Origin of the sequence: Acinetobacter guerrae (genome assembly GCF_009372255.1) — a bacterium.
Taxonomy (GTDB): domain Bacteria; phylum Pseudomonadota; class Gammaproteobacteria; order Pseudomonadales; family Moraxellaceae; genus Acinetobacter; species Acinetobacter guerrae.
On sequence record NZ_LXGN01000034.1, the window covers coordinates 57672 to 171657 of the forward strand.

Annotated in this window: 137 protein-coding genes, 4 tRNA genes, 3 pseudogenes and 1 riboswitch (2 of these 145 only partly in view); of the genes and pseudogenes, 42 read left to right on the forward strand and 102 right to left on the reverse strand. The window is 38.6% G+C overall.

Features of this window, described 5'->3' with window-relative positions; genetic code table 11:
• From A7A69_RS09815 to alr, 11 genes are all read left to right on the forward strand, one after another.
• A protein-coding gene (locus tag A7A69_RS09815) for an RDD family protein (RefSeq protein WP_152877271.1) crosses the window boundary here: on the forward strand, positions 1-588 show its 3' portion. 180 nt of this gene lie to the left of the window's left edge; only the last 588 of its 768 coding nucleotides appear in the window; the start codon falls outside the window, past its left edge; its stop codon occupies positions 586-588.
• Between the two features lie 294 nt (positions 589-882).
• A complete protein-coding gene (cyoA, locus tag A7A69_RS09820) occupies positions 883-1938 on the forward strand; it encodes a ubiquinol oxidase subunit II (protein ID WP_152877273.1) in 1056 nt (351 codons plus the stop codon).
• Between the two features lie 3 nt (positions 1939-1941).
• Positions 1942-3930 carry a cytochrome o ubiquinol oxidase subunit I gene (cyoB, locus tag A7A69_RS09825; protein ID WP_120369034.1) on the forward strand — a complete coding sequence of 663 codons (1989 nt, stop codon included), beginning with the start codon at positions 1942-1944 and terminating at the stop codon, positions 3928-3930.
• A gap of 4 nt (positions 3931-3934) precedes the next feature.
• Positions 3935-4555, forward strand: a complete 621-nt coding sequence (cyoC, locus tag A7A69_RS09830; RefSeq protein ID WP_120369033.1) for a cytochrome o ubiquinol oxidase subunit III — start codon at positions 3935-3937, stop codon at positions 4553-4555.
• Positions 4555-4884, forward strand: coding sequence for a cytochrome o ubiquinol oxidase subunit IV (gene cyoD, locus A7A69_RS09835; RefSeq protein WP_120369032.1), 330 nt, complete (start codon positions 4555-4557; stop codon positions 4882-4884). The genes cyoC and cyoD overlap by 1 nt, the downstream gene beginning before the upstream one ends.
• A gap of 10 nt (positions 4885-4894) precedes the next feature.
• The gene (gene cyoE / locus A7A69_RS09840; RefSeq protein ID WP_151980311.1) at positions 4895-5773 is read left to right on the forward strand and encodes a heme o synthase; all 879 of its coding nucleotides are present in this window, start codon (positions 4895-4897) and stop codon (positions 5771-5773) included.
• A 180-nt stretch (positions 5774-5953) separates the two neighbouring features.
• Positions 5954-6343 (forward strand): 30S ribosomal protein S6, encoded by a 390-nt coding sequence (rpsF, locus tag A7A69_RS09845; RefSeq protein ID WP_004988194.1) that lies wholly within the window; start codon positions 5954-5956, stop codon positions 6341-6343.
• A gap of 11 nt (positions 6344-6354) precedes the next feature.
• Positions 6355-6582: a 30S ribosomal protein S18 gene (rpsR, locus tag A7A69_RS09850; RefSeq protein ID WP_120369030.1), complete on the forward strand. Its 228-nt coding sequence runs from the start codon at positions 6355-6357 to the stop codon at positions 6580-6582.
• An 8-nt stretch (positions 6583-6590) separates the two neighbouring features.
• Entirely contained in the window at positions 6591-7037 is a 447-nt protein-coding gene (rplI, locus tag A7A69_RS09855; protein ID WP_004988199.1) for a 50S ribosomal protein L9, read from the forward strand.
• Between the two features lie 208 nt (positions 7038-7245).
• Complete coding sequence (gene dnaB, locus A7A69_RS09860; protein ID WP_120369029.1) at positions 7246-8691, forward strand: replicative DNA helicase; 1446 nt, start codon at positions 7246-7248, stop codon at positions 8689-8691.
• 59 nt (positions 8692-8750) lie between these two features.
• Positions 8751-9830, forward strand: coding sequence for an alanine racemase (gene alr, locus A7A69_RS09865; RefSeq protein ID WP_187349215.1), 1080 nt, complete (start codon positions 8751-8753; stop codon positions 9828-9830).
• A 17-nt stretch (positions 9831-9847) separates the two neighbouring features.
• Here alr and A7A69_RS09870 read toward each other — a convergent pair whose 3' ends face one another.
• From A7A69_RS09870 to A7A69_RS09890, 5 genes are read right to left on the reverse strand one after another with little or no spacing between them, the layout of a single operon-like run.
• Complete coding sequence (locus A7A69_RS09870; protein ID WP_120369027.1) at positions 9848-10273, reverse strand: BLUF domain-containing protein; 426 nt, start codon at positions 10271-10273, stop codon at positions 9848-9850.
• 53 nt (positions 10274-10326) lie between these two features.
• Positions 10327-11061 (reverse strand): proteasome-type protease, encoded by a 735-nt coding sequence (locus tag A7A69_RS09875; protein ID WP_120369026.1) that lies wholly within the window; start codon positions 11059-11061, stop codon positions 10327-10329.
• 14 nt (positions 11062-11075) lie between these two features.
• Positions 11076-11855: a transglutaminase family protein gene (locus A7A69_RS09880; protein ID WP_152877275.1), complete on the reverse strand. Its 780-nt coding sequence runs from the start codon at positions 11853-11855 to the stop codon at positions 11076-11078.
• On the reverse strand, positions 11852-12457 hold the full coding sequence (locus A7A69_RS09885; protein WP_152877277.1) for an alpha-E domain-containing protein: 606 nt from the start codon (positions 12455-12457) through the stop codon (positions 11852-11854). The genes A7A69_RS09880 and A7A69_RS09885 overlap by 4 nt, the downstream gene beginning before the upstream one ends.
• Before the next feature lie 29 nt (positions 12458-12486).
• A complete protein-coding gene (locus tag A7A69_RS09890) occupies positions 12487-13992 on the reverse strand; it encodes a circularly permuted type 2 ATP-grasp protein (RefSeq protein WP_421721590.1) in 1506 nt (501 codons plus the stop codon).
• A 276-nt stretch (positions 13993-14268) separates the two neighbouring features.
• Between A7A69_RS09890 and A7A69_RS16715 the strand changes: the two genes are divergently transcribed.
• On the forward strand, positions 14269-15270 hold the full coding sequence (locus tag A7A69_RS16715) for a helix-turn-helix transcriptional regulator (protein ID WP_120369022.1): 1002 nt from the start codon (positions 14269-14271) through the stop codon (positions 15268-15270).
• A 390-nt stretch (positions 15271-15660) separates the two neighbouring features.
• On the opposite strand, the gene mnmG is transcribed toward A7A69_RS16715, so the two are convergent.
• Complete coding sequence (mnmG, locus tag A7A69_RS09900; RefSeq protein ID WP_152877281.1) at positions 15661-17541, reverse strand: tRNA uridine-5-carboxymethylaminomethyl(34) synthesis enzyme MnmG; 1881 nt, start codon at positions 17539-17541, stop codon at positions 15661-15663.
• A 234-nt stretch (positions 17542-17775) separates the two neighbouring features.
• Here mnmG and A7A69_RS09905 point away from each other — a divergent pair, with 234 nt between their 5' ends.
• The 12 genes from A7A69_RS09905 to A7A69_RS09960 all read left to right on the forward strand — a co-directional run bounded on the left by A7A69_RS09905 (position 17776) and on the right by A7A69_RS09960 (position 29229).
• The gene (locus A7A69_RS09905; protein ID WP_004997431.1) at positions 17776-18012 is read left to right on the forward strand and encodes a hypothetical protein; all 237 of its coding nucleotides are present in this window, start codon (positions 17776-17778) and stop codon (positions 18010-18012) included.
• 170 nt (positions 18013-18182) lie between these two features.
• Positions 18183-19055, forward strand: coding sequence for a bile acid:sodium symporter family protein (locus A7A69_RS09910; RefSeq protein ID WP_152877284.1), 873 nt, complete (start codon positions 18183-18185; stop codon positions 19053-19055).
• Between the two features lie 120 nt (positions 19056-19175).
• Positions 19176-20072: a 50S ribosomal protein L11 methyltransferase gene (prmA, locus tag A7A69_RS09915; RefSeq protein ID WP_187349216.1), complete on the forward strand. Its 897-nt coding sequence runs from the start codon at positions 19176-19178 to the stop codon at positions 20070-20072.
• A 24-nt stretch (positions 20073-20096) separates the two neighbouring features.
• Complete coding sequence (locus A7A69_RS09920) at positions 20097-20960, forward strand: DUF3426 domain-containing protein (protein ID WP_120369018.1); 864 nt, start codon at positions 20097-20099, stop codon at positions 20958-20960.
• A gap of 373 nt (positions 20961-21333) precedes the next feature.
• Positions 21334-21603 (forward strand): DNA-binding transcriptional regulator Fis, encoded by a 270-nt coding sequence (gene fis, locus A7A69_RS09925; RefSeq protein ID WP_001086304.1) that lies wholly within the window; start codon positions 21334-21336, stop codon positions 21601-21603.
• 79 nt (positions 21604-21682) lie between these two features.
• Positions 21683-23257 (forward strand): bifunctional phosphoribosylaminoimidazolecarboxamide formyltransferase/IMP cyclohydrolase, encoded by a 1575-nt coding sequence (purH, locus tag A7A69_RS09930; protein WP_152877286.1) that lies wholly within the window; start codon positions 21683-21685, stop codon positions 23255-23257.
• Between the two features lie 132 nt (positions 23258-23389).
• Positions 23390-24679, forward strand: a complete 1290-nt coding sequence (gene purD / locus A7A69_RS09935; protein WP_152877692.1) for a phosphoribosylamine--glycine ligase — start codon at positions 23390-23392, stop codon at positions 24677-24679.
• 351 nt (positions 24680-25030) lie between these two features.
• Positions 25031-25900, forward strand: coding sequence for a MetQ/NlpA family ABC transporter substrate-binding protein (locus A7A69_RS09940; RefSeq protein WP_120369015.1), 870 nt, complete (start codon positions 25031-25033; stop codon positions 25898-25900).
• A 68-nt stretch (positions 25901-25968) separates the two neighbouring features.
• Entirely contained in the window at positions 25969-26994 is a 1026-nt protein-coding gene (locus A7A69_RS09945) for a methionine ABC transporter ATP-binding protein (protein WP_152877288.1), read from the forward strand.
• The gene (locus A7A69_RS09950) at positions 26991-27686 is read left to right on the forward strand and encodes a methionine ABC transporter permease (RefSeq protein WP_152877290.1); all 696 of its coding nucleotides are present in this window, start codon (positions 26991-26993) and stop codon (positions 27684-27686) included. The genes A7A69_RS09945 and A7A69_RS09950 overlap by 4 nt, the downstream gene beginning before the upstream one ends.
• 223 nt (positions 27687-27909) lie before the next feature.
• Entirely contained in the window at positions 27910-28641 is a 732-nt protein-coding gene (gloB, locus tag A7A69_RS09955; protein WP_120369012.1) for a hydroxyacylglutathione hydrolase, read from the forward strand.
• Between the two features lie 384 nt (positions 28642-29025).
• Positions 29026-29229 (forward strand): hypothetical protein, encoded by a 204-nt coding sequence (locus A7A69_RS09960; RefSeq protein ID WP_120369011.1) that lies wholly within the window; start codon positions 29026-29028, stop codon positions 29227-29229.
• Between the two features lie 558 nt (positions 29230-29787).
• Here the strand turns inward: A7A69_RS09960 and A7A69_RS09965 are convergent.
• The 35 genes and pseudogenes from A7A69_RS09965 to A7A69_RS10130 all read right to left on the reverse strand — a co-directional run bounded on the left by A7A69_RS09965 (position 29788) and on the right by A7A69_RS10130 (position 53451).
• Positions 29788-29872: transfer RNA gene (locus tag A7A69_RS09965), tRNA-Leu, on the reverse strand.
• Between the two features lie 227 nt (positions 29873-30099).
• The gene (locus A7A69_RS09970; RefSeq protein ID WP_171500805.1) at positions 30100-31005 is read right to left on the reverse strand and encodes a DUF4882 family protein; all 906 of its coding nucleotides are present in this window, start codon (positions 31003-31005) and stop codon (positions 30100-30102) included.
• 72 nt (positions 31006-31077) lie between these two features.
• Positions 31078-31284, reverse strand: a complete 207-nt coding sequence (locus A7A69_RS09975) for a hypothetical protein (RefSeq protein ID WP_152877294.1) — start codon at positions 31282-31284, stop codon at positions 31078-31080.
• A 443-nt stretch (positions 31285-31727) separates the two neighbouring features.
• Positions 31728-31856 (reverse strand): annotated as a pseudogene (locus A7A69_RS16825) (BLUF domain-containing protein); the annotation flags it as partial.
• Between the two features lie 142 nt (positions 31857-31998).
• The gene (locus A7A69_RS09985; RefSeq protein WP_152877296.1) at positions 31999-32481 is read right to left on the reverse strand and encodes a hypothetical protein; all 483 of its coding nucleotides are present in this window, start codon (positions 32479-32481) and stop codon (positions 31999-32001) included.
• On the reverse strand, positions 32478-32987 hold the full coding sequence (locus A7A69_RS09990) for a lysozyme (protein WP_152877298.1): 510 nt from the start codon (positions 32985-32987) through the stop codon (positions 32478-32480). The genes A7A69_RS09985 and A7A69_RS09990 overlap by 4 nt, the downstream gene beginning before the upstream one ends.
• Positions 32971-33243 carry a holin gene (locus A7A69_RS09995; protein WP_152877300.1) on the reverse strand — a complete coding sequence of 91 codons (273 nt, stop codon included), beginning with the start codon at positions 33241-33243 and terminating at the stop codon, positions 32971-32973. The genes A7A69_RS09990 and A7A69_RS09995 overlap by 17 nt, the downstream gene beginning before the upstream one ends.
• Positions 33244-33323: 80 nt before the next feature.
• Positions 33324-34640, reverse strand: coding sequence for a hypothetical protein (locus tag A7A69_RS10000; RefSeq protein ID WP_152877302.1), 1317 nt, complete (start codon positions 34638-34640; stop codon positions 33324-33326).
• Complete coding sequence (locus A7A69_RS10005; RefSeq protein ID WP_152877304.1) at positions 34637-34996, reverse strand: hypothetical protein; 360 nt, start codon at positions 34994-34996, stop codon at positions 34637-34639. The genes A7A69_RS10000 and A7A69_RS10005 overlap by 4 nt, the downstream gene beginning before the upstream one ends.
• Before the next feature lie 67 nt (positions 34997-35063).
• A complete protein-coding gene (locus A7A69_RS10010) occupies positions 35064-35948 on the reverse strand; it encodes a hypothetical protein (protein ID WP_152877306.1) in 885 nt (294 codons plus the stop codon).
• Entirely contained in the window at positions 35945-36439 is a 495-nt protein-coding gene (locus tag A7A69_RS10015) for a hypothetical protein (RefSeq protein WP_152877308.1), read from the reverse strand. The genes A7A69_RS10010 and A7A69_RS10015 overlap by 4 nt, the downstream gene beginning before the upstream one ends.
• 12 nt (positions 36440-36451) lie before the next feature.
• Positions 36452-37468, reverse strand: a complete 1017-nt coding sequence (locus A7A69_RS10020) for a gp53-like domain-containing protein (RefSeq protein ID WP_152877310.1) — start codon at positions 37466-37468, stop codon at positions 36452-36454.
• Between the two features lie 14 nt (positions 37469-37482).
• Complete coding sequence (locus tag A7A69_RS10025; protein ID WP_152877312.1) at positions 37483-38166, reverse strand: YmfQ family protein; 684 nt, start codon at positions 38164-38166, stop codon at positions 37483-37485.
• A 1-nt stretch (position 38167) separates the two neighbouring features.
• A complete protein-coding gene (locus tag A7A69_RS10030) occupies positions 38168-39274 on the reverse strand; it encodes a baseplate J/gp47 family protein (protein ID WP_152877314.1) in 1107 nt (368 codons plus the stop codon).
• Positions 39275-39721 carry a phage GP46 family protein gene (locus tag A7A69_RS10035; protein WP_152877316.1) on the reverse strand — a complete coding sequence of 149 codons (447 nt, stop codon included), beginning with the start codon at positions 39719-39721 and terminating at the stop codon, positions 39275-39277.
• Positions 39722-39776: 55 nt separating this feature from the next.
• Positions 39777-40310 carry a phage baseplate assembly protein V gene (locus A7A69_RS10040; protein WP_152877318.1) on the reverse strand — a complete coding sequence of 178 codons (534 nt, stop codon included), beginning with the start codon at positions 40308-40310 and terminating at the stop codon, positions 39777-39779.
• Positions 40307-41404, reverse strand: coding sequence for a phage baseplate assembly protein (locus A7A69_RS10045; protein ID WP_152877320.1), 1098 nt, complete (start codon positions 41402-41404; stop codon positions 40307-40309). Before A7A69_RS10045 ends, A7A69_RS10040 begins: the two co-directional genes overlap by 4 nt.
• The gene (locus tag A7A69_RS10050) at positions 41401-42699 is read right to left on the reverse strand and encodes a DNA circularization N-terminal domain-containing protein (protein WP_171500806.1); all 1299 of its coding nucleotides are present in this window, start codon (positions 42697-42699) and stop codon (positions 41401-41403) included. Before A7A69_RS10050 ends, A7A69_RS10045 begins: the two co-directional genes overlap by 4 nt.
• Positions 42700-43388: 689 nt before the next feature.
• The gene (locus tag A7A69_RS10055) at positions 43389-45362 is read right to left on the reverse strand and encodes a transglycosylase SLT domain-containing protein (protein ID WP_152877324.1); all 1974 of its coding nucleotides are present in this window, start codon (positions 45360-45362) and stop codon (positions 43389-43391) included.
• 139 nt (positions 45363-45501) lie between these two features.
• A complete protein-coding gene (locus A7A69_RS16830; RefSeq protein ID WP_152877326.1) occupies positions 45502-45798 on the reverse strand; it encodes a phage tail assembly protein in 297 nt (98 codons plus the stop codon).
• 1 nt (position 45799) lies between these two features.
• Positions 45800-46174, reverse strand: coding sequence for a phage tail tube protein (locus tag A7A69_RS10065; RefSeq protein ID WP_152877328.1), 375 nt, complete (start codon positions 46172-46174; stop codon positions 45800-45802).
• A 9-nt stretch (positions 46175-46183) separates the two neighbouring features.
• Positions 46184-47689, reverse strand: a complete 1506-nt coding sequence (locus tag A7A69_RS10070; RefSeq protein ID WP_152877330.1) for a phage tail sheath subtilisin-like domain-containing protein — start codon at positions 47687-47689, stop codon at positions 46184-46186.
• On the reverse strand, positions 47686-47868 hold the full coding sequence (locus A7A69_RS10075; protein WP_152877332.1) for a DUF2635 domain-containing protein: 183 nt from the start codon (positions 47866-47868) through the stop codon (positions 47686-47688). Before A7A69_RS10075 ends, A7A69_RS10070 begins: the two co-directional genes overlap by 4 nt.
• A gap of 2 nt (positions 47869-47870) precedes the next feature.
• Complete coding sequence (locus tag A7A69_RS10080; RefSeq protein WP_152877334.1) at positions 47871-48482, reverse strand: hypothetical protein; 612 nt, start codon at positions 48480-48482, stop codon at positions 47871-47873.
• A gap of 32 nt (positions 48483-48514) precedes the next feature.
• Positions 48515-48904, reverse strand: a complete 390-nt coding sequence (locus A7A69_RS10085) for a head-tail joining protein (RefSeq protein ID WP_152877336.1) — start codon at positions 48902-48904, stop codon at positions 48515-48517.
• Positions 48904-49083 carry a hypothetical protein gene (locus tag A7A69_RS10090; RefSeq protein ID WP_152877338.1) on the reverse strand — a complete coding sequence of 60 codons (180 nt, stop codon included), beginning with the start codon at positions 49081-49083 and terminating at the stop codon, positions 48904-48906. The genes A7A69_RS10085 and A7A69_RS10090 overlap by 1 nt, the downstream gene beginning before the upstream one ends.
• 53 nt (positions 49084-49136) lie before the next feature.
• Entirely contained in the window at positions 49137-50078 is a 942-nt protein-coding gene (locus tag A7A69_RS10095; RefSeq protein WP_152877340.1) for a major capsid protein, read from the reverse strand.
• Between the two features lie 199 nt (positions 50079-50277).
• Positions 50278-50661 carry a type II toxin-antitoxin system HicB family antitoxin gene (locus A7A69_RS10100; RefSeq protein ID WP_187349217.1) on the reverse strand — a complete coding sequence of 128 codons (384 nt, stop codon included), beginning with the start codon at positions 50659-50661 and terminating at the stop codon, positions 50278-50280.
• Positions 50662-50663: 2 nt separating this feature from the next.
• Positions 50664-50852 carry a type II toxin-antitoxin system HicA family toxin gene (locus A7A69_RS10105; RefSeq protein WP_152877344.1) on the reverse strand — a complete coding sequence of 63 codons (189 nt, stop codon included), beginning with the start codon at positions 50850-50852 and terminating at the stop codon, positions 50664-50666.
• A gap of 69 nt (positions 50853-50921) precedes the next feature.
• Complete coding sequence (locus A7A69_RS10110; protein ID WP_152877346.1) at positions 50922-51227, reverse strand: hypothetical protein; 306 nt, start codon at positions 51225-51227, stop codon at positions 50922-50924.
• Positions 51228-51358: 131 nt separating this feature from the next.
• A complete protein-coding gene (locus A7A69_RS16610; RefSeq protein ID WP_171500807.1) occupies positions 51359-51529 on the reverse strand; it encodes a hypothetical protein in 171 nt (56 codons plus the stop codon).
• A 296-nt stretch (positions 51530-51825) separates the two neighbouring features.
• Positions 51826-52065, reverse strand: a complete 240-nt coding sequence (locus A7A69_RS10115) for a hypothetical protein (protein ID WP_152877348.1) — start codon at positions 52063-52065, stop codon at positions 51826-51828.
• A gap of 294 nt (positions 52066-52359) precedes the next feature.
• Complete coding sequence (locus A7A69_RS10120; RefSeq protein WP_152877350.1) at positions 52360-52761, reverse strand: hypothetical protein; 402 nt, start codon at positions 52759-52761, stop codon at positions 52360-52362.
• 40 nt (positions 52762-52801) lie between these two features.
• Entirely contained in the window at positions 52802-53065 is a 264-nt protein-coding gene (locus A7A69_RS17045; protein ID WP_421721587.1) for a Com family DNA-binding transcriptional regulator, read from the reverse strand.
• 134 nt (positions 53066-53199) lie between these two features.
• On the reverse strand, positions 53200-53451 hold the full coding sequence (locus A7A69_RS10130) for a hypothetical protein (RefSeq protein WP_241675244.1): 252 nt from the start codon (positions 53449-53451) through the stop codon (positions 53200-53202).
• Positions 53452-53806: 355 nt separating this feature from the next.
• Here A7A69_RS10130 and A7A69_RS10135 point away from each other — a divergent pair, with 355 nt between their 5' ends.
• From A7A69_RS10135 to A7A69_RS10145, 3 genes are read left to right on the forward strand one after another with little or no spacing between them, the layout of a single operon-like run.
• Positions 53807-54208 carry a (deoxy)nucleoside triphosphate pyrophosphohydrolase gene (locus A7A69_RS10135; protein ID WP_152877356.1) on the forward strand — a complete coding sequence of 134 codons (402 nt, stop codon included), beginning with the start codon at positions 53807-53809 and terminating at the stop codon, positions 54206-54208.
• A gap of 1 nt (position 54209) precedes the next feature.
• Positions 54210-55052, forward strand: coding sequence for an HNH endonuclease (locus A7A69_RS10140; protein WP_152877358.1), 843 nt, complete (start codon positions 54210-54212; stop codon positions 55050-55052).
• 21 nt (positions 55053-55073) lie between these two features.
• On the forward strand, positions 55074-55967 hold the full coding sequence (locus A7A69_RS10145) for a hypothetical protein (protein WP_152877360.1): 894 nt from the start codon (positions 55074-55076) through the stop codon (positions 55965-55967).
• A gap of 143 nt (positions 55968-56110) precedes the next feature.
• Here the strand turns inward: A7A69_RS10145 and A7A69_RS10150 are convergent, their stop codons facing one another.
• The 6 genes from A7A69_RS10150 to A7A69_RS10175 form a co-directional block, all read right to left on the reverse strand.
• On the reverse strand, positions 56111-56677 hold the full coding sequence (locus A7A69_RS10150; protein WP_152877362.1) for a hypothetical protein: 567 nt from the start codon (positions 56675-56677) through the stop codon (positions 56111-56113).
• 7 nt (positions 56678-56684) lie between these two features.
• Positions 56685-58100 carry an AAA family ATPase gene (locus tag A7A69_RS10155; RefSeq protein WP_152877364.1) on the reverse strand — a complete coding sequence of 472 codons (1416 nt, stop codon included), beginning with the start codon at positions 58098-58100 and terminating at the stop codon, positions 56685-56687.
• Between the two features lie 130 nt (positions 58101-58230).
• Positions 58231-58740, reverse strand: coding sequence for a hypothetical protein (locus tag A7A69_RS10160; RefSeq protein WP_152877366.1), 510 nt, complete (start codon positions 58738-58740; stop codon positions 58231-58233).
• A 10-nt stretch (positions 58741-58750) separates the two neighbouring features.
• Entirely contained in the window at positions 58751-59182 is a 432-nt protein-coding gene (locus A7A69_RS10165) for a hypothetical protein (RefSeq protein ID WP_152877368.1), read from the reverse strand.
• Positions 59183-59184: 2 nt separating this feature from the next.
• On the reverse strand, positions 59185-59364 hold the full coding sequence (locus A7A69_RS10170) for a hypothetical protein (RefSeq protein ID WP_152877370.1): 180 nt from the start codon (positions 59362-59364) through the stop codon (positions 59185-59187).
• Complete coding sequence (locus A7A69_RS10175) at positions 59361-60755, reverse strand: replicative DNA helicase (protein WP_152877372.1); 1395 nt, start codon at positions 60753-60755, stop codon at positions 59361-59363. Before A7A69_RS10175 ends, A7A69_RS10170 begins: the two co-directional genes overlap by 4 nt.
• On the opposite strand from A7A69_RS10175, the pseudogene A7A69_RS10180 reads away from it, so the two are divergent.
• Positions 60751-61332: pseudogene (locus tag A7A69_RS10180) on the forward strand (site-specific integrase); the annotation flags it as partial. The gene A7A69_RS10175 and the pseudogene A7A69_RS10180 overlap by 5 nt on opposite strands.
• A 70-nt stretch (positions 61333-61402) precedes the next feature.
• On the opposite strand, the gene A7A69_RS10185 reads toward A7A69_RS10180, so the two are convergent.
• From A7A69_RS10185 to A7A69_RS10200, 4 genes are all read right to left on the reverse strand, one after another.
• Positions 61403-61476 (reverse strand) — tRNA-Trp (locus A7A69_RS10185).
• Positions 61477-61541: 65 nt separating this feature from the next.
• Positions 61542-61626: transfer RNA gene (locus A7A69_RS10190), tRNA-Leu, on the reverse strand.
• A 103-nt stretch (positions 61627-61729) separates the two neighbouring features.
• Positions 61730-62521, reverse strand: coding sequence for a protein kinase domain-containing protein (locus A7A69_RS10195; protein ID WP_152877374.1), 792 nt, complete (start codon positions 62519-62521; stop codon positions 61730-61732).
• A gap of 6 nt (positions 62522-62527) precedes the next feature.
• On the reverse strand, positions 62528-64027 hold the full coding sequence (locus tag A7A69_RS10200; RefSeq protein ID WP_152877376.1) for a DUF3336 domain-containing protein: 1500 nt from the start codon (positions 64025-64027) through the stop codon (positions 62528-62530).
• A gap of 160 nt (positions 64028-64187) precedes the next feature.
• On the opposite strand from A7A69_RS10200, the gene A7A69_RS10205 reads away from it, so the two are divergent.
• Together A7A69_RS10205 and A7A69_RS10210 are read left to right on the forward strand one after the other, a co-directional pair.
• Positions 64188-65075, forward strand: a complete 888-nt coding sequence (locus A7A69_RS10205; RefSeq protein ID WP_152877378.1) for an ATP-binding protein — start codon at positions 64188-64190, stop codon at positions 65073-65075.
• Between the two features lie 108 nt (positions 65076-65183).
• Complete coding sequence (locus A7A69_RS10210; protein ID WP_152877380.1) at positions 65184-66338, forward strand: DUF6670 family protein; 1155 nt, start codon at positions 65184-65186, stop codon at positions 66336-66338.
• A gap of 47 nt (positions 66339-66385) precedes the next feature.
• On the opposite strand, the gene A7A69_RS10215 is transcribed toward A7A69_RS10210, so the two are convergent.
• Positions 66386-67030 (reverse strand): YidB family protein, encoded by a 645-nt coding sequence (locus A7A69_RS10215; RefSeq protein ID WP_120369006.1) that lies wholly within the window; start codon positions 67028-67030, stop codon positions 66386-66388.
• A gap of 108 nt (positions 67031-67138) precedes the next feature.
• Positions 67139-67600: a DUF6231 family protein gene (locus A7A69_RS10220; protein WP_120369073.1), complete on the reverse strand. Its 462-nt coding sequence runs from the start codon at positions 67598-67600 to the stop codon at positions 67139-67141.
• A gap of 34 nt (positions 67601-67634) precedes the next feature.
• Here A7A69_RS10220 and A7A69_RS10225 point away from each other — a divergent pair, with 34 nt between their 5' ends.
• Positions 67635-68504, forward strand: coding sequence for a DUF2797 domain-containing protein (locus A7A69_RS10225; protein WP_152877382.1), 870 nt, complete (start codon positions 67635-67637; stop codon positions 68502-68504).
• 48 nt (positions 68505-68552) lie between these two features.
• On the opposite strand, the gene lpxB is transcribed toward A7A69_RS10225, so the two are convergent.
• Positions 68553-69734 carry a lipid-A-disaccharide synthase gene (gene lpxB / locus A7A69_RS10230; protein WP_152877384.1) on the reverse strand — a complete coding sequence of 394 codons (1182 nt, stop codon included), beginning with the start codon at positions 69732-69734 and terminating at the stop codon, positions 68553-68555.
• A 217-nt stretch (positions 69735-69951) separates the two neighbouring features.
• Between lpxB and A7A69_RS10235 the strand changes: the two genes are divergently transcribed.
• From A7A69_RS10235 to A7A69_RS10265, 7 genes are all read left to right on the forward strand, one after another.
• Positions 69952-72117 carry a TonB-dependent siderophore receptor gene (locus tag A7A69_RS10235; protein WP_152877385.1) on the forward strand — a complete coding sequence of 722 codons (2166 nt, stop codon included), beginning with the start codon at positions 69952-69954 and terminating at the stop codon, positions 72115-72117.
• A 61-nt stretch (positions 72118-72178) separates the two neighbouring features.
• Positions 72179-72472: a hypothetical protein gene (locus A7A69_RS10240; protein WP_120369003.1), complete on the forward strand. Its 294-nt coding sequence runs from the start codon at positions 72179-72181 to the stop codon at positions 72470-72472.
• Positions 72473-72475: 3 nt separating this feature from the next.
• Positions 72476-74035, forward strand: a complete 1560-nt coding sequence (locus A7A69_RS10245) for a PepSY-associated TM helix domain-containing protein (protein WP_152877387.1) — start codon at positions 72476-72478, stop codon at positions 74033-74035.
• Positions 74032-74349 (forward strand): DUF1634 domain-containing protein, encoded by a 318-nt coding sequence (locus tag A7A69_RS10250; protein WP_152877389.1) that lies wholly within the window; start codon positions 74032-74034, stop codon positions 74347-74349. The genes A7A69_RS10245 and A7A69_RS10250 overlap by 4 nt, the downstream gene beginning before the upstream one ends.
• 142 nt (positions 74350-74491) lie before the next feature.
• Entirely contained in the window at positions 74492-75373 is an 882-nt protein-coding gene (locus tag A7A69_RS10255) for a sulfite exporter TauE/SafE family protein (RefSeq protein WP_152877391.1), read from the forward strand.
• A gap of 126 nt (positions 75374-75499) precedes the next feature.
• Positions 75500-76591 (forward strand): 3-deoxy-7-phosphoheptulonate synthase, encoded by a 1092-nt coding sequence (locus tag A7A69_RS10260; protein WP_152877393.1) that lies wholly within the window; start codon positions 75500-75502, stop codon positions 76589-76591.
• A gap of 218 nt (positions 76592-76809) precedes the next feature.
• Entirely contained in the window at positions 76810-77334 is a 525-nt protein-coding gene (locus tag A7A69_RS10265) for a protein tyrosine phosphatase family protein (RefSeq protein ID WP_152877395.1), read from the forward strand.
• Here the strand turns inward: A7A69_RS10265 and ispF are convergent.
• Complete coding sequence (ispF, locus tag A7A69_RS10270) at positions 77322-77813, reverse strand: 2-C-methyl-D-erythritol 2,4-cyclodiphosphate synthase (RefSeq protein WP_152877397.1); 492 nt, start codon at positions 77811-77813, stop codon at positions 77322-77324. The genes A7A69_RS10265 and ispF overlap by 13 nt on opposite strands.
• Before the next feature lie 95 nt (positions 77814-77908).
• On the opposite strand from ispF, the gene A7A69_RS10275 reads away from it, so the two are divergent.
• A complete protein-coding gene (locus A7A69_RS10275) occupies positions 77909-78562 on the forward strand; it encodes an A1S_1983 family putative colistin resistance protein (protein ID WP_152877399.1) in 654 nt (217 codons plus the stop codon).
• Between the two features lie 53 nt (positions 78563-78615).
• Here A7A69_RS10275 and A7A69_RS10280 read toward each other — a convergent pair whose 3' ends face one another.
• Together A7A69_RS10280 and A7A69_RS10285 are read right to left on the reverse strand one after the other, a co-directional pair.
• Positions 78616-79860, reverse strand: a complete 1245-nt coding sequence (locus A7A69_RS10280; protein WP_120368987.1) for a D-amino acid dehydrogenase — start codon at positions 79858-79860, stop codon at positions 78616-78618.
• A 145-nt stretch (positions 79861-80005) separates the two neighbouring features.
• A riboswitch (glycine riboswitch) is annotated at positions 80006-80093 on the reverse strand.
• A 126-nt stretch (positions 80094-80219) separates the two neighbouring features.
• Positions 80220-81752, reverse strand: coding sequence for a TerC family protein (locus tag A7A69_RS10285; RefSeq protein ID WP_152877401.1), 1533 nt, complete (start codon positions 81750-81752; stop codon positions 80220-80222).
• A 498-nt stretch (positions 81753-82250) separates the two neighbouring features.
• Between A7A69_RS10285 and A7A69_RS10290 the strand changes: the two genes are divergently transcribed.
• Positions 82251-82715 (forward strand): MarR family winged helix-turn-helix transcriptional regulator, encoded by a 465-nt coding sequence (locus tag A7A69_RS10290; protein ID WP_120368985.1) that lies wholly within the window; start codon positions 82251-82253, stop codon positions 82713-82715.
• Here A7A69_RS10290 and A7A69_RS10295 read toward each other — a convergent pair.
• A pseudogene (locus A7A69_RS10295) lies at positions 82712-82948 on the reverse strand (DUF159 family protein); the annotation flags it as partial. The gene A7A69_RS10290 and the pseudogene A7A69_RS10295 overlap by 4 nt on opposite strands.
• Positions 82949-83109: 161 nt before the next feature.
• Here A7A69_RS10295 and A7A69_RS10300 point away from each other — a divergent pair.
• A complete protein-coding gene (locus A7A69_RS10300; protein ID WP_151788858.1) occupies positions 83110-84327 on the forward strand; it encodes a tyrosine-type recombinase/integrase in 1218 nt (405 codons plus the stop codon).
• Between the two features lie 82 nt (positions 84328-84409).
• Here the strand turns inward: A7A69_RS10300 and A7A69_RS10305 are convergent, their stop codons facing one another.
• The 14 genes from A7A69_RS10305 to A7A69_RS10370 form a co-directional block, all read right to left on the reverse strand.
• Complete coding sequence (locus tag A7A69_RS10305) at positions 84410-84892, reverse strand: hypothetical protein (RefSeq protein ID WP_152877403.1); 483 nt, start codon at positions 84890-84892, stop codon at positions 84410-84412.
• Positions 84889-85329 carry a lysozyme gene (locus tag A7A69_RS10310; RefSeq protein ID WP_125269716.1) on the reverse strand — a complete coding sequence of 147 codons (441 nt, stop codon included), beginning with the start codon at positions 85327-85329 and terminating at the stop codon, positions 84889-84891. The genes A7A69_RS10305 and A7A69_RS10310 overlap by 4 nt, the downstream gene beginning before the upstream one ends.
• Positions 85316-85609, reverse strand: coding sequence for a phage holin family protein (locus A7A69_RS10315; RefSeq protein WP_151788893.1), 294 nt, complete (start codon positions 85607-85609; stop codon positions 85316-85318). Before A7A69_RS10315 ends, A7A69_RS10310 begins: the two co-directional genes overlap by 14 nt.
• A 61-nt stretch (positions 85610-85670) precedes the next feature.
• Positions 85671-89210 carry a phage tail protein gene (locus tag A7A69_RS10320; RefSeq protein ID WP_152877405.1) on the reverse strand — a complete coding sequence of 1180 codons (3540 nt, stop codon included), beginning with the start codon at positions 89208-89210 and terminating at the stop codon, positions 85671-85673.
• A complete protein-coding gene (locus tag A7A69_RS10325; protein ID WP_241675245.1) occupies positions 89176-89373 on the reverse strand; it encodes a hypothetical protein in 198 nt (65 codons plus the stop codon). Before A7A69_RS10325 ends, A7A69_RS10320 begins: the two co-directional genes overlap by 35 nt.
• Before the next feature lie 11 nt (positions 89374-89384).
• Entirely contained in the window at positions 89385-89633 is a 249-nt protein-coding gene (locus A7A69_RS10330) for a hypothetical protein (protein WP_152877409.1), read from the reverse strand.
• Between the two features lie 7 nt (positions 89634-89640).
• On the reverse strand, positions 89641-90630 hold the full coding sequence (locus A7A69_RS10335) for a phage BR0599 family protein (RefSeq protein WP_152877411.1): 990 nt from the start codon (positions 90628-90630) through the stop codon (positions 89641-89643).
• A complete protein-coding gene (locus A7A69_RS10340; RefSeq protein WP_152877413.1) occupies positions 90627-91793 on the reverse strand; it encodes a hypothetical protein in 1167 nt (388 codons plus the stop codon). Before A7A69_RS10340 ends, A7A69_RS10335 begins: the two co-directional genes overlap by 4 nt.
• A gap of 57 nt (positions 91794-91850) precedes the next feature.
• Positions 91851-92243, reverse strand: a complete 393-nt coding sequence (locus A7A69_RS10345; protein WP_152877415.1) for a hypothetical protein — start codon at positions 92241-92243, stop codon at positions 91851-91853.
• Positions 92244-92277: 34 nt separating this feature from the next.
• The gene (locus tag A7A69_RS10350; protein ID WP_152877416.1) at positions 92278-95934 is read right to left on the reverse strand and encodes a transglycosylase SLT domain-containing protein; all 3657 of its coding nucleotides are present in this window, start codon (positions 95932-95934) and stop codon (positions 92278-92280) included.
• Positions 95935-95992: 58 nt separating this feature from the next.
• Positions 95993-96403, reverse strand: a complete 411-nt coding sequence (locus A7A69_RS10355) for a YceB family lipoprotein (RefSeq protein ID WP_152877418.1) — start codon at positions 96401-96403, stop codon at positions 95993-95995.
• A gap of 77 nt (positions 96404-96480) precedes the next feature.
• Positions 96481-97182: a Rha family transcriptional regulator gene (locus A7A69_RS10360; protein WP_152877420.1), complete on the reverse strand. Its 702-nt coding sequence runs from the start codon at positions 97180-97182 to the stop codon at positions 96481-96483.
• Positions 97179-97562 (reverse strand): hypothetical protein, encoded by a 384-nt coding sequence (locus A7A69_RS10365; RefSeq protein WP_152877423.1) that lies wholly within the window; start codon positions 97560-97562, stop codon positions 97179-97181. The genes A7A69_RS10360 and A7A69_RS10365 overlap by 4 nt, the downstream gene beginning before the upstream one ends.
• Before the next feature lie 78 nt (positions 97563-97640).
• Positions 97641-97802 carry a ribbon-helix-helix protein, CopG family gene (locus A7A69_RS10370; RefSeq protein WP_004997316.1) on the reverse strand — a complete coding sequence of 54 codons (162 nt, stop codon included), beginning with the start codon at positions 97800-97802 and terminating at the stop codon, positions 97641-97643.
• Between the two features lie 112 nt (positions 97803-97914).
• Here A7A69_RS10370 and A7A69_RS10375 point away from each other — a divergent pair, with 112 nt between their 5' ends.
• A complete protein-coding gene (locus A7A69_RS10375) occupies positions 97915-98178 on the forward strand; it encodes an Arc family DNA-binding protein (RefSeq protein WP_152877425.1) in 264 nt (87 codons plus the stop codon).
• Between the two features lie 43 nt (positions 98179-98221).
• Here A7A69_RS10375 and A7A69_RS10380 read toward each other — a convergent pair whose 3' ends face one another.
• The 30 genes from A7A69_RS10380 to A7A69_RS10520 all read right to left on the reverse strand — a co-directional run.
• A complete protein-coding gene (locus tag A7A69_RS10380; RefSeq protein WP_228128173.1) occupies positions 98222-99013 on the reverse strand; it encodes a hypothetical protein in 792 nt (263 codons plus the stop codon).
• 112 nt (positions 99014-99125) lie between these two features.
• On the reverse strand, positions 99126-99344 hold the full coding sequence (locus A7A69_RS10385; RefSeq protein WP_152877426.1) for a hypothetical protein: 219 nt from the start codon (positions 99342-99344) through the stop codon (positions 99126-99128).
• Between the two features lie 11 nt (positions 99345-99355).
• A complete protein-coding gene (locus tag A7A69_RS10390) occupies positions 99356-99889 on the reverse strand; it encodes a phage tail assembly chaperone family protein, TAC (protein ID WP_125624999.1) in 534 nt (177 codons plus the stop codon).
• 39 nt (positions 99890-99928) lie between these two features.
• Positions 99929-100393: a phage tail tube protein gene (locus A7A69_RS10395; protein WP_152877427.1), complete on the reverse strand. Its 465-nt coding sequence runs from the start codon at positions 100391-100393 to the stop codon at positions 99929-99931.
• A gap of 319 nt (positions 100394-100712) precedes the next feature.
• Positions 100713-101075, reverse strand: a complete 363-nt coding sequence (locus A7A69_RS10400; RefSeq protein ID WP_152877428.1) for a DUF3168 domain-containing protein — start codon at positions 101073-101075, stop codon at positions 100713-100715.
• On the reverse strand, positions 101072-101593 hold the full coding sequence (locus A7A69_RS10405; RefSeq protein WP_125624993.1) for an HK97-gp10 family putative phage morphogenesis protein: 522 nt from the start codon (positions 101591-101593) through the stop codon (positions 101072-101074). Before A7A69_RS10405 ends, A7A69_RS10400 begins: the two co-directional genes overlap by 4 nt.
• 7 nt (positions 101594-101600) lie before the next feature.
• Positions 101601-101948, reverse strand: coding sequence for a phage head closure protein (locus A7A69_RS10410; RefSeq protein ID WP_152877429.1), 348 nt, complete (start codon positions 101946-101948; stop codon positions 101601-101603).
• Positions 101949-101957: 9 nt separating this feature from the next.
• Positions 101958-102248, reverse strand: a complete 291-nt coding sequence (locus A7A69_RS10415; protein WP_004997295.1) for a head-tail connector protein — start codon at positions 102246-102248, stop codon at positions 101958-101960.
• Positions 102245-103675, reverse strand: a complete 1431-nt coding sequence (locus tag A7A69_RS10420) for a phage portal protein (RefSeq protein ID WP_096911008.1) — start codon at positions 103673-103675, stop codon at positions 102245-102247. The genes A7A69_RS10415 and A7A69_RS10420 overlap by 4 nt, the downstream gene beginning before the upstream one ends.
• A gap of 10 nt (positions 103676-103685) precedes the next feature.
• Positions 103686-103853, reverse strand: coding sequence for a hypothetical protein (locus tag A7A69_RS16615; RefSeq protein WP_004997290.1), 168 nt, complete (start codon positions 103851-103853; stop codon positions 103686-103688).
• Between the two features lie 44 nt (positions 103854-103897).
• Positions 103898-104683 (reverse strand): GIY-YIG nuclease family protein, encoded by a 786-nt coding sequence (locus A7A69_RS10425; RefSeq protein WP_152877431.1) that lies wholly within the window; start codon positions 104681-104683, stop codon positions 103898-103900.
• A gap of 164 nt (positions 104684-104847) precedes the next feature.
• Entirely contained in the window at positions 104848-106182 is a 1335-nt protein-coding gene (locus A7A69_RS10430) for a phage major capsid protein (RefSeq protein WP_152877433.1), read from the reverse strand.
• Complete coding sequence (locus A7A69_RS10435) at positions 106179-106769, reverse strand: HK97 family phage prohead protease (protein ID WP_152877435.1); 591 nt, start codon at positions 106767-106769, stop codon at positions 106179-106181. The genes A7A69_RS10430 and A7A69_RS10435 overlap by 4 nt, the downstream gene beginning before the upstream one ends.
• Positions 106770-106824: 55 nt before the next feature.
• A complete protein-coding gene (locus tag A7A69_RS10440) occupies positions 106825-108501 on the reverse strand; it encodes a terminase large subunit (RefSeq protein WP_152877437.1) in 1677 nt (558 codons plus the stop codon).
• A gap of 3 nt (positions 108502-108504) precedes the next feature.
• Entirely contained in the window at positions 108505-108954 is a 450-nt protein-coding gene (locus tag A7A69_RS10445) for a terminase small subunit (protein WP_152877439.1), read from the reverse strand.
• Positions 108955-109265: 311 nt separating this feature from the next.
• Entirely contained in the window at positions 109266-109559 is a 294-nt protein-coding gene (locus A7A69_RS10450) for an HNH endonuclease (protein WP_005145884.1), read from the reverse strand.
• On the reverse strand, positions 109510-109746 hold the full coding sequence (locus tag A7A69_RS10455; RefSeq protein WP_005145882.1) for a hypothetical protein: 237 nt from the start codon (positions 109744-109746) through the stop codon (positions 109510-109512). Before A7A69_RS10455 ends, A7A69_RS10450 begins: the two co-directional genes overlap by 50 nt.
• An 11-nt stretch (positions 109747-109757) precedes the next feature.
• Positions 109758-110009: a hypothetical protein gene (locus tag A7A69_RS10460; protein ID WP_005003583.1), complete on the reverse strand. Its 252-nt coding sequence runs from the start codon at positions 110007-110009 to the stop codon at positions 109758-109760.
• The gene (locus tag A7A69_RS10465) at positions 110006-110500 is read right to left on the reverse strand and encodes a hypothetical protein (protein WP_152877440.1); all 495 of its coding nucleotides are present in this window, start codon (positions 110498-110500) and stop codon (positions 110006-110008) included. The genes A7A69_RS10460 and A7A69_RS10465 overlap by 4 nt, the downstream gene beginning before the upstream one ends.
• Positions 110500-110778, reverse strand: coding sequence for a hypothetical protein (locus A7A69_RS16835; RefSeq protein ID WP_035254295.1), 279 nt, complete (start codon positions 110776-110778; stop codon positions 110500-110502). The genes A7A69_RS10465 and A7A69_RS16835 overlap by 1 nt, the downstream gene beginning before the upstream one ends.
• A gap of 259 nt (positions 110779-111037) precedes the next feature.
• A tRNA-Arg gene (locus A7A69_RS10475) sits at positions 111038-111114 on the reverse strand.
• Positions 111115-111269: 155 nt separating this feature from the next.
• Positions 111270-111716, reverse strand: coding sequence for a hypothetical protein (locus A7A69_RS10480; protein ID WP_004997270.1), 447 nt, complete (start codon positions 111714-111716; stop codon positions 111270-111272).
• Between the two features lie 10 nt (positions 111717-111726).
• The gene (locus A7A69_RS10485; RefSeq protein ID WP_152877442.1) at positions 111727-112164 is read right to left on the reverse strand and encodes a VRR-NUC domain-containing protein; all 438 of its coding nucleotides are present in this window, start codon (positions 112162-112164) and stop codon (positions 111727-111729) included.
• Positions 112161-112373: a hypothetical protein gene (locus tag A7A69_RS10490; RefSeq protein ID WP_338325130.1), complete on the reverse strand. Its 213-nt coding sequence runs from the start codon at positions 112371-112373 to the stop codon at positions 112161-112163. The genes A7A69_RS10485 and A7A69_RS10490 overlap by 4 nt, the downstream gene beginning before the upstream one ends.
• 8 nt (positions 112374-112381) lie before the next feature.
• A complete protein-coding gene (locus A7A69_RS17015; RefSeq protein ID WP_151788599.1) occupies positions 112382-112576 on the reverse strand; it encodes a hypothetical protein in 195 nt (64 codons plus the stop codon).
• Positions 112577-112849: 273 nt separating this feature from the next.
• The gene (locus tag A7A69_RS10500; protein WP_151817378.1) at positions 112850-113050 is read right to left on the reverse strand and encodes a hypothetical protein; all 201 of its coding nucleotides are present in this window, start codon (positions 113048-113050) and stop codon (positions 112850-112852) included.
• Entirely contained in the window at positions 113043-113366 is a 324-nt protein-coding gene (locus tag A7A69_RS10505) for a hypothetical protein (protein ID WP_152877444.1), read from the reverse strand. Before A7A69_RS10505 ends, A7A69_RS10500 begins: the two co-directional genes overlap by 8 nt.
• Entirely contained in the window at positions 113353-113703 is a 351-nt protein-coding gene (locus A7A69_RS10510; RefSeq protein WP_151833605.1) for a hypothetical protein, read from the reverse strand. The genes A7A69_RS10505 and A7A69_RS10510 overlap by 14 nt, the downstream gene beginning before the upstream one ends.
• Positions 113700-113939 carry a helix-turn-helix domain-containing protein gene (locus tag A7A69_RS10515; RefSeq protein WP_005003568.1) on the reverse strand — a complete coding sequence of 80 codons (240 nt, stop codon included), beginning with the start codon at positions 113937-113939 and terminating at the stop codon, positions 113700-113702. Before A7A69_RS10515 ends, A7A69_RS10510 begins: the two co-directional genes overlap by 4 nt.
• On the reverse strand, positions 113936-113986 hold the 3' portion of the coding sequence (locus A7A69_RS10520) for a replicative DNA helicase (RefSeq protein WP_152877446.1). It continues 1323 nt past the right edge of the window; the window shows 51 of its 1374 coding nt (coding positions 1324-1374); its start codon lies off the right edge, out of view; it ends in the stop codon at positions 113936-113938. The genes A7A69_RS10515 and A7A69_RS10520 overlap by 4 nt, the downstream gene beginning before the upstream one ends.

A 113986-nucleotide genomic window follows, 5' to 3' on the forward strand; every position in this document is an offset into this window, starting at 1 on the left:
CTTTCAACAACTGGTTCAATTTTTGACACGCCAAATAATAGCCACAATGATGTCATTCGCGACATTAAAGTCAATCAGACAGCCAAAGCAACTGCTGCTCCTGTTAGCAAGCGTATTTCAGCTAAACTTGTAGATTTAGCTTTGCTCACTTTGCCACAAATTATTGTGACAATGCTTTTTTTACCACATGACCTTTTACAACAGACCACGAGTTTTGATGTAGAGCAGCAAATTAAAATTGCCGAAGCCATGCGTGATAACATGCCAACATGGATTCCTGTTGCTTTATTAGTCTATACACTTGGATTGTTATTTTTACAAAACTTTTTTATTGCCCGTTCAGGTCAATCTATAGGGAAAAAAATATTTCATTTACAAATTGTTGATGCAACTACGTATAAATTACCAGGCCAGTTCCGCGGTTTTTTTATACGTTCATTTTTGTTCGTGATCCTTTCTCAATTAATTAGTTTATTACCACTCTTAGTTATTATTTTCATTGCAGATATTGTTCTATTTTTCTCCAAAGGAAACAATAGCTTGCATGATAGACTTGCAAAAACCAAAGTTATAAGCTTAAAAAAATAAAATAAGGAGTGAATTATCACTCCTTATTTTCTTATAAACATATGAAATTTTTAGTTTTTAACAAGCAATCTAAAATATAAAACCAACCAAATAAATCGGGTTTCATAACAAATATTTAACGTCACTTTCAAGTAGCTTAGTTTCACGATATCAGGCATAATGCCCTACAACATAGCTGTGTCACATGATAGAGAAATATGTACTTTAAAAGTATTCATTCTTCTCCATCATGCGACACTTTTATCGCTATCCCCAATTTACTTAGGGAATGGGACTCTTCACCGAGGTTGTAAAATGAGACAAACGATTTTAGCTGTATTGTCTTTATCCGCGATTTCCGCACTTTTAACAGGGTGTGGTGGTGATTTAGTACTTCTAAACTCTAAAGGTCCAGTTGCTGAAGGTCAAAGTAACCTGATGATGACTGCGATCTACTTAATGCTATTGGTTGTAATTCCTTCAATCATTATGGCGTTATGGTTTGGTTGGAAATATCGCGCGTCAAATAAAGATGCAGACTATAAACCTACATGGGCGCACTCAACTGCAATTGAAATTGTAGTCTGGGGTGTTCCTGTCATTATTATTGGTATTTTAGCTTGGTTAACTTGGTGGGGTTCCCACAAGTACGACCCTTACCGTCCTCTAGATTCAGATAAAGCGCCTTTAACGATTCAGGTTATTGCTGAACAGTTTAAATGGATTTTTATTTATCCTGAACAAAATATTGCGACAGTAAATGAAGTACGTTTCCCAGAGAAAACACCATTAAGCTTTAAAATTACATCTAACTTTACAATGAACTCTTTCTTCATTCCAGCGTTAGGTGGCCAAATTTATGCAATGGCGGGTATGCAAACCCATCTCCATTTATTAGCGAATGAAACTGGCGAATATCGTGGTTTCTCGTCTAACTACTCAGGCTATGGTTTCTCGCAAATGCGCTTTAAAGCACATAGTGTGACTGAAACTGATTTTGCTCAATGGGTAGAAGCTGTTAAAGCGGGTAAAGGCACTAGCATTAATGCACAGGCCATTCAAAAAGGTACGCTTGATCAAGCTGAGCTTGCAACTCTGAAAGATGGGGATCGTTCTAAACATCAGATCGAAGCATTGGTACATCGTGCTGAAGCTGCTGGTGATACAGATGCCTTAGCAAAAGCTGAAGCAATGAAGCCATTCCCGACTAAGCCACATCCTGTGACTTACTATTCTTCAGTTGAACCAAACTTGTTTGAAACTGTCATTAACAGATATATGAGCAACTACCACGGTACAGACCATAAAGCAAATGCTGAACATGGTTCTGAAGCTCATAATGCTAATGCAACTGCTTCTGTAGAGGAATAAGCCATGTTGTTATTAGGTAAACTCGGATGGGACTCTATCCCTAAAGAGCCAATTGTACTAGTGACAATGGTCTTGATGGCTGTTGGTGCAATTGCAGTTTTAGGCGGTATCACCTATTTCAAAAAATGGGGATATCTCTGGAAAGAGTGGTTTACATCGGTAGACCATAAAAAAATTGGTATCATGTATATCCTTATCTCTGTGGTCATGCTGTTGCGTGGTTTCGCAGATGCGATCATGATGCGTCTTCAACTGTTCCTTGCTAAAGGTGGCGGTGAAGGTTATCTACATCCCGATCACTACGACCAGATCTTTACTGCCCATGGCGTAATCATGATCTTCTTCGTAGCGATGGGTCTTGTTGTAGGTATGATGAACATTTCTGTACCTCTACAAATTGGTGCACGTGACGTAGCCTTTCCATTACTTAACTCATTAAGTTTTTGGTTATTTGCTGGTGCAGCTGGCCTGATGATGGCTTCGCTTGTATTGGGTGAATTTGCTGCGACTGGTTGGATGGCATACCCTCCACTTTCAGGTATCCAGTATTCTCCAGGTGTGGGTGTTGACTACTATATCTGGGCACTTCAGGTTTCTGGTCTTGGTACGCTTTTGTCTGGTGTTAACTTCTTTGTTACCATCATCAAAATGCGCGCACCTGGCATGAAACTTATGGACATGCCTATTTTTACGTGGACTTCACTGTGTACAGCCGTTTTGATTATTGCATCATTCCCTGTACTTACAGCTACACTTGCAATGCTAACCCTTGACCGTTATTTCGGTTTCCATTTCTTCACGAACGAGCTTGGCGGTAGCCCAATGCTGTATGTGAACTTGATTTGGACTTGGGGTCACCCAGAAGTATATATCTTGGTATTACCAGCATTTGGTTTGTATTCAGAGATTGTTGCAACATTCTCACGCAAAGCATTGTTTGGTTACAAATCAATGGTATATGCAACAATTGCAATTACTGTATTAGCATTTGTTGTATGGCTTCACCACTTCTTTACTATGGGTGCTGGTGCAAACGTCAATGCATTCTTCGGTATTATGACCATGATTATTGCAATCCCGACAGGGGTTAAAATCTTCTCTTGGTTATTTACCATGTACAAAGGCCGCATTTCATTCACAACACCTATGTTGTGGACGCTTGGCTTCCTTGTCACTTTCGGTATCGGTGGTTTGACTGGTGTATTAATGGCGGTTCCACCTGCGGATTTCCTTGTACACAACTCATTGTTCCTTATCGCTCACTTCCATAACGTAATTATTGGTGGTGTAGTGTTTGGTATGTTCGCTGGTATCATTTTCTACTGGCCAAAAATGTTTGGCTGGAAGTTAAATGAGGCTTGGGGTAAAGCGGCGTTCTGGTTCTGGTTCTTTGGTTTCTATTTTGCATTCATGCCACTTTATATCCTTGGTTTCATGGGTATGACTCGTCGTTTGAATACATATGACAACCCAGAGTGGGATCCGTACTTGGCGATTGCATTATTTGGTGCTGTGTTAGTTGCTATTGGTATTGCATGTTTCTTGATGCAAATCATTGTAGGTTTCTTACAACGTCATCAAAACATGGATCATACAGGTGACCCGTGGGACAGTCGTACTATCGAATGGTCGACTTCATCTCCAGCTCCATTTTATAACTTTGCGCAAGTTCCTGAAGCAAACGGTGTCGATCGTTTCTGGACAGACAAAGAAAATGGTGTTGCGTATGCACGTCCTGCCAAATACGAAGACATTCATATGCCAACCGACCGTGCAGCAGGTTTCGTCATTGCAATGTTTATTACATTGATGGGCTTTGCATTGATCTGGCATATCTGGTGGCTAGTTGCAGTATCTTTCATTGCCGCTATTATCAGCTTTATTCGTAGTTCATTCACTAAAGAAGTGGATTACTATGTACCAGCTGCTGAAGTTGAGCGCATTGAAAATGAGCGCTATGCGTTACTTGAAAAACACTTGAAGAAGGACTAAGGATATGGCTGAAGTACTTCATCACGACAACCATGACCATGACGGTCATCATGAACATGATGATACCGATTTAACGGTCTTTGGTTTCTGGACATACTTGATGAGTGACTTGATTTTATTCGGTACACTCTTCATCGCGTTCGCTGTTTTGAGCAGCCATGTTCCACCAGGTACGCCAAGTGCACATGAGCTTTTTGGTGAGTCTTTAGGTTTCGTTTTAACTGAAACCTTTGCTCTCTTAATCTCATCTGTAACATTTGGTTTTGCAGTTTTGGCTTCATACAAAAAGAATGTCAATCAAGTGATTATGTGGTTATTTATCACATTTATCTTTGGTGCATCTTTCATTGGTATGGAACTTTATGAATTTCATCATTTAGTTCATGAAGGATATGGCCCAAGCACAAGCGCGTTTTTATCTTCGTTCTTTACTTTAGTTGGAACACACGGTATTCACGTAACTTCTGGTTTGGTGTGGATGATTGTATTAATGTATCAGATCAAAACCAAAGGTCTGACACTTCCAAATACTCGTCGTCTAGCTTGCCTAAGCTTGTTCTGGCACTTCCTTGACATCGTATGGATCTGTGTATTCAGCGTCGTTTACTTAATGGGAGTTCTCTAATGAGTAGTCACGATCATAATGCTGCTGGTGCATCTCACGGTAACTTCAAACAATATACAATCGGGTTTATTTTATCTGTTCTTCTCACCATCATCCCTTTCGGGATGGTGATGGCAGGTGGTTTTTCCCGTGGTCTTTTAATGACAGTTATCGGTATTACAGCAGTTGCTCAGGTATTGGTACAGCTTGTGTTTTTCTTGCACATGAATACCTCTTCTGAACAGCGTTGGAATCTGATCGCATTCGTTTATACCATTCTATGTATTGCCGTTCTTTTGATCGGTTCTGTATGGATCATGAACTATCTACACTTCAATATGATGATCTAAACTGTTTGTCATGTTGAAAAAATATTTATTCCTGACCAAACCAGGAATTCTCTTTGGTAATTTCATTACCACCTTGGGCGGCTTTTTCTTAGCCGCCCAAGGACATGTAGATTTCCTCTTACTCATCCTCACCCTCTTAGGTACAACGCTCGTTGTGGCCTCAGGTTGTGTCGTCAATAATATTATTGACCAAGACATTGACCAAAAAATGCAGCGAACTCAGAATCGTGCTTTAGTTACAAAAACGATTTCACCATCCGTTGCACTTGTATATGCCAGTGTACTTGGAGTGATTGGTTTTAGCATTTTATGGTTTGGGGTGAATGCTTATTCATTCTTATTTGCTGTTATTGGTTTTGTTGTCTATGTTGGCTTTTATAGCCTTTGGTCTAAACGTACCACAATTCATCAAACCGTGATTGGTAGTATATCTGGAGCAAGCCCACCTGTTATTGGTTATGTTGCTGTATCCAATGAATTTGATATTGCTGCATTACTGATTTTCTTAGCCTATGGTCTTTGGCAAATGCCCCACTCTTGGGCAATTGCAATTTACCGCTTTGATGATTATAAAAATGCAGGTATCCCAATTTTGCCAGTAGCACGCTCTATTTTTAGAACCAAAGTTGAATGTGTCATTTACATTATACTTTTTGCGGCAGTTCTAAATGGGCTTTACTGTTTTGGTTATACCAATGTCTTTTTTCTAATCACTTTCAATGCGTTAACAGCATATTGGCTATATTTATCCATTATTGGTTTTAAAGCTGAAAATGACCAGATTTGGGCAAAGCGCTTTTTCCTGTATTCAGTAATTTTAATTACGCTACTGAGTTTAAGTTTTAGCTTTACTTACCAATCACCTGCTCCCCATCTTCCTCTCTTCTAGTAGAGAGGAATATTTTCGTTTTAGCTTTATTTGCACTGAAAACTATTTGTTTTTGTTTGCACTTTTCACTATAATTCAGCCTTCGCAATTTATGCGGCATAACTTGAATGATTCATTCTTGTTATGACTCCTTGCTTCTAATTTTATATTAGGGGCTGTCTAAACCGTAAGGAGCTGACAATGCGTCATTACGAAATCGTACTTTTGGTACATCCAGACCAAAGCGATCAAGTAGTAGGTATGGTTGAACGCTATATCTCTCAGATCAAAGAAGCTGATGGTCAAATTCACCGTTTAGAAGATTGGGGCCGTCGTCAATTGGCTTACCCAATTAACAAAATTCACAAAGCACACTACATTCTTATGAATGTTGAATGTGGTCAAACGACTCTTGATGAATTAGAAGAATTATTCCGTTATAACGACGCGATCATTCGTAACATCATCATCCGTCGTGAACATGCAATTACTGAAGAATCGTTACTTGCTAAAAGTGCTGAAGAAAAACGTGCGCGTAAAGCTCAACGTGAAGAAGCACAGCAATCACACGAATCTGCTGAAGAAGCTTAAGGAGAACATCAATGGCACGTTTTTACCGTCGTCGCAAGTTCTGCCGCTTTACAGCTGAGAAAGTTGTGTACATCGACTACAAAGATATCGACACTTTAAAACAGTACATCACTGAAAACGGCAAGATTGTTCCTAGCCGTATCACTGGTACTAAAGCTCGTTATCAACGTCAATTAGCGCTTGCGATTAAACAAGCTCGTTACTTGGCTTTGATTCCGTACACTGACAACCATAAGTGAGGTGAGCTGTGGACGTTATCTTATTACAACGCATTAAGAACCTAGGTAAACTTGGTGATAAAGTATCAGTTAAAGCTGGTTTTGGTCGTAACTACTTGATCCCTCAGGGTAAAGCTGTTGCCGCTACTGAAGCTAACACTGCTGCTTTTGAAGCTCGTCGCGCTGAACTTGAGAAACAAGAAGCTGAAGTATTAGCTGCTGCTCAATCACGTGCTGACCAATTGAACGAAGTTAATATCGTGATCACTGCAAAAGCTGGTGATGAAGGTAAACTTTTCGGTTCTATCGGTACTCGTGACATCGCTGACGCATTAACGAATGCTGGTCTTACTGTAGACCGTGCAGAAGTTCGTTTACCAAATGGTGCGCTTCGTCACACTGGTGAATTCAACATCGCAATCCAATTGCATCATGATGTTGTTGCAGAAGTTCTCGTTACTATCGTATCTGAGTAATTTTTGTAAAGAAAAAGAGCATGCCTTTGCATGCTCTTTTTTTTGCTAAAAATTTTACTTTTACTTCTCTATAATTCTTTACGACTTATCTGCGAAATCTGTTAGATACTTATCGACATTTGGACTAAGATAGTTGCTTAGCAAAGTAAGTAAGTACGCACTCAATTTGTGATTTTTATCCATTATTTATTTAAAATCAAGGTTATCTATGTCTCAGGCTAATGCCACAATTCCTGCAAACACGTTTAATGCTGATAAAAAAACCAATGAAAGCAATCAACTGAAGGAATTTCGCACGCCCCCTCACAACTTGGCAATTGAACAAGCTGTACTTGCAGCTTTAATGACAGTTGCAGAATCTTTCGAACAAGTTGGCGATTTGCTTAAAGAAAGTGATTTTTACGCAACACGCCATAAATATATTTTTCGAGCGATTGAAAAACTAGCTCAGGAAAACTCACCTTACGATGCCGTTTTGGTCAATGACTGGCTGGTTAAACAAAACTTGCTCGATGCAATTGGTGGCGAAGAATACTTAATGCAGCTTATGGCAGATTCTCCATCAAGTTTTTATAATCTGGAAACTTATGCAGGTAAAATTAAAGAATTTGCCACGCTGCGTAGCATGATCAAAGTCAGCACTGATATTTTACAAAATGCTTATGACACTAAAGGTCGTCCAGTCAGCGAAATTTTAGATCTTGCTGAAACTAATATTTTCTCACTCGCAGAACAGCACAATAACAATAAAAAAGATGCAGGCCCAAAATCAATTAATTCGGTAACCGCCGATGTGATTAGCAAACTCGATGAGCTGTCCAAACTTGATGGTAATATCACAGGTTTAACCACTGGGTTTTTGGAACTAGATAATAAAACCTATGGTTTACAGAATGGTGATTTAATTATTGTTGCAGCGCGCCCTTCTATGGGAAAAACCACATTTGCAATGAATTTGGTTCAAAGCGTTTTACAATACAATCGTCTGCCTGCTTTGGTTTTTTCGATGGAAATGCCCGCAGATTCGATTGCTATGCGTTTGATTTCAGCGATGGGTAAAATTCATCAAGGACATTTACGTTCTGGTAAACTCGATGGCGATGAATGGTCAATGGTGACCAGTACCATACTTCAGCTTCAAGAAATGCATCTGTATATTGATGACTCCTCAGCATTACCCCCTACAGAACTACGTTCCCGCGCACGTCGTATTGCCAAAATGCATGATGGCAAAATTGGCTGCATCATGGTCGATTATTTACAGTTAATGAAAGTCCCAGGCATGGGAGATAACCGTGTAGGTGAGATTTCAGAAATTTCACGAAGCTTAAAAGCACTGGCGAAAGAGATGAACTGCCCTGTTATAGCACTGTCTCAGTTAAACCGTAGTCTGGAAAATCGTCCTAACAAGCGCCCTGTAATGTCTGACTTACGTGAGTCTGGTGCAATCGAACAAGATGCCGACTTAATCATGTTCATTTATCGTGATGAAGTCTATAACAAAGAATCTAAAGAAGCAGGTACTGCTGAAATTATTATTGGTAAACAGCGTAACGGCCCAATTGGTACAGTGCGTTTGGCATTTGAAGGTCAATACACCCGCTTTAGCAACCTCTCACCTGAATATTATAGTCAATATGATGATGAGGAATAATTTCTTAATTATTTATCTATTTTAAAATTTTTCCATGCCGTCCCAAAGGAGAAATCAGGGTGCGCCAAGCAACAGTTTATATTGATAGCACTGCGCTTCAATATAATTTAAACCGTGTCAAACAACTTGCACCAAACTCAAAGATTGTGAGTATGGTCAAAGCCAATGCCTATGGACATGGAGTCAAAGACTGTTTAGCAGCCTTAAATAACACCGATGCTTTTGGAGTTGCGACTCTAGAAGAAGCACTTGAGCTTCGCGCTCAAGGTTCAAAGCATCCGATTACCCTCATTGAAGGTATTTTTAATGCCAATGAAATGCTTGCTGTTTTAGAGCATCAACTTGAATGCGTAGTACACCATCAGCAACAAATCGACTGGTTATTAAAATATAAAGATCAATATATTCAACACGGTTTAAAAGTCTGGATAAAACTTAACAGTGGAATGAACCGTTTAGGTTTTAAAATTGATGAAATTATTGATGTCATTATGCATTTAAAAAATGAAGGATTTCATTGTGTATTGGCAATGCACTTTGCAAATGCAGATGTGCCAGATCATCCGATGAACCAACAACAAATCCAACAATTTTTGCACATTAAACAAGTTTGCGCCCCCATTGAAGCCTCATGTTGTAATTCAGCAGCAATATTTAACTGGCCAGAACTACATTTTGATTATGTACGCCCAGGTATTATGCTTTATGGTGCAACTCCATTTGCAAACAAAAGCGTTGCTGATTTAAATTTAAAGCCAGTCATGACTTTTACTGCCCGTATTATTGCGCTTAACCATATTCAAGCGGGTGATTCTGTTGGTTATGGGTCATTATTTACTGCCGAAGAAGCGATGGATATTGCGATTGTTTCGATTGGCTACGGCGACGGCTATCCGCGTGCGTACATCAAACAAAATTATGTTGCATTTAATGGTGAACTTAGGCGTGTAATTGGGCGTGTCAGTATGGACATGATTGCCATTGATGTGACAGGTTTAAATGCAGCGTTAGATAGTGAAATAGAGCTTTGGGGACAATACCGTTTGGTAGATGATGTCGCTGAAGCCAATGGTACAATTGGATATGAGTTGCTTTGTCGTTTAAGTAATCGACCGATTCGACGAAAAATTGAAGTATAAGTCAGATCAACCCATGCTTATGCATGGGTTTCTGCTTCTGCATCTTTTAAAATATCGAGAAGTTTTTCCAATAAATCGGCTTTAAGCAAAAAAGGATTAAAAGTTTCACTGCCAATTTCAGCAAAAAAACTTTTAATTTCACTACGCTTACTCACATATTTCATTGACCAGTTTTGAAAATTTACCTGCTCGGAAAATTTCTCATCCAAAATATGAAAGTGCGAATGACGTGGATCACTCTTAATCGAATCTAAAAGTTTTAGAACTTGCTCCTTTTCACCTTCTAAACACTGAAAAAAATAATTATCGGCAAAATACAAGACTCCTTGAATTTTGTGAACATAATTAAAATGCATCGCTGTCGTCAAAATTTCTCTCAAATCAACCATCAACTGTTCTGGTGTCGAAGTAGTTTGGCTTGCATAACAAATCTGGTAGCTCATAGTAATTATTTTTCTTCAGGGGATAGAATGTTCATTATGCCTGCCCTATTCTATTATTCCAAATAATCATCTGAAGGTTTTGGAATTTCGTGCAAGCCTGCGCGTAGAATTTCTGACCATTGTTTACTAATTTTCTGAAAATACTCATCATCCTGCGTAACACGCTTTCCTTTCGGCATTTCAAGACTATCGATATGATAAACCAACACATCTAAGGGTAAACCGACCGAAACATTCGAACGTAAAGTGGAGTCAAATGAAAGTAAACTACAGCGTAATGCTTCATCTAGAGGCATGTCATAGGTCAAAGCACGATCCAGAATTGGTTTGCCATACTTACTTTCTCCAATCTGGAAAAATGGCGTATCTTTGGTCGCGCAAATAAAATTACCTTGCGGATAAATATTATAAAGTTGGTGCTCGCTTTCTCCAATTTGCCCGCCTACAGTCAAGCTACAGTAGTAATTACTTTGCTCAAGCGTATCTTCTGTAACATCTTCGATCACTTTGCGTAGCGTACGCCCGACTAATTGAGCAACTTCAAACATCGTATTTACGGTATATAAATTAGGTTGCTCTTGTAGCTCAAGCTGATTTCTCAAATGACCAATCACAGCCTGTGTCGTCGCCAGATTTCCAGCAGTCTGAATCGCAATAAACCGATCCTTTAACTTGCCAAAAGTATAAAGCTTCCGAAATACCGAAATCTGATCTACACCTGCATTGGTACGCGTATCGCTAATAAAGACCAAACCATCTTTTAACCGTAAGGCACAACAATAAGTCATCGTTTTCATTCCATTCAACAAGCTAGCACCTGCACTGTTGATCGCATTTTTTCTACACCACCTTTTTCACGAATCCCACGCACTGGAGCGACATCAAAATAATCACGACCAATTGCAACGTAAATATGTGAAGAAGGCTCAAACAATTGATTACTCACATCGAAACAATACCATTGTTTATCCAGAAATACTTCAGCCCAAGCATGACTTGCCAGATGAGGTGCGTTTTTATCGTACAAATAACCAGAAACATATCGTGCAGGCAAGTTTAAAGCCCTACACATGGCAATCATCAAATGTGCATGATCCTGACAAACGCCTAGACCTGCATAAAATGCTTCTTTTGCTGTCGACTGGACAGTCGTTGCATCTGGACAATATGCAACCCTTAATAAAATCTGTTCAGCTAAAACAATCAATTCCTTCAAGGAACGCCTCTTTACAAACTGGTTTGCAAATTCGAGCATATGAGCATCCCATAAAGTCGCATAGGTCGGCTGCAAAAAAAGCGATAAGGGTAGATTTGCTTGATAGCTATCATTTCCACCATGATGTAATTCAACGATTCCTTGTGCCATGATTGTTAAGTGCTGATAATCAAAACGCTGTGAAGAAGTAATCCATAAATTGTTAAAAGCATCCTTTTTAAGCACTCGCTCACCTGGGACACTAATGTCCCAGTAATGAACATATTGGTGGTGCGAACTTTGAGGAATCATCTTAATATATTGAATACTGTTACAGGCATTTTCACTATAGCTATAATGCGTTTGATGATTCACCATGAGTTTCATACAGGGGCCTCAAACATGAGCTGAAGTTGGTCATGGAAATGGTAAAAAGACATCAAATCAGGTTGATGCTTTAAATCAAGCCATGCTGTTTCAAGCGCTAACCACCCATAATTTTTCAAAGCTAAAACTGTTTTATCAAGTTCATCAAGCAAACTTTCAGGATTTTGTTTAAAACGTAAAGTAGCGTCTAACTGCTCGATCTTTTGACCTAAACCAAAAAACAGTAAAATATCTGTATCGGTTTCGGCTTCCAAAATCTCATTGCATTCTTGTACTACATTACAAATATAACCTGATTGCTCACCCGCATTGCGAATAAGTGCATTAAGTTCAGCATAAGCTTTTGCAGGCAAAACCGCGCGTAGCTCATGAATATTGTCACTTGCATGGCTAAATTGTTTCATTAATGAATAAGGCTGTTCAGTGTCTAACGCTAATTCATTGAGCGATGCTGCATCATAGGCAGGCAAGCAAAAAGCATGACAAAATTCAATTGCAGCCTGATCCTGTGTAAAAGGGATTCGGCTGCAAAAAAAGTTAATGCGCATTAGATAGCGGCCTAACCAATAAATATGTTGTGCATTTGAACTCAGTAAAATCATAGTTTCTTCCTTGTTTAAATGAACATTGATCAAGAATGTAGTGCTTCAACAACCCAAGTGTCTTTAATTCCTCCACCTTGTGATGAATTCACAACAAGCGAACCTGCTTTCATAGCGACACGAGTCAAACCGCCTGGCACAATTTCAGTCCGATACGGCGATGACAACACAAAAGGACGTAAATCAATATGACGCTCTGCGATGCCATCCTGTGTCAGGGTTGGAGCAACAGAGAGTTCAAGTGTAGGCTGTGCAATATACAGATGTGGATGTTCCAGAACTTTTTTTCTGAATTCCGCAATTTCGCTTGTAGTTGCTTGCGGCCCAATCAACATTCCATACCCACCAGAGCCTTGAGCCTCTTTGACCACAAGTTGTTCCAGATTTTGAACGACATAATCCAGTTCATCATCACGACGACATTGATAAGTCGGTACATTTTTAAGAATGGGTGTTTCATTCAGATAAAAATTAATCATATCATCGACATAAGGATAAACTGATTTATCATCAGCAACACCTGTACCAGGTGCATTTGCAATCACAACATTGTGCTGCAAATAAGCAGACATTAGACCTGCTACACCCAACGTACTATCGGGTCGAAAAGTAAGTGGATCGAGAAATGCATCATCAACGCGACGATAAATAACATCGACTCGTTGGCGACCTCGAATGGTTTTAACATAAACACGATCATTTTCTACAAAAAGATCACGACTACTAACCAGTGGCACACCCATTTCACGTGCTAAGAAAGCATGTTCATAATAGGCACTGTTGAAGCGTCCAGGGGTTAACACCACAATAAAAGGCTGATCAACATATGCATTTTCCTCCAAAATCGCACGGAGTAATGTTGGATATTGTTCGATTTCTTGTAACGGGTTCGCCGCGCATAACTCAGGCATCAGTTTTTTACTAATTTTTCGGCTTTCGATCATATAAGAAACCCCAGAAGGTGTTCTTAAATTATCTTCCAGAACAAAAAAAACACCTTTTCCATCACGAATAATATCGATTCCACTAATTTGCGAATAAATTTTTCCTTTTAAGTCGTGATTCAACATGTGTGGCTGAAAAGCTTCATGAGTCATAATCTGCATTTGAGGCACAATTTGCTCTTTCAAAATGTGTTGATCATGGTAAATATCATCAAGAAATAAATTGAGTGCCTTAACACGCTGTTCACAGCCTTTGGATATTTTCTCCCATTGCTTTTTCTCAATCACTCGTGGAATGAGATCGTAAGGAATTGTTCTTTGCGTACCTTCTTCTTCGCCGTAAACCGTAAAAGTAATTCCTTCATATAAAAAATGTTGTTTTGCTTCGATATTCAGTTGTTTCAATTGATCCAGACTATGAACCGACAGCCATTGCTCTATCTTTTTAGAAACTTCACCACTGGATGTCACATCGTCCAGCATTTCATTAAAAAATTTTGATTTTAGCTGTTCAAATAAATTGGTATTTACACTTAACTGGTCAATGAATAAAGACTGGCTACTTAATACTCCGCTCACTTTATCTTTCATATATTGCTCACCTACGGCATGCATCTCTTTATCTTCTTCTAACATATTGACCCGCCTTTTTTCTTGTTGACTCATTATCCTAACAAGCAAATACAGTGCCACTTATGGCAAATACTTACTTTACTTATCGGAAAATCGGCTATTCTATTCAACAGTGTTCTTGTAGAAAGTTGTATCGGGATATATGCAATATTTCTGTTACATTCTTGCTAAAACAGCCAAGTTTTTTTATTGTGTTGCTATTCAAAACATTATTGACTAATTCAACGATCGACTATGTCCTTACAAGAAAAAGAAACCTCCAATAGCCTGCATCGACAATGGCAAATTTTATCGCGCTTATCGACAGGTAAATGGATGGGTACACGTGAATTACAGGAAATGCTGGAACGTGAAGGTGTAGATATTAGCCTGCGGACTATTCAACGAGACTTAAACCAGATCGCACAACGCTTCCCGATCGAGAGTAATAAAACCGTGCCACAAGGCTGGCGCTGGCGCTCCGATGCTCCCATTCAAAGTCTGCCACATATGACTAGCTCTCAAGCAGTGACCTTTATGATGGTAGAAGAACACTTAAAGCATTTATTGCCGAATAGTCTGATCGAAGAAATGAATCCGTGGTTCGATCTGGCACGACGTAGTCTCTCGACTCAAAACAATGTGCGTCAATGGATCAATCGCGTGCGTATTGTGCCCGCCAGTCAACCATTAATTCCTCCTTTAGTCGATAAACATGCACAGCAAGCCATTTATGAAGGATTACTACAAGACAAACAAATTGAATGTATTTATCGACCAAGAAGTATCAATGCAGAAGAAAAAAGCTATATTTTAAATCCGCTTGCACTGGTACAAAAAGGTGCGATTATTTATCTGATTTGTACTCGACATGATAAATCTGATGTACAAACATTTGCTCTGCACCGTTTTAAATCAGCAAATGTACTAAATTCACGCGCTTTACACCCTGTAAACTTCGACATTGATCAATATATAGACTCTGGTGCTTTAGGTTTTCGTGTTGACTATAACAAACCGACTGAAATCGTCGAATTAAAACTCACCATGACTGAAAATACTGCGCAAAGTTTTTATGAAAGTCAGCTCAGTAAAGACCAAACTATTACGTCTATTGATGAAAATATTGTAGAAATAAAAGCAACTATTCCCTTTACATCTCAGCTGGTGTGGTGGCTACGTAGTTTTGGTAAAAAAATTCTACATATCGAACCAATTGAAGTTCATCACGCAGTTAAGGAAATTGAGACTCAATAAAAAAGAGAGCATATAGCTCTCTAAGATTGTTATTTATTTATCGTTAAACAAAACGTTATTATGTTTATTGTTGATAAAATACTGGCATCCATTATCCCAAGCCCCGACACCAAAGAAAATGGATACCAATCCTTTTGGGAACAATGACTCAACATAAGCATGCTAAATCATAACCATTATAACGAATCGATTTCATGGTCATGGTGATCACCTCTATAGTTTTAAATGTAAAATCACTATAAAAAAATTCTTCGATCTTGAGAAATAATAAAATAAGCACGTCAAATGTATTTAAATTCTTAAGAGTATTTTATATATCATTTTAATTTAAATAAAAAAGCCCAGTTGAGACTGGGCTTTTTTATATTCTGATTGCGTTTACATCATCTATTATGCAATTTTCTTGCTTTGATTATTTTTACGAATCGTAATCATCACTAATTGTACCGCCGCAGGAGTCACGCCTGGGATACGATTGGCTTGTGCTAATGTTTCAGGGCGTACCGTTTTTAACTTTTGCGTAATTTCACGAGATAGACCAGAAACCACATCATAATCAAAATCTGCTGGAATTTTGGTTTCTTCCAAGCGCTTCATTTGAGCGACATCTTCATGTTGACGATTAATATATCCTTGATACTTAACCGCTATCTCAATCTGCTCACCGACTTGCACTGAAACCTGAGAATCAGTCAATTCAGCAATTTGAGTGAAATTAACATTTGGACGTTTAAGTAAATCTATTGCACTGGATTCCTTACTTAAATCAGCACCCGTCATTTCCACAAACTTTTTGCCCATTGGATTGTTTGGTGCAGCCCAAAGATGCGCCAAACGAGCCGTTTCAGTTTCTACAGCTTCCATTTTTTCACAGTAAGCAGCCCAACGGATATCATCAACCAAGCCCAACTCACGACCCGCAGGGGTTAAACGCTGATCTGCATTATCTTCACGCAACATCAAACGATATTCTGCACGAGAAGTAAACATTCGGTACGGTTCTTTGGTTCCCAAGGTAATTAAATCGTCAACCAATACGCCCAGATAGGCTTGGTCACGTTTTGGTGTCCACTGCTCTTGATCCCATGCACGACGCGCAGCGTTCAGACCTGCAAGCAAGCCTTGTGCGCCCGCTTCTTCGTATCCTGTTGTTCCATTGATCTGACCAGCAAAATACAAATTATTGATGGCTTTCGTTTCAAGGGTAAATTTTAAAGCCTGCGGGTTGAAATAATCGTATTCAATCGCATAACCCGGACGCAAAATATGCGCATTTTCCATACCACGAATCGAACGCACCAATTCAAACTGCACATCGAACGGTAAAGATGTTGAAATGCCGTTTGGATAAAGTTCATGCGTATCCAAACCTTCTGGCTCTAAAAACACCTGATGAGATTCTTTATCAGCAAAACGGTGAATTTTATCTTCGATGGATGGACAATAGCGCGGCCCTACACCCTCAATCACACCTGTATACATTGGAGAACGATCAAGACCTCCACGAATAATCTCGTGAGTTTTTTCATTGGTGTGTGTGATGTAGCAATTCACTTGCTCTGGATGCATCGAAACATCCCCCATAAAGGACATCACTGGTGATGGAAAATCACCCGGTTGCGGAGTCATTACAGAAAAATCAACTGAACGCGCATCGATACGTGGTGGAGTACCTGTTTTTAAACGACCAACAGGTAAATTTAATTCGCGTAAACGATGTGCCAATGCAATTGATGGAGGATCACCTGCGCGACCACCACTCGATTTTTCCAATCCAATATGAATGACACCACCTAAAAAAGTACCCGTGGTCAATACAACTGTTTTGGTTTCAAAGTGTACGCCCATTTGGGTAATCACACCTTTAACAGTATCACCCTCAACCACTAAATCGTCAGCGGCTTGCTGAAAAATATCCAAATTTGGCTGATTTTCAAGCGTATATCGAATTGCAGCCTTATAGCGTACACGGTCAGCTTGCGCACGCGTCGCACGAACAGCTGCACCTTTACGAGAATTTAGTATACGGAACTGGATACCACCTTTATCGGCAGCTAAAGCCATTGCACCGCCTAAAGCATCAATTTCACGAACCAGATGCGATTTACCAATTCCGCCAATGGCTGGATTACAGCTCATTTGCCCTAGCGTTTCAATGTTATGCGTCAAAAGCAATGTCTGTCGCCCCATACGTGCAGCAGCAAGCGCCGCTTCCGTACCTGCGTGACCACCACCAATAACAATAACATCATAAATTTTAGGGTAATGCATGGCTGAAAAACACCAAGAAAAAAGGACGAAAGATTATATCAAAAAACCCTCTAGCAATATGGTTTTTTTACAAAAATAAAGACACAAAATTTACACCAATATACAAGATGTGACATTTTATATAACTATTTCAGCATAAAACGAATTAACTTTTTAAAAACCGACTCTTAGAATAAGACTGTGTCAGTGCTTTATAGTTAAAAACCTAAAATCAACTTTAAAAAAGGTATTGAAATGAAAAACATCATGTTAAAAACAATCGCTGTATCTGCTTTACTTCTTGGTGGTATGACGCTAGCGAATGCTGAAGAAGCGACTGTGAGCAAGGCTGAAACCAATGCACAGATCAAAGCATGTGCTAAGAAAAAGCAAGGTGACTGGGCAACTTATGGCTATAAAGGCGTTACTTTCAATGGTGTTTGCCAGCCAAATGAAAATGGTAAATTGCAATTTAAAGCGCCTGCTCCATAATTGTAAAACTGTTTTAATTTAATCTGTAAAAACACAGGCTTATAAGCCTGTGTTTTTTTATGGAAAAAATAATACTTCTGCTTATAAATATAATTTATCCGATTGAAATATATTCAATTATAGTTAAATTCTATGACATCTGGATATAAAACAACAAAAGGAAATAAGATATGGATTCTGGAATAATTACGATTTTTTTACCCATAGCACTTGCCATCATTATGGCAGGTCTGGGGCTAGAGTTACGCCCGCAGGACTTTAGTCGTGTGGCGAAACATCCTAAAGCCGTTTTTCTGGCTTTATTTTGTCAACTTGTAATTTTGGTCGGTATTGCATTTGCAATTTGTAAATTATTTTCACTTCCCCCTCTTTTGGCTGTTGGCGTGATGCTACTGGCAGCGTCACCGGGCGGGCCTACAGCAAACTTATTTAGCTATCTTTATAAGGGCGATATTGCACTCAATATTACGTTAACAGCGATTAATTCTGTGATTGCAGCATTTACCTTACCCTTTATTGTCAATTTGGCGATTCAACATTTCATCAAAGATGGTCAAGAACTTGGACTTCAATTTTCAAAAGTAATTCAAGTTTTTATTATTATCATTGTGCCTGTCTGTTTAGGCATGCTTATTCGTTATTTTTCACCGAATATTGCAGATAAGTTGCATAAACCAGTGCGAACTTTTGCTGTCATTTTTCTTATTCTGATTATTATCGGTGCTGTAGCAAAAGAGCGAAATAATATTTTGCAATATATTACGCAGGTGGGACTAGCAACTTCTTTATTTTGTATCGTCAGTTTACTTATTGGTTATTTTGTTCCGCGTTTATTTGGAATTAATCGCCCTCAGGCTCGCGCATGTGCTTTTGAAATTGGTATACACAATAGTACACTGGCAATGACCATTGCTCTCACCATACTTGCAAGCACCACTATTGCAATGCCTGCGGCAGTTTATTCAATATTTATGTACGTATTTGCTGCTATTTTTGGAACCTTGTTAAATCATTATGATTCCCGAAGTACAGATCAATCATGATCAACATCAAATAATTAATTTTTTTGTCAATTGAATCGATCACTTGCTGAAATTATTACTCGAGTGATCCATTTATCCGCTACAATAGTTTTTTTCAAATAAAATTTAGGTCTTATTCCCGTGAAGTGGTTACAAATACACATTACTGTTGATCAAGCGCAAGTGGATTTTACAGAAACATTACTTATGTCCTTAGGTGCAGTAAGTGTAACTCTGGATGATGCCGAAGATCAGGCACTGCTTGAACCACTTCCAGGAGAAACTCCACTGTGGAATAAAGTCATTGTGACGGGTATTTATCAGGAAGATGAACAAGATCCTATCGATGTTGAAATACTTCAGGCATTCTTAAAAGAACAACTTCCCGATGTGCCTATGCGTCATGAACAGCTTGAAGATCAAGTCTGGGAACGTGCGTGGATGGATTATTATGAACCAATTCAAATCGCAGAAAAGTTCTGGATCGTACCTGAATGGTTAGAAGCTCCAGACAGCAATGCGGTTAACATTAAACTTGATCCAGGTCTGGCGTTTGGTACAGGCAATCATGCCAGTACTTTTCTATGTCTACAATGGTTAGGTCAAACCGATCTTAAAGATAAAATTGTAATCGATTATGGCTGTGGTTCGGGTATCTTAGGTGTTGCGGCATTATTACTTGGTGCAAAAAAAGTCTATGCGACTGACATTGACCCACAAGCAGTTTTAGCAACCAAACAAAATGCCGAACTCAATCATGTACTTGATCGTTTATTTGTCGGTTTGCCTGAAGAGTTCAATAGTGAATTTAAATCACAAAAAGCAGATGTTTTAGTGGCTAATATTTTAGCCGCCCCGCTTATGGCACTTGCGCCAGAGTTTGCAACTTTACTCAAATCTGAGGGAGAGTTTGCACTCGCAGGTGTAATCGAAGAGCAAGTTGCTGATGTTACTGGTGTTTATTCTGAATTTTTTGATATAGTACACATCGAGAAGCGCGAAGAAAACTGGTGTCGTATATCAGGGAAACGCCAATAACAAATAATAGTAGATGAAAGCTCCATGAGTGAAAAACAAACCCGCTGCCCTAAATGTCTGACAATATATAAAGTCTCACTGACACAATTGACAGTTGCGCGGGGTATGGTTTGTTGCCCTAAATGTAATTTGAATTTTAATGCGCTTACTAATCTTGTAGCGACTGAAGACAATTCTGTCAGCCCGCTTCAATACTCCCCTTTACAGCAAAGTTCTGTTTCAGCCTCTTCTTTTCAATATAGCAGTTATAATGTATTGGATATTTTTAATCGTAGAATTGAAAATTCAAACATAGACTTACTCACTTATCTCAATAATCTAAATTATTTCCAAAATGATGAAATCAGTAGCTTTCCTCAACTTAATCTTGCAGAAAGCGATAGTCTTGGATTAGATGCCAATCCAAAGCATCGTAAAAAACATAGTCTGCAATATTACGTTATCTGGAGCTTTATTAATTTCACTTTGTTTAGTATTTTGGTTTTTCAAATTTTATGGTTTAACCCAAGGATTATGCATAACAGCCCTGTTTTAGGCGCTATGTTTAACCACTTATGTAGTGTATTTAGTTGTAAGAAACTTGAAGAAAAATATACGCTATTGACCATTAATAAAGTTAAAGTCGTTGCAGTTGAACGCCATAAGACCCGTTTTTCAGGGGTTTTGGTCAATTATCATGATAAAAGTCTTCAACTTCCTTTGCTCAAGCTTACTTTAAAAGACAAACATGAAAGTAACAGCATTATTTTGAAGCCACAGGACTATTTACCCGAGAATTTAAAAAGTATTCAGCGTATCCCAAAAAATCTGCCTTATAAGTTCGAGTTTACGATTAATCAGTCCAGAAAAAGCTTCAATGATTATACTTTGGAAATAGTCCACCCCTAATCACTAAAAAAAACATAAAAAAAAGTAAAAAAAATGCAGTTAATTTGCTCACTTTTTCCTAGACAATGGTATTATACGCGCCACGAAAGCTTGACCCTACAACATCTTCGGATTTATCCACAACAATTACTGTCGTCATGTGTGCTTTATTGAGTAATAGCGCATTGCGTGGCTTTTTTGTTTTTGAATCTGGGCTGTAACAAATATTAAACTATTGTTACGCTTATTTTTCGCACAATATACAGAGTTGTGGCAAGCTGTTGTTTCCATGTTTTAGAACCTCTGTTTTAGGATCTAAAACGGGGTTCATTATTTTAGACCACATTTAAATACTGCTTTACCCAAGCGGTATATGATTTTCGGATTAACTCGCATGAATAGCAAATCTCCTATTTTTACTGCACAATCTGATGTTGCTCTTCGCATCCACGTGGATCGCGCAGTTCGCCATTATTTTGCACAACTGCAAGGTGAGCAACCATCACAAGTTTATGACATGGTGCTAGCAGAAATGGAGAAACCTCTTTTATCTGTCGTTTTAGAATACACCCGTGGCAATCAAACACGTGCTGCGGAGATTCTAGGACTTAACCGTGGAACTTTACGCAAAAAGTTAAAAGCTCACGGCTTAATGAGTGAATAAATGATAAAATGCTCACGTCCTGTGGGCATTTTTTATGCCTATTTGTTTTAATCTGTAAACTTAAACCGTTGACTTAATCATGACTATTAAACGTGCTTTAATTTCTGTTTCTGATAAAACAGGAATTGTTGAATTTGCTCAAAATCTTGCAGCTTTAGGGGTAGAAATTTTATCTACTGGCGGTACATACAAGTTGCTTAAAGACAATAATGTTGCTGTCGTAGAAGTTTCTGAACACACAGGCTTCCCAGAAATGATGGATGGTCGCGTAAAGACCTTACATCCTAAAATTCACGGTGGAATTTTGGCTCGTCGTGGTCTGGATGAAGCCGTTATGCAGGAACACAATATCGATCCGATTGATCTGGTCATTGTCAATCTTTATCCATTTGCTGCAACTGTTGCTAAACAAGATTGCTCTTTGGAAGATGCCATTGAAAATATTGATATTGGCGGTCCAACCATGGTTCGCGCAGCAGCAAAAAACCATGCATCAGTCGGTATTGTGGTGAATGCAAGTGACTATGCTACTGTGATTGCAGAGCTTAAAGATTCTGGCGCGCTATCTTATAACACCCGTTTTGATCTTGCGGTAAAAGCCTTTGAACATACTGCACAATACGACGGCATGATTGCTTCTTATTTAGGTGCACGTGTAGGTAAGGCTGAAGGCGAAGCAGATTTATTCCCGCGCACTTTTAATACTCAATTGGTTAAAGCTCAAGACTTACGTTATGGCGAAAACCCACATCAGTCTGCGGCGTTTTATGTTGATCCTGCTGCTAAAGAAGCCTCCGTTTCAACTGCAAAACAGCTACAAGGCAAAGAGTTGTCTTATAACAACATTGCCGATACCGATGCAGCACTTGAATGTGTGAAATCTTTTGCAAAACCTGCCTGTGTCATTGTTAAACATGCTAACCCTTGTGGTGTTGCAGTGTCATTAGATGGTATTAAAGCGGCGTATGATCTTGCATATGCGACAGATACCGAATCTGCTTTTGGTGGCATTATTGCATTTAACCGTGAGCTAGATGTTGAAACTGCACAAGCGATTGTTGATCGTCAGTTTGTTGAAGTGATCATTGCACCGAGCATTGCAAATGGTGTACTTGATGTTACTGGTGCAAAAAAGAATGTTCGCGTCATGGTGTGTGGTGAGCTTCCTGCAATTGATGAACGTACTCCACAACTAGACTATAAACGTGTCAATGGTGGTTTATTGGTTCAGGATCAAGATTTGGGTATGATCAAAGCATCTGACCTTAAAGTAGTCACTGAACGTGCTCCAACTGAACAAGAAATTGATGATCTGATATTTGCATGGAAAGTTGCGAAATATGTGAAATCAAATGCAATTGTTTACGCTAAAAATCGTCAAACTATTGGCGTTGGTGCAGGGCAAATGAGTCGTGTAAATTCTGCTCGTATTGCAGCAATCAAAGCAGAACATGCTGGACTTGTAGTTGAAGGCGCAGTTATGGCCTCTGATGCATTTTTTCCATTCCGTGATGGTATTGATAATGCAGCTAAAGCTGGCATTAAATGTATCATTCAACCGGGTGGTTCAATGCGTGATGAAGAAGTGATTGCAGCAGCCAATGAACATGGCATTGCGATGGTATTTACAGGTATGCGTCATTTCCGTCATTAATTTGACTGATTTTTAAAGTATAAGAAATTTTTGACTTTAAGCTGATCGCCCTCTTCTTTTGAAGAGGGTCTTCTACATCAAGAATCGTGTAAAAGTCTGGATCAGTTTATGGATTCATGGAGTATGAACCCAATGAATATTCTTGTTTTAGGTAGTGGTGGTCGTGAACATGCACTTGCTTGGAAAATCGCGCAAGATGCTAAAGTCACTAAAGTTTTTGTTGCGCCAGGTAATGCAGGTACAGCAACCGAAAATAAATGTGAAAATGTTCAAATCGACATTTTAAACAATCCAGAAATTATCAACTTTGCTAAAAACAACCATGTTGACCTGATTATTGTTGGACCAGAAGCGCCTTTGGTCAACGGTATTGTCGATGCAGCACGTTTGGCAGACTTAAAAGTTTGGGGACCCACTCAGTACGCAGCACAACTTGAAGGTTCAAAAGCCTTTGCCAAAGATTTTCTTAAAAAGCACAATATTCCAACTGCCTTTTATGAAGTCTTTACAGAAGTAGAACCTGCCAAAGACTATATCAAAAAACATGGTGCGCCAATCGTCATCAAAGCAGATGGTCTCGCTGCGGGTAAAGGTGTCATTGTCGCAATGACTGAAGACGAAGCATTTGCTGCGATTGATGATATGCTAGCTGGCAATAAATTTGGCGATGCTGGTTCACGTGTAGTAATTGAGCAATTCCTTGCAGGCGAAGAAGCTTCTTTTATTTGCATGATTGATGGTCAAAACATTTTACCAATGGCCACCTCTCAAGATCATAAGCGTATTTTTGAAGGTGATCAGGGACCTAATACAGGTGGTATGGGAGCATATTCCCCTGCCCCAGTCGTCACTTCAGATGTATTTGATCGTGTGATGACTGAAATTATGCGCCCAACCGTTGAAGGTATGGCACGTGATGGTCACATCTACACAGGTTTTCTTTACGCGGGTTTAATGATTGATGATCAGGGACAACCTCGTGTCATCGAATTTAACTGCCGTTTTGGCGATCCAGAAACACAACCTATTATGATGCGTTTAAAATCATCTTTGGTTGATCTGGTTGAAGCTGGTATCGCAGGTAAACTCCCTGCTCAAGCCGAATGGGATGAACGTAAATCGATAGGTGTGGTACTTGCTGCTGAAGGTTATCCTGAAACTGTACGTAAAGGCGATGTTATTTCTGGTTTAGGTCAATCTCCTGAAGGTACTAAAATTTTCCATGCAGGGACTAGCATGAAAGATGATGGTCATGTCGTTACCGCAGGTGGTCGTGTACTTTGCGTAACAGCCTTAGGCGACAGTGTCCTTGAAGCTCAAGTGAATGCTTTAGAAGTGTGTGGTCAAGTGACTTTTGCAGGTATGCAATATCGTAGTGATATTGGTTATCGCGCTATCGCACGTGAAAAAGCAGATAACTAAATAATTCAAACCTCTATTTATTCTTTTTTAGAATAAATAGAGGTTTTTTATTTTTCAAAAATTGATCAAATTGCTAAAAAATCTGAAGTGATAAAGTTACTTTATACTGTAACTTAATAACCATAGCAGAAATTATTAATGATTTACCCTTTTTCTTTTTGACATATAACAAGATATCTTTATACTCACTTTTTTTGATTTAAAAGCAATTTTTGTGCTTAAATTTCAAGCATAGTAGGGTCTGTTGACAATTTACAGATGGTTGCATAGCTAAAATCAACAGCTCCTTATTTTCTACTTAGCTTTCACTCTTACATTGATTTAGCCTGACTAAATCCAGGAACTCAAGCAATGAAAAAACTGTTTAGTGTTTTTTTAAGTATTGCAGTCATTGTTCTCGCAGCTTGTTCAAAACAACCTGAAGACAATAAAGCTTCTGCACCTGCAAATGCTTTGCATAAAATTACGCTTGCCTCTAGTGGTTCAGATACAGATATCTGGCGTTTTATCGCACAACTTCCAGAAACCAAACAAGCAGGTATCGAACTTGATGTAAAAAACTTTACTGACTATGTTTCGATGAATACTGCTGTTGCAAATAAAGAAATTGATGTCAATGCCTTCCAGTCTTATGCTTATCTGGTTGCATTTAATGCGGGAAACAAATCTAAAATTGCTCCATTGGCAACAACTTATTTAGAACCAATGGGAATTTATTCAGATAAAATCAAGAAGATTGAAGACTTCACAAATGGCGAAACTATTGCCGTTCCAAACGATCCTGCCAATGAAGCTCGTGCCTTATTATTGCTTCAAACTGCGGGCTTGATTAAGTTAAAACCTGAGTTTGATGTCGCTAAAGGCTCTCCTGCTGACATTATTGAAAATCCGAAGAAACTCGTGATTAAAGAAATTCCAATGGCAACTTCTGTTCGCGTAAAAAGCGAAGTGGATGCAATTGTATTAGGTAATGTATTGGCAATGGAAGGTGGTTTAAATGTGCTGAAAGATTCAATTTTTCATGAGCCTGTAGACCAGTCAACCAAAATGAATGTGAATGTTCTTGCTGTAGCAGAAGATCGTCAAAATGACCCTGAACTGTTAAAATTAAAAGACCTCTATCACTCTGAACCTGTGAAACAATTCATTCAGGAAAAATTTCAGGGCACAAAAGTTGATGTAAATGAACCAATCAGCTACCTGACTGGCGAAAAACAGTAATATAATACCCTCTTCACAAACAGGCACACTGTGTTGCCTGTTTTTCTTTTTTTAGCACTCTAGATCATATGATTGAATTTAAGAATATCTCCAAGTTCTACACTCAAAATGGGCAAACCATTCCAGCACTGGATCAAATTAACCTGACCATTCCCGCTGGTAGTATTTTTGGCATCATTGGCTATAGTGGTGCAGGTAAAAGTACCCTCGTAAGATTGATCAATTTACTTGAACGCCCAAGCGAAGGTCAGGTCATCGTCAATCAAAAAGATATGACCGCTTTGAGTGCTAAAGATTTGCGTACAGAACGCACCCATATTGGTATGATTTTTCAGCATTTCAATTTATTACAAACCAAAACCGTAGCAGAAAATATTGAAATGCCGCTGCTGCTTTTAGGTGTAGATAAAACCAAACGTCAAACGCGTCTTGAAGAGCTATTGGATTTTATTGACTTAAAACATAAACGAAATGCATTTCCTGATGAACTTTCAGGTGGTCAGAAACAACGTGTTGGTATTGCACGGGCATTAGCTAATCATCCACAAATCTTATTATGCGATGAAGCAACTTCTGCACTCGATCCTCAAACGACTAAATCGGTGCTAGATTTACTTAAAAAAATTAATGAAGAACAAGGAATTACTATCGTAGTTGTCACCCATGAAATGGATGTGATTGAACGAATCTGTGATCAAGTTGCAGTAATGGAAGCAGGAAAAGTCATTGAGCATGGCCCAACTGTTCAAATTTTTAGCCATCCGCAGCACCCAACCACAAAAACCTTTATTCAAACTGTTTTCCAGCAACAATTACCACGTAAAATTTTGGATAACTTGCAAAATAAAGGTATAGATACGATTTATCGTTTACAGTTTTTGGGTAAATCTGCGCATCAGCCAGTCATTCAAACGGTCATCCGTGAATTTGATATCGATTTTAATATTTTATTTTCTAATATGACCGAAATTAACGGCACCGTTATTGGGCAAATGTTTGTACAGATATTAGGAAATGTAGAAACTGTTGCCAAAGCTGTCGACTATATGAAAAAGCATGATGTGCTGATCAACCAAGCGGAGAATGAACAATGAAAGATCTAATTGCTCATTGGCTGACCATTCTGACAGAACCATTCTGGACAAGCCCACTTGGTATGGATCAATTTGTCGATGCCATGCAAGAAACTATACAAATGGTGCTGTTGTCATTTTTATTTGGCGGAATTTGGGGATTGATTCAAGGTGTAACTCTAGTTGTAACCCGTGACAAAGGAATTTTACCAAATAAAGCGATTTATCATGGCTTAAATCCAATCATTAACGCACTACGCTCTTTGCCATTTTTCATCTTAGCAATTGCTGTGATTCCATTGACCAAATGGATTGTCGGATCATCAATTGGCACATGGGCAGCAATTGTCCCGCTTACAATTTTTATCGGTCCTTATATGGGGCGCTTAATTGAAACTTCACTTCTTGAAGTAAACGATGGCATTATCGAATCTGCACAAGCGATGGGCGCAACACCTTGGCAAATTGTATTTAAGTTTATTTTACCTGAAGCTCGTAGTTCACTTATTCTAAACATGACCACAGCAACAATCAGTCTGATTGGGGCAACAGCAATGGCAGGTGCAGTCGGTGCAGGCGGGATTGGTGATCTAGCATATTCCTATGGTTATCAGCGTTTTGATAGTAGTGTCATGCTACTCACGGTCATTGTATTATTGATATTAGTCCAAATTGTACAGTCATTGGGTAATTGGCTTTCAAAACTGCGTTGATCAATTCATAATTTATCATCTAGGAGCGAATATACGCTCCTATTTTTTTATTAAAACAGAATTCATCTTATATTTGCAGATCAGAATGATAAAACGATTAAGACATACAACTTAGACATTGATTTTAAACAAAGTTGGCTAAAAATATCTGATATGATAAATACCAACAGCTACATCTCAATTTATGCGATTTAAACGGTTTTATTAATTTTAGGATAAGAAAATGCGTTATCAAGTTCACTTTATTGATGTCCAGAATGATTTAAAAAATTATATATGGATGCTTGAAGATACAGAAACGCAAGAAGTTGTGGCAATTGATCCAACCGAATCGAAACTGGTACAGGACTTTTGTGAACAGCATCAACTGAAGTTAGCTCAAATTTGGCTTACGCACTGGCACAAAGATCACATTGGTGGTGTCCCTTCATTAGTTGCTAAACATCAAATTCCTGTTTATGGGCCTCGTGAGGAGTTGAGCAAAATTCCATTCATTACTCATGCCTTACAACATGAAGATCAATTTAAATTTAATCAGCTCAAAATCGAAATTATTGCAACTGCTGGTCATACACTAGGTCATATTGTGTATTTTATAGATCAAATTGAATGTCTATTTTGTGGAGACACATTATTTTCGCTAGGTTGTGGTCGAGTTTTTGAAGGTACATTTGAACAAATGTATCATTCCCTAAATCGTTTAGCGGCATTACCGCCTCGCACCAAAGTATATTGCACTCACGAATATACACTGGCTAATGCTAAATTTGCATTGACGATTGAACCGCACAATCTTGCTTTACAAGAACGTGCTGAACAAGTTCAACAACTTAGAGATCGCGGGGAAATTACATTACCAAGTAGTATTCAGTTAGAGCTGGAAACCAATCCTTTTTTACGTACTGATAGCGTAGAAGAATTTGCAAGAATCCGCACGCTAAAAGATCAGTTCTAATTTGTCCTTAAATATAGATATTTCAATTTGATATTTGCATCGCTCATTCAAACTCATCTTGTGAATCGTGATGCTTTATAAAATTGAAATACTTTTTTACATTTATTTTTAAGACATGTTTAGATACATTTAAAACACTATTCATTTGATTTTTTTATTCTGTAAATATAGCTTTAATAATCAATCAATTAAATTTAAGAAAAATATTTATCATTTTTATTAAATTTACCAAACCCACACAATGATTAAAAAATACTCATTTATTTAAACAATTTCCTGACAATTTAATGAATTGAAAAAATATTAAACAGTTTCCCCCTTTAAAAATTTTGAACTTACCCTTATTAATAATCTAAAGGTAAAGATGATATGGAGAACATCCAAATGAAAAAAGTGGTCAAAGCTAAAAATTTAATTGCATTTCGTATATGGTTGGAAAAGCTTGGTTATTCCGTCAAAAATTTAGCAGACGGTAAAGGTTTTACGTTTAGTTTTAAAAAAGAGTACGGTCTTGTCACCTGTGATCTTGCAGGGAATAATCTAGCAATACAGCTTGGTGAAGAATTTGAAGACCATTTAAAAGCTTAACTTTGCTCCAGTTTTTTCATTCAAATTAAAGAAAATTAATAATAAATGAAGTGAAAAATTTCTGAATCTTATGACATTAATTCATCCCAAATAGCATCATAACTGGTGCTATTTTTTATTATTATCGAAATTTTTTTAGCTTAAAGCTTAAATTTTGCTATACATATATTATATTGAGAATAATTCTCATTGCATTCGATGTTTTTTTACTGTATAACAAAAACTCAACAATTATAAAAAGGTGGGGTTATGAAGACTGTAGAAGTTATACTAGTTTCCTCGACCATTTTCACACTCATGATCATGGTCTACCTATTTGGACAACTAGCGTATCGATAGTATAAACAACAGATAATTTAATAATGACAAATAAGGCTTAAACAAAATGTTTAAGCCTTTTAATTTGTTTAGAGAATTTCTTTAGACCAGATTTTACAACTCAAATTAGCCAGTCAATCTCTCTATCTTCCAAGTTTTAAGTATTTATTGCAAATAAAAAGAGCTTAATATTCATGAATATTAAGCTCTTAATCAAGAGTAAAACGACTCTCTAAAATATGGTGGGGGCGAAGAGACTCGAACTCTTACACCTTGCGGCGCTGGAACCTAAATCCAGTGCGTCTACCAATTTCGCCACGCCCCCAAAACTTGGGATTTTTTTAACTAAATTCTGGCAGAGGATCAAGGACTCGAACCTGTTTACCAGTAATGCTGTATCATCCTACGAAACGAATTCTAGTCGTAATCAAATAGTTATGCAATCCCAATTTTATTGGATTTGACTGTATTTTAGACTAATGTGGCAAAAAATGTGGCGAATGTTTAAAAAATTATCATCCCTCAAAATTAGAGGGATGATATTGAATAAAATTACAAAGCATTACCACAAATGTCTTTTGTTCCTGATGGATAAGTAAATTGAAGCTTGGAATGATCTGTCACCAACTCAACTGAAATCTCCTTTCCTAGATTAGCAGAGTTATTAGCTATATTTGCGTACCCTCCTGCAAATAAAAAAGAATAATTATTTAGTTTGGGAAAAGGATATGGGAAATATCCCTGATCAGAGCCGTTAAAGATATAGCCTATTTTTCCTTGATCTTGATTTATATAAACTCCGACTCTTTGAAATCCATCTGGTGTTGATTGAACATCAAATGGATAATCAGCCGTATTGACACTTCCGTTTGTCATGTAAGCTACATGGATACCAATATAATTTTGCTTATTAAAACTATTATCCAAATTATTGGCGTATGTAAACCAGACCCCTGCCCCGCTTTGATCATCAATTCTTCCCATCGTTTGAATCGGGAAAAAGCCAGCTCGTTCATTTCCATTTAAAGTATTTGTAGGAACTTTAAATTTAAGTTCAAAAGCAACAACCCCAGTCGTAGCTAGAATTACATCTCCTTGTGGGCTTACGATTTCTGGACTATGTTGTGCAGCTTGAATTTTGGTATTAGCGAAAGTAGAACTTAATGCCATTCTCGCTACGAAATCCTGTGTTGACTGAAGTATAAAGCCAATTTTTTGACCTGAATTAATAGGAAATAATTTAATATCTTTATCTATTTGAGTTACTTGGTTTTGGGAAGCATTTAAACTATACGTGCACTCAGCAAACCCACTTCCTGCCAAAGTGCATGCAACTAAACTCATTACTATTCTTTTCATGTGATTTTCCTTTATTATTTGAATTTTTAATATATTTAAATTATTGTAAATATTCAGATAAAACTGATGAATGGTAATAAAAAAAGTTAAATTGATCACTTAAATTACATTTTTATGTTTAAGCAAATGTATTCAATCACTAAATAAATAAACCTTAAAGCTTTGTTTTAATTAAGACAGACCAAGTTGAACTGACCACAGCAACCGATCTACAGCTATTGAAAGTGCTATTCCTGCTGCTCCACCACGTAATACCTTGGCAACTTCTGCTTCATCCGCTGTAATCAATGCTGATGAAGTAAGTAAACCCTTTGCACCATCATAAAGAGCTGATCGGATTAGATAAACTCCATCCGCTAAAAGGCACTGACACAGCATATGCTGACAAAGATCACGCCGTCGTCACTTGGCTTTGACTGCTCGGGCTTATAGCATTGCTTTGTGTATTTTGAGGTGAAATATCAGAAGAATCGTTTTCCCCACATCCTGACAACCCCAACATCAATCCAAAAAAAAGTATCTTTTTCATATAATATCCATTTATTTTTGAATGAAAAATATAATTAATTATTTGTATTTATTCAATAAAATTATATATTACGAAAAAGTTAATTTTCAAATTACAATATTTCACAATGTTTGTTTTGTTTTAATCTACATTAATTAAATCAAACCAGTGATTTCAAGTTCTTACTCATTTGGTTTGATCAAGTGTGACCACACCATTGTAATTTCATGGTGTGGTTTTTTATTTTCTAACTATTAATACGATAGCAGTGTGCATAAAAAAAGCGGAAAACTAATTTTCCACTTTTAATTAAATAAAGGGCACCACAAATAGAATTTGGGGTGTTAAAGTTTAATGCTTCAGTTAAAATATTGAATAATTCGTTCATCGGATTATCACACTCTTTTAACTTACTGACATACAGCATTCTTGCATCGCTCATATTTGCCTCGACATATATTAATTAAATAAAATTAAAATAGTACAAATACTTGCTGAAGGGATTTGCGATTTCAATCACATCAAGGATAGTCTAAATAAGCCATGCAAGTAAGAATTAATTGAAAAATCAAAAAATTAGAATTTTATGGCCAAGCATTACTCAATCGTTCTGCATCAGCTGCGTGTTCATCAGCTTTTTGTGCCACTTTTCTATATTCAGAGATGCAACTTTCGAGTATGTCACCGCTGGTATTGGTGTATTCAATGACGGTTTCTTTGGTAGCTGCGGACAAACGCTGCTTTGCATCGGCAAGTTGCTTTGACATGCTGTTAGCACTTGACTGAGCAGCAATAGCATCAGACTGAATTTGCTTAATTTTGACATTGTAATTTTGCTCTACTTTTGTAGTTTGCTCTGCCCAAACTTTTTCTTGAATTGTTGCATCAGCTTTGGCTTTAGCAATTGAGAGTTGTTGTGCTGCAACGTAGTCAGTGTGTAGTTTCTTCTGATCTTTGATTTCAGCAGCTTGATGATTTTGAATAAACAAACAGATGAGCAATAAAAAAGCGAGAACCACAATGATGCATTCTCGCCAGAATTTTAAGAGAACGTATAATTGCATCATTGATTGACCCCCATGCATTTCTGATAACGATCAACTTGTCTGGTCCAGACGCCATAACAATCGTTAGACCGTATTGAACAATCACGCTTTGCAACGTACTTCCATTTCAACAAAGACTTGCATGCAGCGACGTACTGACCAGATTCTAAGTTTGAAAGCATTGAAGATGAACGCCAGTTGCTTTGCCCAAAGTTGTACATGAAATCTAAATACAGATCATATTCAGCCTGTGATAACTTCACGCCCTGCAATGACTTTCTAAACGTAATTTCATCTTTAGAGATATGTGCTTTACTAATTTCGATGGCACGTTTCTGATCAATTGGCTTATCCGTCATTTTGACTTTTGTGCCGTTCTCATATTGAGTTGAACCAATACCAATCGTCGCAACACCTCCCGTATCTTTATACGGCGTTGGAGAATAGCCCTCGTAATGAATTAGAGACACAAAAAAAACAGCCGAAGCTGCTAGTGATGTTACTATTAGTTTAGTCTTGCTCGACATCATTACCTCCTTTTAATCGCTCAACACGAATCTGATGCTCAGTGATTTTCATTTGATGCTCTATCTTCTCGCGTCGATTACGACCAATCGCAAAGTAGAGTTGAATTAACAAACCACACGCCGCTATGAATAAGCCTCCCCATGCAATAACATCAACTTGAGCCATAAAAGCAAAAAATGAAGTCATGCTACTGGCCATAGTTACTTTTTGACTTATTGCTACAGCACTTGCTTCAACTGTAGAAGTGTCCTGCATTTACTTTTCTCCAGATATAAAAAAACCGCCAGAATGACGGTGATATTTGATTAGATGTTCGAGTGAAAAGCTTTTTTATTTTATACAAGCTTACCTAAACACATAGGCAGAATTAAACCAGTCATATTACTATTTTGCGAATATGATTTAAAGTCGACTCGTTGATAATCAGATACACTTGCTACTTGTTGCAATACATAAACGCTGACTGCATTAATAGACGTACTACCGCTAGGAACTAGGATATTAAATGAATTGCGTGTGGTAGAAAGACCATAAGGAACTATTTGGATTTTCCAGTCAGAATTGTTTAGTGTAAAAAACAAACCGTTAGAGCTAATTTGACCAACAATGCTAACTTTTCCTCTCAGCCACAAATTTCCGTTAATCTTAGCAACTTCAATTAACGTACCTGTGTTATCTATTTGTGTAGCTAAAACCGTGCCAGTAATAGATTTTATATCAACCCACACTGGCTCAGTCGCTTTCGCATTAATTTGTGCTTGCAGCTTACCCAACATCTGCCCCAACGTATCAGTAGCAGCTAAAGCCGTATTCGTACCAATAGCATAAGCACTGAATACGACATCAAATATCTTTGACTGCCCGCTAAGACTTGAAAATAGTCCTGATAAAGCCACTGGCGCAACATCAGCAGACTGTAATGCTGTATCAGCTTTTGCACCTTGCGCTGCTGTAGCAGCACCTAAACTTTGTGCTGTAATTTGGCTCACAAGCTGCTGTGCTGTACCAAGCTTTTCAGCAGCAATATTCGTTCGAGCATTCTCTTTCTGAATCTCTGTTAAAGCTTGCGTTGCAACATCAAAACGCACTCGATTTGCAACAGACTGATTCAATGTTTCAATGATGCTTTGTTCATTCAGAATCGCATCAGCCAGCTCATAAATGGTGTTGAGAGCTTCAGGAGCAGAACCGACTAGATTCGCAATCTGCTGATTCACATAAGCTTGATCTGCTTTTGTATCCACTAATTGAGATAAAAGTGCCAGAGCTTGAATATCAGCTTTAGTCAGTAGCGCTAAACGATTCTGTTCAATCTGCTGCTGTGCTTGTTCAAAGTCAGCTTGATCAGTCTTTGTCGATATTTTTAACTCATTTGTCTGAGCCAAAGTACGCACTGACTCGATTTCACTTTCCAGTGCTATTTTAGCTGAAGCGACAGAACCAGAAGGCTCGGCATTAACGTCAGAAGCATTTAAAACTACAGTTCCAGTTTTACCATTAACAGAATTAACGGCGCCAGTACCACCAATATTTACGGGATCAGTGATCAACACACCTAATGGCAATCTTGCAGAAACTTCAGAGGGTGAAACATCCGAATCAAGTGGAATCGGACTATTTTCCCAAAAAACACGTATGCCCAAATTAGTCATGAAATAGCCTCATCAACTTCAAATTTGTACTTACTCGAATGCTTTATTTGCTCATTAATCATTACTTTAATATCAAATAGTGCAAACCCACTTTTCCATGTTGCAGAAACATTTGGGGCGACCGATAGAAGAACAAACCCTTTGTCTGTTTGTTGGTTTGGATATATGGTAACCTCTGGTTCTGCAATCAACCGCCCTTGAATATCGACAATCTTTACTGCAATTTCCATTTCTTGGGTTATTTCAAATCCTTCACCAGTCTTAATATCGTAAAGTTGAAAAGGAACTTTAAAAGTGTCACCGGCGATAAAATACGGAATTACTTTCTGAGCACTGTTAATGCAATGTGGATTCATAATTCCCCTCTCAATTTGGGTAATAAAAAACCACCCGAAGGTGGTTAGAAAATGATGTTTTAATCCATTAGATTCCAGGGAAGTATTGTGCGCCACATGACTGCACTGCGATTATATCTTCAAAGGTTTCTCCGTCCGTAGTTACTAGGAATCTAAACAAATCAGCATTAGCGCCCATTAGATTTTCGGATGGGTAAATATTCAAAGTTACAGGGTACACTGACGAAGATGAACCACCTGCAATGTGGCCTCCAAAGGACTGAAAATATGCTCCTTCTGGATTTTGAGTTCCACTACTTGAAACAATTAAAAAGACTCCATTGTTGACTTGCTTATTCCAAAGGATTTGATATAAGGCGTAAGATAAATCTCTTGATGCATCGCCCGTATTACCCTCAACAACTGATGTTGTTTTTGGGTAAATCACCACGCCATTTGGGCCAACAAATTCCAGAGTTAAAGCGTATGTTTTACTAGAATCTATCCCCGTTTCTATTGAGTCAAAGGCAATATAGTCGGGTGTACACGAAATATTAGCTGCTGGCGCTAAACAAAAGGTTAGTACTCCAGAATCCCAGTCCACATCTAGCGTTGGGTTTGTATTCATAGCCCAGCCTTGATCATTCTCATGGACTGATCCAGATATCTTAACTCTTAAAAATTCATCAGAAATGTTTTTAAAAGTCCAATGTGTTTCTATCCCGTGGTCATTAAAATCTAGAATACTCTCAATCGAGTCGATGTAATCATAAAAGATTCCATTAACTTCCATTGTCGGATTTACCCAGATACCACCTGTTTCTACGGTATCTGTTGCCCCAGCGCAACTAATCAGAGGTGGTTGAGGCTCACCGCCAGATGACCCATTAAAGTTCAAAGAATTACCATTCACTGTAATTTCGGAAAAAAATAAAGGGGTGTTTAGCCCCTTTGGAATGTGATCAAAAATCATAAATTCATAGCCTCCACCCACAAAATATCAACTTGATCATCCGTCAAATTAAGAAGTTGAGAGATCTGAGCAACGGAATCGCTTGTACGTTCAAACTGAGTGCTTTCACGATATTCAATACTGATCAACTTTTTCTGTTTTACATCTTCGATATTTGAAATTGCAGTTTCGACTTGTTCATCAAGATTATGTAATGCAAGAACTAGCATGAACTGACGTCGTGTGAGTGGCATAACAGTTTTAAGTAAATCTGCTCGTTTTTCTTCTGCGGTGCGTGGATCAACCCACTTCTTACCACTCCAAACATGAAATGATGTCGGTTTAGGGGATGTTGTGATTAAATCAGATTTAATGTAACAACCAGTATTTAACTTAGTCAGTAGCTCAATGTGTTGCTCCTGATTTATTTCAATCAGATCATTAGGTAGATCAGAATAGTTTAGTTCAGATGCAAAAAAGGCTTGGCGTGAAACGCTAAATAAAATAGTCATTTAAAACTTTCCTCAGTTACCAATAGCAATCCAGCCAAAATTTAATGTACCAGCCGTGGTTCTTACATTAAAACCAGAAGTCGAATAGTCATCATATCCGTGTGATTCACGTCCATCTCTATCAGACACTTGAACACTAAACAGCTTATTAGGGAAAGTAATGGGAAAATTAACATGGGTATAATCCCCACCCGCTGAAATACCCCATTGAATAATCATGCCATTTGGTAGAGAAGAATACCCATTATCTCCAGAGAAGAACTGGCCAAGTCCTAGATGTTCTTGAAAATTTCCATTTTTACCTGTAACTAAGCCTGCATTTGTTATACTGGCTACTAAAATATTTGAGCTATTTAAAACGGCTATTTGACCATTTCGGATATCTAAATCGGAAGCACTGACTTTCTTATCGAAAATATAGTTGCCGCCAGTTGGGCCTGAACTTTGGAACAAAACATTATAATTGGTTGAATCAAGCGAAATGCAAACATTCGCTGCATTATTTGATGACTGTACCCACAGAGGGTGAACATAGGTTTGACCAGTAATTACTACATCACCACTAATCTGCCCACCAGACTTATCATACTTATTGTTAAGTAAGGACTGGATTTGAGTCGCTAGATATTCAACATCATCATAGGTTGAAAGATACTTCCAACCTGTTAAGTTCACATTAGGATTGTTGCCATTATTGCTTACAGTGGAAAAATAAACTTCATTTTCATTGTCTGATAAGACCAAAGCTCCCTTGGCATATCCACCAATAGCATTAGCTAACTCACCGTTAAATTTATACATCCCGCCTGCATTCAGCCAGATCTGATGTTCAGATAGTAGTGCTAAAATGCCATTCATATCCTTACCACTAGGAGCTATTCCTCCAGAAAGTTTGTCCACCATTGTTTCAGGCGGAAAGCCTTGATCCAAAGAGGCTTTACCTTTGGTCGAAGTGGTCTTGGGAATAGTATTTTTTTGGCCATTTTTAGCAAATGGTGTGTCGTTAAGTGCTGGTTGAATTAATGACATTGAAAGCTCCATCATTATTTGCGGAAGCGGCCTTGATCGAATGGCTCAAAGTCCACTGCCTCAGAGAATCCGAATATTGGATCACCATTGATTTCATTAAAATCGAATAAACTGATATAAAACTGGGTGTGTGCTGGCTTGTAACGTCCAAGCAAACATGACAATGCTTTAAAAGAATTTGATGCCTTTATTGCAGACTCATTACCAGTAAATTGAAGTAAAGAAGGTGAATTAATATCTAAAACTACTTTCCACGAGTGACACCAATCTTCTGGCTTTGTGATAAATCCTATCGATTCATCATTGTCATAACGATTTTGATTAAATTCGCGGATCAGGATATTAAGGCCAAGTGATGCAGCAATTGATTTATAGTAATTAACAGTTTGCCCACCATCAGCGATCAGCTTTGCAACTACATATTGACGGTTTTGCTCAATATTGGCTGGCGCTCCAAAACATTGATCTGGAATTCCAACCGTCATATTCCATTCATCAAGCAATGCAGTGCTAGTTGCAGGGAATGCATCTATAAGTAATTGAGCCGCATCCTCATCAATTTGCTGAAATGATTTTGCAAATCCTTCCATTAATTCATGCTGCGTTGTATCGAGCCCACGTGGCCATACTCGCCCACGCGGTAAAAGTGACTTTAATGATGCTGTATATTGTGCAAGTGAAAATCGTGATTTCGTCATGTCAGCTCCATGTGATATTCCCAAGCACTGCTATAGAGCTATTAGCCACAGAAATATCGGCAACGGGTGATAAGATTGTAAAATCATTAACACTTTCCACTTTGCTCACAGCAGCCCACAAAGAAGAAATTAAAACTTTTTTACCTGGTGACGAGTTATTTAAAAGAGCGGACTTTAGTGAATCGTTGACTGCTGCTCGATCAGAAATAGCCACTCCTTGAATGGTTATGTTGATTTGCTCGATCGTAGGTGCAAGCGCATAAACCAGTGCTGTCACTGGGCGCAAAGGATAAATATAATTTGCTACGGTTAATTGGTCACCTGAAGCGGTTGTATCACGATTTTCCTCAGCGGCAACCCCATTAGAGCCTTGTGGTAAACCATAAGGATTGCCAGCACTTGATTCAATTAAAAAATACACTCCTACCGTACCAGGACCATAGATGAGTGGCACACACCAAGCACGACTCACAATTGAAACTTCAGCTGCCCATTCTTCGTAATCATTTTTTGCACCACCCTGCGGGGTAGATTGATAAGCAGCAATGACGCGCGTTTTAAAACTATCCTGACTCTCCAAATCTGAGCCACCCGATATAATTTCAGAAATACCTGATGAATTAACCCCTGCGATGGACTGACCTAATGCAAATTGGGTTCCCGCTTCACAGTTCCCAGCCACCCCACTAATACCATCAATATCTGCTACAGCTTTGATGGTGACAGTCATGACACCATTGCTATAACTTGAATCAATTACAGTGTATTGCTTACTGTCGCTGCGAATGACTTTTGTGCCAATGGGAATGCTCGCTCCTGCAATAGCACTAAACTTTACCTTGCCAGATGCTTGTGTGGCTGCCTTTTGATATACGCCTCGTAATGCTCCCCATGCTGCGAGATATTCGTCTGTGGCGGTATAAGGCGTTGCTTGCAATGCAATATAATCCAGATAACCATATTGTTGATGAATCATGCCTGCAAGGGTGGTACCTAAAATATTGAGGTTTGAAAATCGTAGCAAGGCATCTGATTTTTTTAAGCTTGAAGTGATGTTTTGTAGTGAACGTTGGATAAGTGCTGTTAAAGTGGGTCGATTAAATGCCATTTACCATAGCTCCTCTGAAATTTTGCTTACCACACTTCCATCTTGCCGATATGCAATAACCGTCATTCTGATTTGATTCGGTTTTACAAATTTGGCTTGTACATCGAATCGAGCAACTATTTGGTCATCAAGCATCCATTGCAAAGCTTCATTTGCATAGTTTATTGCGTCTCGTTCGACGGATAGAGGCGCTTTACGGCGATCGAGTAGATAAAGTCGTGAGCCTATTGGATAGAGCTGTCCTGTATCAGCCCACCACCCTCGACGATCAAGCCGTGTTGTATTGGTTGCATCTGGCAAATCGTCATTAATATCGGCAACTCGATCGGTAAATAAACTTATAAAGACGGCGGTCTGCACATCGGATCCTGAAAGCAATGATCCATCTAATACAGCATAGTCACCTACTGCCGCTTGGGTATCCCATATTGTCTGAATGTCAGCCATTGTTGTTCCCAAAATAAAACCCCAACAAAGTGGGGTTTTTGAAATACATATCTGCTTATGATGGTGAGGAAGTAGCACCACCGCGAGAATCTATATGTGTATGGTCTTTCAGAGACTTACCACCACCCATGAAGTCGTTACCTGTGGCGACCCCATCTTTAAATACAACACCATTAATCGTAAATGTACCTGAACTATTAATAGAGCCAGTACCGTCACCATTTAATTGAATGATTGATCCAGACTTGTCTTTGAGGGTAATACCTGCGCGCGTGATATAAACTTCCTGTCCCTGATCATCTGAAATACAAACTTCGCCTTTGGTTAAGTTGCGTTTACGGCTTTTGGCGTGATGGGTAGCCACTACAATGCCAGTGCTTTTGTTACCACCAAAATACAAGACCAATGCGTTATGGCCATCTGGGGGGGATGATTGAAAGCCATATTCTGCATATCTCGGAATATTGTCCTTAGTTTCAATTGGATTAAGCTTTACTTGTACTGTCTGAACATCGGAATCATCAGATGATACAAATCCCCATCCAAGTCCTATCAGATTTCTTAAACCATGCAACATTTTGTCTATCATGTTGTGATTCCTTGATTTGCATTAAGAACATCGGTAGGAAGTCCTTTAACTGGTACAACTGGTTCTGGTGTAAATGAGCCTAATGGCATAATAAGCATATCGCAATGTGTACCCATTTCATCAAGCCGATAAGTCACCTCACCAATGAGCCAGTTTTTAGCAAAAAGTCCCAGTTTTAAAATATTGACTTGAATTTGCGTATTAGGCTTATATAGAACATCATTATAATCTCGCCAAGATGATACCGTTGCCCGCAACATATTACTGCGCCCATAACGGCGGTTCATTTCCCATTGCGCTCGTTTTTGAGCCACTTCGAAACCCGCGTCGCCATCTTCTGGAATAATGTAAAGAGGCCTATATCTCGGTACAGTTGGATCTGGAACAGTGTAGTACCCAATACCGCTATCAGACGGGATATCCATTGCTGCGGCCGCAGCTTGATTGACAACAATATAATGTGAATAACGCTGATCCATGCCACTGACAAAACTGGCGCTTTCCACGTTGCTGCCCTGAGTTAAAGAACCCGATGCGGTTTCACTATTCTCACGATTCAGTACCAGATTCCCATATTCATTCTCATAATAAAGCACTTGAGCCACACGACAAACGCGGTCAATTACCGCAGCAGGCGTTTCACCCAAGTTAATGTTTTGGACTGATACCACATCGTTTGCATCGATATTGGAAGTCACGGTAATTCCGAAATCTTCACACAATGACTCCGCAATACTTTGTACGGTGCAATTTTGGAATTGCATTCCCTTGTAAACTGCCGAGCAATCAACTAGATCGCTGCATATTCCACGACCCACGACTTGGATAACATGTTGATTATCTGAAATGTTATTAATAACTCGGTCTACATAACCAGTGATAACCAAATCATCACCAATATAAACACGGCATTTGCTACCCTCATTTATCACCACGCTTGGAGCAGATGAGTTAGGGGATTTATCCGTCATCTGCAAATCAAAATTATTGGGTATTCGCTCAATGCCCCGTGTGATCGAGAGTCGATTCCAACCTGTGACAATCAGCTCATCACTACCACTTGCAACCTTAAGACTAACAATATTGCTTTTCATGAAGATAAGGCCTTAAAGTTGATGGGCATAAATGCTGGGTGGATCGGGTTAGCTGATTTCACTAATTCTTTTTCACGTCCACTATCTTGATAAAGTTTTTGTGACCAAACCAATGACGGCAAACTTGTTGCAGCAACAATAGTTTCCACGGTTGCTAAGTCAGCACCACGCATTGTTAAATCTTTAGATACACATGTCCGCAAATTCATTAAGGCGTTAAAGGTATCATCAAGCCCCTGATCACCCGCAATCTTTAGTTCATTATCCAATAAGCCACAGACTAATGTACGTGTATCAAGTGCATCATCGTAAGAGATATACTCCCTGTTTGCTGTAGACTCAGCAATACAGATTACGGCTGAACGGCGAATTAAATCTGTTAGTAAATTAAACCCCTTACCATCTTCCGTATCAGCTTGCATTGAAGTGGCGTTGGCGAATGGGAGCATGGCATTTAATGCTTGTACTGGATCAGGGTTAGCCTCATAGACCGCTGTTATTGTGCCACTTATACCTTTGGTAATTTCCTCAACATTCATGTCATATAGTGCTTTTTCGAGTGTATCTAGATGATTGATTACATTGACTCGACTGGCCGATCCCAGACCAATAAGCTGATCGACGTTTTTATTTAACTTTTTAATATCCTGAACAGAAGAACCGATGTAACGCCCGATCTCACCTGGCAAACTTGTAATCATCGAAAATAAACTCGTGGCAGTAAAAACAACTTGTCGGACCTGAGTTGAAAAGCGATTAACTACGGTTAAAATCCCATTTCGATAGCTTCGTACTGCACCTTTAATTGAAGTCAAAACCCCAACGATCGACATATCTCTTGCAATACCAGCGTAAGCAATCGTTTTAGCCTTGGTATCCTCATTGCTCATGCTGGATGGCGATACAATGTTTTCAATAAGTGAAAATCGAATAGTTGCTACTCGCCCTTGTAAATCTTGCTCAATTTCCATGCCTTGCAGACACATTTTAGGTCGCATACCCAAGGTCGGATGAACGAATACTCCATCACCCCATTGACTCGCAGCTTGTTCAAATGCCTCCATCTGTTCTCTAAGAGTGCCAGCCCTGCCATAAGCTCCACCGCCTTCAACAATGAAACCCTGAATGTGAAATATTTTGCCGCGCATACCCAAGTCTTCAGCATAGACTCCATCGACATACGGATAATCATGGACAGCAATTTTACGACCAAGAGACAACGCAATCGAAGAGACACCGAAAGGAATATTGCGCCATGATGCTGTTTGTAGATTTTGGAAAAAAACTGCGGACATTTTGATCTCCCTTGGCATCAAGATAAGCATTTTGAAATTTCATGATTTCAACGCGGATATAATTACGTCCAATTTCCAAAATAATATCGGCACAGAAAACAATACGATGAATGCCAATATAGTTTGCCAAAGCCCATATTTTTCAATACTCACTTTTATTAACTCCCATAATGGTTTAATATGTTCCATACAAGTTATATTTCCTCTTTACTATCCAGTTGAGTGGAATTTCAGAAACCCTAGTGCTCCAACACTGGGGTTTTATTTTTCTTTTTTATCTGTACGTAGCTTATTCATGCAAGACCTACAGGGGTAAAAGAAAATCTAAAAGTTGCTCTTCGACTTTAAAAATCTTAATAGCAACTCAAACAAAAAATCAGACGGAAACATTTCCGTTTATTTTATAAATTCATATTTGCAAGATATCCCACTGAGTTAATGTAAATCTTTTAAACTGGTTTAAAAGTCGGTTGATCTCTTCAATCTAAGCCAATCCTTGATAAAAGTTAGACGGAACGCCTTCCTATATTTTTAAATATCTAGGCGGAAACATTTCCATTTAATTTAGATATCAAAAAACCACCCGAAGGTGGTTGTTTGCTTTACGCTGATTGATTACTTATCTAAGAGTTTTTTGCACTTTTTACTAAAAAAGTTAAGCAAAGTGCCAATCAGAATGTCTTTATTTATTAGCTTATACTCCCATACCCCTCACCAGGTTGATTATGACTAATCTTAATTCCTTGAGGAGTTTCAACTTTAGTCATGGTCTTTCCATTCGGATGAACAGTTGTATTAACTGAAACATTAATAGGATTTTGCTGGCCTGATACACCAATATTATTTGCACCACCAGTTACCTTCTCGATGTATCCCTTGGTTTCTTGAGGAACTACGCCTGTAGGGTTTCTTTTGGTTTTAATACCATGGCCATATTTTAAAAAGGAATCAACATTGCCTTCACCCCAGTTGTATGCCATTGCTGCAAGGCGCTCATTTCCCTTGTAACGTTTTTTAAGCCATGACATATATTTTGCAGCAGCGACCGCAGACTTATTAAGATCATAAGTATCAGATCTAGACAATCCAAAGCGACTGGCCGTACCTGGCATAAACTGAAAATGACCTGATGCCCCAACCGGCGACAGCATGTTTTTACCACGGCGTGATTCGGCAAACCATTGTCGATCCAATAACCCTTTCGATAAACCAAACTTGCCTTCAAGTGATTCAAATAAAAGTTTGGATTGGATCAACTCTTTGCCCGATGGCGCAACAAATTTACTCGAATTGGTTGTCATTCTGTCATTGATAGCAACCGCATCTCTTGCAGTCTTTCCTCCTGCCCAATCTGGTAGGTACTGCATACCACGTGCAATTTTGTCGCCTAACCAATTATCAAATTGTTGCCCTTTTTCTGTACCCATATAGGCATTACGGATACCTGTACCTATTACCCATCCACCAAGCCCAGCCAACCCAACACCTGTTAGGCCTAACCCAGCCAGTCTTAGGGCTGTCATAGCGCCTGTTGCTAAGGTTAATTGAGAAACCAACCCAATTAAACTGGCCACACCCAATCCAATATTGGTTACAAAGCTTACGCCAATTAAAACACCCACACCTTTAATAACATTTTCCCACCCACCAAATTTATCAACTACTTTGTCGATCCATTTAGCAATATTGACAGATCCCTCTAAGAATTTATTGATCCCGTTTAGAGTTGCATCAAAATCGATCTTGTCGAGCCACTTTGCTATGCGTTCTGCGAGTTGAGCAATTTTATCGCTAATATCTTCTCGATTAAGAGAAAGCCATTTACTAAATTTATCAATTAGCGGCTGAAATACAGGAATAAGCTTGTCAGCGATTGTACCTTTTGTCCCATCAGCAGCAACTTTCATTTTGTTGAGTGATAATGCAAAACCTTTGGCTCGATCTGTCATTTCTGGGGTAATATTGCCCTGTAATCGTTTGACCTCAGCTTGGTAAGCCTTAATGGACTTACTGCCGTTCATCAAAACTGGCATTAATTCAGACACACCCATCATATCAGCAAGTTTTTGCGCAGCAGCAGGGTCTTTTTTCTGGATCTTTTGAATACGATCAGCCAGTTGCATCATGACTGCTTCAGTATCAACAACTCCGTTTTTAGTGGTTTTTAGCTTAATGCCAAGCATTTGAAGCATACCAAAAACAGGTTGATTACGACCAAATTTGGCATCTTGTAAAGTCTGCTGAAAACCTTGCAAACCACGTGTCATATTTTCAGCAGAGATACCAACTAAATCCCCCACACCGCGCCAATTCATCAACTTTTGAGTAGATACCCCCATAATTTGGGAAGTGTTTGAAACCGTAGAACCAAGTCGAGCCCAGTTCTCGGTCATGTTATAAATACCAGCAATTGAACCGCCGCCAAAAATTGCCAGCAATGGCGTACCAATTTTTAAGACAATGCCAAGTAACGATGTCATTTTTGAGGTTAAATCAACAACACCTTTGCTTAAACGATTAACACCAGAAACATCACCAAAACGCTTAACAGAACGCTCTAAACGAGAAAAAGGCTGAGTCAGCCTTTCCATTCGATTACTAATCTTATCAACGACAGCAGTCGCACGATCAACTGCGGTAATCGTATATTGAATAGGCTTCATTCCAGACCCGCCTCTTTTAACTTTTCAGCTCTGCCACACCAAATCAGTAGCTTGGTAAGTGTTAAATTTTCAGCATCAGCAGGACCCCACTTGAAAAACCAAGTCACATAAGCGACTCGTTCATCAACATCGTGCTGATCTATTCTCCCAAAAAATAGTCATAGTATTTTTGAATACCATTTAAATCGCGCGCACCCATCTTGTTAATCGTGCCTACATCAAGTTTGGTGTGATTGGCCAACATGGTTTTAAATGCCTTCATGGAATTAAACTTTCGCGTGTTTTCACTCATAGCTTCAATTTCTGCAATGGTTGGCTCTTGCAGGTTGATAGAGGTAACAGTTACCCCATTGATATCCAGTACAGGTGCTACTAACACATAATCGAATGGCGTTGGATATTCAGTTGTGCCATTTTCATTTTCAATTTTTTCCACATTAATTCTCCGTTACTGAACCATTCATTCCCTCAAAACGCACTTCAAAAGTGCCTTCTGTAGTCTTAACTTCCTGGGCATCAACTGTCCACATATTACGACCTGTGATCGTCTTGCCATTAGCCAATTCTGCGTGAATGGTCACGTCAGACATGGCATTAAAATCTTTAACAGTGAGCGTCCCCGCATCACGTAAAGTACCAGAGATAAAGGGTGCACGCGGCATTTCAGAATAGCCATGCACCTGATCTTGGCCTGTTAAGGTCTTACGCTCAACATCAGCTGGTGAATAGGTAAATTCACCACTCAACAGGTAAGTGACTCCATCTACCGAAATGTTCGCAATACCTGCAATACGATTGGTATTATTCGCCATATTTCCCCCTTACAACTTGAATTGAGCAAGCAATGCAAATACATTGAGCTGATTGATTAGAGTTCCTGGCCAAAGTACATCGACCCGGTTACGGTTTTGTGCGTTTTGCTCAACAATGACACTTTTGGCGAATACATCGGCATTCTGAACATAGCCGTTAAATTCAAGTTCTTGATATGCTGCAATCACATCCGCGCGAATAATATTCGGTGTGACAATTGCCGAACCCTGAGCAAAGCGAGTACCGTTTGCAGCCAATTTCATGCGAGCAAATTTTGAAGTGACACGGGTTTTCATATAGCGCAAGATATAGGCCAGCAGATACATAGTTTCTATTTTTAGAAATGAATTATCAGGCGACCCAAACGCATTTTTCTGATAAGTCGTAATAATCGCCTCGACCCGACAAGTGCCATCATCGCCCACATTGAAAGTTGAAATGCCGGTATATAAAAGCGAGTTACGCTCAGTCAACTCAAAACGACTAGCTGCAGGTGGCGCAAACATCCCTGCAATAGGTAATGTCTGCAATGGGCGACCCGGATCACTCTTAATAGACTGGACAATCGATCCAACCAATTGAGCCGCTATAATCCATGATGGCGTTGGAGAATCATAAACACCCAAAATACTACCGAATGGACTGTTTCGTGATGCGCCTAATGTCGTGAGCTCACCAAAAGTATCATTATGTACAGCAAAGTAACCGCCATAGAGTTGTTTGCTCCACGACCAGCGGCCAGTCTGCATATTCAAAAAGTCATCTAAAGCATCAAGTGATGCAGTATCAGAATATGGGCATACGATAAAATCAAAGGTAGTATCACCCAAATTAGCCAAAGCTGTTGACAATCCAGGTGTGACTACACCACCTGTTAAGGTTGGAGTATCAATTTCAATAGTCAGACCTGCAGGAGTAGATTGTGCTCCGAGTGTGTCTAAATAATTTAAACGCACATCGATTGCATTACCTGTCGTACCTGCATGAACAGCCGTGAGGCTAATTACACCACCTGTGACATCCGCAACTACAGGAGCTTTTAAATCAGATGAAATTAGGTTTGCTAATGCGCTTGCGATTGTTGCAGGAGTTGAAAGTGTGGTTACGGGTACTTGATAGAGCCCTGTACCATCTCCCCAACTTCCGCCGCCGCCGATATATAAACTGACAACACCATTTTTTACTGGCGTTCCAGTTATAGTGATGGTATTTGTTGCTGATGGTGCATCACCTGGATCAGCAAGCGGCAAGCACCATACTTCACCAAAATCATCATTTTTGCGGTACGCGGCAAACATAGCGGCAAGTTGCGAGTTAATCCCATACTTAGCTTGAGCATCCCCCACACCACCGCAGATTTGTGGATTTTCTGGAACAGCCATACCTAATTCAGTCATTTGCCCAATGATCAAAGTGCGCTGAATTGCTGTTGCGGTGTTGGCTTGTGAATTATCAACTTCGGCGTAGAAAAGAGGTACACGAACTTCATTCGGTAGATTAGAAAAAGGAATCATTTTTCGCCCTCAGTTTTGGTTTTTGCTTGAGGTTTAGGTAATTGAAACTTCACCACATCTTTATCGCGTAAACGCCGAAGCCAGTAAGAATTTTCTTCAACTTCTCGCCCAGCCTCTGGCAAAAAATCAAGCAAAGCGGGATCTGGGATTTTGAGTCCCTGTTTGGGTTTGATATACATTTTTATTCTCTCAGTTGAATGTCAATGACTGCTTCATCACGACCATCTGGACCATGTGCTCTGGGTGCATCTGAAACGGATTGAGGAAATTGGGCGTCTGGATAAGTACCAGTAGGGTCATAAACATTGGTTAAATCAATATGAATCCCGACATTATCAAGATTTACTACATCTTTAATGCCGTCATAAACCTCAAAGCCTTCATAAACAAATGCTGCTGACATCGCGGCGATATGATCGTTACCTGAAGAATCTATTTCCAGCTTGCTATCAACAGAATTCACATTTTGAACTCGGTTAATGATTGATGAATCAGAGAGCAAAATGTTTTCAATTTGAAACCAAACCTGCTCAATATCATCCTGAGCGTTTTCAGCCGTGGTAGATGACACAACACACATCACATCTATGCTGACTGAAGTATTAAACTGTGGCTGACCAGCTCGAATGCTTGAGGCCTTATTTTCATTAGATGTTCGAATCAAAATGCACGGTAAGGCACCTTCATTCTGTAAATGTTGCAACGACCAGTTGCCAGGTGAATCAATAGTTACTGGCATCTCATCAACCCACAATTGTGCTTTTTGCAATGCGGTAATTACTGCTATTCGCATCTCTCTTCGAAATAGCATGGGTACTGTTGATTTCATTGATCCTGAGTTCCTTTCTCACTGGTCATATCACTATTTTTTGGCGCAATATTTAAAAGCAAACGACACCCACCATGACCATCAAGCATGACTTTTTTGACGATATACAAGGTATCAACGAGAGGTGCACCAAATGAGGCTTGAACCAGTATTTTGTCTTTTTGGCGCGGCTCGACTGGCAAATCAACAAGATTAATACCCACACATGGACTCACTGATGTCACTGTTAAACCATCTACAATGTTGATATCGGTATATGCTTCATCAAAAATGCCAGACAGTAGGTATTCGACCTTGTATTTGTCTTTGACTGAAAAATAAGTGATGGGTTGCCCGAAGACACCCACCAATGGAGAAAGGACTTTGTTTTGCCAGTCCACGGCCATTAGTCTTCCCCTTTATCGCCCACTTCAGTTGTGACAACCTCAGCAGAGTCCTGTAGGGTTCGAATAACACCCGCCTCGACAAGACGAGCAGCTTCTTTAGGGTCTTTGATTGTAATCAGATCGCCAGCGCTAAAGTTTTGGTTATCAATAATGGTGTCCTTACCCACTGTTTTAGCCACACCATAAATCAAGGAGTTTCCAGAGCAGATTACATATTTCATTTGCTTTCTCCTTAGGTCAATACAGGATCGCAAACATTCGCAGAGAAGCTTGCATTGACACGAGATGGAATGGTTAATGGTGCGGACTGCATCATCAGATAGGCTTGTGCGGGATCGGGATTGAGCCACATTTTAGGTGCGTATGCTAACGGCCCATAGGCAAATGCAGGGTCAAGAATCAAACCAAAAGCACGGGTTCCCATGAGATCTGGACCAGACATCAGTACAGTTCCATCCGTCAACATCGGTTTTTCTTTTTCATCAAGCGGGTCGACAAACCAGTCGTTATACAACCAAAGATCATATTGACCCCATTTGCCTTTATAGACCGCACCACGTTGAATTTGAGTGCCAATATTCACTGTATTACCTTGACCACCACCTGGATACCAAATTGCCTGCTTAACCACTGGATCATTCATAAAATGACGCCATGAGGTTGTGGTAAATACAATTTCAGTCGCCACACCACCAGATTGCTTCAAAATTTCATGTGACCAATTTTCAATGTCTTGAGAAGGTGATACACCAGCTTGGCCCCACTTTGCTGCACCTGCTAAAGTGACTGTAAGTGACGGCGCACGCCCGAAGTCGATCACCTGTGTGGGAAACCCTTCACCCGTTACCGTCAATGTTCCAGTTTTAAGTGTCTGCGCTGCCATCCACTCAAGGCGGCGATCAATCATATCCACCTGATCTTCCATCTCAAATGCAAGATTGGCTTCATAACGCTGCTGTGGTGTCAGGTTATTTCCACCAATTTGCTCACCGATCATACGGCGAACTGGCTTTTGTAAGTCGGGAGCCCGCTTATCTTTGATATAAGCAGGCTTAAAGCGATCAGTTTGGTAGCGACGTTGCTCCACCAATTTTCCTTCTACCAATGGTGAAACAAAAGGGGCTAAACGGCGCTTACCCACGTCTACATCAATATCAACTTCTGCGGTTGCCAAGCATTAGCTGGAATACCCACAACATTTAGACGTTACTCAAGGCATGTTCTGCAAGCTGGCACACTAACAGGAATTGTCCTTTATTTAGACAATAAAAAAAGCCTACATTTCAAATGCAGGCTTAAATTCTTGGTCATTTACTTAAACTTCGACCACTATAACGCAAAAATAGCACTTGCATTGATCAAGGCCAAGACCTTCAGTGTAAAGCCATCTCTGCACTTTTCGCCAAGAAAGCTGAACGACTTAAATGTTGTTTTTTTGCCATTGCATCAATACGCTTAACCAGTGACTCAGGCATACTGATATTGATCCGCACGGACTTACTACTGACTTTAGATAAATCAATATCGACCAATAACCAATAACCTCCTTCAAAGCGATCATCACCAATCCATTGTTCAGGGCTAGATGGCTCTGGTAAGGGTAAATCCTCACCATCAAAATGCACTTCTACTGCCTCTTGTGCCATATGCTGAATATCTTGCATGTCATCAGCAGCACTAAAGCAACCTTCAAAATCAGGAAAAGTTAGGCCATAAGCAGAGTCTTGGTCTTTATGGACATATACGGGATACAACACACTTACCTCCATTCCCAACCAGCTTGTTTATATATGTTGCGCAAAGTTCCGATCGGCATGTCTTTACGTGGGTGTGGTACGACAACATGACCTGATTTTTCAGGATGTTTAAATTTTTCATGGTCGCCTTTACCACCCACTTTGATCCAGCCTTCCTGTTCTAAGCGTTTGATAATTTCTTCGCTGTTCATTGTGTAATTATACACAACTTTTATAAATATTTACGTATAAAATTAAAAACTACCCGAAGGTAGCGGGATTCATCTTCCGTATACTCGTTTCAGCTTCTTTTTATATGCTTCCCGTGCCTGATAAATGCCCCAGATAATTATGAGTAATGGCACAACATAAACACCATGTCTAAGAAACTCAAAGTTTAAAGCTATCAAATCATAAAAGGGCTTTGATTCAATAAACTGTATATTTGCAATATAAATTAAGACTGGAAACCATAGTAGTAGGACTGCGAAAGCAACAATGAAAATTAGCAATAAAAACCACTTCAAATTTGGAAGCACTTTGAATACATCGCTCACATCTTCTAATTTACCCATTAACCAGTTCATATTCTTCTCATGTTATTGTTAATAACATGATATTAAGATATTTTTAAATTTAAGAAAATATTCAATTGATATAATCCCAGTATCATTTCAGTCTTTCTTGACCAGTGAGCAAACATGAATTCTTATGTTTACTAATCACACAAAGAAATTGATAGGAATTTAATACGTTCTTTCAAGTGAATTATTTTTTGATCAATCATGATCATCTCATCACGAGACAATAAACTGCGGTTCAGGTTTTGATACTTAGATAGCTCAGTCTTATATATTGCAATATTTTTATCCGCTTCAACTTTATCCATGTCGCCACCACATTTTAACAATAAGGATTAAAAGGGATACTACGAATACAAACCACATAATGCACTTAGTCATCATCACAAAATGTTTACTTTGCTTGTCGACTTCAAATAGTTCAGTATCCCAATCTGGGATTTTAATTTCTGTTTTGTGCGGGATAGTTACGCATGCTTGATGCTTAGTATGAAATGTTGCTCTTAATCGTTTTTCTTTCTTTTGCTTCCTATTCATAAGCACCTCAAATGGTTAAAAAAAGCCATTACTGAATGTTCAATAATGGCTATTCACTTAAATTGCTTTAACTTAGTCGATGTATCAAAATTTCAAACCGATCGGAATCTCTACCGACACCAGCCCTTATTTCCACAACTCTAAACAAAATTTCCTCATGGGATATGTTTGAATATATTGTTAGCTCTTGATTTAACTTAGGAATGTATGCACAAGCAAGATTTTCATATTCCTTTTCAAGGATTTCAGGCGTAGCAAGATTGTTTTCAACTTCTGTAGTGTCGATGTATGAAACTGTAACGCTCATAGTATTTACTCATTAAATGGAAATACCATTTTAAAAGTATTGAAAAACGGCGTTTCTAAGAAATTCCACCCATCAAAAACAACCATGAACTTATCAATCTATGGTGTAATATTTAAAATATTTTCAAAATCAGGTGATCAGCTTGAGCTTGACTCTTATTCTTTTAGTAATAGTTGCGCTTGTCATTTATCATTACTTACCCAACAACCCCTCTAGTGGAGTTGTTGAGTACGTCTTTTATTTAATAATCACTGTATTGTTTATTGCAGCGATTCGTTCATTCCGATATACGAGTTAGATTCCCATCAACTCAATCGTAATTGCTGAACGCCAATTGGCACGTGCTTGATATAAGCAGCCAACAAACTGATTATTACCAGTTAAAGCGGTTACCCAGTCACTTAAAATACCTGATAGTTGGTTATTCACCAATTCAGCACCCACTTCAGCAGCCAAGTCATCACGCAATTTAGTAATAACATAACCTACAGCAGCGCCTACTGTGGCATCGTAGATCAAACCAAAGCTGAACTGCGTAATAGATTGAGAGCAACTGGAAATTTCTTTCATCATCGTATCAACATATTCAACGACGGTTTGAGTAACGTCTCCTGGATTTGCTTGAACTACACCACCAAACAAAACTTGAATAGCGTTTGCATAAGCTTGTTGTAACTCAGTAGTTAATACTGGCATTTTAATCACCTCTTAAAGTTTAAATACTCCTAACTGAATGTCAGGGCTTTGATTTAAGTTGCTCGAGGCAATCTGGTTTGGCATTCACGATGCTCATGGAATTGAGTGTTTTACAGCGTGGGCATTTAATCTCCAAAGAAATAAACTTCCCTTTGGCTAACAAACGGCCACATGATCGACACTTAATCGTTTCCATTTTAAATTTCCTGTGCAAAAGCATTGATTTTTGGTAGCCTCTGCTGATCGTGTGCACGATAGCTGGGCTTGCTTTTGACAGGTATGGTCTGTCAGGAGAACGGCGCATTGTTAGCGCAATGTGTCGTTCCCGGTCTAAAATGAGAAAACTCGGCTCCAAACGGATACCGAGTTTTTTTTAGAGCAATAAAAAACCCACCGAAGTGAGTTAAATATCAGTTAGTTTTTATTGGCTTGAATGACTCATATCAACCCATCGAAAATTTCGCCACTTAAACATTTATAAAAAATTCTTTGCCTAAAACCGCTGATCATCATTTCTTTGGCGAAATCATTGTCTTTGATATTTTCGCGATAAGCCTCAATTAAAATAATATTCATAAATTTTTCAAATTCTGATTTGGAATTTTTAGAATTAAACTCGTGAAAATCCAAGAAATTTCTAATTGACTCTTTTTCATCATTCAGCGTTACACCCGCCTGTCTACGCTCCATAATTTTCTCTGCTTGAACGCTCAGACGTTCACAAGATGATTGAAGGCCGGGAGTATTCGAATCCGCAAAACAGCAATTTGAAACAATTAAACAAATTAAAAGTAAATATCTCTTCATGTTTTATCTAATGGTTTTAGTTAAAACATATTACCAAAACTAATCAAGTATTTAAAACAAAAAAGGCCCACAAATGCGGACCTTAATTTATGATCTTTATCTATAATTCGACCACTATAACCTAAAAATAGCATTTGCTTTGCGCAGGGTCAATATTTAAAAATTAATCTGTTAATTATGTTGTTCTGATAGATATTTAAAGTTGTAATAATACAAAATTTTATATTCTTCTTATTACATGAAAAATCTAAACGTCGTTGCAGCAGTTATCTACTATCAAGATAAAATTTTATGTGCTCAAAAATCTGCACACAAGTATCCCTACTTATCGAATAAATATGAATTTCCAGGTGGTAAAGTTGAGTCTGAAGAGTCATATGAAGAAGCACTCATTCGAGAAATTAGAGAAGAGCTTAACTTGAATATCGAAGTAAAAGAGTATCTATTGACCATAAAACATTCCTATCCGGACTTTAACATTCAACTTGTGACATTTTCTTGTATGGTAAATTCAATTGAAGAGTTGGCTTTAAATGAGCACCAGGATGTACAATGGTACACTATCGATGATTTAGAACAACTCGATTGGGCTTCTGCTGATATCCCCATTGTGAATTACTTACTTAACAATAAGATTTAACATGTTGAAAAATTTTAACGATCTAATTCCCGGCACTGTTTTAGATAACGGTCAGCTCTGTGAATACTTCGGGTGCTCTCCACAAGGTGGAATGCGCCGGTCTCTCAAAACCAATACTTTAGTGATCATCTCAAATCATGTTGAATCAATTTATGAAGATAAATGGATTGGCGATGAACTTCATTACACAGGTATGGGACAAGTTGGGGACCAAGAGCTTAAAAGCCAGAATAAAACGCTTGCAGAGAGTCACATTAACGGCGTTTCAGTCCACCTATTCGAAGTATTCGTAGACAAACAGTACATTTACCAGGGACCAGTGAATCTGATCAACGCACCTTATCGAAAGGTGCAACCGGATGCGAATAAACAAAACCGGATGGTCTGGATATTCCCTGTCAAGTTATTAGATTCTCGTACTTCACTAAATATTGAAACAGTTAATATTGCCAGCCAAAAAAAGCAGCGCAAGTATAAAAAGAAATCCACTGAGCAACTTTTACTCGAAGCTCAAGCGACAGCTCAAATCGATGTGGGTTATCGCCATACTCAGACTAAGTATTACATTCGTTCTGATGCTATTGCACAACTTGCTAAACGTATGGCTAATGGTGTTTGTCAGCTATGTGAGCAACCGGCTCCTTTTAAGGATCAAAATGGTGAGCCATACCTTGAGACACATCATATTGAATGGTTAGCACATGGCGGATCAGATACTATTGAAAATACTGTAGCGCTTTGCCCTAACTGCCATAAGAAGATGCATATTATTGATACTGAGGATGACAAACTAAAGTTAAGAGAGAAAATGGGCATTTTGTCAGCCACTTTAATTAACAATTAAATTTCCTGAAAATATTAATTTATGAAAAACATTGACCTGAATACAATTTTAACCCTTAGTGTAACATATTTTGTTTCTGCTTTTTTAGGTTACCATTATATAGCTGGTAGAGCTTACATTGAAGGTATTACACTTAATACAGGTATTACTTATTCTTTTTTAAATTTTGATTTTAGTGATTACTTTTTTTACGGATTTTTGCATAGTTTTCACCTCATGTTATTTGTTCCAATCATAATAGGCTTGATATGGTTCATTATAGTTTTCACAAGACAGATAAAAAATAGTAAAAGAGATGATGATGTAACTAAAGCAAATAAATTATGGAAATTAGAAACACACTTAATTCTAATTTTTACACTAGTGGGAAGTTTCATTATCTTATTATTTATACCTTTAAAGCACTGGATAAGTCTTCAGGAAGATGGATATAAAATAAAGGTTAGAAGTATTTCAAATAGCATCGACTATGTTCTTAAAGACAAAGAAAAATACTTTACTTTGATATGTGGCAAAGATCGTTGTCTATATGCCAAAAAGGATCTAAGTGGTTATTACAATACAAAAAAAGATGAATATGAGACTCTCCTATTAAAGTCTTATACAATTATAAATTATAGTAATAATTCAAAAAAACACTATGCTTACTTATTATCAAAAACAAAATATAATAAAAACAATGAATATATATTTCAAATAGATAAAAAAACCTTAAATAACTTAAAAGATATTTCTATTCTGCTAAAAGCCAAAACAGATACCAGTAAAAACTATGCTACAACTTTAAGTAAAGACTCAATATTACTAAATACTTTATATCAAGAAAACTCTAGTGTTCTTTTTGTTAGTTTTTCAATCCCTATAACAGATGAAATCGAGTATCTATATATAAATTATGACAACACAACTGATTAATTAATAAATATTTCAAGCACTTAAAAAATGAGAAAAATACTCTATTCTAAAAGATGAAATTTTAAGGGATTAAAAAAAGCACCGTTGATGAACTGCACCCCGAAAGTTGGACACATTCAGTCTAACTTGGAGGGTGCTTTTTTTTATGCTGCAAGAAATTGATCCAACGTAATAATACTTACACTATCATACATATCTTTGGGCATACTAGTTCGAATTGCATCACGCCATCTGTCTATACACCTAGCGACATCAGCTCTTTTTGACTCTTCTATTGGAGCAATCACAATAACATAATGGCCTATTGTTTCAAATATTTTAGGAATATTTACTATATGCTTTGGCATAATCATTGAGTTCAAGTAAACGGAATCTTTAAGTTTTTGAACTAATTCCTGATGAATCTTTTTATTATAGAATTGTTTTCTAATCTCTCTATCAATTTCTTTAGGTAATTGAATTTCATCCAACTGCTTTAGTTTTTCTTTTATTTGCTCATCTTGCGCTATTAAATCGCTAAATTCTAAATATAAAAAACCTTTACTTGGATGTAAGTCAAAATAATCTACAGACTTTAGTTCTCTCTCACTACAATAAACCTTTATTCCACTATTCCCATCAACTTTGTAAGATTCCCTATTAATTACAATATGAGTATAGTTTGGCATTTCATGGTCAATAGCTTCTAAAAATGTACTAATACAACGCATGTAATTATTACCACCCTTGACTTAAAACTAAATCATAGAATGGCTTCCCTAAATCATCTTTAATCTTTAAAAGTGATTGTCTAGGATCAAGATTATCTTCAATTGAAATACCATTATTAGAAAGTCTATTAATAGCAAAATGATCAATTATTTCATTATAGCTTAATTGATCCATGATATTTTCAATATATTTGATCATATCAATACTGTGTGTTGCTACTACAACACTGATACCATTCTTACTAAGTTCATACAATGCTTCAATCATTACTTGTTGCCAAGCAGGATGTAAATTAACTTCTGGCTCATCGATAAAAACATAACTTCCTTTAGAGATTACATTCTTTTTGACAAGCAAACCTATAACACCTAAATTAGTAATTCCTGTGGCAGTCAAATTTAGATTAATATTTTTTGAACAACCATTGTCTTTAAAATAAATTTCACCACTGTCTGATAAATCAAGCTCGCCAGAAAGAGTACTATTAATCTTACCTAGAATAGAATTGACAAAATCATCATTATTAGCATCAGACTTTATATCTAAGCTTAACAACTCCATTAAATCATAAAAATATTTAGGAACACCAAGTAATTCTGAATTTTGTTTATTGAATGCAAAAAGAGGGGTACTTCTTGAACGTCTTTGTATTTCCATTAAAGGCTTTCTTAATTTCCAATAAATTGGTGATTCTACAAAAACAACATTTCGTAAGGATTGAAACTCAGAAATTGCATCTGTATTTAGGTTAAAATCGATCATTTCTTTTTCAATTTTAATTTCACCTAGCTTTTCAATATTGAAAGCAGCATTTTCAGAGCTTGAACCATTAGTCTTTAAATCACTTAACGACATAACTTGAAAATTTTCTTTTAAATTATTTTTAAACTCATCACCAAGCTTCCTAGATAATACTTTAATAGGATTTTTCACAATATCTTTTAAGCTCTTAATTTGCCTTAAAGATAATTGAACTCGTTCAGAAAAATCAGTATATTTCTTTTTATTCTCTAATTCTAAATTAAGACCCTGAACAAAATCTTCAATTAAATCAATTTTATCAGCAATAATTAAATTATTAGTATGTTGTTCAATAAAAGTACAGCCAGCAAAAATTGAGTTTATTGTTTCATCTAACTCAACTAGCAACGAATCTAAATCATAAAAAAGCTCTTCAATTTTTGAACTAGGCTCTTTAGTTAAAATGTATCCTGAACGTAAAAGACTATCAATTGAGGAAAATAAGCGCCTAGCCTCACCAGTTACATGATCCTTATTAATTGTACTGAAAAAAGTGTAGAGAGCCCTTGATAAAAAACTCTTACCAGATGAATTTGTACCTGAAATAACTGTAAATGGTGCCAAATTAACCTTAGCATCCCTAATCTTTCCAAAGTTTCTTACTTCAACACTAAATTTCATATTTTTTTTAAGTACCTCAATTGACTCAAAATACTAACACAGCAAAATCTTTCTAACATTAACTTTAAGTTACTTAGATAATTTTTATCACTAAATTATTGGGCTTTCTACGATTAAATAGCTAAAAATCTTACTTTAGTTCAATAAACCCATACTTACAATGCAAAACAGCCAAGCCACATTTCACATCCTGTCTAGCATCGTTCTGGGTACGCTCATCATTTGCCATCTCTGACCAAGATTGCCCACGGAAGTAACGATCAACTAGCGCATCCATCCAGTCATCCATAATTTCACTCTGGCCAGTCAAGTCGAGGATCAGTCGCTGTACAGCACGAGCTTCGTTGTCATCAATCATGCATTTGGTTTTAGACTTATGCTTCCGGTATGGTTCGTTCTCACTCACGAAATAACTGGCGATGATTTCACGTTGTTTTTTCTTACTTAGGCGCTTTAAACGCCGTTGTTTCTCTGCCTGAATCATGGCCGATGCAAGTGGATTACTGTATGCACCATTTGGTACCCCAGTAAAGCTTTTCTGATCCAGCCATGCTCCAAACTGGTAGAGCCAACTTTCCAAATCAAATCGGGTCCAATCTACGCTTTGCAAAATATGTTGATTTACTACCGCTGTATTCATTTTATATTCCTTAAAACTTTGCAAATCTTTTAAAAACCAACATCGCTGCATCACGTGCATGTTCATTGGTACGCCCCACCCAGCCTGTTACTTTTTGGAAAGCATCTGCCTTGTACTTGGTACAGTTATCCTTCGGATGGATCATTTTGTAATTGATCTTGTTTTCTTTGCACCAATCCTCCCAAATTTGCGCATCTCGTTTGACTGAACCCACGCCCTGAGCTTTTTCACGTCCACCTGTAAACCATGTACGCTTGCGCGCATCTTCAATATATAAACATACCTCTGCTTGTCCGTATAATTCGCACAGCTCTTTCACTCTTGCCATTGCCTGAGTAATAGTTAAAGAAATGACTTGAATCAGGTCACCACCCTTACCCTCATCTACTGCAACGGCGAAACCCGTATTCACACCAGTATCGATGCCAACTAATATTTTCATATCTATCTATCTCGCTCCTTAGCCCAACTATGCCAAACCCGTTTCCCATCAACCTCACCAAAACCACATAACAAACACGCAATGTCATAACCATGTGGACAATGACTATTCTTGATAATTGATTGAATATTTCTTTGCTGACGAAGGCGCTGATTTACCCGTTGTTTCATTTTCCACTTCACGCTGCCTCACTCCTTTCCAAGCTTTCCAACTGGTGACTGGCAACATTGGAGAATCGGCTATATTCGAGTTCAGAACATAGGAATGTCCTACCAATTGCGCCGTCGCGACATTTCGCTGCATTAACTTCAAGCAGGCCCAAAAATTTCGATTTATCTTGGTTGTAATATTCATCTCGGTATAAAAACAAAATTACATCTGCATCCTGCTCCAATGCACCTGAACCGCGAAGATCGGACATTACTGGACGTTTGTTTGGGCGCTTCTCTACATCTCGGCTTAACTGGGATAAAGCAAAGACTGGACAATCAAATTCCATGGCTATCGCTTTAAGTCCGTTGGATACATGAGTTAATCGCTCATTCTCAGATGTGCTAATTGGCAAATAAGGTGTTTTGATTAATTGCAGGTAATCTACAAAGATTGCACCAATGCTGCCGTGTACCTTGATTGTCTGGCGAGCATGTCGGCGTATATCATGTAAAGTCACATCGCCGTCGTGTAGCTCAATAGGTGATTTTTCTAATATCTGGGTTGCTTGGGTAATGCCAGTCCAGTCCTCACCTTCAAGTTCAGCCGATTGCAATTTACTTAATTTCACATCACCAATTGCTGAGATAAAACGGCGGGCTATTTTGGCTTTCTTCATCTCACAAGATTCAAATAGCACTGGTTTGGTCAAATTGGTTGAGATATGCGCTGCTATATTTTGGGCAAATGCTGTTTTCCCCATCGATGGGCGCGCAGCAATTAAAACCAGATCACCTGGCATTACCTCATTAAGTTTTGAGTCCAGACCAATAAAGCCCGTATTGACTCCACGGACGCGGTATGTACCCTTTAATTTTTCATCCTGAACACGTGCCACTTCCTCAAATACGCTCAAAGCAGCATATGCGATATGCTCAACGCTATCTGATTCATGACCAGTTCCAATATCGTTTAGCAAACCCGTTGCCTTCGCAATAGCATCGTCCGCAGATCCATTGCTTAAATCATTGGCAAGAGCTTTTGTTTTGTCTGCTGCATCACGTAAATCACGGCGGGCTTTTAAATCTTGCAGATGCTTTAAGTAATCAGGAAAATGGCTTAATTTTGAAACGGGTGAATTTGCCAAAAAGTCCATGAGGTATTTTTCATTCACACCACGCGCTGACTCACCTAGTGATTGAATACCACCCAACAGCGTAACGCCGTCAACCGCAATGCCCTCATCATGAAGTTTACGCATCCCGTTATAAATAACTTGGTGGGTGTGGATCGTGAATAAGTCTGGTGTAATTTGTCCGATGTACTCGTTACATGCATTGGTGTAAGTCATCAGTGTTGCAAGAACAGCAATTTCGTACTGGTGATTCTTCAGGCGATCGTCCAATAATTTTTCAACTGACATGACTAGCCGCGTTGAGATGAATGCCCTACTCGATTGGCTAAATAAAAACTTAGAAGGAAAAGATCAATTCTACCATTGGTATTTTGAACTGGCATTTTGGTGTGGCTGTCGTCCTTCAGAAATGATTGCATTACGTTGGTCAGATATAGACTGGTTTAACGGGACCATGCGAATAAGCAAAAGCCGTGTCCGTGGTGTAGAGAAAGGCGTGACTAAAACACATACGGTACGCGAAGTATATTTGAATGACCGCTCAACCCGTGCCTTAAAAGAAATTCAGAAACTAAAAATGAGCAATGATTATGTGATGATTTGCCCTGAGACCAATAAGCCATTCTATGGCGAGGAAACTGCACGTAATCGCTTGGTTGATGCAATGCAAGCCTGTGGTATTCGTCATCGTCCCGCTTACAATGCCAGACATACCTATGCCACGATGCTCTTGATGGATGGCGTCAATCCTGTCTTTGTTGCGGACCAACTTGGTCATAGTTTACAAATGCTGATGAAACGCTATGCCAAATGGATGCACGGCGATAAGAACAAAATTGAGATGGCGAAACTAAATACCAATTAGCCGAAATGTGGCAAAAATGTGGCAATAAAAAAGGCGCTTTCAATAAGCGCCTAATTTTACAACTAAATTCTGGCAGAGGATCAAGGACTCGAACCTTGACGAACGGTTTTGGAGACCGTCATGCTACCATTACACCAATCCTCTACATCGTATAACAAGAAGAATGCTACTTCTTGTTATACTTAAGCAAGAAAATTTCATGCTTAATATGGTGGGGGCGAAGAGACTCGAACTCTTACACCTTGCGGCGCTGGAACCTAAATCCAGTGCGTCTACCAATTTCGCCACGCCCCCGATGGCTGTGTATATTATAGAGAAGGCTTCATTGTGACAAGTATTTTTTATAAAAAAACCAATTGGTTGATTAAATAAAAAACAAATCAAAAGCTTATGTTTATTATATCGGCGGTTTTGTTAAATTAAGTATCGTTAAAGCCTGATTTACATCATTAAAACGGTTATTTTGCTGCTTGCTTAATAAGCCATTCAACAAAGATTCAAAACATTCCAAGTCGGTAGGAAGCTTTATTTTTAATTGCCGACAATGCAGAACCGCCCACTGCATATAACTATTTGCACTTAGGCGCGTTTGTGTCAGCCATTCATAAAAGATAATTCCTAAGGCATATAAATCACTTTGAATCGTTTTTTGGCTGCCATGAAATAGCTCTGGCGCCATATAATGGGGGGTTGCTGTCATCGTGATTGAATCGTTGATATGGCTTTGCCGACTCTGCTCAAAATCGATGAGACAAACGCGCTGTTGATACTGAACAAAATGTTCTGCTTTTAAATCGCCATGTATCCAGCCTGATCTATGCAGTTTGCCAAGTCCGACTAATGCCCTGTGCAGATGATGCTTAATTTCAAGTAAGCTCAGAGAAGACACCTGTTCTTTAAAATAAGAATCTGCATGTGGCAACATAATTCCCCATGTTACGATTTTTTCCTGTAAAAATTCATCTAGCTGAATAAATTGGACAGGTAATATAAAATCAGCAGAATCTTTCATCTGTTGATAAAAATTTAGTTCATGCTTAAAACCAGATGTGCTCATCGCATTTGAATCTAGTCGTTGTAATTTTAGCCAATAGCAATGCCGCTGATATTCAAACGTATAGAGCCGACGTCCTAACTCCAGACTTTTAGGTTTGGTCTTTAAATTTAAATGTTCAAAATCTTTAAGCATTAATGATTAAACACTTCTTTTTGTTAGATGCTGACTTTCCTGAAATCTTAACATTTCCAGACAATGTTGAATGGTTTTACCAATTCTTGCATGAATTTCAATAGAAGATATTTTCGGCCATGTTGCCCGCTCCCCTTCTTGTTGAAGGCGTTTAAACAATTGAGGCCGTGGATTTTGTAGCATATAACTGTAATTGCGTAGATTAAAGTTACCAATAATATTGACATCACCATAATAGCGCTGCCCAACAACACCATAGCCATGATCGAGTAAACGGCGTACGGGTGGTACACGTCCTAATCGTTCGCGCGTAAAGTCCATCAATCCCATAGCAACGACTTTACCCTGACGGCGTAAAATGCGTTGAGGCCAACTAAGCAAGTCTTTACGGTAGCGAGATTGATCACTTTGCATAAAGGGTACAACGTGCGGATTAACCTGACTGGCAATGGTATAATTCAGATTGTATAAACGTGCCATTTTTTCTTGTGGAAAGTCACTTCGGACACTCCCATCCACCCATTTTGCATTGGCCATATAAGGTGTATACGCTCCATCAAAGCGTTTGCTGGTCAAACGAACTGGAGGAAATAAGACGGGTACAGCACAAGACGCTAAAACCGCACTCCAGACAAGTAAGTTTGGTGCGGTATATCCATTCATGATACGAGGATTCTGCGAAGCATCATAAGGAGCAACTGCAACATTTGTATGCAAGCCAGATTTTTCGTAGGCTTCGGCAAAGGTTAAATCGCCCAAATTTTCAATTAAAAAATTCTTTAAATATTTGACGTCTGCCAAGCCACCATTACCCTTTAAAATGTCACTTAACTTTCTAAAATGAAATGCTTCTGTAAAGAATTGCTCCCCTTTTAATATCTCTGGAATATCAGCCACTTGAGATGTTCCAAGCATTCCAGCCATAATTGCGCCTGCACTGGAACCTGACAGTACTTTTGGCATTAAGTCTTGTTCAATTAATGCTTTACAAACACCTGTATGAAACAAGCCTAGTGTCGCACCACCAGAGAACATTAAAGCTGGCTGTCCGTAGGCTTTTTGACAATTTTCAAAAAAATGAATTTTTTGCTCAATTGATAAAGTTTGGCAGGTACTAATCGCAATAAAGGTAAGACAATGGCTTACTTCTTCAACATAATCTTCAATGATCTGTTTTGTTCCGATATAACTTGCGGTAAACAACATCGGATGGCCAATATTGGCAATATCATGAGTTAAACCTTCCTGTAAAAGATAAAGCGCATCCAATACTCTTTTTTGATTGCGATATTTGCGTAATAGATTGAGGCGATAAGAAATAACTTCGGCATTAAAATAAGGCGAGCTGTTATCATATTTCCACTCTTGCGCCCCTGTTTCTTCATCTAACTTTAAGGCAACAGATTTCCATTCATCATAAGACTCAGCGTTTTTTAATTGATATTTCAGCTTTTTTACACGATATAGCTGATGCGAGTTCATATCCTGTTTAAGTTTTCCAAACATACCAAGCCAAATCCTGATTCTGGATAATTATATGCACTATGTAAGCTGATCATCATAGGGTCAATTGCTAAAATGTTCGACTTGTAAATGCAGCGGTTTATTTTGAAACATCATAAAGGAAACTGTATCATCTTATGGCAATGACTATAATGGAATCAACATGGCAAATTTTGAACTCCCAGATCATCTGATTGAAACCCTTTCTCTGGTGTTAAAGCAGCTTCATCAGACTTTGCCAGAAGTTCATCAAGAGCCAGATTTCACTGCTCCTGCCTTTAAATGGCAAAATAAACAACTCAAACCCATTTTCATTCCCAAGCAGATGTATCTTGACGATTTATTAGGTATTGACACACAAAAACAGAAAATTATTCAAAATACATTACAATTTCTTGAAGGTTATCCTGCCAATGATGTTTTATTAACAGGTTCAAGAGGTACTGGCAAATCGTCTATCGTAAGAGCATTACTCACACAATATGCAGATCGTGGATTGCGACTGATTGAGATAGAACGTGATGATCTTTCAGATTTACCACTTATTCAAAAAATTATTCAAAACCGTGCTGAAAAATTTATCGTTTATTGTGACGATCTAGCTTTTAATGCAGAAGATGAAAATTATCGCAGTCTAAAAAGTGTGCTCGATGGTTCATTACAATCAGGTACGAGTAATTTTATTATTTACGCGACCAGTAACCGCCGTCATCTTTTGCCTGAATTTATGCACGAAAATACACCTGTCACCAAAATAGATGTACCGCAATACACAGAGCTACATCCCCAAGAAGCAATTGAAGAAAAAATTTCATTGTCAGATCGTTTTGGTTTATGGCTTTCTTTCTATCCAATGAATCAGGTCTTATACCTTGAAATTGTTGAACATTATATTAAAAAATCAGGTCTGAAATTTGATGAAGAAGTACGTGCAGAAAGCTTGAGATGGTGTCAATTACGCGGTCAACGCTCAGGTCGTGCTGCTTATCAGTTTTCTAAACATTGGATTGGCGCGCAACAGTTACAGCAAAAATTGTCTGACAATAAATAAGCTCAATTGTCCTTTATTGACTAAAAACTGACTCTATCAGATCTATAGCCTGTCTTTGAAAGCTTTATACACTGAACAGTATAACTTATAACGAGACAGGCTATTTTTATGAATCTTTTCTCTCTTCCCAAGTTATCTCCCCGTGCTGAAATTTTAGCAAAAACCTTACATCACCTTACCCCATTGGTTGACCAATCCAATATTTTTTCACGTCAAATTTTTCAGCTAGAGACGATCATTCAACCTTATTTTGAGCATCATTTTTATTCATGTTCGCGCTATGCTTTTAATTTTCCAGAATTAATTACACCTTTTCATTATCTTAATATTTCCGCAGTGCTGGGTACAACAGGTTTACTTTGTTTCGATCAGGACGAGCTACAACGTGGTACTGCACGAAATAATGCAACAGTTTTTATGAGTACAGCTTTAAAAAATACTGGATTTTTAAAAGGTTATACCTTAGATAGTGAGGAAGTGATTCATATTAAGGATAAAATTCTATTTGGTCGTGAACTTTTAATCGAAGGTGTATATCCTGAATTTCGCCTTAAAGGAGATTATAGTGGCATTCAATTTAATGTACTGATCAACCTGAGCCGTCAAGCTTCATGGATGATTAAAACCCCTTTATGTGACCATTTTAGCCTCATGATGCATTATGAAGGTATTTTTGAGTTTGAAGGTGAGCATTATCCTGTTTCTGGTATCGGTTCTTTTGAATTTTCCCGATCTGCAACACCACACAGCTTGATTCCTCAAGCTTTAGCAATCACTGAAAAAATTCCTGTCAATTTTATGACCTACCAAGTACTTAATTTAGATGCGCAAAGGCAAGTCATCTTTTATAAAGTTGATATTGCAGGTAAGCCAATGAGTTATAGAGCATACATACGGCATAAAGGCGGATTTAGTGAAGTTTATAACAACGTTCAATTCAATATTCTTGATTATCAGGACACGCCTATACTTTCCCCTTTCGGGCAATACACACTTTTACCTAAAAACTTTGAATGGCAAATATTCAACAATGAAGGTGAGCAATATCTTCATGTACAAGCAGAAGTGGATACTGAATTTAAATATGGGTTAGGCTTAGGATATAGCGCAGCATTTCAGTTTGAGGCGTATAGCGTTGAAGGTCGACAATCGGGACGAGGCTATATTGAATATATTGATGTGGTCGAACAAACTGAGATTTGCCCATATCCAGAAGATGTTACGGCATCCATACAATATCAGCAAAGCATCACGATGATATGATGACCAAAGGCTTTCAGCTAAAAAGCATGAAAGCCCAGTTTAATTTATCATTTGAGAAAACCTGAAACCATATTGAGAACATTCTGAATGTCCTGATTGGCTTCCTGATGATTGGTTTGATCGCCTTGAGGGGTCAATGAATTGATAATCTGTGGCAATACAGATGAAATTGCGCCATAAATATCCTGTTTTGGCACTTGTGTCTGTTCAGCTATTTGCTCAACTTCCTGATCATCAAATAATTGCTGAACATTATCTGTAGATACATTTGGGTTGTTGCTTTGTTCTGGATCGACCCAACTTTGTACTTGGGAACCTAGACCTACATTTCTAAGCTTGTCTATCGCTCCTTGTAACCCTCCTTGTTTTTGAATCCACGCCAAAATCAATGGAACCACTACAATTAATAAGGCCTGTGTCGAACCGCCAGTACGATTACTGGTAGTTTGAGTATTTGTACCTACGCCAAATTGATTCAGTACCGAACCTAAAATGCCGCCCAGTCCACTATTCGTAGTTCCAGTTTGGTTATTCGTTTCAGTCTGGTTATTCGTTTGACTCTGAGTTTGCTGATTGCCACCCAACTGTCCAAGTACAGAGCCTAAAATACCACCCAAACCGCCTTGAGAAGATTGTTGACCGCCTAAAGCCTGTTTTGCCAGAATTTCAACAATATTGGTTAAATCCGTCATGTTATGTTTATCCTAAAGAAAATCATTCCATCTTCAGCATAGATCAGATGAGGGCTTCTTTCCAAAAAACAAATTGTTTATTTTTGCAAGGTGAAGCATCTTTTAGAATTACCAGCGAAACTTATCCCAGTTGTCAGGGTTTGCCCAAAATTTTGAATTAAACCAGTCAGGTACATGCTTATAAGTTAAAATATTAAATTGCCATAAGGCAAAATCTGCCTGATGCGAAGTCTTATCAATCAATTGGGTGAAACCTAAAGCACGAAGTAATTTTTCATCCTGATGTTTACTCACCACTACAATTCTTTTTGCCATCAAATCACGAAGTTTCACCAAAAGCTGCGATTTTTCTGTTTCAGAAATTTCACACATAAGTGGCGTATCAAAAACCACAAAGCCCAGATCATAACGCTGATTAAAAGGCAGATTTAAGAACTCATTTACGTTAAAATAGTGCCACTGGATTGCGCTATTTTGGTCAATATTTTGACCTATACAGAGTGCAGTATGTATGGGCTGTTCACTTGATAAATCGTCTAGCATAGAAGTGATGACATTTAATTCAGCCATAACTGCAACCTTATTTTGATGTGAGTTTAAATTGATGGAACTACAAGGCATTTGCCATAAAATGCACGCAGCGCTTAAAGACTGTAGTGTAACTGATCAGCACGCAAGCAAGGCAAATGTTGAATATAAATTTATATTAGATCGTTCAGAAATCGACCTACCATTTGTTCCTGGTCAGGAAGTTGAGATTGAATGGACGGGAAATATTTACTGTACCTCTTGCGGCGCTAAAACGCCAAAATCCTATTCACAAGGACATTGCTTTAAGTGTTTTAAAACCAAAGCGGAATGCGACCTGTGTATTATGAAGCCAGAAACCTGTCATTATCATCTTGGGACTTGCCGTGAAGATGATTTTGCACATAATGTCTGCTTCCAGCCACATATTGTTTATCTGGCAAACTCTAGCGCCCTTAAAGTCGGAATTACCCGTCTCACACATATGCCTACACGCTGGTTAGACCAAGGTGCGACGCAGGCATTACCCATTTTAAAGGTCGGCTCACGGCGCTTATCAGGTCAACTAGAAATTTTATTTGGTACACAAGTCGCAGATAGGACAGACTGGCGTAAACTTTTAAAAGGTGAAGCTGAGCCCTTAAACCTACTGGAACAACGCGATCAGATTATTGAAGAATTTGCTCCAAAAATTCAAAACATTCGCGCAGAGTTTGAGCAAAATCTTGAGTTTGATGAATCTGTTGAGTTTCTAGAAAATGAACAACCACGTCAATTTGTTTACCCAGTTGAACAATACCCTGAAAAAATCAAATCATTAAATTTAGATAAAACACCTAAAATTCGTGGTGTCCTGCACGGAATCAAAGGGCAATATTTAATTTTTGATATTGGCGTCATTAATGTACGAAAATACACAGGTTATGAGTTAATTCTGCGAGCTTAAAACCTGTCCTTTTCAAGAAAATGGAGCAATCACTGCTCCATTTTTTGACTAAGCTTGTGGTTCAAGCAACGTTAAAATCGCTTGAACAGGATCTTCAGTATCGCCAGAAATGAGTCTTTTATGCATCGAAATATGTTGCATCACCTGAACCTGAGATTTTTCTATATTCATAAGTGATTCAATTTCCTGTGCTAGACGTTCAGGTGTTGCTTGTTTCTGGATTAATTCTTCAATGACTTTTTTACCTGCAATGATATTCGGTAAAGAATAATATGGAATTTTGACCAAAAACTTGGCAATAAAATAAGTCAACGTATTGAGCTTATAAAAAGTGACCATTGGTCGATGTAACAGCATCGCCTCTAAGGTTGCCGTACCCGATGCCAAAGCCACAATATCACTGGCATTCATCACCATTCGACCAATTTTTGATTCAGTATCTCTATTTTCAAGAATATGTATTTTTGGAATCAAAGCTGGATCGCAATGCCGAACTTCTGTTTCAATTTGAGTCTTGCGTGCATCATTAATTGCAGGGATCAAGTATTCAACATCTGGGTATTTTGTAGATAAAATCTGGGCTGAGCCTAACACTAAAGGCAGCAGCCGTTCCACTTCGCCCCGACGGCTACCCGGTAGCAAGGCAATATACGTTTTCTCAGAATCAAGTCCCAAGTTTCGCTTTGCATCCTGAATTGGATTATTTAAAGGAAGTTGCTTTGCTAACGGATGTCCGACAAAGGCCGCGGGTACACCATGCTGTTCATAAAAATTCTTTTCAAACGGAAATAGACATAACACCAAATCAATGGTTTTCTTAATGCCATGTACTCGTCCTTGTCGCCATGCCCATACCGATGGACTTACATACTGTACAGTTTTGATGGGTAAGTTTTTTTCTTTCAGTGTTCTAGATAATCTTAAATTAAAATCTGGGGCATCTATTCCAATAAATACATCTACAGGTTGAGCTGTCCAGACTTCAACCAAGCCATCTCGTACTGCGAACAATTTTTTGAGATCTTTTAAAACCTCAACAATTCCCATCACCGACAATATTTCCATCGGATAGTAGCTTTTAAAACCTTCCGCAATCATTTGCGGGCCACCAATACCTTCAAATTCAGCATCAATACCCTGCTCACGAAAACTTTGCATCAGTTTTACGCCTAGCGTATCGCCCGAAACTTCTCCAACCACAATGCCAATTTTTAATTTCCGTGTAGACAATTGCAAACGTCCTGCATCAAATTTCTTACTTAAGTCATATTAGCATATCGTCTATATAATCAAAAAAATGCATAAAATTTCTGAATACAGTTACAAAAGGACATCTAAATTTACATTTAGAAATCTCGGCATCATCATAATTAACGATAAGAATTAGATTGTAGTCAGTTTAGCTAAACAATAAAATAAATGAGAATTATTCACATTACTTTATCTCATGACCTCATCCAACCCATTTCTATTTAAGTTATCTCTAATCACATTGGCAATTTTTCAGGTGCATCTTGCTCATGCAGATGAAACTACGTTACCTGTGATTGAACTTCAGGCGGATGCTTCTGGTAATCAAAGTTCAGAACAGACTAAATCTTATATCGTCAAAAAAAGTAGTAGTGCGACCAAGCTAAATATTGACGCGCAGGAAACACCGCAAACAATCAATGTTGTCACCCGCCAACAGATGGATGATTTCAATTTAAACTCAACGCGTAAAGTTCTTGAAAATACGCCTGGTGTCACAGTTTCAAATCAAGAAACTGAACGTACTACTTATATGTCTCGTGGCTTTGAAATATCTAATATTTTGAATGATGGCGTAGGTTTCCCACTGTCCAACTACAACTATAATAATACCAACCCAGATACTTATTTTTACGATCGAGTAGAAGTGATTAAAGGTGCTGATGCTCTTACGAATGCTTTCGGTGATCCAAGTGCAACCATAGATAATATCCGTAAAAGACCAACCAAAGATTTACTTATAAATGGTGGTATCAGCTATGGATCATGGGATACTCAACGTTATGAAGCAGATGTATCTGGATCTTTAACTAAAGATGGTCGTGTACGTGGTCGAATCATGGGTTTTGAGCAGACTGGTGACTCTTATTTAGATCGGTATTCGTCTGAAAAAAATGGTTTTGCAGGAATTTTAGATGCTGATTTAACCGACAGTACAACCTTAACCGTTGGTTATAGCGAGCAACAAAATAACCCCAATGCCAACAATTGGGGAGGTCTTCCATTATTAGACAATAATGGTAAACAAATTTCGTATAGTCGATCTTACAATCCAAACCCTGACTGGGCACATTGGGATCATAAAACCCAAGAAGCTTTCGCAGAATTAAAACAAAAGTTAGGTGAAAAATGGACTGCAAAACTTACGTATAATTATACCAATACTGAACATGACAGTAGATTACTTTATTATTATGGTAATCCAACGGCACAAGGTAGTGATGTTTCTTTAACGGCTTGGGGTGGTAAAGAAAAAAATGAACAGAATTTATTTAATTTTGATCTACAGGGCACGTATGCGCTTTTTGGCAAAGAACATGAAGCGGCTTTAGGTTATAGCCATGTTGAAAATAAACAACATGATCGCGAAACTAGTGGTTATATAAATGATAGTAATGTGCTTGATAAATATGATGAAGATGGTAACTTTCTCGGTCAATTCACAACAAATTGGGCAAGTTGGACGCCTCAGTCTGTCACATGGTCAGATTTTTCAGAAGCCGCTAAATATAAACAAAAAATTGATTCATTCTATGCTGCAACACGTCTACATCTCACAGACGATTTAAAGCTATTATTAGGCGGTAATTATGTACAAGCTGAAAGTAGTGGTAATAGCTATGGCTCAGATATGTATTATGATGAAGACAAATTCTCACCATACGCAGGGATTACTTATAACTTCAGTCCTCAATATACAGGCTACGCAAGTTATACTTCAATTTTTAGACCTCAAACTGGCGCAGGTGTAGACAACAAAGCATTGCAACCTATTGATGGTAAAAGCTACGAAGTCGGTATGAAGAGTTCGTGGTTAGATAATAAGTTAATAGGAACACTTGCCGTCTTTAAAACCGAACAAAATAATTACCCTTTAAAAAATTCTGATGGTAATCCTTTAAATCATAAAGTCCTTACCACTGATTTAGACTCTCAAGGTGTCGAAGTTAGTTTAGCAGGACAAATTACAGATAACGTGAATTTATCTTTTGGTTATGCACAGTTCAGCATTAAAGATAAAAAGAATGGTGGGCAAGCACGAACCTATAACCCAACTCAAACTTTAAACTTACTTACAACTTATACTGTTCCAGTTTTACCAAAATTAAAAATTGGAGCAGGTTTACGTTGGCAAGATTCAATCAAACTTTATGATGTAAGTTTAGGTGATTCAAATCTGATCAAACAAAATGCCTATGCTTTGGTTGATGTGATGGCAAGTTATGATGTTAATGAACATATTAGCTTACAGGCAAATGGAAATAATATTACAGATAAAAAATATTTGAATAGCTTCCCAGATGGACAAGCTTTTTATGGTGAATCTGCCAATTATACCGTTGCTGTAAAATTTAAGTACTAATCCATTAAGCCAAGTCTTGGCCCAAGGCTTGGCTTTAGCATTTAAAAAGAAGCAAACCAATATGAGTAAAGCACATTCTCTTTCTATCACTTACCGATTTGCAGTGTTCTATCGCTTTGTTATTGCTTTTATTGTCGGTTTTATTTGCACTGCATTTTTAAGCATCGCTTTAAGTTATATTTTTAATATGACTCTTCCAAAAGCTGAATCTGTTTATTTAGCTGCTTTTTGCGCTATTTTATTTTATGCGTTATTTGTCATTATGGCATTTTGTATTCAATCCCTGCTAAAACTTACAATTTATAGTGTTGTAATTTCAGGCATTTGTATTTTTTTGACGATAGGACTAGGTTAAATCATGCATAAGAGTATTCGTCAGTCGATGGCATGGTTACATTCTTGGACAGGTTTACTGTTAGGGTGGTTGCTATTTGCTATTTTCATTATGGGTACAGCTTCTTATTATCGACATGAAGTTAATTTATGGATGCAGCCTAAACTCGCCCAATACGATGTAAATCAAGAAACTGCAATTAAAACAGCCTATCAATATTTAGAAGAACATGCGACTGGAGCAAAAACTTGGTATATCGGTGTTGCATCAAAGCAATCACCTGTGACTAATATTTACTGGCAAAAAGCCGAAGGTGGGTATGAAAGTAAAACGCTGGATGCTAACACAGGTAAGGAATTAAATCTTTCCGCCACGCAAGGCGGTGATTTCTTTTATGCATTTCATTATCAACTTTTTGGTTTTCCCGTCATGATTGGCCGTGTAATCGTTTGTTTAGCGGCATTCATTATGTTTATTGCTCTAATTTCAGGGATTATTACCCATAAAAAAATCATTACAGATTTCTTTACGTTACGCACTTTCAAATCTCAACGTTCATGGTTGGATTTTCATAATGTTTCATCAGTGATTGCTCTACCCTTTTTCTTGATGATCACTTTTACAGGGCTGGCTATTTTCTTTTACATTTATTTACCATGGGGTATTCAAAAACTTTATCCAGAAGATCGCCTTCAGTTTTTTAATGAAATCCGCACCCAAGTTATAGATGACAAAACGCCTGTAAAAGATATGCAAAATTTACCGCTTGAAGTTTTATTGGCAAAAGCACAGGCTCAATGGGGAAATAAGGAAATTGAATCAATTACAGCCAACAAACCCAATACCAACCACGCTCAAATCACAATTAGTCAAGCAGAAGATCATACCATTACAGGCAATAAACCACAGATTACCTTTGACGCCACTACAGGAAAGCAGCTTGCTGCAACTCGTAATGACAGCGCTATTGCTGCATTGAGTTTTGGTGTTTATGGTCTACATATGGCAACATTTGCCCAGCCTATCTTACGTCTTGCTTTCTTTTTTTCTGGCGTATTGGGCTGTTTTATGATTGCATCGGGTCTTTTATTGTGGAGTCTGAAACGTCAAATACAAAATAAAAGCAATACCTTTCATTTTGGACATTATCTGGTTGATCGTTTGAACGTTGCGACTTTTGTGGGTTTACCCATCGCAATGTTGGCTTATATGTACAGTAATCGTTTTGTCGAACTCAGACCTGACATGCCAAATTATGAAATTTATACGTTCTTCACCGTGTGGTTAAGTAGCTTTATACTGGCTTTACTGACTAAAAAACAATGGTTGTGGCGTTCGCAGCTCAGTGTATTTGTGCTTGTAGCAATTGCACTACCCTTCTTCAATGTTGTCTATTTAACTCAAAATCATTTAATTTCAGACTTTAGAAGTTACTGGCTCTTTTTTAGAGTTGATATTTTCTTCATTTTATTTGCAGGTCTTGGCTATTTTATTCTCAAGAATATTCATCCGATTCAGACTAAATCAAGAGAAAAACTTGAAAAAAAGTTACGCGTTGCTAATACAGAGGTAAATGCCTCATGAGTATTATTTTTGGCATCATTTTGATTGTAATAGGAATGTATATATTATATGTGCTAAGCAGCAAGCAATTGGAAAAAACGAAGAAAACTAAACTTCAAATTCTTGTGCGTCATGCAAAAGTAATGCGTATTGTTGCATTCATTTTATTTTTGATCGCAGGAAGTTTTTTTATTGTAGCTTATGGCTCTTCAATCGGGTTTGTCAGTTGGTGGTTGTTTGCAACCCCTTTTGTTTTTGGTCTTATTTTATATATCAATGACTTAAAACCTAAAGCCGAAACAAAAAATAAACGCCCTAGATCACAAAAAATATAATTTTCAATTTATCTCACATAATTCATATAACGCTAGAGATCTCTTTAGCGTTTTTTTGCATAAGCAAAGCATTATTATTCACAATCCTTTATCTCAAAAAGTCATAAGATATGCAGGTTTTTTATATTTGGCTGATTTATTCATGTTTGGTCCTCTTGAGTTTATATTAGCAGGCGTATTGGTTGGTTTCTGTGTAGGTATTACGGGTGTTGGTGGCGGTTCATTAATGACACCTATTCTAATCAGTTTATTTCGGATTGAACCACATATCGCGATTGGCACAGACTTACTCTATGCCGCGATTTCCAAATTTTGCGGCTCTCTTGTGCATGCAAAAAAACTCAATATTGTCTGGCCAATTGTGCTCTGGTTATCGATAGGTAGTATCCCCGCTTCTTTTGCAACTGCATGGGTACTCGAACATTATTTGAGTCAGTCATCTCACTATAAAATGGTTTTGACCATGGTTTTGGGTTTTATGCTTACCCTGACAGGTATTTCAATTATTTTTCGAGCCACAATTGAAAAGTTTTTTATGGGCTTGCGTAAGAAAAAAGAACGACCTGAACAAATCGCTCATGACAATATTTCCGAAACCAAACGCGTTTATATTGTAATCATGGGCATCATTTTGGGTGTTTTTGTCACGCTATCATCGGTCGGTGCTGGTGCTTTTGGTATTATGGCGCTGATTATTATGTTCCCAAATCTACCCATGATTCGAATCATTGGTTCAGATGTCGTGCATGCAGTACTTTTAACTTTTGTGGCTGGTTTAAGCCATATGAGTGCTGGTAATGTCGATTTCCACTTACTCATGTGGTTATTGGTGGGTTCAATCCCTGCAATTGTAATCGGAACTTTAATTAGCTCACGCTTACCAGAAAAAATCATTCGTAAAGTATTAGGGATTACACTATTTGCGCTTGGGGTAAATTTTATTATTCATCCTGTTAAAGCAAAACCCGTCGAGAAGCCTGCCGTAACTCAGCCTATTTCTGCTGAAAAAACAATCACAAAATAAGCTATCTAACGGATTAATCGTTTTTTTTAAATGATTAATCCGTTGCAAATATAGTCAGATACCTGTTATTTCATGGTATATTCGTTAAACAGATAACCCTAAGCAATGATCGAATCAGTGACAGCAATGAATACTCTACAGTCTAATCCAGTCTCTCAGCCAGATATCGACGACGTTAATATTAAAAGCATCCATCCTCTTGTGACACCAGCGGAATTAAAGTCTGAATTACCCTTGACTGAAGATGCGTACCAAACCGTTCTTAAAGGGCGCGAAACCATCCGTAATATTCTTGATGGTACAGACAAACGTGTTTTTGTTGTGATTGGCCCTTGTTCTATTCATGACCCAAAAGCTGCACATGAATATGCTGATCGTTTAAAAGTATTAAGTGAAAAAGTAAAAGATTCTCTATACATTGTGATGCGTGTTTATTTTGAAAAACCACGTACCACTGTAGGCTGGAAAGGTCTAATTAATGACCCAGATATGAATGACTCATTCAATATAGAAAAGGGTTTACGCATTGGTCGCGAGTTATTACTTGAGTTAAATCAGAAAGGCTTGCCATGTGCAACAGAGGCACTTGATCCAAACTCACCGCAATATTATCAGGATTTGATTTCTTGGTCTGCGATTGGCGCACGTACCACAGAGAGCCAGACGCATCGTGAAATGTCATCTGGTCTATCCTCTCCTGTTGGATTTAAAAATGGTACGGATGGTGGTTTAACGGTTGCGACAAATGCAATGCAATCGGTTAAGCATGGTCACAGCTTTCTTGGTCTCAATGAAAATGGTCAAGTTTCTGTCATTCGTACCAGTGGTAACCCATACGCGCACGTCGTGTTGCGTGGCGGTAATGGCAAACCAAATTATGATGCTGGTTCTGTAGCAGAAGCAGAAACGGCATTAGCCAAAGCCAAAGTTAGCAATAAAATAATGATTGATGCCAGTCATGCTAACTCAAATAAAGATCCTTACCTTCAACCATTAGTATTGCGCAATGTCGTTGAACAAATTACGGATGGCAACAAGTCGATTGTTGGTGTGATGGTAGAAAGCTATTTAAAAGGTGGTCGTCAGGATATTCCAGAAAATCTATGTGATCTTGAATATGGTAAATCTGTGACCGATGGCTGTATCGACTGGGATACAACTGAACAAGTGCTGCTTGAGATGCATGAAAAGTTAAAAGACGTTTTAGACAAACGTTAATTCACTATCGAGTATATTCAATAAAAAACCCTTATTTATTAAGGGTTTTTTATTTTATGGTATATTTGCTAAGTTCATCAGAGTACTGAGTCACATTTTCTTCGCATAATCCAGTAGATTTTATAAGGGATTTAAAGCTAAGATGGATCAACTGGCTTACCCTGTTCACACTAGGGGGAATCAGCCTCATTATATTCTAACGATATATCAGTATTTTTATGACCACTTTAGAACAATCCTTATCACAAATCTTGAATTTTTCCCCTGTACACGAGCATTTGCTCAGTTCGGGACAACCAACAGCAGATCAATTACATCATATTAAAGAATATGGTTGTAGTACGGTTATAAATCTCGCGTTAAATGATGCAACACCACACCTTGAACATGAAGATCGAATCTGTCTTGAGTTGGGACTAAACTATATCCATTTACCTATTTCATGGGAAATGCCTGCGGCAGATCAGTGTTTACTGGTTCTGGATCTGGTGGATCATTTGGTTCCCAATGAGATTGTCTGGGTACATTGTGCAAAAAACTATCGTGTAAGTTGCTTAATGGCACTTTATCGCCAATATTTCATGGGAGTGGATATCGGATCTGCTCATGAACTATTGCACCAGATCTGGGAGCCCAATGAAACATGGACAGGGTTAATGCATAGCGTTGCCCTACAACTTCAAGGTCGTATGGCAACACAAGATTTGCAACAATCGTTAATTGATCCGAATCAATTTACCTGATGGGTAATTAAAACAGTTGCCGTCGAGAGGATTCCCTCTTGACGGCCTGTAAAACCTAACTTTTCTGTTGTGGTTGCCTTAATACTAATCTGAGTGATATCCACAGCAAGTACATCTGCAATGCTCTGACGCATTTCCAGATTATGTCTTGCGAGCTTCGGGCGTTCACAAGCCACTGTAATATCTGCATTATTTAGAATATAACCTCGATCCAAAATGAGCTGATAGACATGCTTTAGTAATACTCGACTATCTGCGCCTTTAAATTCTGGATCGGTATCTGGAAAATGTTGACCAATATCACCCAACGCTAAAGCACCCAATAATGCATCTGATAAGGCATGTAATATGACATCTCCATCAGAATGGGCCTTTAAACCATGTGTATGTGGAATTTTAACGCCTGCTAAAGTCACATGATCTCCATCTTCAAACGCATGAACATCCATACCCTGACCGATGCGAATTGGTAATATCATTTATTTTCCTTTATAAAACAAATCACACAACTTGTATTCTGGCTTTTGGTTTCGCTATAGTACGTCTAGCCAATGAAGTGGAAGTATAAGCGATCATGACGTTTCGTACAGATAGATTTCCTTTAAAAAACGTATTTTGTGCACTCACGATCAGTTTTTGCTTTTCTTCAGCCTATGCAACTGATAGCTTCGACTGTTCAAAAAATAGGGCTTCCTTTGCAAGCAAAAAAATCTGCTCCAAAAATTTTATGGAAGCTAGACATGAATTAAACAATAAATTCTTAGTTGCCTATCTTATTTCAGATGCACCGATTAAGCTTTTGTATGATACCCATTCGATCTGGCTTAATCGTTTGCAGCAATGTAAAGCCCAAAGCTGCATCAGTCAGCAGTTTGAACTTCGTGAAGATGATCTTAATTTTTATACCTCATTAAACCAAAGTTTAACCCAACATTTTTTAAAATTTGAACATGGCAAAATTGCAAAGCAGCCCATTCATTTGCAAGTCCATCAACTCACCAAAGACAAGGTGAAGATTGAAGGCATTGCTTATCGAAATCCGAACAACCGCAACGACAGCCAGACTGTTCCACTTTTAGCATATACAGCGCCCGACAAAAAAGAGCAAATCTTTGATAATGAACATGATTGCAAATATAACTTTAATTTTCAAAAAAGTATTTTAGTGGTGAAAACTGAACAAAAAGGATGTGAACGGTTTAGTGGAATTTATCGTCTTTATGATTAAAAAATGAGGGCTTATTTCCCTCATTCTCTTTTAACCCATATTTTTCCATCTCATCAAGCAGATAATTTCATCGCTATTTCCTGACTAATAATAGCCGCTGTTGCTGCTGAAAGTGTCCACCCCAAATGTCCGTGTCCTGTATTATAGAAGACACGTGAATGCTTACCCTGCTTAATCACGGGCATCATATTTGGCATCATTGGACGTAAACCTGCCCACGGAACCGCATGTTCGGTTGATATATCAAAGTTCGCATTTACCCAGTTAATCAAGGGTTCGATTCGATCTGCACGAATATCACGATTATAACCATTAAACTCAGCCGTTCCAGCTACACGAAAACGATCTTCACCCAATCTTGAAGTTACGATTTTTGCACTTTCATCTAGTAAACTGACCCACGGCGCATTTTGAATACTTTTTTCATCTCTTAAATGAACAGTAATAGAATAGCCTTTTACTGGATAAACGTTGACACGATCGCCTAGCATATCTGCCAGTTGATAACTGCCTACGCCTCCACAAATTAAGATCGCATCGGCCTCTAAGGTAATGGGCTGTTCTTTGGATTCAAGCATGTTTTCTGTACTTGGTTTGCATGAAACGATTACTTTATTATCCAAAAGTTGCACTTGCTGTACATCTAGCCCAAACCGATATTTCACTCCATATTTCTTGGTTTTTTCAGCCAGACCGACCGTAAATTTATGAATATCGCCCGTGGCATCATCAGGCGTATAGTAGCCCCCAAAATAATCACCTGACAGCGTTGGTTCAATCTGCTTAATTTCTGCTGAACTCACCGCATGACGTGCCAATGTTCCCTTACACAACATATCGTTGACATTTTTGGCAACCTTGTAATCTGCCTCACTATGGTAGATATGTAAAATTCCACGCTTTTCCAAATTAAAATCAATCTGTTCTTGTTCTGCTATTTCAAATAAGCGTTTTCGTGCCAACAAAGCTAAGCGTACGGTTTCGAGTGTGTTGGTCTCATAATGTTTGATACTGGCTAAAAATTCAAATAACCAGCTATATTTATGAACATCGAAAGAAGGATTGAGCAATAATGGTGCATCTTTTTTTGACATCCACTTCATGCCTTTCAGCACGGTAGATTTTTGATTCCAAACTTCGGCATTACAAGCTGATAATTGACCACCATTAGCAAAAGAAGTTTCCATCGCAGGAAATAAATGCCGATCGATCACGGTGACATCATAGCCCAACAGAGCCAGTTCATAAGCAGAAGTTACACCAGTAATGCCTGAACCTACTACAATTACATGAGACATATAAAACTCCTTGAAATGAAACTCATCTCAAAAAATGCCCCATCTGTCTATGTACCTGAGAGCTTCGGTTTTCAATAATTCCTATTAATTATTTTAACCATCCCCTTCGGTGAGTATTTTTTAGATACTTCTCTCCAGATTGATGTCGATTATTACAGTCCTTTTGCCTGAGAGTTTCCGGGGTCGTTGCTCCTTCGGCGTGTTCACAGGAACATCTCTCCTGCAATAATTCATATTGTTATAAAAGCAATGTACATGCCAATTTTTAAAAATCCAATTCTATTTTGTAGCTAAAAAATAAAAAACCTCACTTATGCAAGACAAGTGAGGTTTTTCAAAATCAAAAACTTTAAAAGATATTAGTCATCGACTGGATATGTAATTTTTACTGTTTTGATTCTATTCTCATCCATTTCCAGAACTTCAAATCGAATGCCTTCATGATCAATCGTGGTACCAATCTGGATCGGCGCATGTGATTTATCCATGATTAAACCCGAAACGCTGATATATTCACCATCTTCTGGCATAAGTTCGATCATACCCAGTTCAAGTTCAAGCTGATACAAATCTAAAAGACCCGTTGCATGCCATGTCCGCTCATCAATCTTCACTAATTCTGGTTGTTCATCTGCATCAGGGAATTCACCTGCAATTGCTTCAAACACATCCAATGGCGAAATAAGACCTTGCACTGTACCAAACTCATCACTGACCAACACCAGTGAGCCTTTAGAAGCACGTAAGGTATTTATCGCATCAATCACTTTCATCTTTTCAAAAATAAAGATCGGACGTTGGCGTTTAAGTAACACTTTGACATGATCTGGATGATCAAGTGCATCAATTAAGTCTTTGGCACGAGCAACCGTAATCACTTTATCCAAACTACCCCGACACACGGGAAACAAACTATGTGGTACAGACAAAATCTGCTGACGAATTTGTTCAGGATCATCATCAATATTGACCCACGAAATCTGCGAACGCGGTGTCATAATGGATACCACCGTACGCTCAGCCAGAGTAAGTACTCCGCCGATCATGTACCGTTCGTCATTCACAAAAAGTGCTTGAGATTCTGAATGTTCATCTACAGCCGCAATTCTGTCTTTTTCACCCATCATTTTAAAAATGGCGTTTGCAGTACGGTGCCGTAAAGGAATCTTGGACTGATTTTTTTCCACATTACGCTGTGAAAATTGATTAAAAGCTTCGATCAGAATGGCAACACCAATACCTGAGTAGATATAACCTTTTGGAATATGGAAACCCATTCCCTCAGCGATCAAGCTGACACCAATTAAAAGCAAGAAGCTCAAACATAAAATGACAACTGTTGGATGTCGATTCACAAACGCCGTTAATGGTTTTGATGCAATTAACATCACAATCACTGCGATCGTCACAGCAGTCATCATGACATAGATATTGTCTACCATGCCAATAGCAGTAATAACTGAATCTAGTGAAAATACAGCATCTAGGACAATAATTTGTGCGACAACTGCCCAGAAACTTGCATATGCGACCGAAGAAGCAGTTTTAATTTCAGGCTTCCCTTCCATTTTCTCATGTAATTCGGTTACGGCTTTATAAACCAAAAATAAACCGCCAAATAAGAGAATTAAATCTCGCCCAGAGAAGGTCATTCCTGCGACTTCAACCAAAGGTTTCGTCAGAGTAACTAGCCACGAAATAACCGAAAGAAGGGCTAAACGCATAATCAACGCAAGAGATAAGCCTATAACACGTGCTTTATCGCGTTGTTCGGGAGGAAGTTTATCTGCCAAAATGGCAATAAAGACAAGATTGTCAATTCCTAAAACAATCTCTAATACAATCAGGGTTAGCAACCCTACCCAAATACCAGGATCTAATAAAAATTCCATATTTAGATCACCTTAAATTCTTGGGGAAAAAATAATACAAACAACCTATGCGGCGATGGATCCATTTAGGGATACCTTCTCAATGAACATGAGTTAATTATGCATAACTTTTTCCGCTTGTAATTGTTTTTTTGTATATTTTAAAAATTTTTTAAGCTTCTATTAAGCATTGAATAATTTTATGCAGACAAATGTAAACAAAAAATGAAAATCTAGTTAATTATCGAATAATTTAACCAAATACAGCACATAATTAAATTAAAAGGTGAAATTGATAAATTTTATCAAAATATTATTACTTTACAGAGAGATAAACGCCACTATAATTTATTGTAAAGGGTGAATAGTGCTCAAAACATAATGCAAATAAATTTACAAATATAAAATTTATTGCAAACTTGATCACAAAATATTATGATTAAACTGCTAACACAACTACTTTAGAACAATACCGTATAGCAACAATAATTACTTATTAACTCACTTGGAAATTTAAAAATGAGCAAAAAATACACTAGATTTTTACCGAATACTGAATCTTTTGACTTCAGTGAATTTCCATATTATTGGGTCTCACAGGTCCATTCGAGATATGTCCTCAACATTGACAACGTCCTGAAAAAATATGGTTTAGATAATTCTCGCCGCCGTATTCTATTAGCGCTGAATTCAAAACCCAAAGCGAGTGTTTCCGATCTGTCCGAAATGATCATCTCTAAAATGTCAACGACGACCAAAATTGTTTATCGCTTAAAGGATGAAGGTCTGGTTGATACATTTTCATGCCCTGAAGATGCTCGTATTACTCGAGTAGAACTGACAGAAAAAGGTAAGGAAATGATTTTCAAGATTAATGATATTACTAGCGTTGTGTTAGAACAATCTTTTGATGGTTTAACGCCTCTTCAACTTGAAAAAACGATTGAAAGTTTAAAAATTCTCTATAAAAATCTGTCTCATTAGTCAAAAAAGTTGAGCTGAGGTGATATTTTCGGAGTGAGTTGTCGTGGCACATGTTCACATTCAAACTCATCTACAGGAAAACCCTCCACAAAACTTTGTATGTCTGGTGTTTTCAGTTCGAGCCATTCTCTTAGACGTTCATGAGGGATCACGATCACTGATCGTTTTACATCTCCTGGCTCATGAAACTCTTTCATCATTGAGTGGTCGATCGCGTCCATATTAAACATTGAAATTACATAGCGTCACCTTACATTTCTTTGAGTTATATCTATCTGTTTTTATTGAAATGTCATCGTTACTACACATAACTTAACGTGACATGACATTACTTTTATTTGTGAGTAATATTGTGAGTAAAACCTAATGAATCAAAATGGTTGTTACTCACATCATGTTAAACGACTTAAAAATCAAGCAATTAAAAGCAAAGGAAAAAGTATACAGAGTTGCTGATCACTCTGGTTTATGCATTGAGGTTCGACCCACTGGTAAGAAGTTTTGGAGATTTCGCTATCGCTTTTTCAATAAACCGCAAATGCTTACGATCGGTCAGTATCCAGAAATAAGTCTTTCGTATGCTAGAACAAAAACTATTGAGTATCGCGAGCAGCTTGCAAAAAATATTGACCCAATAACTTCCCTGAAAAATGAGAGATTGGAGGCTATACAATCCCGAGCTGAAACTTTCCGGGCAATTGCTTATGAATTTTGCGAACACAAAAAGAATTTTAAATCTAAAACTTGGCTTTATGTTCGAAATCTTGCATATGAAGTTGATATCTTCCCGATGATAGGTGATAAACCGATTAAAGATGTGACATCGGTAGATATAAAAAATATCATGGATAATGCTGTTAAGCGCGTATTAAAAACTGGAAAAGGCACTGGTGAGAATAAGGCAATTGCAATAAGGCAAATCATAGCGGAAGTCATGCAATACGCAATTATTTCAGATCGGCTATCAAATGATCCCACTTATGCGTTACGCGGCTATATTCATAAACCAGAAGTAGAAAATGCTCAACCAATCAATTCTAAAGATAAAAAACTAATAATGTCGCGCATTGATAATTATTCTGGATCTATCAGCACTAGAAATGCATTAAAGGCATTAATCTATACTATGTTACGCACTATTGAGGTTCGCAGGGGTCTTAAAGAGTATATTGATTTCGAAGCGCGCACTTGGACTATCCCTATCGCATCAAAAAATGAAGTTCTTGCAGGCAAGCGAAATATGAAGAAAAACAGGATTCATATTGTGCCACTTTCGGATCAAGTATTAACAATCATAAAGGCACAATTTGCTGCATATCCAGAAAGCCCGTATATTTTCCCTGGCGTCAACAATAATACAATGATTGGCGCAGGAACAATGAACCAAGCATTCAGAAATATGGGATTATCACATATTACTATGCATGACTTTAGAGCTACTGCCTCAACAGACTTAAACGAAGCAAACTACAATTCAAACTGGATTGAGTTGCAGCTCGCACACGTTAAAGGTGACAAAGTAAAGGCCACATATGATCATGCGAAATGGTTAAATGATAGGCGGATAATGATGCAAGACTGGGCTGATATGGTTGATAGTTGGAAAAATTAATGGAGCATATTATGCAAAAACCAAAAAACTGTACATGATACGAAAAAATATTGATCAGTTCTGATAAACTCAACTTAAATAGTTATGGCCACGCCTCGCTCAATCTTTCCGCATCAGCTGCGTGTTCATCAGCTTTTTGTGCCACATTTCGATATTCTGTGATGCAACTTTCGAGTATGTCACTGCTGGTATTTGTGTATTCAATGATGGTTTCTTTGGAAGCTGCGGACAGACGTTGTTTTGCAATGCTGAGTTGCTTTGACAAGCTGTTAGCACTGGACTGAGCATCGCTAGCATCAGACTCAATTTGTTTAATTTTGGCATTGTAGTTTTGCTCCGCTTTTGTGATTTGTTCTGCCCAAACTTTTTCTTGTTGAGCAGCTTGAACTTTGGATTTTTCAGCTGCTAATTGTTGCTGAGTGATGTAGTTGGCGTGTAATCGCTTCTGATCTTTGATTTCAGCAGCTTGATGATTCTGAACAAACATGCAAATGAGTAATAAAAAGGCGAGAAATACAATGATGCATTCTCGCCAGAATTTTGCTGCTAAATAGAGATAAGTCATTTGTTGAATAACTCCATTTCAGCCTTACGTCTACGAACAAGACCTGTCATGACTTTTCCACCCGCTTTGTTCCATTTTGGAAATTCAGCAGCAGCACCCTTGTAGTCTTTTGAGTTGAGCTTTTTAAGTAGAGTTGATGCTGAGAGATTTGTAGCGCCTAAGTTGTACGTAAAGCTCACCAACGCATCAAACTGATTTTGATTAAGCGGAACATTTACAAGCATATTTACAGCACGTTCAAAAGTCGCCACATCATTTGCAATGTACTGATCTGCTTGAGCCTGAGTGATCTTGTCACCACGTTTAACTCGAACGCCATTTGGATATTTGATTGTGCCGTATCCAATGGTCCAGACACCCACACCATCATCATAAGCATTCAATCTCAAGCCTTCAAATTGCTTAATTAAGTTCAAACCGTTATTACTGATCTTCATTCGACTTCACCTTGTCTTTCACAAATTTCTCAGCTTGAGCTTCTACAAATTGACTGCCGAGTGTGCCTAGAAATGCACCCAAACCCAAAACGCCAAGCGTGTTTAAGTCAGATATCCAAATCAAAACACCACCTGCGCCTAAAGTTGTGAAACCGTTCAATATTGCCCGACTCAAAATGATGCGCCATGTTAATTTTTCGGTGCTTGCTAATACTTTTGCCATAGCAATGACTACTCCCATCAAAATCAATTGAAGTGCTACTTTTTCATGCTCTTGCATGTTGTTTCCCCTAATTTTGGCAATAAAAAAGCACCCGAGGGTGCTGTGAGATTTAAAACAATTAAACCAATGGTGGTTGATTCTTGTAAGGATGATCTTCAGGAAGATTAGCTGTCAATCCATACTTATGAGCTGCCCACCCGAACAATTTTGGACGGTCGAGAGTGATGTCTGAATTACCAGTCAGCATTGCTGCACATCGAACACTACTCGATGAGTTAGTCATAAAGATAATTGAAGACCCATCGCTATCGCTAAATCTACTTCTTGAGGAGGTTGATTCAAAGTTTGTATCAACCTTATCATCAATAAATATTTTGATTCCAGTTTGCAAATCTACTTGAACTAAAAGCATTTTCCAAACATTGATTTTGCGTTCTTTTGGGGACCATGCTGACAAATAGCCATCTGATTCCTGTTGGTGTGTTTGAACAACATATCTTTGAAAAGATAAGCGGTAAGAACCAAATTCGAGACGTCTCCTCCCAATATTATAAAAATAACCTTCAATACTTTCGCTCTCATTGATTATCATAAACATGTATGCAAATCGCTTACCATTAAAATTACTAGCAGCTAATGCTGATGAAACCAATCCACCAGAGTTCGAAATAAAGTAATTTGATGATATAAGAGAATCATTTTGTATCAACATGCCACCCGATGAAAGAAAATCAAACCCATTTCCAGATTTGTCGTGAGCAGCGAATATCTTGCCATTCGAATCAGGTGTTTCATTGTTTGCATCCAACCAAATTAATTTTTCAAGATAATCTGGTGTCCACAATTCTGTTGCTGATTTAATAAAGTTATATATGAATCCCTGATAAGAATCATATCCATCTCGAACTGAAAACAGTTCAATTCGATTGTTTATTGCCATTTTTGATTTGGGTACACTTGCAGGACTAACAATATTAACTTGACTATCAAGCAGTGCATTGGTGTCACTATCATATAAATCGATTCTATATGTGACACCACTTTCAATTGCCACTCCGCCATCATTAAAACTTAATAAACTTCCTCCAGTTTGTTGAATTCTGTTTCGATCAACCCACTCGATGTTTAAATCAGTATTAATTTCATCCTCCGGCCAATATTGCCCGTTGATTTTTACGTTAGCTGGTGGATAAGGTCTTATGGCACGTGCATCTATCTCAAGTTCAATTACATTTTGGATATCTAACAATTGAACAGCACTGGGCGTTGTTGTCAAGACTTGAGCTTGCAAATTCTCCCCTCTTACATATTGAGTTTTATCATATGCAAGTGATTCTCCCCAAAATACCAATCTACCGCCTGTATGTTTCTGAGGAACTGTATCAAGCACACCTCTCTTTACAGTAATGATTTTAGTTTCAGTGTTATATGACACGAATGACATCAATTCATTATTAAGCTGTATGATTGTATCAAATTCAGTATTCTGAAATTTAGGCACATTACGCTGTTTAACGTAGTCAGTATCGTCTACAGCAAAAGTTGTATCTAGATAGCCAATCGATTGATCCAAAATCAATTCTTGGCAATAATTTAAGCTAGATACACGCTCAAAATTGGTATAAACGCCAGTTCCACCATCTGTATAAAGTAGAGCATTTAGCGAATTGTTTTGAGGTTTTTGGGCAGCAGTAGTTAAATAACCCAGTTCTGGATTATTTGCTAGCTCAAGATCGACTTGTGACTGTCCAAACTGCTGAACTGCCTCATAATACGGCATCTCAAAAATTGTAGGCTCAGTTGGCTGTGGTGATAAATCATTATCAACAGGCGGATCTATAGTAATTGAAGCGAAGTTTTGACCCGAATATGGAACGACTTCTACAAAATCAATTGAGACTGTATTATCACGCCCATTTCCAAGTTTGATGTTCATCACGCGTACTAACAGGTCAACAATGCCACGCTTAGCAAATGAGATTTTAATCACATCATAGCGATTGATTTTACGCGCTTCATATTTTCCTGTTGTAAATGTTCCTTTCCATGCTCCTGTTGATAGTTGCTTTAATTTCCAATTTGCAACCATTTCAGCATTCCGACGATTCATGAAATAAGGAAAATCAACTGTCTGAGATATTTCACCACCGATCGTATGAATTGACCCAACATCTGCCAAATTAAAAGACGAATTTTTAATATTCGCACGATCATAATAGTTAATATTTAAGACATTGACCGGTCCATCTGCGTTGGTAATTTCAGCTTCAAATGTCTTTATTGATTTTTCGTCAAAGCTCTGAGCTTGTTCTAGATCAAACCAGTCATCACGAAATAGCACGGCTTGATATTTTCCAGTCTGACGATTAATACGAACAGCGCCTTCAATATGCGAGCAAATATCATTTAATACATCAATGCACTTAGCTTCTTGAATAGCATATGAGATACCCAATCCTTCTTCATAAATTCTGTCTGCTGCAATCTTGAAATTATCTTCATCAATATCTGACTCAGGTTTATTTAGTGCAGTATAGTCAGTCAGGATTTCTCTTATTTTATGAATTGGATTAATATCTGCTGCGGGTAAATCATATTCATCGGTAGCCTTGTATTTAACAAGCAAATGCACAAAAGGGCGAGGTGTGGTTGTACTTAAATAACGCTCTCCCATACTTGCTATAATTTTATAAAATCCAGATCCTAGAAATATTTTCCCCTCAGTGTAAGCAAACCCACCCCCCCAGTCCGCCGAAATAATATGCACACCTGTCCATGCACCAGACTCATTTCTTTTATAAATAGAAACTGATGCATTGTTCATTGATAGAACTGCTTTGTAATCAAAGTAACTTGCTCTCCACTCAAAAAAACCTTCGAATGAAAAATTGCGCACAATAGATCCATTCCAGCCACCATCGCTCACAGGCGGATAAGACTCCCAAGTGCAAGGTGGAACAACAGTACCGCCATCGATAACGATTCCATGCTCATTTAAAACTGGCTGTGCAGCGCTATAACTAGGATCTACATCAAGTGGTGGGCCATTTTTCCCACCCCCATTGTTGTAACTTTGTTGCGTTTCAAAAAATGGAAATTCACCAGAACTCCACGGCGCAACATGAGACCCATTTGGATCGTTCCAACTCACTTGACCACTCATAGACACGGGAAAAGTTCTATACTCATACCCAGAGCCACCACCACCATAAATCCGGCCAATCTCCGCTTTTTCATCATACCATTGCCCGCTACCGTCAAACTTTTTATGTATGCGTTTTGGCCAAACTAGAATTTCTTTCATAAAGGGATTGTTGCCCCAGTAGAAATTTTCATACACAAGATATGATAAGTAACGGTAGGCGACTGGCGGCATTCCGTTTTGTTCTAGATGAGCAGCATATACATCATTTTGCAATTGGTCTGGACTACCATCCTTAATATCCACAAAGCCAGCTATACCGCCTTCAGTTTCACCATACATTTGATCGCGATCAATTCTGAATTTTCCAGCTTTGATTAGTTCGCCTTTTGGGTGTCTGATCCAACCCCGATTATCAAAGTTCCACCCCCAAATACCCTCAATGCAATTACCCAACATCCCCACAAAAGTTGCAAAATATTTATGACCCGTTGTTTGTTTGCTGCTTCCGCCCATTTTCAAATACCTCTACAACTTGTTGTGCCATTGCATCGTTTGATGCTTTAACTATTTCAAGATCGATGCCCTTCTTAAGAAAATCCTGCCAATCCCAGCCTTGAGCCAAAAAAAATGCCCGCGATCCGCGAGCACACATATTGGCTTTTCGTATATCTGACATATAGATTCGCATCACTTGCCACCTTTGGTTTTGATGTCTTCAACACGTTCACCAAATTTATCAACATAGTTAACATACATATGTGGACTGCCCGCAATATCACTAAATGATTGACCTTCATCTGCAAGCGAGCCATCAAGTTGCGATGCAGCAGCTCCATTTTTCTTTTGCATCTTGCGCATTTGATAAACGGAATAAATCGCCGAAGCCAATGCTATAGCGATGGTCGCATAGATGAGCCAGACAGGTATTGCAACCATAAATACCTCACTTAATGATTGTATCGTTCACGGGGTTTGTCGATGGAATGTTTGGGAAACCATGGTGGTTTAAACTGTTTTCGAAACGAGAATGACATAGTGAAAGTGATTGATCACAACCTGGTGCAATCAAAACCATATCATCGACAGCTAGATCAATATGCGGTCGATACAGCCAGACTTGGCTTGTAGCACTGTTATCTGTGATGAATGTATAAATTCCATCTTTAAACAATAAGCCACGAGCGAACATATTATTTTGCGCGATAGTCCAAAGCAGTTCTTCGTCCGTTGTCGTTGTGCTTTCTTCAGTTTCATGATCAACAACTGTTATTTCAGTGATGATTTTTTTACTGATATACACCACGTTATCAATGATTTCGCCATACCCAGTATTATTAGTCACTACTGTGGTTATTAGATTCCCATCTGCATCAGTTTCTTCAGTCGTGACGATATTCGGTTCAAAACTGAATGAAACCGATAATCCAGAAATTGCAGTGACTTTTGCATACGATGCCCATTTCTGAAAATCGAGGCTGCAAAACATGTCGTAAATTTTGTTTGCACAAGGCTTTTGAAACTTGCGCGTTAAAATATTTCGGTTCTGCAATGATTCGGCAGTCGAGCAAACAAGTGTTAATGTGTTGGCATCTTCATCATATTTGGGTTGTGTCACACGGCCTTTAAACAGGACTAATGTTTCACCTTTATACAACTCTAAGATCGTCAAATAAACGGTTTCTAAATAGATTTTGTTGTTATAAATCTGCTGAAAATCATCACCCGCATCATTCAAAATCTGATACTGAAACATAGATACTTCAGTTTCACATTTATCTATATCGGCATCTTCAATATCACCGCGCTGCAAGCCTTTCACGGGCTTATACGTGATTTCATCATGAATGACTTCTTTTTCTGCGCTTGTAAAATACCAAGTCTTTGTGCCAAAGCTAAACTGAAATAAATCCTTTTTTGATCTAAATAAAATCATGGGGATAGCTCCAGAATTGGCATCGTAACTTCTACAATCATTTTTCCTTTAAAATTAAACTGGATCTCGTCCGCGTTCAGACGATATAAACCCAGATAACAAACTTTGTCGACTTGCGCTGGCGGGTATGGTGAAAGTGTCAAAAATACATTTTCACCCGCCAAAGTTTTAGCTGTGACAGTATGAGCTGACCAGACCTCGCCGCTTTTGATTGCAATGTGATTTCTGGCATCGACATAGTTGTCATTTTTAACCGTTATGCCTGTTGAGCCTTTTGAAATGTAGTTGAAATTTCTTTCATAGGTTGGCATCCAAAATGCATTCAAACGGCCAGATCGACGATACAGCCATCGTTTAAACTCATGAAAATCTGATTTACCTTTAATGTAAAGGCGCATGTTTTTCATAGTTTGAGGATTAAACCACGGAGTAAACTGGCCAATTAAACCCAAGTCACCATCGACAATGCTTTGACGTTGATTAAACGTGATTTCAATAAAGTCGCCATTTAACAGCAATGGCAGAAAATACACATCTTCATTATTAAACTGCACAGGATCATCCGAATGTGCATATTCAGGGCTATCTAATACACGAAAAACCAGACTCGGTTTAAACATCAATGCATTAATCTGATTTGATGCATCACCATCAATGATACATCGGCGGATCGGAATAATTGTTGCATTGGTCGCTGTGACTTTTTTGTCTAAGCGATAACCATCTATATAAATTGGCTCATCATTAATTACTTGATATCGCCCGATTTCCGTAATTTCTACAACTGTTTGACCTGATTTAGACTCTATTAATGCTAGACTTTTCTCAGGCATATACCCGTGAAATGATGAAGTATCAAACTCAATAAAATCGGTATCAATCAAATCTGGAATAGCATGACGTTCCATAACATACGGAATTGCAAATTCAGAACGAATGCCCGCATAAATATCGTTATACATTCCTGCAATTTCGGACTTGACCGCAGCATATGAATAATTCAAAGTTTGTCGAGCATGATCTCGCAGCGGAATACGTTCTTCACCCGAACCATCATACGACTGATGTACATCTGTAAGAAAAGCAATTTTTTCAGTGGATTCCAGCAAAGCGCACTTGGTGAGCAAAATAAGATCACCAAAATTTTGAGTTGTGATTTTCATAAATTGCTCACAATAAAAAACCGACCATAGTTGGTCGGTTAAGAAATTGACGTTTTATCAACCCAAGGAGAGTTTTCCAAAATTATATGCATCAATTGAATTAATGTTAACCACAATCGATGTTCCAGCTTGTGAAGGGATAACTTTATCTCCGATGTAATACTGAGCATCAGTCAAATACAGTTTATGAATATTCTCAATTAAGTTGCTTTGCTCTTCATCTTCCTCTATTTCTTCTTTGGTTAATGATTGTAATGTTAAATCCTCAAAAGCTTTGAGGGTTGCATTTTGTTTAGCTTCCAAGAAAACACTTCTTGGCACTGGTCTACCAGAAATAATAACCCCATTGCATGCTAGTGTGATTGAATCACCACCATTACGGAAACGCTCAGGATCAGATTTTACAACAAGTGCTAGAAGTCGTATTTCTGTATTTCTTAAATCATTCATATTTTACCTTTATTATCAATTAGAAGTACCCTATTTAAGGCACACCTAACATACCACGAATTGTAGATTTGTGGAGTTTGATAAAGTTCATAAATACCTTAGCTCCATAAGGATTTGCCATGGCTTGTGGAATTTCCTTAGGGTCAATGAAGTTGTTAATAGTGAACTGACTAATTGATTCCCTAGGATTTGAGGACTTCTCATTTGCACTTTGCCTCTCATTCAAATACCTCGTCAAGTCTTGGTTTTGCTGTGGGTTTAGAACACGCTCACCACCATCTAACAACCATGTTCCCTCTTTTGGAATATTGTCTATACCGTTATGGGCCATGCCAGTAATACTAGGCGTAAATGCCTGCAAGGCGGCTTGTAGGACACCTGTTTGTGCTGTAGCCATTCCTACTGCGGGTAGGTTGTAGGGGAATGGTGCTGAAGCCCATGCTGCCGAAATTGCAGTATAGCCATTCATAATCACACTTGCCAAATTTGCACTTTTTTGAATTGCAACCATTGCAATATAAGCATCTGAGCTTTCCCCTGCATAACCTTTAATCAAATCCCCCATTGATCCAAAAACAGAACTCATAGCTGATAAATTGCTAGAGTAAAGTTGGGTGTTTAACTCAATCTCCTTTTGATTGTAGTCTGTAGTTAATTCGGATTTGGCTTTAAGATACTGCTCGTGAGCTGCAAGCAATTGGGCGTTTTTTTGATCCTCATCATCAATCAAATTTATACTTGAAACTTGATTGCTATAAGCATCATTAAGACCACCAAGATCAGTTGAATATTGATTTTGCAAATTCCATTTAGCATATTCGTTTGGATAATTTCTTTGAAGCATTGATTGAACGGAGTACTGTCCAAATTGCATCACATTATCCGATGCTTGATTCATAGTTTTGAAAATATCCATATCCTTGGCTTGAAGCAACTTTTTGCGGTTTTCATCAAGCAACTCACCATTTGCCAAAATTTCTTCACGTTCCCTTTGATATCGTTTGACTACAATTTCAGTTTCATTCAGATATGCCTCAAATGCAGATTGAACTTGCTCATCCTGTTCACGCCGAACAGCCGCAATTTCAAAATCGCGTTTACGCTGCAATCCAGATATTTCCTTGGCTCGTTCCTGCTCGTTAATTTTTGTACTGGTTTTGGCCAGTTCAATTTGACGTGCATAGTAGTCTTTAAGCTGCTTTACCCGATCCGTTTCAAATGCAGTGAGATTTGCATAATTTTCTTCACGTTGAACTTTTAGCTGAGTTGTTTGTTCATTATACAAAGCTGTCTCTTGGGCCAATCGTGATTTTAATTCACTTGTTCCAGTGTAGGCTTGTGTAATTTTCTCAATCCGATCTTGATGTTCTTTAGCAAGTTTTTCTGATTCAGTATAGTACTGAGCATCAATCTCCTTGCGTTTGTCACTCAAATCTTTCTGAGCTTGAGCTGCTAAAGTTTGTTGAGCCAGAATATCAGCTTGAGTCGGCATGAGAATTGAATTATCAACTGTGGTTTTCCCGTTTACACCAGCAAGCCAGCGCTGAATGCCAGGAGCATAACCAGCAATTTCTTTGCGTTTATCCGGTGATCTTCCTCCATTTTTATAATCCTTTAGACCAGCAACGCCAGAATTGTAAGTGGTAACGGCATCTGCAAAATTTCCAAACTCCTTATAACCATCTGCGATATATTTAGCTGCTGCCGCTGCTTGCTTCTCAACAGTGCTTAGGTCTTTGCCCTTCCTATAAATGCCAGTCGTCTGAAATAAACCTTTGGCACCTGTAGGGCTAACAGCATTAGGATTTCCACCTGACTCCTGAAGAACTAAAGCCGCCAAAGTACCAACTGGTAATCCATATAAGCCTTCAATTTGAGCAAAGTTATTTGCTTTAGCTATCCCTTGAACTTTGGCTATGGCTTCAAGTTCTGATTTATTAAAGCTGTAGTTTTTGAGATTAAAGCCTTTAAGAGTTGCACCAACCACATCTTTTGGAAGAGCAGTTTGAAATGCATTTTCCCCGTTAGCGTTTACTTGGGCATCAGCAAAAGCGTTAGCCTTATCTGTTGAGAAACCTTTACCAACCAAAGTCTTGATGTAGTTGTCTCGCATTACATCGCGCTTGATCTGTGTAATATACTCACGCTGCTTCTGAGTCAATTTCTCCCATGCTTCTGCGGATTTATTAACAGCTTTAGTTTGCTCATCTTGGGATTTATTTACCTGATCAGCAGATTTTTTTAGAGCATCTTGAGCCACCTTCACTTGTTCGTATTTAGTCTTGCTTTCTCCGTATGCTTTGAGTAACTCACGAACTTTTTGCAATTGCTCGTCTGTTAAACCATTTACATCTTTAACCGATTTATAAAAAGCATCGCTAGTTAATTTTCCAGACTGATACTCTTTGGCTAATTTTGTATAGGTTGCTATTTTCTCATCCGAGATTGGTAATGCTTCCATAAATGCCGACAAGTCTGATGATGCGGTAACGAATTTTGTACGAAGTTCATCATATTGATCTGACAAAGCTTTTGTTTCATTATCTCTCTGCAAAGTATTTAAAGTTTTGTACTTTACGATAAGACTATCTAAAGATGCACCCTGTTCGTCAAATGCTATCGTTGCCTCATTAGATCTACGTGTCATTGCATAGTAAGTTACTCCCGCTATTGCAACCTGAGCACCTAATGCAATTATTCCTAATGGCCCACCAAGCAACCCAACCATTGCCCCACCTAAGCCGCGAGTAACTGTAGTTAGAGTGATGGTTTCTCCCGCCATTCGTGCCAGAGCAACTTGGTAACGAGTATATTGAATAAGACTTGCAGCAGCCTGAGCGCCCGCAATACCGAATGCGGCAGCCAAACGAACACCAACCACCGTTGCTAAAGCAGTAGCACCCGCTTCAACTTTATCCCAGTTTTCAGCTATGGCCTCTATAACCGGAATAGCATCGTTAATTAATGTCGCCTGCAAGCCCTGCCACTGCAAATCTAAAAGTTGTAAATTAACTTTTGCTTCAGCAAGGCTTTTAACCATGTCATCAGACATGATTGCACCCGTTTTTTGCGCGGCATCACCCCAGAACTTAAAGCCCTGACCATTCTTTTCTAACAATGGAATCAGTAGCGAAGAATCACTAATAATCTGTTCCATATAAAATTTCATGTCATTAGTTGATGCGCCTGCTTTTTCTAATGAATTATAGAAAAGCTGTAGCGCCTCTGGCCCTGATAATTTTTGGAATTGTTGTATGGTTACACCTATTCGTGGTGCAATGTTGGTGAAGAAGTCGGCTAATGGCCCACCACCTGTTTGTTGGAAATCGCCAATTCTGTCCTGCATATCTTTCATCTTGTCTGCAAAGGATTCAAGCGAAATCCCTGCTGTTTCAGCCCCCTTGGCGTAATACTGAAATTGACTAACAGATGCGTTAGCAAGCTTGGAGAATCTTTGAATATCATTCCCCGCATTAATCACCTTTTCACTAAAAGCAACCATTCCCGCAACAGATAGACCGCCAACAGCGTAGCTCAATCCCTTTACCGCTATGGATGCAACATCCATTGATTCGGCTATGCCTTTTCCAGAATTTCGAGCCTGACGCTCTGCTTTGCTTAGTGGCTCACTGAAACTTGCTGTTCTAGCAACAAGATCAAGTGTTAAGCGGCCTAATGATGCTGTTGCCATAATTACTTTCCTTTAGGTAATAAAAAACCCCGACTAGCGGGGCTTTGACATAAAATTACTAATTTAAACAGTTGGTTTTGTAATAATCATAAAATGACTGCGTACTATCAAGACCCATGTTTCTCAAATCTTCTAGTTTGTCAGTAATTCTTTCTCCAGTGTAAGCCTCTAATTCAGCATCGCCTTTCTGTGGGTAAATTTTTCCATATCTAGATTTAAGCTCCTCAGTCCAAACTTTATAAATCCCTATTCCTTGCCCCATTCTCATTGATGCGGCTGTACACCTTGCAACTTCGACAATATCTTTTTTTGGGTTAATCGTTACTTGTTTTGCAGCCTCTTGCCTTTGTTGCTCAGCATATTTATTTAATTCAGAATTTGACTTATTTTCATTTTTACTGATCTCTGTTTCCTTATTGCAACCAACCAAACCCAACACTAAAACAGCAGATAAAATTATTCTTTTCACGTCAAAACCCCATTAAGTAGACTTAATGAGGTTAGCTTAAAAGTTTCTTAAAATAAAGGTTTAAGACATTAGCTAAGTCAACTGAATATATTTTTTAAATTTATTCCGTAAACAGCATTCCACGCATCCTTATGGTAGATTTTTACAGTGCCATAATTCGCATCGGCAATATCCTTAATCTTCTTGCCATGCTCCACACACCACTTTTTAAGCTCTCGCCAGTTAAACTTACGGCCTGTCTTGCTTTCAACCGCTTTAACAGATGCGTAATTTTTCGATTCTCCCAACTGTTCTTTGAGTTTTTCAGCTTGACGACTTTTTACTGAAGCTGTTGCCATAGCAGTAGCAGTTTTCTTGTCACTGATATGGGCTTTAGTTTCGATTGCATGGTCACGTTCTTTACAAGCTAGACGCTTAGCCTCGACTTGGTCAGCCCATGCACGAGCAGCTTCTACTGGATCGGAGAAGTTAGGTAGTGCAATTAAGTCACGCTTTACGGCCTCTTCTAATTCTCGCAATCGAAGCAAAACCGCATGCCTAAGTTTAATACTGTAACCAGTTATTAATGTCTCAACTAAATCCTTTGGAAGCATGTATTCAATGTAAGTTCTTCCATTTTGGGGGTGTGTCCAATTTTGGGCATACCCCTTTGGATCTAATTCCAATTCTGAAAACATTACCTCACAATCACGTTTTACATGCCTATCTTCTTTTCCAGTCAACTTGGCAATTTCTCGGTGTGACATGGTTTGAATATTTGTGTTAACAATCGCATTCATGACATCAAACCTCCATTGCCTTTAATGATTTTGTTTTTACGGCTAATGTTTAAAATAGCATCAGCCTCCTGCTTGGTATAATTTAACGCTTCTGTTTGATCACTCAAAGCCTTAATCAGCCAACCAATATCATTAAAAGTTTCCAATGGAACGTCATCATTTGCATTTGCAAGCAAGACACCAATTGCCCCTATCCCTCTCACAATCGGGATATTTCCATTTTCAGCAGCTCGACTTACCTTTTCCAAAAACTTCTCCTCCTCTTGCGAGACCGATTCTTTTTTATCAGAAACCCTTATAACCATGTCTATTGGCATAGTTGGTATCAAATCTACCAGATCGGGAGCCTTGTCATTTTCAAACTCAAATGGTATATTCATTTTGTTCATTATCCCATGTAATGACAACTCTAAAGCCCTTGTTTTCCAGACTGCGGGCTTTTTTGTTGTCTGTTGATTTCATGCTTTCGCACTCTTTTGGTCTAACAATAATTCGACTGCCTTATTCATTAAATAATTCATCGAACGCTCTTCTTTTTTCGCTAATTCTTTTAAAGGATCATAAAGTTCCTTTTCTAACCGAAAGCGTACATCGGTGGGTTTATTTTGTTCAGATTTCATAATTACCTCTAATAGCCTCACTTTAAGGCTATTTAAATTTAGCCCCAATTTGAGGTATTGTCAATACATTATCAGAACTTTTTAACCTCATTCTGAGGCTATTGGAGTATTAATGGCAGAAAACCCAAAGCACGTTACTGTTAGGCTTCGTGTGCCACCTGAGTTAAGGGATAAAATTTCTAAATCATCAGAACAATACAATCGATCTATGAATGCTGATATGGTCGCCCGCTTAGAACAAAGCTTTGAAGCTCAGATTTCCCATGAATTTGAAATACATGTGATGGAAATTATGCTTAAAGAGCAACAAGATAAAATTAATAGCTTAATTCAATCTGTTGATAATTTAACTAAGATTGTTCAGGGTGGTATTTGATAAAGAAAAAAGCCCCGAAGGGCTTTTTGAAATGACAGGTTTGCTATTCAGGCATATCCATAGATTCATGAAACTTCATAATTCTGTAGGCTGCTGGATTATCATTTATTGTCTCAACATAAACGTCTACAACATAGGCTTTTTCGTATAGCTGATCTTCCCCATGAATCATTTCATACTGGATTTCATCATTTTCAAAAAGTACCTTCACTTCTTTTTTAGAAATACTCTCGATGATTCCTTTGTAGCCTTTGCGATTATCTGAACGTGTCTGTGTCCAATACAAAACCACTTGCTTGTGAAGGCCAACAATTGGTTCTTTTAATTTTTCTATTTCTTTGCTCGCCTTGTTTTGAATAGCATTTGCCTCAAGGCTGTTGATGTTGATTGTAATGGTTCCACTATTATTGGAGGCATCAAGTTGCAAAATTGATCCTGAATCTTTTGCAACAGGCTCTACAAACTTTGAAACCCTAGTTAATGTCTGCTTATCAAGGTTCTCGGGTTTTCTGCCAACTCCTTTTAAGTATTCTATGCATGACTTCATGTGGTTGGTGAAGTCCAGAACAGTATTTGCATGCTCAGCAAAAGGCATTAAAGCTGGCGCAAGAGCAACCAACTCTGTAATAATTGATCCAGGTCTAATTTCTTTGATGTAAAGCTTAATCTCATCTGAAACTAAATGATTGTTTGTTTCCGCAATATAATCAGAATACTCAGCGCCTAAACTGATCATGCTCTGAGCAAAATCGATTAGATCCACTGGTTGTTTGTTCTTTATATTTACGGTAAGCATAGCATCATCTTCACTAGGCAATAATTCTATATTATCCACGATCACCCCAGAATAAATTAAGCATAACGACACACATTGTCGTAACATTATTAAGTTATTGAAGTAGTATCATAAATAAATAATATTTGGTCAAATAATGAATTGGGTAAATCTATTTACCCACCCAACTATTTAAATAATCCTCTGCATCCATTTCAATGACTTTTGGCTTTTGTTCGTGGGGCATGAATGCATAGGGTGAAATCTCTTTACCATTCTTGCCACGATTGGAGTTCGCATAAAATGCAAGTGCGCCACCAATCGCTTGCTCAATCCGACGACCAATGTTTAGGCTGCCATGCTTCAGGCGATACGCTTTCCATATCGCCATTTCAGACAGACTTATTTTTTGCTCGGCTTCTGCGATGCTTCTTCCGCCAATTCCGTTGAGGACAAGTTCACAGAGGAGTTCGTTTCGTTCGAGGTCTTCGTCCGTGACTTTCCCATGAAGTTATTCACGTCATCGGCTAGCTTGTGTAAGGCAATAATGAACGCTGGATCAGAGTCGTAGACTTCCTGAAGTGAATCAAAAAACGGGGTTCCTTTCTCATCAATACAGATACTTCCTAGCAATTGACTTGCTTGAAGCCGCTCAGAGTCAATGGATTTTAATTTCGATTTTTCAGGATCATCATAGTTAATATCCCAATCGAATGCCTTTGCAGCGTCGCGACCTGCCTTAAAGGTCATGCGCTTAATGAAAACTTCACCATCAAGATCAGCATTGTCACCAACTGCCAAGTCTGGTGATTCCGTCAAATGGCGCATTTCTTCAAGATTATGTTCTGTCACAATAACAGACCAATTTACCTGTCGTGCGATTGGTGCGCCAACCTTTGTGACATTTTTCGATTTTTTAAAATCAACTTTAGCCATTTTAATTCTCAAAAGTAAAAGCCCCTTCCGGGGCGTGAATTAGGTTTTTGGTGTACGGATTACTTCAGTTGATCGTTCCAATGTAATGGTGTATGCAACCAATGCATCGGCTTCAAATGTTGGTGCAGGGCTTGATAAACCACCCATAAACGACCACCAAGTACGAGTTTTAGGCAAAGTAACGCTACCACTTGTTAGTGTTGGTGCATCATTGCTATCTCTAGAGCCGATATAGAACTGTAAGTTTTGTTTTTTGTCTCTGGCCCATTCTTCTAATTTGTCATGTGAAGTATTTTCATCATCGAAGTCATAGCCAATTGAGCCTTGACCCGGATCAGATAAACCCGATACATAGGATTTTGTATTCGGCTCATCGAGACACGTATTTTCAATACGAGTCGTTGAATCAGAACCAAAATCAAGAGTTTTGATACAGTTGATTTTTGTAATGGCTGTGCCATCGTATACATAAATTCCCATACCGTTTACAAGAACGTTCGCCATGAGTAGTACTCCTCAATTTTTGGCATAAAAAAACACCCGATTGGGTGCGTTGGTTTATTCTCTTTTCAGTAAAAGACAGCGAGCAATTCTGCTAATGCCTTGATGATTTGAGCTATTGGAAACAGAGCAACAACGAAGATAATCCAATAGCAAAAAATTCTTACTGATTTATGTGTTTGTACGAGTTCTAGTGCTTTCACTATCCAGTCCCCGATGTTAAAATTCATTTATGTTCTAATCCTCAAGGTGCGTTGTGGGTTGGAAACAAAAAAGCCCATGATTACGAGTCACGGGCTTTTTGCTTTTTTTGAGTTAATTTCTACCGACTTAAAAACCAATTTGCATCAAATCCACGCGCATAAAGCTTCGTGTCATTTTCGTAATGGCTGATTCGTGGATTTAAAATATAGCTTTGTGTTTCTAATGCTTTGCGTATCACTTCACGCGCTTCATATGCTCGTTTTTGATTGGTGTCGTACACAATCACTTGATACATGACATGATCAGTCTTAGCGGAGCAATCAAGGCTATTTTCAGCACTTCCACCAACTTCTTGCCAGACTGCATAAGGCACAGCAGTATTCAGTGGTGCAATATCTTCATATACACGTAAATCATTGCCCAGAATAGCTTTTACTGCCACATCTGCATTAAGCGTTCGGAATATGGGTAAGAAGCTCATTTGAGTAATTCCTTGTCAAGTTCAAGTGAAAATGCTTCTGTAAACTTATTCGTCACTTGCTGAATGTTATTTGCTAAAGCTGGGCGCATAAAAGGCGTGGCTGGAATATGTGATGTTCCGAACTCAATGAAACGCCAATATTTAGTATTCCCGCCCGGTAGAGCTATGGTGTCGTCATCGAGAACCTGCTTGGCTTCACCTCTTTTTTTTCTTTCTTTGAAGACGATTTTTTTGCTTTTGCTATTCGATCCAGCACCACCCATGATGCCAACACGCATTCTCACGTATGAGCTGTTCCGAGTTTTACCTTGACTGACTGTGACATTCTCATAAATCGCTTCACGAGTTTCTGGGTCGTCAATTCGCTGCGCGTTTTGTTTTGCTGCATCTTTAACAATATTCATGGCTTTTCGTGCAGCACGGTTAGCAGCATTTTTAACAAGCCTTTGGTTGGATAATCTATTTAGTTTTTTTAAGACTTCCTCTAACCCTTCAAGCTTAACTTCCACGCCCGCCATAAGTACCTCACTTGGGTTTTTCTACACCCTGCCCCAACAAGAACGTGCAATATGTATATGAGTCTTCGTTGTCATCAAGCGCCTGACTCTTGATCGAAAATACTCGCCCTTTCCAGACCACTTGCATTTCGGTATCAATGTCAGTGCGATAACGAATTTTCATTCGTGCTGTGACTTCTGATTGATCTGCTTGTGCTGAAATCAGGTCTTTGGCTGAAAGTGGTGTTACTTTGGCCCAAAGCTTTTTGTATTCAATCCAACCACCTTCAATTTCAAATCCATCATCATCCCGTCCACCTTGCTGATACTTCTGAATAACAACTCTGTGTCTTAATTCACCTGCGCCTTGTCCCATATCACCCTCCTAGATTGCTGTAGGTGTTCTATAAGGGAATAGCAACGCCTGAACAGGTTGCGGCATGTAATTTCCATTCACTGGTGCATCAGACTCGGCATTGCGGTACTTGTCATAGAAACCAACGTAGACCAGAACAGCCAATTTAAATTCTTCAGGCGGTTGTGCATGATGAACTTCATCCGTATAACGAAAAACCGCTGATTCAGCGGCCTTTATGTAGATTTCTATGTTCGTATCGTTGGAGTCATCATCGTAGCGAAGATGCTGTTTTACTTCTTCGAGTGTGACTAAGCTCATTCTGTCCACTCCTTAGCACATAACTTAAAGTTTTTATGGTCAAATTCACCAAAATGATCGTTTTCAACATGCCAGAGTGCGCCATTCTTGGTAATGAATTGTCCTTTTTGGTACTGCACATCGTCTTTGAATACGCCCTTATAGAGCGATTTAAGAGGATTATCAGACTGAGTGGTTGATTCAGATTTACCAAATGGATCTTCTTTAGCATCACGCTTAGCAAGTGCTTCCAAATTGTAGTTTTGCTGTTGTAAATAAGGGGATTCGCCACCTTTAACAGGTAAATAACCCAACTTCTGGCGCGCCTCATTGGGGGCAAAGATGCCTGCACTGATGCCATCCTTGAAGTATGCAATTTTACTAGATGAATCCATGCGGATTAGAACATCAAGATCAAGGAAAGCCGCAACACCATAAGACGGTAAATCCAATCCCTCATCTAAAAGATTTTCACGCGCTTCTATATAGGATTGAAGACAATCTGAATAATAGATTTCATTCAGATCAGAAACCTTAGTTGCACCCTGAACATCAGTCACACCAATTTTAAATGGTGGCACATTAAATGCCGTACAAACAATACGAGCAGACATCCCAAGTTGTTCAATTAATTGGCTGTCTATCGCTGACATTGAAATGTTTACGTATTTTGCTCCATCCGATAAAAGACCAGTTTTACCCACATTTGCACCACTATAATTTGCATCCCATTTGGTTTTCACCTCTTGGGCTTTTGTTGCATCTAATGGCCCAGGCACCTCAATAACACCACCCGGTTTAGATCCGTTGGCAAAAAAGTTTTTAGAGTTTCTGAGAATCGAAATACCCTGTTCAGACGCCAGACTACACGCCATGATTGGTGTTAAACCCACAAGCGGATGATAAATCGCGTTAATGCGGTCATGGATGATTTCAGATGCGGGAACAATTACATTGTCAGCCTGTGTTAATCGGTCGTTTGTAAGCTGATAAAACACATTCGCTTGGTCATCAACAAGTACAGTTACTAAATCAGGGTTTAAAACCACCAATCGGTATAACTCGCCAAACACATCGCGCATTTTAAAAACGTAGGTGTTGCCCCTAAGCAAAAGGCTCTGCGTCCATTGCTCGTTGAACTGCTGCCAGTTTTGGTAATTATTCGGTTTTTGAAGTACACGCTGTAATTCTTTTGGGGTTAAAGCATCAACTAAGACACCTTGCTGCTTCTTTTTTAACAGAACAGGCATCTTGCCAATGTCCTTAGAGATAAGACTTACACAAGCAAATACCGCATAAAATGCAGTCATATCTTCGCGGGTAATTTCCTTATTTTCTTGCCATGCCCCTGAATATGGCTCTGCCACAAATATGCTATTCCAACCCTGCCCTGAATTGTGGACACTTTGATAGCTCTTTTTACCTCTCAACCAGTCATAAATGCCCATTTTTACCGCCTTATTCTTCAGTTTTTACGTCTTTTTTGGTGCGATTTGCAGCCTTTTTAGGCTCTTCATAAGGCTTTGCAACACCTGTTTTAATAAGGATATTTGCCGCAAAATCTTCGACTTCTTTCACTTCGCCTACTTCGGCATCGTGCATAACTTGTAAATATTCAATTTTCATGTTTTCTCCATATATAAAAAATCCCACCTAGAGTGGGATTTTATTTAAGTCATTAACTGCATCTGCATGGACTGCTGTATATCATCAAGTAATCTGCAAACTAATTTTGGTATCTGCGAAAAGCACTCTGTTTGACCACCAAAATCGATTTTCGGTTTGTATCGCCACTGTTTCAAGATAAAGTGTAATCGCTTTTCTAGGTTCCAAATATAACCAGCCTTATCTCGTATGGCTGTTATAACCTCGCATGCATAGCCAGCTTTGGTGTACTCCCGAAACCTGTTTTTTGCATTTACAGTAATTCCAACCTTAAAGAACGATTCATTTTCATTAGATAATCTAACTACATAAAGACTGGAATGACCATCGTATTTTTTGCAGGTCTTCACGTAAACACTTAGTGAGTATGCATTTAAGTTTTTAGAGCACTCTGAGCAACCATACGCCTTTAAATGATCATTGGGTCGTTGCTCAAAAACTCCATGCGTGGAACAAATTATCTTTACCTTGGTGTAGCTGTTAATATATTTAACCTGACTGTAGTCGTATAAGTTGCCATGCACTAATTTAGCTTTAGATATAAATTCTTTGACTGTTAACTTGGCAAGTCCTGTACATTTTAGACAACCCTGACCCGCCAAATGATGATCTGGTCTTTTCTCAAAATCACCATGCTCAGGACAGCCGATTATCACTTTGCTCTTGCTGACAATATAAGCAACTTTGCTGTAATCGTATCTACCACCATGCACAGCAATAGCTTTTTGAATAAATATTTCAGTCTTGGATTGCATAGCTTTCGCCATGACTTTAGAATTGTCCGAAGTCATCTTGTTACTCTCATTAACAGGTTGATTAGAAAGGCTTAGTTGTTTCCAGCAACTAGGCTTTTCGCTTATTTATTATACCAAAAAATTAGGTTGTTTTTATAAAAAAATTATTAAAAATCCTTATAAAAACAACCTCGAAAGAGGTTGTTAGGATGAAAATTAAATTAAGGCGTGTAATCAATGTATGCCGCTGCAATGGCGCGACGTTTCGCCCAGGTGATGAACTTCTCTACACGAATGGCAAATTTGTTTTCTTGCCATAAGTTGTGAGTAACAGATCCATCAACAAGCGTTGCTTGATCGCTGTACGCCACATCAACACCACCGTCCTGAGCAACAAGCAATTCGCTCATTTTTACAAGAATGATCTTGTCGCCAATGGATTGTGACGTGATAACTGGAATACCCAGAAGCGAACGCGCTGCACCTGCAAAGCTCATGCCGTTGAAATATGTATTTCCAAGAGCATCACGAAGCAAAGCGTATTGCATTGCACGCGTTTCACTCATTAAGAAATACGCATTGTCAGTGGTAAGGTTTGCGGCAACAAATGTCGTGATAAGTTTTAACAAATCGGCTTCAATTGCTGCTGCCGTAGTGCCAGAAGGTTCAATTGCTGTTACACCATTCAGAATACCCGATGGAGTCACATCGGTTTGCGCTTGAGTACCAAGAAACGTGGTATCAATCAGCACTTTGGTTGCTTCAATCAAATCATTAAGCACAAGTTGATCAATTGCTGGATCGGCACGACGCAACAATTCTTGCGTATAAACTGTAATCGCAGCCAATTTATGCTCTTTGATTTCGATACTGTTGAATGTCGGGTTAGTTAAAGGCTTTTTAGCACCTTCACCCACCCAAGAAGCAGTACCACCGCTTAATTGCCCGTTAATTTTTACATTAAACGGAACAGCACGATAACCTTTCAACTTATCAAAGATGGTTGCATTACGAAGCAATTCTAAGAAATCGCCTTTATATGTGTCTTGCTGCACAAGTGGCGCAGCGAAACCAGCATCAGTAGTGGTACCCAAGGTGGCTTTTTCAACATATTGAACCACTGCTTCGTCATAACCTAATGCTTTTGCCGCATCAACGACAGTCATTAATCGACCTTGTTTTTGCTCATGACATGCAAGCATTTTTGCACGAGCAAATTGTGCGAAAGGCATCCCTTTAGGAAGATTGGATTTAACTTCAACCTTTGGATCAGCTTTTGGCTCAGGATCGCCTTTTGCAGATTTTTTTGCTTCCTCAGGATCATTACCTGCAACAGGCGTTGCGGTTTTTGCCGCTTTTTCAATCTCTGCAATTTGAGCTTCGGTACGTGCAATATTTTTCTTAATTGCCTCAATATCTTTTTCAAGAACCTGAATTTCTGCTTCAGTTGCTTCATCAGGTGTTGTGCCTGCTGCTGCTGATTTAGACAGTGCAGTTTGCATTGCTGCGTTTTTATCTGCCAATGCTTTGAGCAGCTTTGCTAAGTATTCTTTCATAGTTTTACTCCACCCTGTGTTGGGCTATTTAGATTTACGATTACGTGTTTTTGTTCAGATGAATCGCCATCTGGAACGTTCTGAGGTTGTTTGCCCAACGCGGCTTTGTGTTCCTCAAATGCTTTTTTAAAATCTGTTTCGCTTTCGCGATTGCATGGAATGGTGACTAAGGAAAGTTCATAAAACTCCCAATCATTAAATTTTATGCCACCACCTTTGATCATTTCCACATCATCCCAATTCGGGAGAAACCCAACGGACAGGCCTTTGACGAGGTTGTGTTTCAAGGACTGATAGGCCTCATCAATTCGGGCTTTCAATGCACCTTCTTCTTCGATCTTTGGAAGATGAATCTCAACTTCAATCCCTTTACTGGTGACCTTCACATCAGTGACATGCCCAATAGGTGATTTATGGTCATGGTGAAAAAGTAACGGCATTGGTAAAGTAAACTTGGCACCTGTTGGCACCATGATGTCTTTTGCCCGATCCTGATTAGGAGTGCTAGCTACCCCTTTAAATGTTCGTTTTTCATCGTCTACGGACTTGATCTCGAACGAGCCAAATGATTTATGCAGAGCAGTCATAGCCCCTCCAAAATGCAAAAACCGCCAATTAAGGCGGTTATCTGTGAAATGTGTTTTAAACGAAAAAGACGTTGTATTCTTTTGTGCTTGATTCTGGGTTCATTGACATAAGCGCCACAGCATTAAACGTGGCTATTAATGGGTCAATCTTCCCTATTCCAGATTCTTGCTTAGTGATTCTCATGCCATTACCAATCATGACGACACGCGCATTACCTGCTGCCCATGTCATGAGTTGCTGCCCTGCATGGAATAAATTACCTTCAGCCAATTTGCGTTCAGTCGTTAAAATATAGGACATGAGTTTGTGACCTTGCGGTACGCCAAACATGGCATCCTCTGGTATCCCTGCTTCCAGTAATCCATCAAGCAAACCGCCTAACCCGAGTGGATCAAGCCCAATCTTATTGAGCTTGCCACTGTCATAAACTTTCTTGGCAATCGCTGCGAGTTGGTCAATATCGTCTCCCACATGATCAACTACAGTGAGTGATTGCTCAGTCTGGAAATCTTGGTACTTTGGAATGTTTTCCTTTCGTCGCTCTAATGCTGTTTTGTTGGCCCACGCATGATTCCATAACCACCAAATTCGAGGATCCCTTTTCAATCGGCCTAGTGCAGCAAATCCCAACAAGTCATCCAATCCACCGCCATCGATTCCGAGAGTGATAACGTCTGACTGTTCAATGATTTGATCCAAACCAAAGACATGTTTTTGTTGATTCCAATACTCTGCACCTGCCCATCGGTTAGCACGAAGATTCATGCCGATTTCGATGTTTAAGTGTTTGGCCAAGAAATCTCTAAGCGATTCTTCACCAGCATCCTGAACCTTTTTGAACTCCGAAATCAGATATTCAAGATCGACTGACGCACCTAAATTTGGGTTTGTAATGTAGAAGTTTTCAGGCTTTAAGTGTTCACCCGCCTCAACCAGATGTTTGGGGAATTCATAAATTAAAGGTAGAAAGCCTTTATCAACCTTGATTCCGTCACGAACATCACGGGCATAATCTAAAAGTTGCTTAAATACACCGCATGGCACTTCATCTGACATAGTAGACAGATAAATCACACAACCTTCAGGACGTGATGCCAAACCACCTTTTGCCTCACGGAACATTGACTCAGCATTGGCACGTTTGCCGAAGAGCCAGACTTCATCGATCAGGATAATTGAGGCTTTTTTTCCTGCCGCGGCATTAGACTCAGCAGCGATAACTTTAAGTGTTGCGCCTGTACCCAAGTGAGTAACTGTCTTTGTGTGCTCAGACACATTAAAACGTTCACTTAACTCTTCATCGGCTCTGACAAAGTCCCGGATTGGATTAAATGAATTGTCAGCTACCTCTTTTGTGGGCGCAAGAATAATTAGTTCAGCCGACTGTCTGTCATTGAGAATCAATGCGGTTAGCATAATTCCAGCAGCAATTGTAGATTTGGTATTTTTTTTAGAAATTAGTAAAAAAAATTCTCTAATCAATCTTCTTTTTGTTTGGGGGTTATATGCTCCAAAAATAGCTCGAACAAATTCAATCACCCATGGTAATGTAACTTCACCCATTTTTGGTGAATCCATTACATCTACAAGTATTAATTCATTAAATATTCGCTCTGCAACGTCAGCTACTTTTGGAAACAAAGGTGCGCAAGGCATTAAAGATTGTTTGCTAACAATTAGCTTCTCCCAATCTGGGCAGGCCGTCGTCCAGATCGGTGATATTGAAGACATAGTTTAGCTCATTAATTGATTATCCAAAGTTGCAAACTTTCCAGATTTACTACCATTACGTGCAGTTTCTGCCTTAGTTTCTTTCTTGCCTTTTTCAGCCACTTTACCGTGAATGTATGGGAGTGCTGCTTGGGCAGCGCGTACACGTAGGGCCATGTCTTCAACTGGATCAGAATAAACAGACTCTAAAAACTCTAAAGGGTCGGCTAAATTCTTGGAAGCCTGAATAGTTGTGCTAGTTGTTAAAGGTTTAACCTCATGTTTAACAACTTGCTCGGGAGTGGCTTCATCAAGTCGTTCTAGATATGCAATAACATCAGGGTCTTTAGCTAAACGTGCACCAGCCGCAGATGCAGTCTTTTCAGGACATCCAGCTAAAATAGCTGCTTCTTTATTGTCTTTGCCTTTTTGTTTCGCAAGGGCAAATGCCTTCTTTTTTTCTGTTAAAGCCATATACCCTCCTTTAACATATTTTTGAAAACTGATTTTTTCTTATAAGTGAGGTGGGCGGTGGTGTCCGTGAGCTTTGAGCTTGAAAATTTTAACCCCCCCTGCCTGCTGATATTTTACGCACCATTTTGATGCAAATTTTAATAATTAAATTCACCATCTCCGGCGCTGTTCATCTTGGGTTATGGATTGCTGTGCTCGCTTAGCCTCTTGTTTTACATCTCTAGCCAAAAGGCAAAAGCTCTTAACATCATCCAGTGTTACCGACTTACCAGATTGAATGCTTGCTATAGCGTAATCATGGACCATATCTTCTATTGTTTTATTACCCACTGCCCACTCTCCCTCAATGTCTTCTCTTTATGACAAGGCACACATAACGATTGAAGATTGCTTTCCTCATCATTACCACCCTGAGCCACATTCACAATATGATCAAGCTCAAGCTCCATAGTTACAACACCACAACACTGGCATGTGTACTTATCTCTTAAATGAATGCTTGCTTTAAGTCTTCGCCATGGGCGACCACCACGTCCTTGACCCCAGTTAGATTGTTTAGGCGTCTTGGTAGTTTGGAGTCTCGGCTTTAATGTCCGTAGTTTCATGATCACCTACTATTCTCAACCGATCACCATCTACGATGAACTTAACGTTAAGCTCAACATAACCATTCGGGTGTGATTCAATCTTGAGTTCCTGTTGTGATACAAGTAATTCACCAGTAATTGCATCATGTAATGCTAGCGATCCTTTAGAACCTTGCGTTCGTTTTAATACCAGTCTTCTAGACATACTCACCTCAATCAATCGTTCTCGATCTTGGCAGTTCGTCTTCCTGTTCGCTTAGTTGCAACAGGAGTTCGTTGCTCTGTTCCAGTGCTGCCAGAATTATCTGATCCTTGTTCGCTATCTGCTGAATCAGTGTTGTGTTCTGCTCCACTATCTTCTGCATCAGCGCCAGTAATTCGCTTGATAGCTGCTGCTGTTCGTTCTTTTGCTCGTTCATATTGCTGTTTAATCCATTCACGCCTTTCTTCACATGATTTACATGTCATACCCTACTCTCCATCACCCACATCAAATCTTCAGGCGTTTCCAACCAACACCCCTGCTTATTACAAAACGCATGAATGTCATTTAGATACTCAGTAAATTGCTGAACACTTGCATCAGTCGTGCTTATCAGTTCATTTAGTCCTGCTGCCACTTGGTTATATAACGGATGCTTCTGATCTTTTAATGCTTTCACTGCATTGAATGTATTTCGATACTGACCCACATCATCACGAAAGTAGATCGTTGCTAAGAATTTACGCTTAAAGAATAAATGCTCATTATCTTTATCTGTACCTTGATGCTTCGCCCATTGACTGAGCCATTTCCAGTAGAGTTTGTTTTGAGCTTTTGATCTATCTTTGGTGTCTTCTTGAATATGCACAACAAGTGGCTTACCTTCGCCTGCCGCTCTGCCATGATTTAAATTAAGATAATTGGCGACTCTAGCAACATCATAGTGATTCTGGATTTTGTAGACGACTGGTTCCATCAAAATACCTCATTGTTGTACCCAATGTTTAACATCCGATTCGTCTTTCCCAACCACCCATCAAACAAAGCCTCTGACTCTTCTCTATTGCCTAATTTGAACTGGTCAAATGCTTCATGACAACTGGCGCATAAGCTAACAGTTTTGGAATCACAAGCCTTAATCCCCCTACCCTTGCCGTGCTTTGAGCTATTTGAATGTGCCGCCTGACTTGGCCTACCACCACATCGAACACATGGGAATTTCCGAATAGTTGCCAATCGCTTATTGTCGCGCATCAAGCACTACCCGTAAGTTCTTAATCCTTTCCCTGAACTGCACAATCTTCCGGTCCACTAAGATCATTTCTTCACGTGAGAGTAATTGGCGAGATAAGCTTTGATACTTGTTCAATTCAGCAGAATACATTTCGATATTTTTTCTTATTTCTTTTGTGTCCATACAAACACCCGTCTTTAGCTTAGATGAAGTGAACCTTGCTCGTATCACTTAGATTTGCCGAGAGCGCTAAGACGCTATTCACTTCTCTAAATTAAATGGCACGCCATGCAGGACTCGAACCTACATCAATCACACTAGAATTATGATGTCTTATCCAATTAGACGAATGGCGTAAAAAGCCCACCAGTGGCAGGGTAAATGTATGCCTATAGCGCTCCATTTGCATTTCTATAAGCAACAAAAAAGCCCATCGAATGGTGAGCTTTTCAAAATATTTAGTAAATTACTTAAACTTCGTCTACTATAACACAGATTAATGAAAATCCACTTAAGTGTCAAGCACTAACCGCTTATCATGTCCCGCAAGATAATACCGACCTGCATACACCATATTTCTAATGCTTGATTCAGAATAAACAAATATATTACCCATTTGTTTTTCAGTTAAACCTTCAATCATTTTCTTAAGATATAGCTGTACACAGACTTGTGCTGATTTACATATACTTTCATCACTGACAACTGAATTGATTAGTTTATCTATCTGATCGTACTCATATTCATTGATCTGCAAATAAACAAACTTGCCATTACTGCTTCTGCCTGACTTATCATTTTCCCTAACAAGCCAGTATATTGTGTTTACTTCTAGCGAATCTGGCTCATGACCTCCTTTCATTCGACTAACTGACAAGAATGCAGCATATTGCTTCAACCACTCATCAATAGTGAATCTAGACCAGTCCATTTTCTTTATTGCTGCTACTGCATTCATGCCTTTCCCCTTATGCTGCTTCAAGCATCAAATACTTCTTAATTTCGTTAATCGCCTCATCTGCACCGAAGCAGACTTTGCACAGATAACCCTGCGCCTCTAATCGCTGAATCATGATTTGCTGGCTTGGCTGCAACTTCCCTTTTTGTGCTTTCAATTCAATCCATAACCCATGAGCTTGACCATTAGGAACAATGAGCTGTAAATCTGGTACACCTGCCTTTACTCCCATCTTTTTAAGCTTCGTCGCTTCAATGATATTTCTTGACCCACCATTGGGAATGTGAAATAAATAATCACTCAACCGTCCGTCTTTGAACTTCACTCGATGCGCCCATGACATGACTGTGATTTGCTCTTGATCTTCGGTCGGCACACGATTGAACTTCTTAGAACGCGCAATCTTTTTTGATTGAATGCGTTGAGCTTCTTTGAATGTTGTATTCATGATTCACCTACTCTTTCAATGACTGTTTTGATTGCTTTAAGCGTCATATCCTGATCAACTGGATTGATCAAAAGACTTTCGATTGCTTCACATTTGCGTTTATATTTTTCAGCTCTTGCCGCATGATGCTTATATTTCTTATCAAGACCCTCATTAAATTGAAGCAATTCAGCGTGCTCTTTTTGAAGCTGCTCAAGTGTCATCTGCATGTATTCGCTCATACTTCACCGCCTTTGAGTGCTTGCGCTAAAGACTTAAATGTTCGAATCATGGCCATTTGTAGAAACTCATGATTACCACGCATATCCTCCTCCACATACCGTGAAGCATGTTGAGTCTCTTTTAATGCTGCATCCACCCGCGCCTGCAACTCATCAACTTTCGCATTAGCTAAAACGAAAGATCGTTCCATTGCTGCAATAGTGAAATTCCTTCCTTCTATTTGTTTTAGTTTTTCCTGAATAATATTTTTCACTCCCTTCTTGTAAGCAGCATGATCAAGTCTCAATTTCTCATTATTTTGATTAAGTTCATCAATCCGCTTTTGCTGTTCTTGCCACCCAACAACAAAAAACGAGTAGCACATTCTTGTTGGTTGAGATGAATATTCACCTGTTTCATCTTTACTGAGATCAACACATGAATTACTGAATACTCTCTCAAACGCTTCACGACTATTCATTTCTTAATTCCTTTTAATGCTGTTCCATTTATTCTTTGACTTAGCAACACTATTTGTCACAATCTCAAAACCACAATCACCACAAGACACGGCGGATTGCTCGTTGTTACCATCTTCGTGACAGTAGTCACTTCCACATTCAGGGCATGGTAAAAGTGATTGCATGTATTCAGCATCAGTAAACTTTTGTTTTTTCTTACTCATCTTTAAGCCCCTGTTCGATGCGTTGGATGGCTTTTTTCCAATCAACAATATGTTTATCTCGCTGAAATGGAGATTGCTTAACCACTCTTTTCGCATAGGACAACCCACCAACCCCATCAACCAACTCAAAATCAGCAATGGCTTGTTTGATTTCTAAAAGATGAACTGAGTAATGCCCCGTCATATTTGGAAAGCTCATAACAGAGCAATGATATTGATCTCTACTTATCCAAAAATTAGCCCACTCTGGCGCACCATCTAAAATCGCTTTCGCTTTCTCAATCCCAAACTCTGCTACAAATTTATGTGCTTTCATGCTTAACGCCCTCAATTGCCCGCATCCCCTTTTTCATCATTTCAAATTGGGTTTTAGAGCATGGTGTTTTTCGATTTTTGATTAACCCTATCTTTGTGCTCGAACAATTCATGTAATTCGCCAAATCCAAAGTTCGACCTAATTTCGCATCTAGCCAGTCACTTAGTTCTTTTGCTTGTTCTTCGGTTAATCTCGGCATCTGAGTTTGAGTTTTTGCCCTGCCACGCAACTTGACTTCCCGATTATTAAACTTTTGCTTCGGTGCAATACCAGTGAATCCCTGAATCACTGTAATTTTGTTGCCCTGTGCCAACCATTCTTCTACCGTTGTTGTCATGGCTTATCTCCAAACAATCGCTTAGTTTTCTCGCTTGCAAAATATAATTTGTCGTGACCAACCCTTTTAAAGTAAAGCCACCCTGACTCGCTCAAAGACTTACAAAGTCTCTGCGCAGTGCGCTTACTAACACCAAGCTTAAGTTCAACTTCCTCGATGTTTAGGGCTTTATCTGTTTCAGCAAACTGACTCAAAACAAAAATAATATTGTCAAATATTTCTACGTAATTACTCATGCCGCACCTCCTTGCATTTCTAGGCTTTCGTAATACTCAGGACTTAA

Excerpts from the sequence above, each read along its gene's own strand:
- cyoA (WP_152877273.1), top strand. The coding sequence starts at position 883 with ATGAGACAAACGATTTTAGCTGTATTGTCTTTATCCGCGATTTCCGCA.
- cyoB (WP_120369034.1), top strand. The coding sequence starts at position 1,942 with ATGTTGTTATTAGGTAAACTCGGATGGGACTCTATCCCTAAAGAGCCA.
- cyoC (WP_120369033.1), top strand. The coding sequence starts at position 3,935 with ATGGCTGAAGTACTTCATCACGACAACCATGACCATGACGGTCATCAT.
- cyoD (WP_120369032.1), top strand. The coding sequence starts at position 4,555 with ATGAGTAGTCACGATCATAATGCTGCTGGTGCATCTCACGGTAACTTC.
- cyoE (WP_151980311.1), top strand. The coding sequence starts at position 4,895 with ATGTTGAAAAAATATTTATTCCTGACCAAACCAGGAATTCTCTTTGGT.
- rpsF (WP_004988194.1), top strand. The coding sequence starts at position 5,954 with ATGCGTCATTACGAAATCGTACTTTTGGTACATCCAGACCAAAGCGAT.
- rpsR (WP_120369030.1), top strand. The coding sequence starts at position 6,355 with ATGGCACGTTTTTACCGTCGTCGCAAGTTCTGCCGCTTTACAGCTGAG.
- dnaB (WP_120369029.1), top strand. The coding sequence starts at position 7,246 with ATGTCTCAGGCTAATGCCACAATTCCTGCAAACACGTTTAATGCTGAT.
- A7A69_RS09870 (WP_120369027.1), bottom strand. The coding sequence starts at position 10,273 with ATGAGCTACCAGATTTGTTATGCAAGCCAAACTACTTCGACACCAGAA.
- A7A69_RS09875 (WP_120369026.1), bottom strand. The coding sequence starts at position 11,061 with ATGACTTATTGTTGTGCCTTACGGTTAAAAGATGGTTTGGTCTTTATT.
- A7A69_RS09880 (WP_152877275.1), bottom strand. The coding sequence starts at position 11,855 with ATGAAACTCATGGTGAATCATCAAACGCATTATAGCTATAGTGAAAAT.
- A7A69_RS09885 (WP_152877277.1), bottom strand. The coding sequence starts at position 12,457 with ATGATTTTACTGAGTTCAAATGCACAACATATTTATTGGTTAGGCCGC.
- A7A69_RS09890 (WP_421721590.1), bottom strand. The coding sequence starts at position 13,992 with ATGAAAGATAAAGTGAGCGGAGTATTAAGTAGCCAGTCTTTATTCATT.
- A7A69_RS16715 (WP_120369022.1), top strand. The coding sequence starts at position 14,269 with ATGTCCTTACAAGAAAAAGAAACCTCCAATAGCCTGCATCGACAATGG.
- mnmG (WP_152877281.1), bottom strand. The coding sequence starts at position 17,541 with ATGCATTACCCTAAAATTTATGATGTTATTGTTATTGGTGGTGGTCAC.
- A7A69_RS09905 (WP_004997431.1), top strand. The coding sequence starts at position 17,776 with ATGAAAAACATCATGTTAAAAACAATCGCTGTATCTGCTTTACTTCTT.
- A7A69_RS09910 (WP_152877284.1), top strand. The coding sequence starts at position 18,183 with ATGGATTCTGGAATAATTACGATTTTTTTACCCATAGCACTTGCCATC.
- A7A69_RS09920 (WP_120369018.1), top strand. The coding sequence starts at position 20,097 with ATGAGTGAAAAACAAACCCGCTGCCCTAAATGTCTGACAATATATAAA.
- fis (WP_001086304.1), top strand. The coding sequence starts at position 21,334 with ATGAATAGCAAATCTCCTATTTTTACTGCACAATCTGATGTTGCTCTT.
- purH (WP_152877286.1), top strand. The coding sequence starts at position 21,683 with ATGACTATTAAACGTGCTTTAATTTCTGTTTCTGATAAAACAGGAATT.
- purD (WP_152877692.1), top strand. The coding sequence starts at position 23,390 with ATGAATATTCTTGTTTTAGGTAGTGGTGGTCGTGAACATGCACTTGCT.
- A7A69_RS09940 (WP_120369015.1), top strand. The coding sequence starts at position 25,031 with ATGAAAAAACTGTTTAGTGTTTTTTTAAGTATTGCAGTCATTGTTCTC.
- A7A69_RS09945 (WP_152877288.1), top strand. The coding sequence starts at position 25,969 with ATGATTGAATTTAAGAATATCTCCAAGTTCTACACTCAAAATGGGCAA.
- A7A69_RS09950 (WP_152877290.1), top strand. The coding sequence starts at position 26,991 with ATGAAAGATCTAATTGCTCATTGGCTGACCATTCTGACAGAACCATTC.
- gloB (WP_120369012.1), top strand. The coding sequence starts at position 27,910 with ATGCGTTATCAAGTTCACTTTATTGATGTCCAGAATGATTTAAAAAAT.
- A7A69_RS09960 (WP_120369011.1), top strand. The coding sequence starts at position 29,026 with ATGAAAAAAGTGGTCAAAGCTAAAAATTTAATTGCATTTCGTATATGG.
- A7A69_RS09975 (WP_152877294.1), bottom strand. The coding sequence starts at position 31,284 with ATGCTGTGTCAGTGCCTTTTAGCGGATGGAGTTTATCTAATCCGATCA.
- A7A69_RS09985 (WP_152877296.1), bottom strand. The coding sequence starts at position 32,481 with ATGATGCAATTATACGTTCTCTTAAAATTCTGGCGAGAATGCATCATT.
- A7A69_RS09990 (WP_152877298.1), bottom strand. The coding sequence starts at position 32,987 with ATGTCGAGCAAGACTAAACTAATAGTAACATCACTAGCAGCTTCGGCT.
- A7A69_RS09995 (WP_152877300.1), bottom strand. The coding sequence starts at position 33,243 with ATGCAGGACACTTCTACAGTTGAAGCAAGTGCTGTAGCAATAAGTCAA.
- A7A69_RS10000 (WP_152877302.1), bottom strand. The coding sequence starts at position 34,640 with ATGACTAATTTGGGCATACGTGTTTTTTGGGAAAATAGTCCGATTCCA.
- A7A69_RS10005 (WP_152877304.1), bottom strand. The coding sequence starts at position 34,996 with ATGAATCCACATTGCATTAACAGTGCTCAGAAAGTAATTCCGTATTTT.
- A7A69_RS10010 (WP_152877306.1), bottom strand. The coding sequence starts at position 35,948 with ATGATTTTTGATCACATTCCAAAGGGGCTAAACACCCCTTTATTTTTT.
- A7A69_RS10015 (WP_152877308.1), bottom strand. The coding sequence starts at position 36,439 with ATGACTATTTTATTTAGCGTTTCACGCCAAGCCTTTTTTGCATCTGAA.
- A7A69_RS10020 (WP_152877310.1), bottom strand. The coding sequence starts at position 37,468 with ATGTCATTAATTCAACCAGCACTTAACGACACACCATTTGCTAAAAAT.
- A7A69_RS10025 (WP_152877312.1), bottom strand. The coding sequence starts at position 38,166 with ATGACGAAATCACGATTTTCACTTGCACAATATACAGCATCATTAAAG.
- A7A69_RS10030 (WP_152877314.1), bottom strand. The coding sequence starts at position 39,274 with ATGGCATTTAATCGACCCACTTTAACAGCACTTATCCAACGTTCACTA.
- A7A69_RS10035 (WP_152877316.1), bottom strand. The coding sequence starts at position 39,721 with ATGGCTGACATTCAGACAATATGGGATACCCAAGCGGCAGTAGGTGAC.
- A7A69_RS10040 (WP_152877318.1), bottom strand. The coding sequence starts at position 40,310 with ATGATAGACAAAATGTTGCATGGTTTAAGAAATCTGATAGGACTTGGA.
- A7A69_RS10045 (WP_152877320.1), bottom strand. The coding sequence starts at position 41,404 with ATGAAAAGCAATATTGTTAGTCTTAAGGTTGCAAGTGGTAGTGATGAG.
- A7A69_RS10050 (WP_171500806.1), bottom strand. The coding sequence starts at position 42,699 with ATGTCCGCAGTTTTTTTCCAAAATCTACAAACAGCATCATGGCGCAAT.
- A7A69_RS10055 (WP_152877324.1), bottom strand. The coding sequence starts at position 45,362 with ATGAAGCCTATTCAATATACGATTACCGCAGTTGATCGTGCGACTGCT.
- A7A69_RS10065 (WP_152877328.1), bottom strand. The coding sequence starts at position 46,174 with ATGGCGAATAATACCAATCGTATTGCAGGTATTGCGAACATTTCGGTA.
- A7A69_RS10070 (WP_152877330.1), bottom strand. The coding sequence starts at position 47,689 with ATGATTCCTTTTTCTAATCTACCGAATGAAGTTCGTGTACCTCTTTTC.
- A7A69_RS10075 (WP_152877332.1), bottom strand. The coding sequence starts at position 47,868 with ATGTATATCAAACCCAAACAGGGACTCAAAATCCCAGATCCCGCTTTG.
- A7A69_RS10080 (WP_152877334.1), bottom strand. The coding sequence starts at position 48,482 with ATGCGAATAGCAGTAATTACCGCATTGCAAAAAGCACAATTGTGGGTT.
- A7A69_RS10085 (WP_152877336.1), bottom strand. The coding sequence starts at position 48,904 with ATGGCCGTGGACTGGCAAAACAAAGTCCTTTCTCCATTGGTGGGTGTC.
- A7A69_RS10105 (WP_152877344.1), bottom strand. The coding sequence starts at position 50,852 with ATGAACAGCGAAGAAATTATCAAACGCTTAGAACAGGAAGGCTGGATC.
- A7A69_RS10110 (WP_152877346.1), bottom strand. The coding sequence starts at position 51,227 with ATGAACTGGTTAATGGGTAAATTAGAAGATGTGAGCGATGTATTCAAA.
- A7A69_RS16610 (WP_171500807.1), bottom strand. The coding sequence starts at position 51,529 with ATGGATAAAGTTGAAGCGGATAAAAATATTGCAATATATAAGACTGAG.
- A7A69_RS10115 (WP_152877348.1), bottom strand. The coding sequence starts at position 52,065 with ATGAGCGTTACAGTTTCATACATCGACACTACAGAAGTTGAAAACAAT.
- A7A69_RS10120 (WP_152877350.1), bottom strand. The coding sequence starts at position 52,761 with ATGCCAGTATTAACTACTGAGTTACAACAAGCTTATGCAAACGCTATT.
- A7A69_RS17045 (WP_421721587.1), bottom strand. The coding sequence starts at position 53,065 with ATGCGCCGTTCTCCTGACAGACCATACCTGTCAAAAGCAAGCCCAGCT.
- A7A69_RS10130 (WP_241675244.1), bottom strand. The coding sequence starts at position 53,451 with ATGGAGCGTAGACAGGCGGGTGTAACGCTGAATGATGAAAAAGAGTCA.
- A7A69_RS10135 (WP_152877356.1), top strand. The coding sequence starts at position 53,807 with ATGAAAAATCTAAACGTCGTTGCAGCAGTTATCTACTATCAAGATAAA.
- A7A69_RS10140 (WP_152877358.1), top strand. The coding sequence starts at position 54,210 with ATGTTGAAAAATTTTAACGATCTAATTCCCGGCACTGTTTTAGATAAC.
- A7A69_RS10145 (WP_152877360.1), top strand. The coding sequence starts at position 55,074 with ATGAAAAACATTGACCTGAATACAATTTTAACCCTTAGTGTAACATAT.
- A7A69_RS10150 (WP_152877362.1), bottom strand. The coding sequence starts at position 56,677 with ATGCGTTGTATTAGTACATTTTTAGAAGCTATTGACCATGAAATGCCA.
- A7A69_RS10155 (WP_152877364.1), bottom strand. The coding sequence starts at position 58,100 with ATGAAATTTAGTGTTGAAGTAAGAAACTTTGGAAAGATTAGGGATGCT.
- A7A69_RS10160 (WP_152877366.1), bottom strand. The coding sequence starts at position 58,740 with ATGAATACAGCGGTAGTAAATCAACATATTTTGCAAAGCGTAGATTGG.
- A7A69_RS10165 (WP_152877368.1), bottom strand. The coding sequence starts at position 59,182 with ATGAAAATATTAGTTGGCATCGATACTGGTGTGAATACGGGTTTCGCC.
- A7A69_RS10175 (WP_152877372.1), bottom strand. The coding sequence starts at position 60,755 with ATGTCAGTTGAAAAATTATTGGACGATCGCCTGAAGAATCACCAGTAC.
- A7A69_RS10195 (WP_152877374.1), bottom strand. The coding sequence starts at position 62,521 with ATGCTTAAAGATTTTGAACATTTAAATTTAAAGACCAAACCTAAAAGT.
- A7A69_RS10200 (WP_152877376.1), bottom strand. The coding sequence starts at position 64,027 with ATGTTTGGAAAACTTAAACAGGATATGAACTCGCATCAGCTATATCGT.
- A7A69_RS10205 (WP_152877378.1), top strand. The coding sequence starts at position 64,188 with ATGGCAAATTTTGAACTCCCAGATCATCTGATTGAAACCCTTTCTCTG.
- A7A69_RS10210 (WP_152877380.1), top strand. The coding sequence starts at position 65,184 with ATGAATCTTTTCTCTCTTCCCAAGTTATCTCCCCGTGCTGAAATTTTA.
- A7A69_RS10215 (WP_120369006.1), bottom strand. The coding sequence starts at position 67,030 with ATGACGGATTTAACCAATATTGTTGAAATTCTGGCAAAACAGGCTTTA.
- A7A69_RS10220 (WP_120369073.1), bottom strand. The coding sequence starts at position 67,600 with ATGGCTGAATTAAATGTCATCACTTCTATGCTAGACGATTTATCAAGT.
- A7A69_RS10225 (WP_152877382.1), top strand. The coding sequence starts at position 67,635 with ATGGAACTACAAGGCATTTGCCATAAAATGCACGCAGCGCTTAAAGAC.
- A7A69_RS10235 (WP_152877385.1), top strand. The coding sequence starts at position 69,952 with ATGACCTCATCCAACCCATTTCTATTTAAGTTATCTCTAATCACATTG.
- A7A69_RS10240 (WP_120369003.1), top strand. The coding sequence starts at position 72,179 with ATGAGTAAAGCACATTCTCTTTCTATCACTTACCGATTTGCAGTGTTC.
- A7A69_RS10245 (WP_152877387.1), top strand. The coding sequence starts at position 72,476 with ATGCATAAGAGTATTCGTCAGTCGATGGCATGGTTACATTCTTGGACA.
- A7A69_RS10250 (WP_152877389.1), top strand. The coding sequence starts at position 74,032 with ATGAGTATTATTTTTGGCATCATTTTGATTGTAATAGGAATGTATATA.
- A7A69_RS10255 (WP_152877391.1), top strand. The coding sequence starts at position 74,492 with ATGTTTGGTCCTCTTGAGTTTATATTAGCAGGCGTATTGGTTGGTTTC.
- A7A69_RS10260 (WP_152877393.1), top strand. The coding sequence starts at position 75,500 with ATGAATACTCTACAGTCTAATCCAGTCTCTCAGCCAGATATCGACGAC.
- A7A69_RS10265 (WP_152877395.1), top strand. The coding sequence starts at position 76,810 with ATGACCACTTTAGAACAATCCTTATCACAAATCTTGAATTTTTCCCCT.
- ispF (WP_152877397.1), bottom strand. The coding sequence starts at position 77,813 with ATGATATTACCAATTCGCATCGGTCAGGGTATGGATGTTCATGCGTTT.
- A7A69_RS10275 (WP_152877399.1), top strand. The coding sequence starts at position 77,909 with ATGACGTTTCGTACAGATAGATTTCCTTTAAAAAACGTATTTTGTGCA.
- A7A69_RS10280 (WP_120368987.1), bottom strand. The coding sequence starts at position 79,860 with ATGTCTCATGTAATTGTAGTAGGTTCAGGCATTACTGGTGTAACTTCT.
- A7A69_RS10285 (WP_152877401.1), bottom strand. The coding sequence starts at position 81,752 with ATGGAATTTTTATTAGATCCTGGTATTTGGGTAGGGTTGCTAACCCTG.
- A7A69_RS10290 (WP_120368985.1), top strand. The coding sequence starts at position 82,251 with ATGAGCAAAAAATACACTAGATTTTTACCGAATACTGAATCTTTTGAC.
- A7A69_RS10300 (WP_151788858.1), top strand. The coding sequence starts at position 83,110 with ATGTTAAACGACTTAAAAATCAAGCAATTAAAAGCAAAGGAAAAAGTA.
- A7A69_RS10305 (WP_152877403.1), bottom strand. The coding sequence starts at position 84,892 with ATGACTTATCTCTATTTAGCAGCAAAATTCTGGCGAGAATGCATCATT.
- A7A69_RS10310 (WP_125269716.1), bottom strand. The coding sequence starts at position 85,329 with ATGAAGATCAGTAATAACGGTTTGAACTTAATTAAGCAATTTGAAGGC.
- A7A69_RS10315 (WP_151788893.1), bottom strand. The coding sequence starts at position 85,609 with ATGCAAGAGCATGAAAAAGTAGCACTTCAATTGATTTTGATGGGAGTA.
- A7A69_RS10320 (WP_152877405.1), bottom strand. The coding sequence starts at position 89,210 with ATGGGCGGAAGCAGCAAACAAACAACGGGTCATAAATATTTTGCAACT.
- A7A69_RS10325 (WP_241675245.1), bottom strand. The coding sequence starts at position 89,373 with ATGTCAGATATACGAAAAGCCAATATGTGTGCTCGCGGATCGCGGGCA.
- A7A69_RS10330 (WP_152877409.1), bottom strand. The coding sequence starts at position 89,633 with ATGGTTGCAATACCTGTCTGGCTCATCTATGCGACCATCGCTATAGCA.
- A7A69_RS10335 (WP_152877411.1), bottom strand. The coding sequence starts at position 90,630 with ATGATTTTATTTAGATCAAAAAAGGATTTATTTCAGTTTAGCTTTGGC.
- A7A69_RS10340 (WP_152877413.1), bottom strand. The coding sequence starts at position 91,793 with ATGAAAATCACAACTCAAAATTTTGGTGATCTTATTTTGCTCACCAAG.
- A7A69_RS10345 (WP_152877415.1), bottom strand. The coding sequence starts at position 92,243 with ATGAATGATTTAAGAAATACAGAAATACGACTTCTAGCACTTGTTGTA.
- A7A69_RS10350 (WP_152877416.1), bottom strand. The coding sequence starts at position 95,934 with ATGGCAACAGCATCATTAGGCCGCTTAACACTTGATCTTGTTGCTAGA.
- A7A69_RS10360 (WP_152877420.1), bottom strand. The coding sequence starts at position 97,182 with ATGAATGCGATTGTTAACACAAATATTCAAACCATGTCACACCGAGAA.
- A7A69_RS10365 (WP_152877423.1), bottom strand. The coding sequence starts at position 97,562 with ATGAATATACCATTTGAGTTTGAAAATGACAAGGCTCCCGATCTGGTA.
- A7A69_RS10370 (WP_004997316.1), bottom strand. The coding sequence starts at position 97,802 with ATGAAATCTGAACAAAATAAACCCACCGATGTACGCTTTCGGTTAGAA.
- A7A69_RS10375 (WP_152877425.1), top strand. The coding sequence starts at position 97,915 with ATGGCAGAAAACCCAAAGCACGTTACTGTTAGGCTTCGTGTGCCACCT.
- A7A69_RS10385 (WP_152877426.1), bottom strand. The coding sequence starts at position 99,344 with ATGGCGATATGGAAAGCGTATCGCCTGAAGCATGGCAGCCTAAACATT.
- A7A69_RS10390 (WP_125624999.1), bottom strand. The coding sequence starts at position 99,889 with ATGGCTAAAGTTGATTTTAAAAAATCGAAAAATGTCACAAAGGTTGGC.
- A7A69_RS10395 (WP_152877427.1), bottom strand. The coding sequence starts at position 100,393 with ATGGCGAACGTTCTTGTAAACGGTATGGGAATTTATGTATACGATGGC.
- A7A69_RS10400 (WP_152877428.1), bottom strand. The coding sequence starts at position 101,075 with ATGAGCTTCTTACCCATATTCCGAACGCTTAATGCAGATGTGGCAGTA.
- A7A69_RS10405 (WP_125624993.1), bottom strand. The coding sequence starts at position 101,593 with ATGGCGGGCGTGGAAGTTAAGCTTGAAGGGTTAGAGGAAGTCTTAAAA.
- A7A69_RS10410 (WP_152877429.1), bottom strand. The coding sequence starts at position 101,948 with ATGGGACAAGGCGCAGGTGAATTAAGACACAGAGTTGTTATTCAGAAG.
- A7A69_RS10415 (WP_004997295.1), bottom strand. The coding sequence starts at position 102,248 with ATGAGCTTAGTCACACTCGAAGAAGTAAAACAGCATCTTCGCTACGAT.
- A7A69_RS10420 (WP_096911008.1), bottom strand. The coding sequence starts at position 103,675 with ATGGGCATTTATGACTGGTTGAGAGGTAAAAAGAGCTATCAAAGTGTC.
- A7A69_RS16615 (WP_004997290.1), bottom strand. The coding sequence starts at position 103,853 with ATGAAAATTGAATATTTACAAGTTATGCACGATGCCGAAGTAGGCGAA.
- A7A69_RS10425 (WP_152877431.1), bottom strand. The coding sequence starts at position 104,683 with ATGACTTCGGACAATTCTAAAGTCATGGCGAAAGCTATGCAATCCAAG.
- A7A69_RS10430 (WP_152877433.1), bottom strand. The coding sequence starts at position 106,182 with ATGAAAGAATACTTAGCAAAGCTGCTCAAAGCATTGGCAGATAAAAAC.
- A7A69_RS10435 (WP_152877435.1), bottom strand. The coding sequence starts at position 106,769 with ATGACTGCTCTGCATAAATCATTTGGCTCGTTCGAGATCAAGTCCGTA.
- A7A69_RS10440 (WP_152877437.1), bottom strand. The coding sequence starts at position 108,501 with ATGTCTTCAATATCACCGATCTGGACGACGGCCTGCCCAGATTGGGAG.
- A7A69_RS10445 (WP_152877439.1), bottom strand. The coding sequence starts at position 108,954 with ATGGCTTTAACAGAAAAAAAGAAGGCATTTGCCCTTGCGAAACAAAAA.
- A7A69_RS10450 (WP_005145884.1), bottom strand. The coding sequence starts at position 109,559 with ATGAAACTACGGACATTAAAGCCGAGACTCCAAACTACCAAGACGCCT.
- A7A69_RS10455 (WP_005145882.1), bottom strand. The coding sequence starts at position 109,746 with ATGTCTAGAAGACTGGTATTAAAACGAACGCAAGGTTCTAAAGGATCG.
- A7A69_RS10460 (WP_005003583.1), bottom strand. The coding sequence starts at position 110,009 with ATGACATGTAAATCATGTGAAGAAAGGCGTGAATGGATTAAACAGCAA.
- A7A69_RS10465 (WP_152877440.1), bottom strand. The coding sequence starts at position 110,500 with ATGGAACCAGTCGTCTACAAAATCCAGAATCACTATGATGTTGCTAGA.
- A7A69_RS16835 (WP_035254295.1), bottom strand. The coding sequence starts at position 110,778 with ATGCGCGACAATAAGCGATTGGCAACTATTCGGAAATTCCCATGTGTT.
- A7A69_RS10480 (WP_004997270.1), bottom strand. The coding sequence starts at position 111,716 with ATGAATGCAGTAGCAGCAATAAAGAAAATGGACTGGTCTAGATTCACT.
- A7A69_RS10485 (WP_152877442.1), bottom strand. The coding sequence starts at position 112,164 with ATGAATACAACATTCAAAGAAGCTCAACGCATTCAATCAAAAAAGATT.
- A7A69_RS10490 (WP_338325130.1), bottom strand. The coding sequence starts at position 112,373 with ATGCAGATGACACTTGAGCAGCTTCAAAAAGAGCACGCTGAATTGCTT.
- A7A69_RS17015 (WP_151788599.1), bottom strand. The coding sequence starts at position 112,576 with ATGGAACGATCTTTCGTTTTAGCTAATGCGAAAGTTGATGAGTTGCAG.
- A7A69_RS10500 (WP_151817378.1), bottom strand. The coding sequence starts at position 113,050 with ATGAGTAAGAAAAAACAAAAGTTTACTGATGCTGAATACATGCAATCA.
- A7A69_RS10505 (WP_152877444.1), bottom strand. The coding sequence starts at position 113,366 with ATGAAAGCACATAAATTTGTAGCAGAGTTTGGGATTGAGAAAGCGAAA.
- A7A69_RS10510 (WP_151833605.1), bottom strand. The coding sequence starts at position 113,703 with ATGACAACAACGGTAGAAGAATGGTTGGCACAGGGCAACAAAATTACA.
- A7A69_RS10515 (WP_005003568.1), bottom strand. The coding sequence starts at position 113,939 with ATGAGTAATTACGTAGAAATATTTGACAATATTATTTTTGTTTTGAGT.